Here is a 115,343-nt window from a genome sequence, read left to right as displayed (position 1 = left end):
TGAATTGTTTCCACATTAAACCTTGTGTAAATCCTGAAATATACATTGGTACTGCATAGAAGATGATTCCTAAAGTACCTAACCAGAAATGCCAGTTAGCTAATTTTACAGACCAAAGTTTTGTTCTCCACATAATTGGTACCAGGTAATAGATAACCCCGAATGCCATGAAACCATTCCATCCAAGAGCTCCTAAGTGTACGTGACCGATAACCCAGTCTGTAAAGTGACCAATTTTGTTGATGTTTTTAGTTGCCAAAAGCGGTCCTTCAAATGTTGCCATACCATAACAAGTAACAGCAACTACAAAGAACTTAAGGATAGGATTTTCTCTTACCTTATCCCAAGCTCCTCTTAACGTAAGAAGACCATTTAACATACCTCCCCATGATGGTGCAATAAGCATGATAGAGAAACCTGTTCCTACCGCCTGAGCCCAAGCCGGAAGAGCTGTATACTGAAGGTGGTGAGGACCAGCCCAGATATATACGAAAATTAATGACCAGAAGTGAATAATAGACAGTTTATAAGAGAATACCGGTCTGTCTGCAGCCTTCGGAAGGAAGTAATACATTAAACCTAAAACCGGAGTCGTCAATACGAATGCAACCGCATTGTGTCCATACCACCACTGTACAATAGCATCTTTTACCCCTGCGTATGCTGAATAAGATTTCCAGCCTGTGAAAGATAAAGGTACTTCAAGATTGTTGAAAATGTGAAGCATTGCTACTGCAATCCAGGTACCGATATAGAACCAAATTGCTACGTAAAGGTGTCTCACTCTTCTCTTCGAAATAGTCAGGAACATATTGATACCGAAAATGATCCATGAGAATGCGATCAATATGTCGATCGGCCACTCGTGCTCAGCATATTCTTTAGAGGTATTGATCCCCATAAAGAACGTAATGAACGTAGCAACGATCATAAACTGCCAAGTCCAGAAATGTAGCCATGACAATGTATCACTGTACATTCTTGTTTTTAATAATCTTTGTAATGAGTAATAAATACCCGTGTAAACAATGTTACAAACGAATGCAAAGATTACGGTATTGGTATGCAGCATTCTGATTCTACCAAAACCAAATGCACCATGTGTGTTTATTAACCCTTGAATATTACCCGATGCCAAACTTTTAATGGTCGTATCATCTGTCCCGAAAAAGAATTCAGGTAACTCTGGGTAGAAAAGCATTAATGCCGCCGTAAGCCCGAATGTGAAACCTATAAGACCAAAGACAATGGTCGCATATAGGAACGCACGGACAATACTGTTGTCATAACTAAACTTTTGTGTTTCCATATCAACTATTCACTATTTTTCTCAATTTTTATTATTTTCTCCTATTTCTTTCTCGTCTTTACTTTTGTCGCCGGTCTCATCATTTTCTTTGACTTTTTCATCATCAAAAAGGATTCTGACAGCAGGAGATTCATCATCCTCAAACTGTCCTTTTCGGGCATACACTATAAATACGACCAAGAAAATCGCAGCTAAAGAAACACTGCAGAGGATCATTAAATATAGAATATCCATTGGACAACAAAATTAACCTATTTTCGGGGTTCAAATTTAGTGAAAAATAATGACATTCATCACGAAATGCCGATTTCAGCTAATTTAAAATCAGTCTAAATAAGGGCTTTTACGCCTGTTTTTTGAAATATTTCCGACCTAAAATCCAGGTTGAAAGTGTTGTAAAGGTAACCACTGTGATCGAGCTGATTGGCATAATGATAGCGGCAAAAAGCGGATGCATATGTCCTGTAACAGCGTAACTTAAACCAACGATATTGTATAAAAAACTGATTATAAATGTCATTTTCACAATCGTGATAGAGCCCTTACAAACGTTCAGATAGTTGTCAAGTGTAACCACTTTTTCACCATTCATGATCACATCAGAAGATGGCGTAAAACTGTTTGTATCATCAGCAATAGCAATTCCTACATTACTTTGTTTTAAAGCTCCTGCATCATTAAGCCCGTCTCCGAGCATTGCTACCTTCATATGCTGGTCCTGAAGATTTTTAATATAATTCAACTTATCTTCCGGGCTCTGATTAAAGGCCATTCCTTTGTAGTTGGGAATGAGTTCTTTAAGCTGATTTTCTTCTGAAGAATTATCTCCGCTCAGAATAAATATTTTGTATTGGGTTAATTTCGTGAAAAGCTCTTTCAGTTTCGGGCGGTATTCATTTTTAAAGATGAATTTACCAAGGTATTCGCCGTTTTTACTGATATAAACTGCGGTCTCAAGATTCTTGGGTTCCTGATTGTTATAGCGGGCAGAACCAATTTTATAAAGATTTCCTCTTACGTTGGCCTCATATCCTTTTCCTGAAATTTCAACGAAATTTTCTACAGGGAAATAATCATCATTTACATCAATGAATTCATACAGTGATTTTGAAAGCGGGTGGTTGGAGTTTTTTAATAATGTTTTGATATTCAGGGAGTCAAATTCATTAATATCAGCTCCTTCATATTTGATGTTTGATTTTTTTCTGTGGGTAATCGTTCCGGTTTTATCAAAAACAATTGTATCCAGCTTCGCGATTTTTTCAATCGTTAATGTATCTTTTACATAAAACTTGTTTCGCCCTAAAATCCTCATAATGTGTCCGAAAGTGAACGGTGCAGACAATGCAAGTGCACATGGACATGCAATGATAAGAATGGCTGAAATAACCTGGAACATTTTTTCCAAATCAATAAATGACCAGTAAATCCCCGAAATTAAAGCAATGCTTAAGATAATGAACGTGAAATATTTACTGATGTTGTTTGTCAGGGTGTCAAGGCCGGTCTCGTGTTTTTTGAAAGCTTCTTTATTCCAAAGCTGGGTTAGATAACTCTGATCTACGTCTTTGATTACTTCCAGTTCCAGTGATGACCCGATCTGTTTACCTCCGGCAAAAATCTTGTCACCGGGTTGCTTGCTGATACTTTCACTTTCTCCGGTAATAAAACTGTTGTCAATATTTCCTTCTCCGTTGATCAGTATGGCATCTACCGGAATGATTTCCTGATTTCTGACTAAAATCCTGTCTCCTACTTTTACCTCAGAAAGAAGGATGTTCTCCTGTTTTCCTTCAAAGTCTACTTTGGTAACCGCAATAGGATAGAATGATTTGTAATCTCTATCATAAGAAAGGGCACTGTACGTTCTTTTCTGGAAAATTTTCCCCATCAGCATGAAGAAAAGCAGTCCACAAAGCGTATCAAAATATCCAGGACCGTAATCCGTTACCACTTCATAGATACTTCTGCCAAAGAGAACAAAAATTCCCAGTACAATAGGGACATCAATATTGACAATCTTATTTTTTAATCCGTACCAAGCAGATTTATAATAATCAGAAGCCGAGTAAAAGACAACCGGACAGGCCAGCAGGAACATCAGGGTTCTGAAAAGACCTTTGTAATGCTCCATCCAGTAATCTTCCCCTCCTACATATTCAGGAAATGCCAGGAACATTCCGTTTCCAAATGCAAAACCGGCGATGGCAAATTTTACCAGAAGTGATTTATCAAGGTGATCAACGTTTTTTTCAGCGGTTTCAAGACTGATAACAGGTTTGTATCCCAGATTGGTTAAGAAATTAGCTAGTTCGCTTAATTTCAAATCGTTATGGTTGAATGAAATCTGTAAGGTCTTCCTTGTAAAATTAACCTGGGAATATTTGATGTGCTGATTTAAAGTATGGAGGCTTTCCAATAACCAGATACAGGAAGAACAATGAATTACAGGGATTTTAAATGTAACAAGGCTGGTGTTTCCTTCAGAGAAATCTGTTACTTTTTCAAAAATCTCAGGAGTGTCCAAATAGTCAAACTGGGTAGAATTTTCATCACTCGGACGAATTCCTGCCCCTTTGTTAAGCTGATAAAAATTGCTTAAGTTATTCGTATTTAGAATTTCATAAACAGACTTGCAGCCATTGCAACAGAAAGTCTTTTCATCAAATAAAATTCTCTCTTTTTCTATACCTTGACCACAATGAAAACAGTTCTCGCTCACCACCATAAAATATTGAACTACAAAATTATAACAAATTTTTTTGTTTATCGCGTTAAAAAGTTCTATTTTTGTGATAAATATCATATAAAATGCCGCAGGAACAACAGATAGCAATTGAAGAGAGGTTCGCCAGAGTTTTTAATGATAAATCATTTAAGGAAAGACTTTCTAGCGCAGATTTTGAAAAATATATTAATGGCAAAAAGAAACTGAGTTTTCAGAAACATGAAACCATTTTCGAGGATGGGGAAACTCCAAAAGGAGTATATGTCCTGGAAAAAGGTGCGGCCAAACTTTCAAAATCAGGAGCGTTCGGAAAAGATCAGATTTTAAGATTTATCAAAGAAGGGGATATTATCGGCTATCGTTCTTTGCTTTGCGGGGAAAACTTCCAGGCTAAAGCAGAGGCCATGACAGATATTGAATGTGTATTTTTGCCAGCAGATATCTTTATGTATCTTCTGGAAGTAGATCCACAGCTTTCTTTCGTAATGCTTCAGAAAATTTCTTATGAATTGGGAGAATCATCCAATACCATTACTTTCCTTGCTCAGAAAACGGTAAGAGAAAGACTGGCAGAAATTCTTTTGCTTCTGGAACAGAAACTGGGAGTAGACCCTGAAGGGTTTATCAAGATCTCATTGACGAGAGAAGAAATTGCCAACATTATCGGTACTGCTACAGAAAGCGCCATCCGTCTGATCTCTGAATTCAAACAGGATAATCTGATTGAAGTTGACGGGAGAAATATCAAGATTCTAAATCACGACAAACTCATGAAACTCGGTCACGTAGTTTTATAAAAATCATACAAAACTTAAGTCGGCTCAGGGCCGACTTTTTAACTTTTAAAAATAGATAAATTATGTCTGTTCACTCTGAAATTAAAAAAGTTACGACTGAAACCTTGCGTAAAATGAAATTCGACAAGGAAAAAATAACAATGCTTACAGCCTATGATTTTACTACCGCAAAGATGGTAGATGCCGGCGGAGTAGATGCTATTTTGATTGGAGACTCTGCAGCGAATGTAATGGCTGGTTTTGAAACTACATTACCTATTACGCTGGATCAGATGATCTACCATGCCCAAAGTGTGGTGAGAGGAACCGACAGAGCTTTGGTGGTAGCAGATTTACCTTTCGGAACTTATCAGAGTAACCCTGAAAAAGCATTGGAATCTGCGGTAAGAATGATGAAGGAAGGCGGTGCACATGCCGTTAAAATTGAAGGAGGGAAAGAAATTTCCAAATCAATTAAAAAAATTATCAATGCCGGAATTCCGGTAATGGGACATTTGGGATTAACACCACAGTCTATCTATAAATTCGGTACCTATAAAGTAAGAGCTAAGGAAGAGGCAGAAGCTGAAAAACTGATTGCTGATGCACAGCTTTTGGAAGAACTTGGATGTTTTTCTATTGTATTAGAAAAGATTCCGGCAGATTTAGCAAAAAAAGTGACAGACAGTATTTCCATTCCAACGATCGGAATTGGTGCCGGATCACATTGTGACGGACAGGTTCTGGTATATCATGATATGGTAGGAATGAACAAAGGGTTCAGTCCGAAATTCTTAAGAAGATACCTTGATCTTTACACAGAAATTACAGGAGCTGTTTCCCAATATGTAAAAGATGTGAAAAGCGTTGAGTTTCCTAATGAAAATGAAAGTTATTAATATTCATCAATGCAGAATCAACAACAATCTATCCAGGGAATATTATCTATCGCAGCCTTGATTTGTCTTGCTGTAGGATGGTTTAATCTATTCTCTCCGGAAATCAATCATTTGCTTTCAAGAAAAGTTTTTTATGTTTTAATCGGAGCGAGCTTTTTTATTCAGGCTCCGTTACTTACGAATAAGAATTTTGTTTATGCTATGTATGCTGCTGCCGCAATCTGTGTATTCGGAGCATTCATTCCGGAAGGCTCAAAACTTTCAGCCGTAAAGACCGTAGGACTTCTTGCTGGGATTATCCTGTCATTATCCAATAGAAGAAGATAGACTGAAAAAGTATGAAGGAGCAGATTATATATGAGGACAATCACCTTCTGGTGGTCAATAAAAAAGTCGGGCAACTTGTTCAGGGTGATAAGACCGGTGATGAATCACTATTGGAATCCATCAAAAACTTTATAAAAATAAGAGATGCTAAGCCGGGAAATGTTTTTCTCGGCTTGGTTCATCGTATAGATCGTCCCACATCAGGATTAGTGATCTATGCAAAAACTTCTAAAGCGCTTTCCCGTCTTACGCAGATGGTGAAAAACCGGGAAGTGAAAAAAACATATTGGGCAGTCGTGGGAAAAGAAATGATTCCGCAAAGCCAGAGACTGGTACATTATTTAAAGAAAAACGAAAAAAATAATAAAGCCATCGTCTTTCCAAAAGCTACGGAAGGAGCCAAAGAAGCTATTCTGACGTATCATGTGATCAAAACATTAGACAATTATTTGTTGCTGGAAATTGACCTTGAGACCGGAAGACATCACCAGATCAGGGCTCAGCTGTCTAAAACAGGAGTTCCGATTAAAGGTGATTTAAAATATGGAGCACCACGTTCCAATCCGGATGGAGGTATTAATCTTCACGCCAGAAAACTGGAATTTATTCATCCGGTTACCAAAGAAAATATTGAAATTATAGCTCCGGTACCTCAAAATGATGCGATCTGGAGGCTTGTGAAGAATAAGCATATCATAAAAAAACTAAACCATGAAATTCAAATCACTTTTATTAGCCACATTGCTGGTTATGGCATCTTGTTCAGACAATGATGAATTGCCGCTTGATAATTCACAACAGACAATTCCTGAAAATACAAGTAAAATATCATGGAATTATCCTGTTTTGTCACCTGTCTTTAATGGGTTGGAACAAAATTATATGTTCGAATATGATGCTCAGGGAAGGATTATAAAAAAGATAGGAGGAAAGTTGGAACTTTCCGTAGGAACGGGATTTCCTTATGTTTATTCAAAATCTGTCTATACAATGGTAACATATACAGGAAATACTGCAATTATGAGAAATTATAGCTCTGATCCTGGTTTCACTGTTCAGTTGAAGGAAAGAAGGTTTGAGTTTGATAATCAAGGTAGAGTTATTAAGACAGTTATTCCAGAGGTCTATAATTCATATATGGATAAGTATCTGACCTATACATATGATGCTTCAGGAAAGTTAACTGAGATTTTAACTGAATATCCAAATATTCCGTATGATCCAACTGATCCGCAAGATTATATTTTGACTTACGTAGAAAAGTTTATTTATAACACCTCAGGAAATCTAGAAAAGGCAATTAAAACCGAAAAGCATAATAATATTGATGCTTATATTACGAATGAAATTACATTGGATAATTTTGATTCTGCACAAAATCCATTTAAGAATCTGGGTATTTTTGAAGAGTATTTCTACTTTTCATTATCAAAAAATAATCCTCAGAGAAAAATTTCAAAAGAATTTAAACCTTATAGCTCCGAATTTTTTCTAAGCCAATCAAATTGGACTAATCAATATAATTCTGATGGAAGCCTGAAGCTTTTTTACTAAAGAACTATTTAAAATAAAATTGAAGACCGTCTCAAAATTGAGATGGTCTTTTTTCTTTAAAGTCATTTAAGATTTTGCTTATTCTGAAAAAATGTCTAACTTCGTTCCAAACTTTAGGGGTGTCTGTTGCCAACAGACTGAGACTTTACCCTTTGAACCTGATCTGGATCATACCAGCGTAGGGAAAAGTAGATGACTTTTGCTGTACATTCTATTGTACAATAATGGCCATTCCTGAAGTGATTTAAATTATTTAGGAATGGAACTTATAATCAACCACACCCGAAAAACATTCGATGTACTTCCTGCAAACCTGGAAGCATTACTGGCTATTGAGCTGCCCGGAAAAAAGAAAGGCATTGCTGTAGCCCTTAACAATCGCATTATTCCCCTGTCTGTCTGGGCGGAAACCATCCTTAACAACAACGATTCAATTTTAATCATTACTGCCACTCAGGGCGGTTAATTTTCATATTTAAAACCAATACTTATGGCTCACTCCATTACATGTTCGCCATTTCCGAACTCAAAGAAAATCTATGTTGAAGGAAAACTACACCCTATCAATGTAGCCATGCGTGAAATACAGCTTAGCCCAACCAAACTTAGCAATGGCGGCTTTGAACATAATGCTCCGGTAACGATCTATGATACTTCAGGGCCTTATACCGATGAAAATGCAGTTGTCGATATTCAGAAAGGGCTTCCTAGAATCAGAGAACAATGGATTCTGGAAAGAAATGATGTGAATATCTTAGACGGAATTACATCTGAATACGGAAAAGCCCGTTTAGCCGATCCACGTCTTGACGAACTGAGGTTTTCCTATGACCATAAACCTAAAGTTGCTAAAGAAGGAAAAGAATTGACACAGCTTTATTATGCTAAGCAGGGAATCATCACCCCGGAAATGGAGTATGTGGCTATCAGGGAAAACCAGAGAATAGAGCAGCTTGATTCCGTATCTAAAGAAATGAGCTTTCAACATCCGGGACACAGCTTTGGAGCGAATACTCCGAAAGGCAAGATCACTCCGGAATTTGTAAGAGACGAAATTGCCGCCGGGAGAGCCATTATTCCCAATAACATCAACCACCCGGAAAGTGAGCCGATGATCATCGGGAGAAATTTCCTGGTGAAAATCAATGCCAATATCGGAAACAGCGCTGTTTCATCCAGTATTGAAGAAGAAGTGGAAAAAGCCGTATGGGCCTGCCGATGGGGAGCAGATACCATTATGGATCTTTCTACAGGGAAAAATATTCACGAAACAAGAGAGTGGATCATAAGAAACAGTCCGGTTCCGATCGGTACCGTTCCTATTTATCAGGCATTGGAAAAAGTAAAAGGTGTTCCTGAAGATCTTACATGGGAAATCTTCAGAGATACCCTGATCGAACAGGCTGAACAGGGAGTTTCTTACTTTACCATCCACGCAGGAGTTTTACTAAGATATATTCACCTGACAGCCAACAGAGTAACCGGAATTGTTTCCCGAGGTGGATCAATTATGGCAAAATGGTGCCTGTTCCATCATAAAGAAAGCTTCCTGTACACTCATTTTGAGGAGATTTGCGAGATCATGAAGAAATACGACGTGGCCTTCTCTCTGGGGGACGGGCTTCGTCCGGGATCTATTGCAGATGCCAATGATGCAGCTCAGTTTGCAGAACTGGAAACGTTAGGTGAACTCACTAAAATTGCCTGGAAGCATAATGTGCAGGTAATGATTGAAGGTCCGGGACATGTACCAATGCACATGATCAAAGAAAATATGGATAAACAGCTGAAGGAATGCCATGAAGCTCCGTTTTATACCTTAGGTCCTTTAACCACAGATATTGCACCGGGTTATGATCATATTACTTCCGGGATCGGAGCTGCCATGATCGGATGGTTTGGATGTGCGATGCTTTGCTACGTAACACCGAAAGAACATTTAGGACTTCCGAACAAGGATGATGTAAAAGTTGGGGTGATCACTTATAAACTGGCAGCACATGCGGCAGATTTGGCAAAAGGCCATCCGGGCGCACAATACAGAGACAATGCATTAAGTAAAGCAAGATTTGAATTCAGATGGGAAGATCAGTTCAATCTTTCATTAGATCCGGAAACAGCAAGAGCATATCACGATGAAACACTTCCGGCAGAAGGCGCAAAAATTGCCCATTTCTGTTCTATGTGCGGACCGAAGTTCTGCTCTATGAAAATTACTCAGGAAATCCGTGAATCTGCAGAAAAAGGAATGCTGGATAAGTCACAGGAATTTATTGAAAAAGGGAAAGAAATCTATATATGATCCTTGTTATCACTCCTGAATTGATTGTTCCGAACGAAACTGATAGCATTAATCAGATGTTTCAGGAAGGTCTTAACCTGCTTCACATCCGTAAACCATGGATCAGCCGTAATGAAATGATTGAATTTATAACCAAAATTGATGACGCTTTTCATTCACAGCTGGTACTTCATACGCATTATGACCTTGGGAAAGAATATCATATTTCAAGATTTCATTTCAGGGAAATTGACCGGGAACAAGGAAAATACAAACCCTTTGTACCGGAAAATATTATTTCAACTTCAGTACACCATATCACAACCTACAATACTTTGGATAAAGAATGGGAATATGCTTTCATAAGCCCGTTCTTTCCAAGTATATCCAAAAAAGGATATGGGACAGATTCTACTATTAAAGAAGAAATACAATATCGGAACAATCCGGATGTGAAATTAATTGCCCTTGGAGGCATTAATCATGATAATATTCATGAAGTCTTCGAATCGGGTGCAGACGGAGCAGCGCTGTTAGGTGCTGTATGGGAAAGTGAAGAACCTTTAAAAGTATTCAAAAAATGCAGGAACGTCCTTATGTCATAAGCATTGCGGGCTTTGACCCAAGTGGTGGAGCAGGCTTATTATCAGACAGTAAAACCTTTGAGCAATCCAAAGTAATGGGACTGGGAGTATGTACTGCATTAACACTGCAAACCGCTTCCCAATGTCTTAGCCTTGAATGGCGTCCTTTGGATGAAGTGACTGAAGCCATTCAGGTCTTGATGGAAAACTATCCTGTTTCAGCAGTGAAAATCGGAATTGTGAAAGATGTCGGTTTTTTAAGCAAAATTGTAGAAACGATTCAAAAAAGTAACTCTGAAGTTAAAATTGTTTGGGATCCTGTCCTGAAAAGCACTTCCGAATTCACTTTTTTTGATCTTGACACACTTCCTCAATTAAAAAATACCATTAATAAGCTCAGTTTAATAACTCCGAATTATAATGAATACAGTGTTTTAAAGGAAAATTATCTTCTACCGGATACCCGTCAATGTGCATTGCTGATCAAAGGAGGGCATAGAGAAGATCTTTTGGGAACGGACATTTTAGTTGAAAACGGAAAAGAAATTCTATTAGTTCCGGCCGAAGATAATATGGTATATTTTCCCAAACATGGTTCAGGTTGTGTTTTATCCTCAGCCATTACAGCAGAACTTGCGAAAGGGAAAAATATGGAAACGTCCTGCCGGAACGGAAAATTATATATCGGAAAATTTTTAAAAAGCAATTCCTCTTTACTGGGAACACATTCATAGAATATATGGAAAAATTACAATACATATCACAGGGAAATACAATACAGGAGCAGGAACTTCATATCCGTAAAGCCCTGGATAATGGAATCCAATGGGTACAGGTGAGATGGAAAAATGCTCCTGAAAATGAATTAATAAACCTTTGTGAAATTTCAAAACAACTTTGTTCAGAATATCAGTCGGTTTGTATCATCAATGACCATGTACATCTGGCTAAAGAAATTGATGCAGATGGAGTGCATGTAGGATTAAATGACATTGCTGTTGAAGAAGCAAGGCTGATTTTAGGAGAAAATAAAATTATCGGCGGAACAGCCAATACCCTTTCGGATGTCATTCAGAGAATCAATGAATCCTGCAACTATATAGGTCTGGGACCATTGAGGTTTACCACAACTAAAGAAAAACTAAGTCCTGTTCTTGGGTATGAAGGATATCAGAAAATTATAGATGGATTAAGAGAGCAATCCATTGATATCCCTAAAATATTTGCCATCGGAAGTGTTGCTTTTGAAGATATCTTACCCTTACAGGAAATCGGAATTTACGGTGTTGCCGTTTCTGACCTTATTACAAAACAGCCTGAGATTATTAATGAACTAAAAAAAGTAATGATATGAACCATCAGAAATTAGAAATAGCAGGAAGAACTTTTGAATCCAGACTGTTTTTAGGAACAGGAAAATTCGGAAGTATGAGAGATATGGTACAATCTGTTATCGCATCAGAAACCGATATGGTAACAATGGCCTTAAAGAGAATTGATGCACAATCCAATGAAGATGATCTGCTTGATTCACTGAAAGAAACCCGTGTTCATCTTCTGCCTAATACTTCCGGAGCCAGAACCGCAAAAGAAGCTGTACTGGCAGCACAATTAGCCAGAGAAGCGCTGGAAACGAACTGGGTAAAGCTGGAGATCCACCCGGATCCGAAATATTTACTGCCGGACCCCATTGAAACCTTATATGCCACTGAAGAATTAGCCAAACTTGGATTTGTGGTAATGCCTTACATTCATGCTGATCCTGTTTTGTGCAAACGTCTTGAAGACGCCGGAACAGCTGTAGTGATGCCTTTGGGTGCTCCTATTGGAACAAATAAAGGTTTAAAAACACAGGACTTTCTTGAAATAATCATCAGCCAGAGCAACGTCCCAGTGGTGGTAGATGCAGGAATCGGAGCACCATCAGATGCAGCAAAAGCCATGGAAATGGGAGCTGACGCTGTTTTGGTGAATACTGCGATTGCTGTTGCGAGAAATCCATTGAATATGGCTGTCGCTTTTAAAGAAGGAGTTATTGCCGGAAGAAGGGCTTTTGAATCGGGGTTGGGAGCCATTTCCAGTCATGCTGAAGCTTCAAGTCCGCTGACTTCGTTTTTGTTTGAATAAAAGATTATGAAAAGCTTTAAAGAGGTTTTTGAAAACTACCAATGGGATGAGGTAAAGGATAAGCTTGAAAAAGTAAGCCCAGCTGATGTAAGGTACAGCCTTCAGAAAAAGAATAAAAATCTTGATGATTTCCTGAATCTTCTGTCACCTGCCGCTTCTGGGGAACTGGAGCTGATGGCAGTGATGACGCGGGCACTTACCCAGAAACGATTCGGAAAAACCATTCAGCTGTATGCGCCGCTGTATCTCAGCAATGAATGCCAGAATATCTGTACCTATTGTGGTTTCAGTCTTGATAATCAACTGAAAAGGAAAACCCTTTCCGATACGGAGCTGATGATAGAAGCATCAGTCCTGAAATCAATGGGGGTGAATCATGTACTGCTGGTAAGCGGTGAAGCCAATAAAATAGTAGGTGTACCTTATTTTCAAAATGCTGTCCGTAAACTAAAGCCTCATTTTTCCAATATTTCCATTGAAGTTCAGCCTTTAATGGAAGAAGAATATAAACTGCTTCACGAAGAAGGAGTACATTCTGTTTTAGTGTATCAGGAAACCTATCATCAGGATGTCTACAGGGAATACCATCCGAAAGGTAAAAAATCAAACTTCCATTTCCGCCTGGAAACTCCTGACAGGATAGGAAGAGCAGGAATTCATAAAATAGGGCTGGGAGTTCTGCTTGGATTGGAAGACTGGAGAGTGGACAGCTTTTTCAATGCCTTACACATCGATTATCTTCAGAAACAATACTGGAAAAGTAAGTTTTCGGTTTCCTTTCCTAGGCTCAGACCCGCTGAAGGAATTATTGAACCCAATTTTATTATGGAAGATAGAGATCTTCTTCAGTTGATTTGTGCCTATAGAATCTGGAATGAAGATCTTGAGATTTCCATATCCACCAGGGAAAATGAAGTGTTCAGAAATAATATTGTTTCTCTGGGGGCAACAGCAATGAGTGCAGGGTCAAAGACCAATCCGGGAGGTTATGCCGTAGATAAAGAATCTCTGGAACAGTTTGAAACCAGTGATGAACGGAGTATGGAAGAGATTAAAACCATGATTAGAAAAGCAGGTTACGATCCTGTGATGAAAGATTGGGATTCTGTTTATAGTGGATTTTAAATTTTTAAACCATTAAGGACTTTGAAGAGATGAAGTTGAATTAAGAGAAATCAAAGATTTTTAAGACAGCTTTTTCAAGCGAAGCTCACTTAACTATTCTTAAAAGCTTAAAAAACCTTAATGGTTCAATTATCATAAGGCATGAAAAAAGAAGATTATTTTTCCCGGTACAGCCGGCAGATCTTTATTGAAGAAATAGGATTGGAAGGACAAAAGAAAATAAAGTCATCCAAAGTTCTTGTCATCGGGGCAGGAGGTTTGGGAAGTCCTGTTCTTCAATATCTGGCTGCCGCTGGGGTAGGAACTTTAGGTGTTGCAGATTTTGATGAGGTTGAACTTCATAATCTGAACCGACAGATTATCCATACCGAAAACAGAGTCGGATTATCCAAAGTGAAAAGTGCTGAAGCCTTTGTAAAAGAACTCAATCATCAGGTAATATTCAAAAAGATTGAAGAAAAAATCAATGAAGATAATGCTGAAGAAATCATTACTCAGTACGATGTTGTTATTGACGGTTCAGACAATTTTTCAACAAGATATCTGGTGAATGATACCTGTGTGCAATTACAAAAAACTCTGGTTTACGGGAGTATTCTAGGTTTCGCAGGGCAAGTTGCTGTATTTAATCATAACGGAAGTAAAAACTTAAGGGATATTTTCCCGGAACCACCTTTTGATGAAGATGTACCGGATTGTGACAGTCTTGGAGTTTTGGGAGCACTGCCTGGGATCATAGGCAGTATGATGGCTCTTCAGGCACTGAAAATTATAACGGATCTTCCGGTAAGTGTAAATCAGCTGACACTGGTTGATACGCTGGGCTGGAGATTTCAGACGATTGATTTTTGATGTAAATGTAAACACTAATGTCACAAATGGTTTCACAAATAACACGAATTCAATATCAATAGGAACGGGCTTTAGCCCGTTCTTATTTTAATATCTTCCATTGGCTTTAGCCAAAACCTAAAAAAAACAGGTGATAATAATCTTTACCTCCTGTTTTTATTTCTATTGTTTAAAGCATTATTGTGCCTGTTGCATTACGCCTCCGGTATCCTCTTTTTTAGTCTGATTTAAGATATTCGGATCTTCTTTCGCTAATTTATTTCTCGTTGGAATTTTATAATTAATAGAAAGCCCGAAATTTCTTGTGTCATATTTACTGTAGATCATTACCGGATTTCCTGATGGCGGGTTAGAACTTACCTGCATTACCTGTCCGTTGAAAATATCATTGGCAAAAACAGAAAGGGTCAGACGGTTGTTCATAAACTTTTTCGTTAATGTAATATCAAACGAGTTGTTGAATGGCTTCTCTGCCGTAAAGTAGAAATATCCTGCCTTTGGAGTCAGATAACTGTAATTCGCAGTAAGCTTGATGTCTTTAGGTAAAATAATCTGAGTCATGATATTGAAGATCCAGAACCCTTTATTATTCAGATTGTCGATTTCATGTTTCTGATAGCCAGCATATAAGTACATGAAATTAATTTTATCAGGATTGAAATTAAATTTCATGATTTCGCTCAAAGGTTTACTGAAAATCATAAAAGGAACCGGTAATCCCACATTAAAATTATGAATTCTCATATTGGAAATATTCACCTGCTCATTGAAAAGTTTCCTTCCGTCTTTTCGAATGATCTGTGCTACCTGATTGCTTGCTGAACTTACACTGTATCCGATAAACGCATAATCAAAAGCTGATATTTTCAATTCGTAATTATCAAAAATAGTAGGCTGAAGGTTCGGGTTACCGTTTACTTCCGTACTTGGTCCCGAGAATGTGACGTTATTCGGATTCAGGGCAGAAATGCTTGGCAAACTGATTTTCCTGTTGTAATTCGCAGCAATATATACCTGGTTCATCATGTTATACTGAATGCTCGCGTTCGGGAAAAATTTAAATTTGTTGAAAGGAATCAGATCAGCCTCAACCAGTTTTTTATCCTTATCAATATATCTTGTGATCCCGGAAATATCATAGTTTTCAGCACGGGAACCCAATGTGAAATCAAACTTTTTCAGCTTAGCCTGAAACTCTAAATACGTTGAAGCAGTCTGTCTCTGATATTCAAGATTGGTGAGGCCAAAGCTTTCCGTGTTATAATCCTGCTTTTCATACAATCCTCCAAAGCTTACCTTTCCGCCATCAAGAAGCTTGATAGGCTGTGCGTAATCTACTTTAAAGTTAGCAATATTCATCACAGATTTATTGTTCAGAATATCTTTTAATCCATTGGTAGGGCTATCAAGAGGTTCAGTAGGATAGTTTACAAAGGTCCCATCCTGGAAATAATTATCCTGTGAAAACTTGCTGTCTGACCTTGTATACCCAAACTGGAAGTCCAGTTTCTGAGATTTGTCAGCAAAGCGCTTCTGATACGTTACAACAGCTTCCTGTCTAAGGTTATTGGTATGCGCAACATCGGAAGAAGTATAAAAAGCTTCTCTCAAATCCTGCAGATTTCTTTTGAAAGGCAAATCACCATGTCCGTCACTTAAAGTGTAGTTGTCATTATTGTTGTGATAAATATCGTAGTTTAACAATAATCGGTCCTGTCCTAAATCAAAAGTTAACCCGGATTTTGCAAAATATCCGCGTCCATATCTGTTGGTATGACTTGTTAAAAGCTCATCCTGCTGGCCATTCAGCATACTTTCGCGGTAATTCTGCCCAACATTCAGCTGCCATCCGAAATATTTATTTCTTGCATTTAAATTAACGGAATTCGTAGTTCTGCTTCTGTATTTGTCATAATTCGTGAAAGAATAATTTCCTGAATAAGTAGCCGTCAAATATTTATTTGCATTTTTATTGGTAATGATATTCATGATGGCACCTCCGGAAGTTGCCGGAAATTCAGCACCCGGCTGTGTGATCACTTCAATTCTTTCTACAGAATTGGCGGGCATCCCTTCCAGAAAGGAATTCAATTCATTGGAGGTGATGTTCAGAGGTCTTCCGTTAAGGTATACTTCCAGCATTTTTCCCTGATACATCATTCCTGCAATATCGGTAGATACAAGCCCCGGAAGTTTTTTTATTCCTTCCAGAACGTTTCCGTTATTCAGCTGGGGCTGTTCAGAAAAGTCAAAAATAGTACGGTCTGCTTTTTGTTCAACGGCTTTTTTAGTTTTGGTAATGACTACGCCTTCAATTTGCTTTTCCTGAGGTTTATTATTTTTTTCCTGTGAAAAAACAAAAACAGAGCTTAGTAAGGATAAAGCGAAAATTGTTTTTTTCATAATGTTTTTACTGTTATCCGGTTAGACGCAGAAAAAGAGAATTTGTTACGGTAAATGTTTGAAAACCGAAAATTTAGGCTAACTATTTTTTTATTTCCGAAATAATTATATCTTTGCCAAGTAATTATCAAGAATCTCTAGATGGGATAGCAACCTGCAAAAACAAGCAAGGTGCTGCAATCGATAAGCCGGATCTCCCGGAAAAAATGTTTATCATTCTATCATTACTCCCATCTTGAATTTTTGTTTTAAAGATAAAATCAAATGTTTAAAGACAAGGGAAAACACCCAACATCAGTAATTTTTTATTCTTCAGATCATGAGGTAAATCTTCATTACTCTGATATGTTCTCATGCCATTTCTACATGCGCATGTGTTGTTGTTTCTAGTCTTTTCTATTTCTAAAAAATAATACAAACATTTTGAATTCTATGGTAACCTTACAATTTAGGGTTACAGGATTTGTATTGCCAAAAAATAAATTTTATCAACAAAAAGTACACAACAACATGCATAATTTCAAAAAAAGAATCTTTGTTCCTTCTATCGCACTTATTTCCACATTTTACTACGCACAGACGGACACCTTACAATCAAAGAAAATAGATGATGTAGTCATCCTTGGGTCAAGAGGCTCCGGAAGATCATTAACAGAGACGCCTGTTCCGGTAGATATTATTAATATATCAAAAATTTTAAAACAAAGCCCTTCTAACAGTATCAGCCAGGCTTTAAATTATATTGTACCCTCATTCTCATCCACCTCTCATACCGTTAATGACGGAACTGATTTTGTAGATCCTGCGCTGCTGAGAGGATTAGGACCAGATCAGGTTTTGGTGCTGGTAAACGGAAAAAGAAGATATCAGTCTTCACTGGTTAATGTTACCCTTACGCCGGGAAGAGGTTCCGTGGGAACCGACCTTAATGCTATTCCTGCCTTTGCACTGGAGAAAATAGAGGTTCTAAGGGATGGAGCTGCTGCCCAGTATGGTTCTGACGCTATTGCAGGAGTACTAAACCTTGGGCTGAAAAAAAGATTGGGACTTTCCGGGCAGGTATTTTTAGGAGGATATGCTTCTCCTGTCACTAATAATTTCTCCGGAGGAGTAGACGGGCAGACGATTTCTGTAGATCTCAACTACGGAGCTAAAATAGGGAAAACCGGATTCTTTAACATTACCGGTTCTGCCCAATACCGTGATCCTTATTCCAGAGCCGGAGTAAGGGAAGGTGATATCTTCAATGCCTATAATGCCATTAACTACAGGGCATTACAGGATGGAGTTAATATTGATGGCTTATATAAAAATATTACCAATACTCCCAATACTCAGCAGATCATCAATACCATAAAGCAATATGCTACTAAGGTAGATTATTTTGGGAATGATTTTCAAACTCAGATCTCAGGGGCAAACAGTATTTCTGAGCTTCAAAAAATATTGGGTAAAGATTTTACCTCTCAGGAACTTAACTACAGGGGATTGGAGAGAAAAGATTTCAGCCTGAGAGCAGGGCAATCTAAATTACAGTCCGGGCAGCTCTTTTTCAACTCTGAAATTCCTGTTAGTGATGAATGGAAAGTTTATTCATTTGGAGGTTACAGCTATCGTCTTGGAAATGCCGGAGGGTTTTACAGGCTTCCGAACAATGAAAGAAATATCAATGCAGTTACACCCAACGGATATCTTCCGCAGATTGAAGCCACTGTGAATGATTATTCCCTTGCCGCCGGAATTAAAGGAAAATGGGATGGCTGGAATATTGATTTCAGTAATACATTCGGGAAAAACGTCTTTGGTTTTGGTGTTGTCAATACTTTTAATGCTTCGCTTACAGATGCTTCTCCAAGGACTTTTGATGCCGGAGGATCTGAGTTTTCACAAAACACGATTAATTTGGATTTCTCCAAAAAATATGATGTTCTGAAAGGCTTGAATCTAGCATTTGGTGGCGAATACCGACACGAGAATTATAAAGTAAATGCTGGAAAAGAAAATTCTTATGCTTCTTATGATATCTATGGACGTGTAGTAACAGCCAAAACTCCTGAAAATGAAAAAGTAACCGATTTCTTTGGAAATGTAAGACCCGCAGGTGCTCAGGTCTTTCCGGGATTCAGTCCTGAAAATGCAGTTTCCGGTAACAGAAACAGTATTGCAGCTTATGCCGATGCAGAATTGGAAATTACAGACAGATGGCTGTTGGAAGGAGCTGTACGATATGAGAATTATTCAGATTTCGGATCTACATTCAATTATAAGGTGGCAACCAATGTAAAACTGGCTTCCAATCTCAACTGGAGAGGAGCTGTTTCTACGGGGTTCAGAGCTCCTTCACTGGCTCAAATCTATTACAGCTCTACTTCTACGTTGATTCAGCAGGGAAAAACAACACAGGTAGGTACTTTCAGAAATAATTCTGAGGCTGCACAGGCATTAGGGATTCCAAAATTAAAACAGGAAACCTCACAATCCTACAGCACAGGAATTACATGGAAGGTTCCGGCCTTAAACCTGACTTTCACAGCAGATGCTTACTTAATCAAGATTAAAGACAGAGTAGTACTGACTGATCTTTTCTACCGTCCTGATGGTAGTTTTTCTCCCGGCTCAGACCAGGCCGTTCTACAGGATGCTTTTGATCTCGCAAGAGCCAGCGCAGCCAATTTCTTTGCTAATGCTGTAGATTCTCAGACGAAAGGTCTGGATATTACGATTTCCCAGAACTCAAAAATATCATCCGGGGTTTCTTTGGAGAATAACCTGGGAATCAACTTTAATCAAACCAAAAGAATCGGGGATATCCATGCATCTCCTAAACTGGTAAGCCAGATCAATAATTATTTCTCGGAGCCCAACAGAATTTATTTTGAAGAAGCTGTACCCCGTGTAAAAGCTACATTGGGCAATACAGTAAGAGTTTCCAGCTTTACTTTCGTACTGCGTAATTCTTTCTTTGGTAAAGTGACCGATGCAGATGTGGTAGATGCTAACTTTGATGGAGTAACGGGAAGTACAGAGCATTTTGTCCTTAACAGCCGCCTGGTAACAGATCTATCTGTAGGCTATAGTTTTAATAAAAATATTTCAGCAACAGTAGGAAGCAATAATATCTTTAATATTTTGCCTTCTAAAAGCCCTGCTATAAGCTCATTAACAGCAGATAATCAGTTTGTCTATTCCAGACAGGTTTCACAGTATGGTATAGGCGGAAGGTTCTTGTTTGCAAGAATTGAATTCAGTTTCTAATATAAAGACTGACGTTTTGATTAAAAAAGACAGAGGTTCAATCTCTGTCTTTTTATTTATTTCAGTGAAGAAAACTCAGTGAATTCATATTCCGCGGAAGAGGTAAAAAGCTGCCTTAATACCGCTGCATGTCCATTTCCGGCAATCACAAGAATTCTGTCTTCACCGTTGTGAGGAATGTTTTGAATATTACGGAACATTCTCAGATTTCTGCTGTACCAGTAAAGTGCTAGCATATCGGCACCGTCATGTTCTCTTAATTTGAAATCACCGCTTAAATAGGCTCCGTATCCATATTGATGGCTTTCTTTGGAATTCATATAAATAAAAGTATCAAGCAGTGATTTGAAGTTTTTAGGCTCCGAACTCTTGTAAAAGGCAGTAAACTGTTCGGAGATCGGGTCATCACTTCTGAAATCATAATCTTTACTAAGACTTTTAAAAAATGCAGAATCAGTTTTCCCAAAATGTTTTTCAAGATCATCCAGAACAGATTCTGCGTCAATGCTGAACAATTCGTTTATTGTAAGCTCACTGGCTAGCCTCATAGCTAGCTGATAGCGCTCATCTCTTTTGTCACGGTGTTTGCCTTCGCTGTATTCCTTTAGCTTTTGATTGGCGTTCCAGCCTGGCCAGGCTTCTATTGCAATCTTTGTCGGTTTAAATCTTTTGATATACTCTACAAGTTCAGTGACTTCTTTTGCTGTTTTAGGAGAGAGTACATCTACCTGATCTTCCTTATTGATTTTATGAGCATCCAGATTAGGATAATCAAAATGAAAGGTGCCTACCACCAGGACTTTTGTCTTTGGATTTTTAAAATAATCTGAAGGCTTTTTTTGAGCAACTACTGATGTAGAAAGACATACAAGAAGGATATAAATAAAAGTTTTCATGAGTTTATTTTTTTTGTTAGTATTAGATTATTGTGCACGGTTTTTCTCTTCGAAATTTACCGCTCTGTTATTGGATTTGATTTTTTGGTTTCCAAAATTATAAGTGATGCTGAGTGTCATTCTTCTGGCATCCCAGTAGTTGTTGAATGACTGTGTATTATCTGTAAAATACATATCTCCCTTATATCCGGACTGTTTAAAAATATCACTCACCGAAAGATTTACCTGAAGTGCTTTTTCTACAAAGCTCATCTTTATTCCGGCATCAAGGCTTGCTCTGTTCCTTACAGCGGTGTATCCGTCACGGGAAGGAAGATTATGCCAGTAGTTAACAAATAACATGAACGTTTTAGCTTTATTTAATTGAAATGTATTATTGAGTGAATAATAGAACGACTGTCCGTTTTTAGGAACCAGATTGAACCTTGTGATCTGAGTTTCATTATAACTGAACGAAGTTGAAATATTGCTTTCCCATATTTTGAAGAAAGTATCTGTGTAATTCAGATTGATCCCATAATTATCCTGATTATAGTAATTCTCGAATGTACTAACGAGGTTAATCCCGGTCAGGAATGTGATCTGGTCAAAGTTATTTGTTGTTCTCTGGTAGTAAAGATTAGCCGAAAACTTATTTTTGAACATATAGTTAAGTTCTATATTATGATTGAAAGAAGGCTGCAGACTTGGATTTCCTGAATAATACGAGTTCGGATTGGAATACCATCGGAACGGATCCAAAGCCCGGAAATACGGGCGGTTGATTCTTCTGGAATAATTAATACTAAACTGATTACCCTGATTGGCCTTATAAGACAGATAAGCTGTTGGGAAGAACTTTCCGTAATTATTCTCAGATTTTGTCTGTGTAGTGGGGGAGAAACCGCTGGTTTGTGTATATTCATAGCGGAGTCCTGCTTTCACAGACCATTTTTCGCCAAGATCTTTACTGGCACTCAGATAGGCAGCATAATTCTTTTCATTATAATCAAAAAGATTGCTTCTCGATGGATCTATAAGGTAACCACTGTTGATAAAATTAAAATATCCGATGTCCGAATTATTAGAAAACTGGCTGTATTTTGCTCCGGTTTCCAGCTGTATTTTTTTGAAGTTTAAAGTTAAATCTGCCTGCCCTGAATATATTTTATAATCCACTGATGAAAGATTTCTTACCACCTGTGCTGAATTGTTGGCAACATTTCTCGTCGTAAAATTCACCTCTGTATCCGGAAGATTTCCATAATAATTGGCTCCCAGGCTTAGCTTATGTTCCCCGAATTTCTGATCAAAATATACATTCAGCATCTGTGAAGTAAAAGAAGAACGATGTCTGGAATCCGTATCTGTTTGTAAAGTAGGAGTGTTGTTGGTGAAATAGTTTTGCTTCGAGTTGATATCCATATTGGAATGTCCCTTCGAAATATCATAAACCAATCCGATATTGGAATTTTTGGAAAGAGAATAATCAACATTAACATTCAGTCCTAATCCGTCATTCATATCCCGTCTTTCATCCCTGCTGACGGAAGAACTTTGACCGATTATCTTATAATTTTCTACCGATCTTTTGTCTCCGTCATATCCCTGAAGTTTTATTGAGGCTTTCACTTTTTCATTCTGATAGTTTACGCCTGCCACACTACTGAATGCAGCATAAGTTTTTTGCGTATAATTCGTGTTCAGGTAACCATTCCATCCAAGATTCTGATTTTTTTTAAGAATAATATTGATAATTCCACTATTGCCCTGAGCTTCATATTTGGCGGGAGGAGTGGTAATTACTTCAATTTTCAATATGTTTTCCGAACGAAGGTTTCGGAGGTAGTTCATCAGCTCAGATCCGGAAAGATTCAGCATCCGGTCATTAACCATGACAGAAACGCCGTTTTTTCCGGCAATGGAAAGCAGTCCTTTATTTTCATCCACCTGTAATAAAGGTGTACCGGCCAAAACTTCAGTTCCCGAACTTCCTTGTGAAAGCATGGAATTCTGGACATTGTAAACAAGACGGTCCACTTTACGTTCTACCAGAACCTTTTTACCACTCATGGTAACCGCCTCTATTTTGTTCACATTGGTGGTGTCTTTGGTTTGAGCTGCTGAAAAAGAACAACTCAGGATTGTGATCAATAGAATGTGTGTTTTCATATTATATAAATGACAGATTAAATGATGATTATGTTACATTTCTCTGGCAAAAATATAGGATGAAGACTATTGGCAAAACAGTTTTTAGATGAAGTGCAGAATTCTGTGTATCAAATAAATTTCGTCGGAAAAAAATAGGTTTTTGTCGAAAAATAATGCAAAAATAAAACTGCACAGGGTATATTTGAATATGAAAAGAAAGCAGATTATATGGCTTCAGATTATCTATTGGAGCTTTAATTTTATAGGAACAGTGATCACTCCGAATTATTTTTTTCCGGAGACTAATAAATTTAATATGCATGTTCTAAGAATTACATTCTTCCTTGTTAAGATTCTTACTTTCTACTTTGCCTATTTCATTGTTTTTCCTAAAGTTTTTAAAATAGACAAACTGTATTCTGCCGTTTTTGTTTTTATACTGGCTTTTCTGTTCTTTGCCGGATTGCGTTATATCATTGAGGAAATTATGCTTCCGGAAACATTAGGATTCAGGAATTATGGTGAAGGTACAGAGCTTTTCTTTTATTTTTTTGATAATATTTACAATAGCTCGCTCCCTACTTTCATAGCAGGAATTTTGTGGATATTGGAAAAATATGGAGTGGCTGAAAATGATAAAAAGCAGCTCCTGATAGACAAGAAACAGGCAGAACTTCAGGCTTTGAAAACACAGATCAATCCTCATTTTATTTTTAATTCATTAAATAATATCTACTCGCTTGTCTATCAGAAGTCGGATAAGGCGCTTCCTGCTATTGAGGAGCTTGGTCAGCTGCTGAGGTACAGCACAAAAGATCTTGAAAAAGATACCATTTCTCTGGATAAGGAAATTGGATATATTGATAGTCTGATAGCACTGGAGAAACTCAGGATCAGAAATCCGGAACTGCTGATCATTGAGAAAAATATTCAGTATACTCACCTGAAGATTTCTCCGATGCTGCTGGTTCCTTTTGTGGAAAATGCTTTCAAACATGGTGATTTCCGTGGTAAAGGTTTTGAAATGAAAATCTCAGATCATGATGAGGTTTTGCATTTTTATCTTTTTAATTATAAAACACAGAAAATGAAAGATGTTGTTTCCGGCATCGGCATTCAAAATGTGAAAAAAAGGCTGGAAATATTGTACCCAAAATATCAGCTTAAGATCAAAGATTCAGAAACGGAATTTGTTGTAGATTTAAAAATTGATTTAAAGAATGAATAAGATAAAGTGCATTATCGTTGATGATGAGCCTCTGGCAATCTCACTTCTGGAACATTATGCAGAAAAGATTCCTTTTCTTGAACTGGTTTTCTCCACAGAGAATCCGATACTTGCGGTGGAATATCTGCAGAAGAATGATTCTGATCTTATCTTTCTGGATATCCAGATGCCGGAACTTACGGGGATCAATTTTATGAAGATTGTAGGAGCAGATCAAAAATATATTGTAACCACTGCTTATTCGGAGTATGCACTGGAAGGGTATGAGCATAATGTTGTTGATTATCTTCTGAAGCCTGTTTCTTTCGAAAGGTTTCAGAAAAGCGTATTAAAAGCTCAGGAACGGTTTTCTTTTCCGCAAGAAGAAAATACCTATTTCTTTGTAAAGTCTTCAGGGCAGAGGCATCGCATAAGTTTCAATGAAATCCTGTACATCGAAAGTATCAAAGACTATGTCAATATCCGAACAGAAAATGATGAGTATATCGTTTTGGATACGCTTAAATCTATGGAAAGCCAGCTTTCTGAAAAATTTGTACGGGTACATAAATCTTTTATTATCAATCTGGATAAAATCAAAAGTATCGGGGCAAAAAAAATCATTCTTCCTGAATATGAGATTCCTATTGGGGAAAGCTATAGAGCAGGCCTTCTTGATAGAATATCATAATATTCATATGAGAGCTAAACCTTACAGGTTTCTAAAACCTGTAAGGTTTGGAGAATATCAAAGTTCAGCAAAGGAAATGTAAAGGCAGTTAAAATAAAAAAGACGGCCTCAATTGAAGCCGTCCCTTTATTAATTAATCTAACAATTAATCTTATTTTTCCTGTTGTTTGATCAGATTCAGGGCAGAACCAGCCTTAAACCAGTCAATCTGCTGATCGTTGTAAGTATGGTTAGCCATGATGATGTCTTTAGTTCCGTCTGTATGGATGAATTCTAAAGTCAGTTGTTTTCCCGGAGCAAACTGATCAAGATCTAAGAAATTAACGATATCGTCTTCCTGGATTTTGTCATAATCCGCTTCGTTTGCGAAAGTGATTCCAAGCATCCCTTGTTTCTTAAGGTTGGTTTCGTGGATTCTCGCAAATGATTTTACCAGTACAGCTTTCACTCCTAAATGTCTCGGCTCCATGGCAGCATGCTCTCTTGAAGAACCTTCACCATAGTTCTGGTCTCCCACAACAATTGTCGGGATCCCGGCAGCTTTGTAAGCTCTTTGTACAGCCGGTACTTCACCGTATTCACCGGTTAATTCGTTTTTAACTTTATTGGTTTCCATGTTGTAAGCATTCACAGCCCCGATCAACATGTTATTTGAAATATTATCTAAGTGACCTCTGTATTTCAGCCATGGTCCAGCCATAGAAATGTGGTCGGTAGTACATTTTCCGAAAGCTTTGATCAATACTCTGGCTCCGGTAATGTTTTTCCCATCCCAGGCCGGGAATTCTTCCAATAACTGAAGCCTGTCTGAAGTTGGGCTTACATTAACAACAACTTTAGATCCGTCTTCTGATGGCGCCTGATATCCGTTGTCATCTACTGCAAAACCTTTTGAAGGAAGTTCATAACCTTTAGGCTCATCAAGTTTTACCTGCTCGCCAGCTTCGTTAGTTAAAGTATCTGTAATTGGATTGAAGTCAAGTCTGCCTGATATTGCAACTGCAGCAACCATTTCCGGAGAAGCTACAAAAGCATGGGTATTCGGGTTACCGTCAGCTCTTTTGGCAAAGTTTCTGTTGAAAGAGTGGATAATAGAGTTTTTCTCTCCTTTTTCTGCTCCTTCTCTGTCCCACTGTCCGATACATGGTCCGCAAGCGTTGGTAAAGATTCTTGCGTTTTCAAATTTTCTGAAAGAATCTAGGAAACCGTCTCTTTCTGCTGTGAATTTCACCTGTTCAGAACCAGGGTTGATTCCCAGGATAGCTTTAGGTTTTACTCCTTTTGAAACGGCATCTTCAACAATTGAAGCCGCTCTTGATAAATCTTCATAAGAAGAGTTGGTACAAGAACCGATAAGAGCCCATTCAACTTCCAAAGGCCATCCGTTAGCTTCAGCTTTAGCTCTGAATTCAGCAACAGGAGTCGCTAAGTCCGGAGTGAAAGGTCCGTTTAAGTGAGGCGTCAGTTCAGAAAGGTTGATTTCTATTAACTGATCGAAATATTGTTCAGGGTTGGCATATACTTCAGCATCACCTGTCAAATGTTCAGCAATTTTATCTGCTGCATCTACTACATCCTGTCTTCCGGTAGCCGCAAGATACCTTCTCATAGAATCATCATATCCGAAAGTAGAAGTGGTAGCTCCGATTTCAGCACCCATGTTACAGATAGTTCCTTTACCGGTTGCTGAAAGAGATTCGGCTCCTTCCCCGAAATATTCTACGATACATCCTGTACCTCCTTTTACCGTTAGAATCCCTGCTACTTTTAAGATGACATCTTTTGCAGAAGTCCATCCATTCATTTTACCGGTTAATTTTACTCCGATAAGTTTAGGCATTTTAAGCTCCCACGGCATTCCCGCCATTACATCTACGGCATCAGCACCTCCTACACCAATGGCAACCATTCCAAGTCCTCCGGCATTTACTGTGTGAGAGTCAGTACCGATCATCATACCTCCCGGGAAAGCATAGTTCTCCAATACTACCTGGTGAATGATTCCTGCTCCCGGTTTCCAGAACCCGATTCCGTATTTATCGCATACGGAGCTTAAGAAATTAAATACCTCGGAATTTTTGTTGATCCCTTCCTGTAAGTCTTTATCAGCACCTACTTTTGCCTGGATAAGGTGATCTGCATGCGCAGTAGAAGGAACAGCTACTTTGGCCTTTCCTGCCTGCATGAATTGTAAAAGTGCCATCTGTGCTGTGGCGTCCTGCATCGCTACTCTGTCTGGTGCGAAGTCTACATAAGAGTTCCCTCTTTCATGTGCTTGTGTAGCATTTCCTTCCCAAAGGTGGGTGTAAAGGATTTTTTCTGAAAGGGTAAGAGGTTTTCCAACGATTTGTCTTGCTGCTGCAATTCTCTCAGGATAACGCTCGTATACCTTTTTGATCATATCAATATCAAAAGTCATATCGTATTTAATTTTGTTCTTGTCTGTTAAAGTCTCGTTCTTTGATGATAAAAAAGAAAAAAACTATTTCTTTACACATCAAAAAACGTTCCTATTGTCCATTAATAGGAATGATTTTGACTATAAAATCAAGAGATTTTATAACTTTCAATTTAAGAAAAAATAGATTTCGTTTTTCAGGTTTTATTGAAAAAAAATCGTATTTAACTTAAAATAGAAACATTCTAAACAAAAAATTGAAAGATCTTAAATCCTAAAGGACTAAAATCTTTCAATTATATAGTTTTCAAAAGTCTTGCGACTTATTTGTTAATTCTCTTAGTGAGCGCTTGTACTGGTCAGTTCTTTAATAGACGGTACAAACGTTGTAAGATCAATGCCTTCAACGGCTGCTTTATACTCGTCAATGCTAGGAATTCTACCGATAATTGCAGATAATACCACAACCGGAGTAGAAGCAAGCAGGGATTCTCCTTTCTTACGTTCAGAATCTTCAACAACTCTTCCCTGGAAAAGACGGGTAGAAGTTGCTAAAACAGTATCTCCTTTAGCCGCTTTTTCCTGGTTACCCATACAAAGGTTACATCCCGGACGCTCAAGGTACATTACATTTTTATATTCTGTACGCGCTTCTCCTTTTGGAGCATTGTCATCAAATTCAAATCCGGAGTATTTCTCTAATAATTCCCAGTCTCCTTCTGCTTTTAATTCATCAATGATATTATACGTAGGAGCTGCCACTACAAGTGGTGCATTAAATTCTACTTTTCCTTGTTGTTTTTCAAGGTTTCTAAGCATTTGAGAAACAATCTTAAGATCCCCTTTGTGAACCATACAAGATCCAACGAAACCAAGGTCTACTTTTTTCTCACCTCCATAGTAAGAAAGGTCTCTGATGGTATCGTGGGTATATCTTTTGGAAACATCTTCATTGTTTACATCCGGGTCAGCAATCATTGGTTCAACGATAGCGTCAAGATCTACCACTACTTCAGCATAATATTTAGCGTTTGCATCCGGAGTCAGGGCTGGTTTTTCTCCTGATCTGATCTCTTCAATTCTCTTGTTGGCTTTATCAATTAATCCCTGAAGAACTTTATTGTGGTTATCCATACCCTTATCGATCATGATCTGGATTCTGTTTTTTGCGATTTCCAGTGATTCGATTAATGTACTATCTTCAGAAATGTTGATAGAAGCTTTTGCCTTCATTTCAGCAGTCCAGTCTGTAAATGTAAATGCCTGGTCAGCAGGAAGAGTTCCGATGTGAACCTCAATGATTCTTCCCTGGAATACATTTTCTCCTCCAAACTGCTTCAACATCTGAGCCTGAGTAGCGTGAACCACATCACGGAAATCCATGTGAGGCTTCATTTCTCCTTTGAACGTTACTTTTACAGATTCCGGGATCGGCATAGAGGCTTCACCAGTCGCTAATGCAAGCGCAACAGTTCCTGAGTCAGCTCCGAAAGCGACACCTTTTGACATTCTTGTATGAGAGTCACCACCAATAATGATAGCCCACTCGTCTACAGTGATATCGTTAAGAACTTTGTGGATAACGTCAGTCATGGCATGGTATTCACCTTTCGGGTCACGGGCTGTAATCAGACCGAACTCGTTCATGAATTTCATCAGCTTCGGAATATTAGCCTGTGCTTTTTTGTCCCAAACAGAAGCTGTGTGACATCCTGACTGGTAAGCTCCATCTACAGTAGGGGAGATTACGGTTGCAGCCATAGATTCAAGCTCCTGAGCAGTCATAAGACCTGTGGTATCCTGTGAACCTACGATATTTACTTTTACACGAACATCTGAACCTGCGTGTAATACTTTTCCTGGAGTTACTCCAACAGCATTTCTGTTGAAGATCTTTTCTACAGCAGTAAGTCCTTGCCCTTCGTGAGAAATCTCTTTTGACGGAGCAAAAACAGCAGGAGCTTCAATTCCTAAAAGCTGAGCTGCAAATGTCTGTAGTTTCTTACCGAATACAATGGCATAAGAACCACCCGCTCTGATGAATTCCATCTTCTGCGGAGTGAAAGACTTTGTAAGGTCGATAAGTTCTTTATCTCCGTTGTATAATTTTTTTTCTTTTGTATTTATTGTTAAAACAGTACCTGTTGCTACAGAATAAGCTTCTTCAAGAAAGGGTTCACCGTTTTCGTTAAGAACAGGGTTTCCGTTCTCATCTAATTTCTTTACCCAGTTTTTAAGGTCGATCCCAATACCTCCGGTAACGTCTACTGTGGTAAGGAAGATCGGAGAAATACCATTTGTTCCTCCTACGATCGGAGCAATGTTCACGAAAGGTACATAAGGGCTGGCTTGCTTTCCTGTCCATAGAGCAACGTTATTTACTCCTGACATTCTTGATGATCCTACACCCATTGTGCCCTTTTCAGCAATAAGCATAACGCTTGCATCAGGATGTTTTGCCTGTAAAGCTTTAATTTCTTCCTGAGCCTGAGGAGTGATCATACATTTACCGTGAAGTTCACGGTCTGATCTTGAGTGGGCCTGGTTACCCGGAGAAAGTAAATCTGTAGAGATGTCTCCTTCACCGGCGATATAGGTTACTACTTTGATTTCTTCGGCAACTTCAGGAAGTTGAGTGAAGAATTCAGCTTTTGCGTAGCTTTCGATGATTTCTTTTGCAATTTCGTTACCGCTGTTGAAGGCTTCCTTCAGACGGTTGGTATCGGCTTCATAAAGGAAAACCTGTGTTTTAAGAACGTCTGCTGCTGCTTTAGCAATAGCAGGATCATTACCTAAAGCAAGGTCCAGAAGCACTTCAATAGAAGGCCCGCCTTTCATATGTGATAATAATTCAAAAGCAAATGCCGGGGAAATTTCTTCTACTACGGATTCTCCCAGAATAATTTCTTTTAAAAATTTCGCCTTTACTCCCGCTGCACTTGTTGTTCCGGGTAGTGTGTTATAAATAAAAAATTTAAGAGAATCCGGTCGGTCAGGATTACCTGAGTCTTTAATTTGTGTAATGATTTCGCTTAGTAATTCAGCACCATCAATAGGCTTTGGATGCAGCCCCTGGGTTTTTCTTTCTTCAATTTCTTTGATGTAATCCTTATAAATACTCATAATAGAAGGTCTTTCAAAATTAAAGGTAGCCCTGCCTTTTCTTTACCGGTCTGTATAAATACAGTTTAATGACATTTTGAGTTCTCGCATTTGACGCAACATTAACCGAATAAAGTCAGCATAATCTACACTTTTTTTAAAAGTTTTTTAAAATTATCAAACATTTCAAAATGTTCCCAAAATTACGAAATTTTAGTATTTTATAAGAGTGAAATTATTTAGATTCTTTATAAATATGAATTTTATAATATCTATTTTTGGCCGTATTTTTGTAAACAAATGGAGAATATGAAAAAATTCCTGAATGTTTTATGTGTTTTTATTTCGTTTTTCGTTTTCTCGCAGACAAAATCTGTGAAGAAAACAGGTGTGAAAAAAAGTTCAAAAACTACGGCTAAAAAAGCCAGTACAGCCAATAAGCCGAATCCTGATCTGGTAATCATTAATAAAGATCTCCCGGTTTTGATCCCTAAAAAGAAAGGTGACCAGTTTGGATATGTAAACCAAAACGGAAAATTCATCATTCAACCGGAATATCATATTGCTGTATTTTTTTACGAAGACTGCAACCTTCTGAATTCACCCAACGAAAAAGTGAGAAAATTCGGGACAAAAAATTATGCAACCGTAGAAAAAGATATGGTTTCTTACAGGATAGACCAGTCAGGAAAGAGAGTATACCAATTTAAGGAAGCAGACTTCGGGAAATGTAAATTCGAAGAATATAAGCAGCAGTTATTCCAGGCCTACATTCTCAATGGTTTTTACGGAATCATACAAAAATCAAAGTTTGTGAATGCAGCGGATTACAGACAATATCAGATCTATCCTCAATATCAGTATCTCTTTATCCTGGAAGGAGATGATGTCGCTAATCCTATGATTGTGGCTTCCAATAATGATAAATTCGGGGTTATTGATGTTAACAATAAAATCATCATTCCTTTTGAATATGCCAATATTAAAAGAAATTTCAGCTGGAAACTGGGTAAGATGTTTGAAGTGACAAAAGATGGACAGAATTACTATTATATTGATGCGAACAATAAGACGTACTAGGGAATATAAATAATAATTGATGAATGATACATCTGATAATTCCTGTTTTTTCATGGTATTTTTATCCCGTTGCCCAATATCCCGCACCTCACACCTTGATCTCATATATTTTTTGTAATTTTGCCACTGAAATAAAGGGGTGCTTTAACAGGCTGAGATTATACCCAATGAACCTGGAACAGGTAATGCTGTTTAGGGAACCATTTAAATAATTGATAGATGATTAACGATAAATGACCGATAAGCATCAATTATTATTTGCCATTTATCAATTATCTCGTAATCACCCCTTTTATTCATTAAATGTCAAGATTTATAGAATGAAAGGATTATTTTTTTTAGGGCTTAGTATAGGCTCTGTAGCTTTTATCCAGGCTCAGGATAAAGATTCCCTGAAAATAAGGGAAATTGAAGCGGTCAATTTTACCAAAAGACTGCCGGTAGCAAAGGAAATCATCAACGTACAGAAAGATCTGGACGGGAAAAACCTGGGGCAGGATCTCCCTATTCTTTTGAAAAATCAAACTTCCATTATTTCTACTTCAGATGCAGGAAACGGAGTAGGATATACAGGATTCAGAATCCGTGGTGTTTCGGGAAGTGCAATCAATGTAATGATGAATGGTGTTCCATACAATGATTCGGAAAGCCAGGGAACCTTTTTTGTCAACGTTCCGGATTTAACCAGCTCTGCATCGCAGATTGTGATTCAGAGAGGAGTCGGAACTTCCAATAATGGAGTTTCTGCCTTTGGGGCAAGTATTAATGTTCTTTCTAAAGATCCGGAAGAGAAGTTTTACTTTAAAACAGATGACAGCTATGGTTCATTCAATACTTACAAATATTCAGCAGAAATAGGTTCCGGAAAATTCTGGAAAAACCGCCTTTCCGTAATGGGAAGATATACGCATATTCATTCTGACGGCTATATTGACAGGGCTTCCTCCAATTTACATTCCTATAACTTTACAGCTTTATTTGAAGAAGGAAATACGAAGCTGCGATTAATGGCTTTCGGAGGAAAAGAGAAAACTTATCAGGCATGGAACGGCATTGACCGTAAAACGTGGGAAACTGATCCGAAATTCAATATTTCGGGAGCAATATATGATGCCAGCTGGGAAAATATTGTAGGATTCTACGATAATGAAACCGATAATTACAGACAAAACCATTATCAGTTACTGTGGGAACAGAAATTCAGCGACCGTTGGAATCTTGAAACCACATTTCATTATACAAAAGGAAAAGGATATTACGAAAATTACAAACAGGGAGACCCTTTCTCAAGATACAATCTGCCGGATATTACTGAAGGAGGTGAAACGGTAAAATATTCAGATTTCATCAAAAAAAAATGGCTGAATAACGACTTTTACGGAATTGTTTCCACATTGTACGGGAAGTTTGACAATCTGGACCTGAATTTTGGTGCTGTAGCCAATCAATATTACGGAAGACATTATGGAAATGTTACCGGTGTTTTCTTTCCTCAGATTGATGAAAGTGAATACTACAGAAACCGTTCTGTTAAAAATGAGGTCTCAGGCTTTGCAAAGGCATTGTTCAGACTGGATAATTTTGAGTTTTTTGGGGATTTACAGCTTAGGAAAATCAACTACAATACCAAAATCCTGACAGCAGGTGATGATGAAGGAGCAGATTTAAGCAAAAACTGGCTGTTCTTTAATCCAAAAGCCGGAGTTAATTACAGAATTAACGGCGGTAAAATATTTCTTTCCTATGCTCATGCTCACCGTGAACCCAACAGAGATGACCTGATGGCGAACAATGACGTAAAAGCAGAAAAGCTTCACGATATTGAAGCCGGTTTTGAAAAACAGTTCGGAATAGTGTCGTTTACTGCGAATGTCTATTACATGTATTATGTCAATCAGTTGGTTTTGAATGGAGAATTGAATAATGTAGGAGCATTCATCAGAACAAATTCAGGAAAAAGTTACAGAAGAGGAATTGAAATCGGGGCTTTGGCAAAACTATCCAAACAATGGGAAGTTTCCGGTAATGTAACATTAAGCCAGAACAGAAACCAGGATTTTAATATTCAGAATGGTGATGTACCTAAAAGTCTCGGGAATACCCAGATTTCTTTCTCACCGAATGTGATAGCCAACTTAGGTTTGAAATTTAATCCTGCAAAGAATTTCCAGTTTGCTTTAATGAATCAGTATGTCGGAAAGCAATATCTTGACAATACGGAAGACGCAAATCTTCAGCTTAAAGATTATTTCCTGACAGATTTCAATGCGCAGTACCAGTTTAAAATTGCCAATAATGAAATTGCCTTAAAACTTCTGGTGAATAACCTGTTCAACAAAAAATATGTCAACAACGGATCTGTTTATGAAGGACAGCCTTATTATTTTTCACAGGCAGGCACTAATTTCATGTTTGGGATAAGCTGGAAAATACAATAATTGGTAAAATGGCAAAAGGTAAAATGGTAAAAGACCGGATATAAAGATATTTAAATTTACAAATCGGCCTTTTTGCCTTTTAGCAGATTTACCCTTTTTAAGCTTGAAAAAAGAAGTTTAATTAAAAGTATATCTATTTTAATACATAATAATTAAAGGACTGTTTCGGCAGTCTTTTTTTATAAAGGTTAAATATCCTGAAAAGTCATGAAAAAGTTATAAATTTGCTGCCAAATGAATATTTCAGCATACATTTTAGAATACTTAAAACAATTTGGAACTGCCACGGTTCCAGGCTTTGGGGTGTTTTCACTGAAAAATTCTAAGGCAATTATCAATTCCGAAAACGGGAGCATCTTACCTCCGGCCAGTCAGATAGAATTTACCATAGACTATGAAGTGCAGGCCGAAGATCTTACTGCTTTTATTGCAGAGCAGAAACAGATGTCCCTGGAAGCTTCAAGAAGTGATCTGAAAATCCAGACTGATTTCTGGAAGAAAAAACTTCAGGCTGAGCAGATTCTTGAAATTCAAAACCTTGGAACAGTCTTCATTGAAGAAGGACATACTCATTTCAAGGGAAAAAGAATAGAATCCGGCCGCCCGGACTTTTACGGATTGGAAGAGATCCGCTTATCAGATATTAATAACGGGGAAAAGGTAAATACTTCAGTTAACCGCGAGAAAGATTTTAAATTCAGAAAAACAATTCTCTGGATTTTCCTTCTGATTATTCCGGTTCTGGGAATTTTATACCTGGCATTTACCCAGCAGGAGCTTCTTTTTGGGAAAAAATCTTTCAATAATGTTTCCGTACAGACCTCTACTCACAGAATTGTAAAAGATACGGTGAAAGTGATGGCACATACCCCGGAAACGCCCGTTTCAGATTCTTTGAAAAAAGATTCATTAGTAAAATCTGTCGGAAAAGGCGTAAAACCTGCTCCGGCTGTTCCAAACAACACTAAGACTAGATGGCAAAAATAAAAAAAGCGTCAGAATCCCTGACTATTATGACCAATATCGTTCTTCCGAACGAAACCAATTCTTTAAGAAACCTTTTCGGTGGTGAGCTTTTGGCAAAAATGGACCGTTGTGCGTCTATTTCTGCAGCAAGACACTGCGAGCGAAGAGTAGTAACAGCTTCTGTAAACCATGTATCTTTCAATCATCCGATTCCGGAGGGTGGAGTTGTGGTTTTGGAATCCAAAGTTTCCAGAGCATTCTCTACTTCGATGGAAGTATATGTGGATGTATGGTTGGATGATCCGATCAATCAGAAGAAAGTCCACACGAATGCAGGTATTTATACTTTCGTTGCAGTGGATGAATTCAACCGTCCGATTCCTATTCCTGAAATGATTCCTGAAACGGATGAGGAAAAAGAAAGATTTGCGGCTGCATTCCGTAGAAAAGAACTTTCACTGATTCTTTCCGGAAGAATGAAACCTTTGGAATCTGTAGAACTTAAAAAGTTATTCCAGGAACCGCAGGAGTCTAAGAAAGATAAAAAGTAAACTTAAACACAAATAACACGAATGACTGGCACAAATTTTCACAAATGATTTGTACCCGATCAAATGGAAAAAAATAATATGGATATTTCTGAAAATGATATATCAAAAATTGTTTACGAAGCAGGATATATAGTTCATAAACCTTAGGGCCAGGACTTTTGGAAAGTGCTTATGAAGAATGCCTGTTTTATGAATTAAATAAACATGATATTCTTGTAGAAAGACAAAAGCCGATGCCATTAATTTATGATGAGGTCAAAATGGATGTGGGTTACAGGCTTGACTTTTTGATTGAGAAAAAATTTGTGCTGGAAATAAAATCTGTAGAATCACTACAGGATATTCATTTAGCTCAAATACTTACCTATCTCCGCCTCAGTAATTGTAAACTTGGAATGTTGATTAACTTTAATACACTTCAGTTTAAAAACGGTGTTAAAAGAGTAATTAATGGAACATTATAATTTGTGTTATTTGTGAAATAAATTAGTGTCATTCGTGTTTAAACTATGAAAATACTTCTTTTAGATAAAAACCATCCTCTCATCACTGAACAGCTTTTGGCTAAGAATTTTATCCTGGAAGAGGATTTCACGTCGTCCTATGATGAGGTTTGTAATAAAATTGAAAACTATGACGGAATTATCATCAGAAGCCGTATTCCATTAGATAAGAACTTTCTGGAAAAAGGTAAAAACCTGAAATTTATCGCAAGAGTAGGAGCCGGAATGGAGAATATTGATATACCTGTCGCTGAAAGGCTGGGAATTCAACTGATCAATTCCCCGGAAGGAAACAGGGATTCGGTAGCTGAGCACGTGGTAGGAATGTTGCTTGTTATCATGAACAGGCTTTTCATTGCCTCCCAGGAAGTGAAAAACGGGATCTGGAAACGTGAAGAAAACAGAGGTGATGAATTGTTGGGAAAAACAGTCGGGTTGATCGGATATGGAAATATGGGTAAAGCAACTGCCAAAAGACTTTCCGGATTCGGATGTAAAGTAATTTTCCACGATATCCTTCCGGGACTTTCAGATGAATTTGCAACACAGGTTTCACTGGAAGAACTGAAACAGTCTGCAGAAGTTGTAAGTTTACATATTCCTTTGACTTCGGAAACGCATTACCTTATTGATGAAAGCTTCATCACAGAAATGAAAAATGATTTTTACTTTGTCAATACAGCAAGAGGAAAAAATGTGAAAACTAAAAGCTTAGTAGAAGCATTGAAAGCCGGAAAAGTAAAAGGTGTATGTCTGGATGTACTGGAATATGAAAAGTCTTCTTTCGAACATCTGGAAGCAGAAAATGAGGATTTGAAATACCTTCTTGAGTCAGAAAAAGCCATTGTCACTCCACACATTGCCGGCTGGACCCATCAGAGTAAAGAAAAGCTGGCGCAGTTTATTGTAGATAAAATTGTAGCTTCGTATTGCTAGACAAGTAATATGAAGTAATAAAAGGTAAAAAGGCGAATTTGCAAAAGGGTGAATTCGTCTTTTTATTTTTTGTTACTAATCACTCATTTTTATTTCTCTATTCATTTATGTTAAATAATTCATAATATCCGGCTCATATTTATTATTTATTTTGAGTTTTATTAAATTGCCGCTCATTTTTGAATCTCATGACGACGCGTAATTTACTACTTATCTTAACTGTTTTTTTATCTCTGTTTTCTTGTAAAAAAAAGTCTGAAGCTAAAGAAGTTTCAGTAGAAAATACCACCAATCTTCCTAATTACGGAAGCGTAGATCTGGGAAATGTTTTCACAAAAGCTGACGGACAACTCCTGAACAGACAGTCAACGGTAAATTACATCGATCAGTATTATAAAAAAGTTTGGGAAGGAGGAGATCTCAGCGGTGGAATTCTTGTTGCCAAAGGGGATGAGATTTTATATGAAAATTACAGAGGTTTCGGAAGAGAAGGAAACCAGATGCCAATCGATAAAAATACACCTTTGCACGTTGCCTCAGTTTCGAAGACGTTAACTGCAATGGCCATGATGAAGCTGATAGAGGCCGGAAAAATAAAACTTACTGATCATCTTACCCAGTTTTTTCCGGGATTTCCCTACCCTAATGTTACTGTACAGACTTTATTGGATCAAAGAAGCGGTCTTCCGAAATACGAATATTTTATTACCAAAATACAGCCTGCTCCGGCAGAACTTTCCAAGCCGTTCATTACCAATCAGGATGTATTGAATATGATCATCAAATATAAACCTGATCTGGCAAGAGATACGGATACAGGATTTATGTATTGTAATACGAACTTTGCTTTATTAGCCCTGTTAATTGAAAAAGTGACCAAAACTCCTTTTCCTCAGGCGATGAAAGAAATGGTTTTCACACCATTGAAAATGAATAATACTTACATTTTCCAGGAAAAAGATATTCCTACCGCTTCACAGTCTTTCTATTACGGAGGAAATAAGCTTTATCCTTTAGATAGGCTAGATCTGATTTACGGAGATAAAAATGTCTACACTACGCCAAGAGATTTGTACAACTTCTCAAAAGCAATGTTTTCAAAAAACTTCCTGAAGCCGGAACTAATGCAAATGGTATTTACTCCTTATAGCAATGAGAAGGCAGGAATGAATAACTATGGATTAGGTTTCAGAATGAAAATATTTGACAATGGTGAAAAACTGACTTATCACAATGGATGGTGGCATGGTACAAACTCTGTATTTGCCCATCTTTTAAAATCTAAAGTGACCATCGTGGCGATTGGGAACAAATATTCAAACAAAGTGTATACAGCTCTTGCTTTATCTGGTTTGTTCGAAGATTTCCCTTTGCAGAAAGATAAGCTTCATACCGTGATGAATGATAATAAAGATTCTTTGAATTCCGGACAGGAAGTTTTTGGAGAATAATGTTTACTTTTGCCTAAACATTTTCATGAAAAGGTTTCTTTTATTATTTGTTATCTGTTTTCTTGTACACTCATGTGCAAGGGTAGGATCACCTGTTGGTGGGCCTAAAGATACGCTGGCTCCGAAATTTTTAAGCTCAAACATTGATACCACAAGAATTAATGTCAAAAGAGATATCCGTGAGCTCCGTCTGGATTTTGACGAATATGTGACATTGAAGGATATCAATAAAAACCTGATTATTTCACCTCCCATCAAAGGGATAACAAGAATCCTTCCTTCAAATATAGCCAACAAATTTGTGTTGATTCAATGGACGGATACTCTTCAGGCTAATACTACCTATAATTTCAATTTCGGGAATTCCATTGTTGATAATAATGAGTCGAATGTACTGAGATATTTCAACTTTGCCTTTTCTACCGGAGATAAACTGGATGATCTTTATATCAGTGGAGAAGTAAAAGATGCATTGGATACCAAAAAGAAAGCCGGTACAACTACTGAAAATAAACTGGTAGTCGGCTTGTATCAGGTGAAAGATACGATGGATTACAAGAAAAAGCCTTACTATATTACGAAGGTAGATGAAGACGGATATTATGAATTAAACTATCTGACTCCCGGGAAATATAAAATCATAGCCTTTGAAGATGAGAACGGCAATTCCATGTATGATCCGGGCAAAGAAAAGGTAGGTTTCCAGAAAGATCCTATCAATGTTGAGAAATCAATTTCGGGGTTAAACTTAAAAGTCTATCCTTCCAGAAAACCGGTGAAATATGTAGAAATGAAAGAGATTGCCGGAGGAGTTTTAATGACGTTTGAAGGAAATCCTGATGAAGTAAAAGTACAGTCGCTGAACGAGAAATTAAAGGATGTCAAAATCACACACAATCCAAAATCAGACTCTGTCAGAATCTGGTTTGATGCCGTAAAAGATAATGTAGGACAGGATGCTAATGAAAAACTGATCTTCACTCATAACAAAGGTCCGAAAAAAGACAGTGCCTACAGTGTTTCTTTATTCTACAGATACAATAAGAAGAATGCCATGGATGTCTTCAGTGATAATGACGGGACTTCAATTGCTCCAAAAGCAGATTTGAAAATTGCATCTAACTATATTATTGATAAAATTGATCCTTCAAAATGGACTTTAAGAGCGAAAGGAGACAGTTTGACAACAATACCGTTTACTGCTAAAATCTCGGAAACGAACCCTTACCAGATCTTGGTTCAATCTGATTTTGTAATGGGAAAAAGTTATGAGCTTACCGTGCCTAAAGAAACGGTATCTTCATTCTTTGCAAAAAATACCCAGTCAAAACGTTTCGATTTTGATGTTGCTAAAGTAGACCAGTTCGGAAGTGTTGAATTTTCCATTTCAAATGCTCCGGAAGCCAATTATTGGATTCAACTGATTGATTCTTCCGACAAGGTGGCATATCAGAAATACACAAAAGGAGATAAGGTAAAGTTTGATATCCTGAGACCTGGGGAATATATTGTAAGAATTCTTGTAGATAACAACGGAAACAAGTATTGGGATGAAGCAGATTTTGCCAATGACATTTTTGCTGAAGATGCTTATATCTTCTATAAAAAAGTGATCGTAAGAGGATTATGGGAAACAAGAGAAGATTGGGACCTGAAAGATACCAGAACACTTGATAGCCCGAAATCATCGACATCAACGTCTGCCACATCGACACCTGCTCCAACTTCAGCACCTGCCTCTGCTTCTGCACCAGAAACAACGGTTCCAGCTGAATCTACGACAACAAAACCCGTGTTGAAAAAAGAATTTAAATCTGGTAATGCTGTTTTAACTCCAGCAAAGTAAGCAATGAAGACTGCTAAGAAAATACTATTCTGGACATTGGTTGCATTTGCACTGATTCAGTTTTTCCCTATTGACAGGACCAATAAACCTGTTGATGCTGCTGTCAACTTTGTTGATGCAAGGAAATCTCCGGAAAAGATCAGGACACTGCTTAAAAATGCCTGTTATGACTGCCATTCCAATGAGACGGTTTATCCGAAATACGCTTTTATTGCTCCCGTTTCATGGTCTGTAAAAAGCCACGTGAATGAAGGGAGGGAGCATCTTAATTTTTCTGTCTGGGGAACATACAATAAGGATCTGAAGGAGAACATGCTTACTAAATCTGTTCAGACGATCCGGAACAGAACAATGCCGATGCCCGGCTATATTGTTTATCATAAAGAAGCCAATCTTTCAGAAGCAGAAAGAGCATTACTGACTCAGTATTTTGAAGAAATGCTGAAGAATAAAACCTATTAATTTCTACAATAAAAAACTCCCGCAGATTTTACAAACTAAGCATATTGTTTAAACAGTAGTATGCCTGATCTGTAAAATCTACGGGAGAATTTTTACAAAAATTATTTCTTTACATAGCCCTCGAAAAATCTCTTCTGGGAATCAAAAGCGATATCCTCAAGATCCAGATTCTGTAAAGGAATCCAGACAGCTTCCGAGATCTCGGAGAGTTCAAGGTTTACCTCAAACTTTTCCGGAACATTGTATTCATAAAAGAGATCAATCGTATTATAATCAATTTCTTTATATTGATATACATTAGGAAGGCTGGTAAGGTATTTCAGGTTGGAAATATCAATATCAAGCTGAAGTTCTTCAAAAAGTTCTCTTTTACAGGTTTCCTCTGCACTTTCTTTAGGGTCTACGAATCCTCCTGCAAGATCGAGTTTACCTTTTTTAGGATCTCTGTTTCTTCGGGTAAGATAAATTTCGTCTCCACATCTGATGACAACCGCTACAGCGCCTGCCACATTATTGTACAAAGTAAAACCACATTCCGGACAGCTCCATTTTTTTTCGCCATCCCAGTGTAAGGACTCCTTGCCGCAGCTTGGGCAATATTTCAATAGTTTCATTGAGTAATATTAATATTTCTCGGGTGATAACTCAAAATAACATCCCTCAATTCTTCAGTTTTCAGGTGCGTATAGATCTCCGTTGTTGTAATACTGGAATGTCCCAGCATTTCCTGAATATAACGTAAATCTGCGCCATTCTGTAATAAATGGGTTGCAAATGAATGTCTGAATGTATGTGGAGATATTTTTTTGTTAACCCCTGCTTTATCTGTAAGTTCTTTAATAATAAGAAATACGATTACTCTGGACATGGATGTTCCACGGCTGTTCAAAAACAGAGTATCTTCATATTTCTTATTGATTTTACCTTTGGAACGTACTTCTTTGATATAACTGTCAAGCAGATCAGCAGTATAGTCAGCTAAAGGAACAAAACGGGTTTTGTTTCCCTTTCCGTGTACCTTGATGTATTGCTCTTTGAAGTTGATATTCGAAATCTTCAGATCAATCAGTTCAGAAACGCGAAGCCCGCAGCCATAGAGTACTTCTATGATGCATTGGTTTCTTTTTCCGAGATCTGTATTGACCTCAATAGCAGCAATAATTTTGTTGATATCAGGAAGGCTTAAAGTATCGGGCAGATATAATCCCAGTTTAGGGCCTTCAAGCAGCGCCGCAGGATTGTCTTCACGGTATTCATCCTCAAGCAGAAATTTGAAAAAGGCTTTAATGGAGGATATCCATCTTGCCTGTGATCTCTCACTGAATTTCTGTTTGGAAAGATTGAAAATGTATTCCTGCAGATTTTCGTAGGCAATAGAGTCCGGACCGACGTTTTCCAGATCCTCTTCTGCGTAATCTTTTAATTTTTTAATGTCCCGAACATAGGCGTCGAGTGTGTTTTCTGAAAAATTCCTTTCGAAACGAAGAAATATTTCAAAATCTTTGATCTTTTCATCCCAAGTCATTTGTGCTTATTTTTTTAGTTCACAGTCCGATATTTGTTCTATTTCAATATTATGGTTTCTCAGGAACGATATTCCGTCGTCATCCGAATACTCATTAATATACACCAGTCTCGTAATTCCTGCCTGTAAGATCAGCTTGCTGCATTCCTTACATGGAGACAGCGTCAGATATAACGTAGCTCCTTTTGCAGATTGAGTAGAAGCGGCCAGCTTTAATATAGCGTTGGCTTCAGCATGCAATACGTACCAGTGTGTTTTCCCTTCTTCATCTTCACAGCAGTTTTCGAATCCCGAAGGAGTCCCGTTGTAACCATCTGAAATAATCATCCTATCTTTTACGATAAGAGCTCCCACCTGTTTTCTCTTACAGTAGGAGAGTTTTGCCCATTCCTGAGCCATTTTTAGATAAGCTTTATCAAACTTATTCATACCACAGCATTGTTTTTTTCGAAATAATTTGGATTAAAGTCTTTAAGAAAGATTAGAAGTTCGGCTTTCTCTTCTCTAGAAACGCAGTAACTCCTTCTTTCTTATCTGCCATTTCAAAAAGTTCGCCGAAATATTTAATTTCAGTTTCAAAACCTTTCTCTGTGTCAGATAGATTCACGGCATTTATTGCCTTTGATATTGCCATTGGTGAATTGTAGGCAATAGTGTTTGCTAATTCTTTAGTTTTGGTTAATAATTCTTCAATAGGGTATACTTCATTCACCAGTCCGATCTCTTTTGCTTTTTGGGCAAGGATCATTTTGGCAGAGAAGATCATTTCGTTGGCAATGCCTTTTCCTACAAGTTTAGGAAGCCTCTGAGTTCCGCCATAACCCGGAATTAAACCAAGTGTTACTTCAGGAAGCCCTAATCTGGCGTTTTCAGATGCATATCTGATGTGGCATGCCATGGCAAGCTCCAAACCTCCTCCTAATGCAAAACCGTTAACGGCAGCAATAACAGGCTTGGACATATTTTCAATTTTATTGAACAATGTATTTTGTCCGTTTCTTGCAAGTTCTTCCGCTCTTTCCTGTCCGAATTCGCTGAATTCCTTGATGTCAGCTCCCGCTACAAAAGATTTTTCTCCACTTCCGGTAAGGATAATTACCCTGCAGGAAGTATCAGCATTAAGCTCATCCAATGCGGAACTGATTTCCTGAATTGTTTTTGCATTTAAAGCATTTAAACTCTCAGGTCTGTTTATGGTAATAATAGATAATTTATCTTCTTTTTTTAATAATATATTCTCGTAACTCATTTTTCCACTTTAAAATATCATCCTTTGCAAATTATGAATTTTTTACAAAAAAAAGGAAAAAATATTATTTTTTTTTCCTTTTTTTTAATTTATTATTCAATATGATTATTTGGAATGATTCATCATATTTGCATCAATATTGACGTTTAACTGAGAAGCCACTTTCATGCCAAGCTCAATGTTGGCGCGGAAAAAGTGACATAACTGACGGTTGATAATTTCGTCTCTTTTAGGCCCGCTGATACCGTTCATACTGCCCACGATGTTTTTGATCAGATGATCTCTGTCTTCCGCATTCATTGCTTTTGAATACAAAAGTCCAGGTTGGGTATAGTGGTCACTGTCATTATCATTTCTGTTGTAGCTGGCAACATGGGCACTGTCTAACTCATATTCGTAGTTTTTATAAGAAGGGTCAGGTTTTATATCATCAAAGCTGTTCGGGTGATAATTTGGTTTATCCTGATAATGGCTTGAGTCTGCCATAAAGCCGTCTCTCTGATAATTGTTGACGGCAAAAGGACATCTGTTCACTTCAAGCTGATGAGAATTTACTCCTACTCTGTAACGGTGTGCATCAGGATAAGAGAATAATCTTCCCTGCAGCATTTTGTCCGGGGAAAAACTAATTCCGTTGATCAGGCTGCTTGGCGAAAAAGTAGATTGTTCCACATGGGCAAAATAATTGACAGGAATTTCATTAAGTTCCATTTCACCTACTTCAATCAGAGGAAAGTCATCATGGAACCATACTTTGGTTACGTCAAACGGATTCCATCTGAAATCTTTTGCCTGTTCTTCTGTCATTACCTGAATATACATCGTCCATTTTGGGAAATCTCCGTTTTCAATGGCATTGCAAAGATCTTCCTGTGCAAAATCAGGATTTTCACCAGCCATTTTTACAGCTTCTTCATCTGTGAAGTTTTTTACACCCTGCTTTGTTTTGAAATGGAACTTTACCCAGACTCTTTCATTTTTATCATTGATCATAGAAAAGGTATGGGATCCAAAACCATGCATATGTCTGTATCCATAAGGAGTTCCTCTGTCTGACATTAATATGAGAACCTGATGAAGAGATTCAGGGTTTAAACTCCAGAAATCCCACATCATGGTGGCGCTTTTTAAGTTTGTTTTCGGCACTCTTTTCTGAGTATGAATAAAATCAGGGAATTTTTTAGCGTCTTTAATAAAGAATACGGGAGTATTGTTCCCTACAAGGTCCCAGTTTCCGTCTTCAGTGTAAAATTTTAAAGCAAAACCTCTCGGATCTCTTGCGGTATCTGCACTTCCTTTTTCACCTCCTACCGTAGAAAATCTTGCGAACATTCTGCATGAGTTTCCTACCTTTGAAAACAGTTTTGCTTTCGTATACTGGCTGATATCGTGTGTTACCGTGAAAGTTCCGTAAGCTCCGCTTCCTTTGGCATGTACTATCCTTTCAGGAATTCTTTCCCTAACGAAGTGTGCAAGATTTTCCTGGAGAATAAAGTCCTGCAGCAATACCGGGCCTCTTGGTCCTACCGTCTGGGAATCCTGATGCTCATAATAAGGTGCTCCGTTACTTAACGTTAATTTTTTAGAATCCATATAATTGATGATTTGAATAATTGTTTTTCTTTTCTAAATCCAAGTGTAAAGGTAATGAATATCAAATTTACTTGAATTTTTAATTGCTAATAGCAAAAACGTTATATCTTTGTAATAGATAATATTAATCAAATGAACATTCAGCAACTGGAGTATCTTATCGCTGTTGATAAGTATAAACATTTTGGTAAAGCCGCTCAGGCGTGTTTTATTACCCAACCTACGTTAAGTGCCATGATACAGAAATTTGAGGATGAACTGGATGTAAAGGTTTTCGATAGGACAACTCACCCGATCCGTACAACGGATGTTGGCCTGCAGATTATTGATCAGGCAAAGGTAATTATTGAGTCTGTCAATGAGCTGAAGAACAAAGCAAACCTCTTGAATAATATTCTGGGTGGAACCATCAATCTCGGAATCATTCCTACCGTTTCTTCTTTCATTCTACCAACGGAAATTTTCAAGTTCCTTGAGGACAATCCGAAAATTCAGATGAATGTAAAAGAAATGACCACTGATAATATTATTAAAGCTCTGAAAGCAGGAGAGCTGGATGCGGGAATTATCTCTACTCCTTATGATACTGCTGACGAGTTTTATCAGGATTTCCTGTTCAACGAAGAGCTGATGATCTACAGTTCCAATACAGAAGCCAATAAGAAGAATTCTTACATCATTCCGGAAGATCTGAATGTAGAAAAAGTATGGCTGCTGGAAGAAGGAAACTGTCTGAGAAATCAGTTTGAAAACATCTGCCACCTGAAAGAAAATACATTAAAGCCTAAGAATTTAGACTTTTTAGCGTCCAATATTCAGACTTTGGTGCATATGGTGGATAAAGTAGGAGGAATCAGTATTCTGCCGGAGCTTGCACTGAGCCAGCTTTCTGAACAGCAGAAGAAAAATGTTTTCAGATTCAAAAAACCTTTCCCATATCGCGAGATCAGTATTATTTATTATAAGCCAACTTTTAAACAAAAAATCATTGATGAATTGTCATATTCTATCAAGAGTTCTTTAGAACTTAAACTGAATTATCACGAAAGTCCGAAAGAATTTGTAAGCATCAAGCCTCAGTAGCAGGAATGTGTTAAAGTGATAGAAATCATCAATTTAAATAAAATTGTAATTAATAAACAAAATTTTTGAGTATTAGGAAAATAGTACTTAAATTTGCTGACGTTTATTACGAGGAAAAATTTGACCTGATTGCAACCTCTATAAAAAAATGCTAAAACAGTATTCTTTTTTCTGGGCAATTTCATTCATATTTTTCGCAAACACTATTTTAAATCTTTAAAAACAAAAGAATTATATGTCTTATTTATTTACATCTGAATCCGTTTCAGAAGGACATCCGGATAAAATTGCCGACCAGATTTCCGATGCATTAATCGATCATTTCTTAGCATACGATAAAAATTCAAAAGTAGCATGTGAAACTCTTGTAACGACCGGACAGGTGGTATTGGCAGGAGAAGTAAAATCTGATGCTTACCTTGATGTACAGACCATTGCCAGAGAGGTAATCAACGGAATCGGTTATACAAAGGGAGAATATATGTTCAATGGAGATTCTTGCGGAGTGATTTCTGCGATCCATGAGCAGTCACCTGATATCAACCAGGGCGTTGACAGAGCTGTAAATGATGAGTCTTTCGAAGCTAAAGCAAATGCACAGGGTGCCGGGGATCAGGGAATGATGTTCGGATATGCAACTAATGAGACGGCTAATTATATGCCTCTTGCACTGGATCTTGCCCACACAATCCTGAAAGAGCTTTCTGCCATCAGAAGAGAAAATAGGGAGATCACTTATCTTCGTCCTGATGCAAAGAGCCAGGTGACAATTGAATATTCTGATGATCATAAACCTATCAGAATTGATTCTATTGTAGTTTCTACCCAGCATGATGACTTTGGAACTGAAGAAGAAATGCTGAACAAGATCCGTGAGGATATCAAAAATATTCTGGTTCCAAGAGTGGTTGCACAGCAAACTGAGGAGATCAAAGCTTTATTTAACGATCAGATCAAATATCATATCAATCCTACAGGAAAATTCGTAATCGGAGGACCTCACGGAGATACCGGTCTTACAGGTAGAAAAATCATCGTGGATACTTACGGTGGTAAAGGAGCTCACGGTGGTGGTGCTTTCTCTGGAAAAGATCCTTCTAAAGTAGACAGAAGTGCTGCGTATGCAACAAGACATATTGCTAAAAATTTAGTGGCTGCAGGAGTAGCTGATGAAGTTTTGGTACAGGTTTCTTATGCTATTGGAGTAGCTGAGCCTTGTGGTTTATACATCAATACTTACGGAACGGCAAAAGTAGATCTGCATGATGGAGATATTGCGAAAAAAGTTTCTGCTATTTTTGATTTAAGACCTTATGCTATTGAGCAGAACTTAAAATTAAGAAATCCTATTTATCAGGAAACAGCTTCTTACGGACACATGGGTAAAGAGCATTATGTAGCTGATAAAACTTTCAACAAAGGACATAAAAATGAGCTTACATTGAAAGATCTTGAATTCTTCACCTGGGAGAAACTTGACAAAGTAGAAGAGATTAAAACCGCTTTTGGAATTTAATTTCTCTTTAAACAATAATAAATGAACTGCTTTATCTCTGGATAAGGCAGTTTTTTTTAATTTTACACCTTATAATATAGAAAGATGATGAATTTTAGAACTGTAGTTGCCATCCTGTCTCTGTTTTTACTAAGTACAGCCGTAAAAGCTCAATATACCATGCATAAAATGATCAGTGTGGGCTATACCTACCAGAATCAAAGTTTTGGCGAAGTAGGAGGTAAATTGCTTTTCCTTAAAAATGATGATTTGATCTACAGATTGGGAGGGTCTGCAATGATGGGATCTGTGGATTCCAAATTTGCCATTATGCCGAAACTGCAGGCTGATGTTCTTCTTAATTTTGAAAAGAATGTGGATTTCTATCATTCATATTATTTTTTAGCAGGTGTTGAAGGAACTAATAAATATATTGCTCCTAAGATTGGAGTTACCTTATTTGGTATGCTGGATCTTACAGGCGGATATGCCTTTCCTATTGGAGATACCCGTCTGAACGGGAAAGAAATGAAAGGGCTTAATGTTAATTTTACATTAAATATCCCTACTGTCTTTATTCACGACATGTTTAAGTGATTTTTTTTAGATTTTTCTCTATAAAATTTAATAATAGGTTAACAGTTATTAAAAAATTATTATATTTACATCATAATAATTTGTACCGCCTATAGAATAGACTCTACTCTAGAACTGTTTTGTTGATACAGCAAAGGCCAGATGAAATATCTGGAGGAATGCCTGTCTGCGAATTATTTATATTGAGAAGAGTTATGAAATCAAAATCGGATAGTTTACTAATTTCCCTTTACCAAAAAGGAGACGAGGGCGCATTATCAACCCTCATTCACCGACATCAGAGAGAACTGTTTACATTCATTTTTTACAAAATTAATGATGAAGATTTAGCCAACGATATCTTTCAGGATACATTCATGAAGATTATTGTGATGCTAAAAGAAGGGCGCTACAACGAAGAAGGTAAATTTATTCTTTGGGCGAAAAGAATTTCCCACAATTTAATCATCGATCATTTCAGGTCAAAAGCCAAGAATATCAAAGTTTCAGAAACTACTTTTGAAACGGATGAGTATTCTATTTTTGATTTAATCAGAGAACCTTCGGAGAATATTGAAGATCAGCTGGTGACCAATCAGATTCAGGAGGATCTTCTGAAGATGCTGCAGTTTTTGCCACAAAACCAGCAGGAGGTCATAAAACTGAGGTTTTTTGATGGCTTGAGTTTCAAAGAAATTGCAGATCATACGGAGATGAGCATTAATACAACATTAGGCAGAGTAAGATATGCTTTGATAAACCTGAGAAAAATCATGGATGAAAATAATATAATATTGACCAGGTAAATAATATTTCAAATAAATTCACGTTTTAAAGAAAAACATACTTCGCCTATGAAAAAAAATGATTCTTTAAAAGTGAAAACTTTGAAACCTAAGAAACAAACAATCGATTTTTTGCTCAACTTTTCTAAAAGCCTTGAAATTGTCAAAAGCAAGAGCAAGAATTACCCTGTCTCGAAAAATTAAAATTACTAACTTTGTGCTGTATGAAAATGCAGCACGTTTTTTTTGACCTGGACAATACGCTCTGGGATCATCGCAGAAATGCCTATCTTACCATCAAAGACCTTTTTGAAAAGCAGGAAATCACTTCAAAGTATCACATTGACTTTGAGGAATTTCACTCTGTTTATCATGATATCAACGAAGAATTATGGGAAAAGATCAGAGACGGAATTATTGGCAAAGAGTATTTGAGAGAACACCGTTTTTATGATTCATTCAAACATTTTGGAATAGATAATAAGGAGCTTGCCTCTTATTTTGAAGAAAACTTCCTTGATAATATTGTGAGTCATAACGAACTGGTAGAAGGAGCAGAGGATGTTCTGGAATATCTGAAAGCGAAAAATTATACATTACACATCATTTCCAACGGATTTCAGGAGGTGACAGAAAGAAAATGTACATTATCCGGAATTGCACCCTATTTTAAAACGATTACCAGTGCAGATTCTGTAGGCGTAAGAAAGCCTAATCCAAGGATTTTTGAATATTCTCTCGGGCTTTCTGAAGCAAGAAAAGAAGAAAGTATCCTGATTGGTGACGATTGGATTGCAGATGCAATGGGTGCTACAGATTTCGGAATGGATGCTATTTTCTTCGATGTATATAAAGAAGATAAACAGAAGGAAGGACTAAAAGCTATTACCCATCTTCAGCAGATTAAAGAATACTTATAAACATAAGAACATAAGTTCACAATATAAAAGCCATTAAGATCATCTTAGTGGTTTTTTTGTTGTAATATTTTCTAAAAAATCAACGCAGACATCTGTGGTTAAATCTTAAATTTTACCGTATTTATTTTTGCCGAAATCATTTTCCCAATTCTTTCCCAAATTGATGATGAACTTTGCTTCAGAATAACAACAGAAAAATGTAATCATATGAAAAATGTAAAGAAAATCACAGGAGTATTGATGATCATGTTTTTATTGATGGGAAGTTTTATTTCTGCACAGGATAGAGCAATCTCTCCCAATCAGTTGCCGAAAACAGCAAAAAACTTTCTTGCTGTCCATTTTAAAGGTATACCTGTAAACTCAGCCATAGAAGACAGGGAAATCTATGGAGTTGATGAATACAAAGTATATCTGACCAATGGAATGAAAATGGAGTTCGACAGCAGCGGAAACTGGAAAGAAGTAGATGGCAAGCACCAGAAAATTCCATATGGCTTTATTCCGGTATCTATCAGAAATTACAGTACGAAGAACTTTCCTAATACCTACATCATTAAAATAGAAAAGAAAAGATGGTCATATAAAGCAGAGCTTTCCAATGGACTGGAACTTGAATTTGACCGAAACGGGAACTTCAAAAAGATCGACGATTAACACTAACACTAAACGCTAAATTTTAATATTATGGTCAACTGGAATATAATAAACAGCAACGGAAGAAAGATTTCTTCTGCTCAGATCAGAAAGAATATAGTTTCATTTATGACAAGGAATTATCCTGGCAGTATCATTGACTCTATTGAAAAAAAATACAATGCTTACAAAATTCATTTGATGAATGGTCTGTATCTTGTTTTTGATGCAGACGGCCGAAATGTGAAATCAAATTAGATTACTTATGAAAAGAGATCTGAGAGAAAAGGGCAGAGCGCATTTCCATTTTGTAGATATCTTATCGGTAATTTATCATATCACTCTTATACTGATCATATTCTCGTAGACTTTCAGATGGGTATCTCTGCCTCCGGCTTCCCTCCTTATAATTTCCTATATTTGATATAAGTTAACCATGCAGCAGAGTAAATAGATCCAGAAATATGAAGATTTTAATAATAGAAGATGAACCCGAACTGAAAGATACCGTACAGAATTTTCTGGAAGCAGAACATTTCATTGTGGAATACGCGGAGAATTACAGTGCCGGGCTGGAAAAAATTATTTCTTACGAATACGACTGTATTTTACTCGATATAATGCTGCCTGACGGAAATGGTATAGATCTGTTGAAGGAGATCAAAAAAATGCATAAGAAAGATCCGGTGATCATCCTTTCTGCTAAAGACTCTGTGGACGATAAGGTTGCAGGTTTGGAAATAGGAGCTGATGATTATCTGGCAAAGCCTTTTCACCTTGCCGAACTTCTGGCCAGAATCAAATCTGTGATCAGAAGAAAAAATCAGGATGGAGAAAATATCATCCGTTACAAAAATATAAGCATTGATCCGGAGAGCAGAATTGTGAAAGTAGGGAATGGAGAGCTTATCCTGAACCGTAAAGAATATGATCTTTTGTATTATTTTGTGATTCATCCTGAAAAGACTTTGCAGAAAACAACATTGGCTGAAGCTATTTGGGGAGATTATATCGATCAGGCGGATAGTCTCGATTTTATTTATTCCCAGATTAAGAATCTTCGTAAAAAATTGAAAACTCTCCATGCAGAAGCAGATTTTCAGGCGGTATACGGAATAGGATATAAATTGATCTGATGAAGACTTCATTAAAATATTACACTATAAAGTACCTGATCATGATCCTGCTGCTGATTATAGCAGTTTGGGCAGGGCTTTTTTATGCCTATATCCTGGATGAAGTACATGATAATGTAGATGATGGTTTAAGGGACAGAAAAATACAGATTATCAAAGCTGTTTATCTTAATCCGCAGCTTTTGAAGAATAATGAGTTTGGATTCAATGAATTTAAAATCAATCCTATTAAAGTTGAAGAATATCAAAACAAAAGCAGGCTTTATAATAAAATGTATTACATGGAGTATGATGATAAAGACCAGCCTTACAGAGTTCTGGAAGCAGACTTTATCGATCAGTTCAAAGGGCATCAGCGGCTTGTTATAAGAACTTCAACGGTGGAGGAAGATGAATTGATATATGACCTTACCACTGCCCTGATTGTGCTTTATATTCTTTTGGTGATAAGTATAGTGGTAGTCAACGGATATTTGTTGAATAAGGCAATGAAACCCTTCTATCAGATTCTGGATAAGCTTAAAAAATATCAATTTGGAATTCCTTTTTCCCGGGAAAAGTACAATTATAAAATCACTGAGTTTGAAGAATTAGACAAAGCAATCAATGAAATGATTGAACGTAATGAGCTTGTTTTCTATCAGCAGAAGCAGTTTATTGAAAATGCGTCTCATGAACTTCAGACTCCTTTGGCTATTGTGATTAATAAAATTGATCTGATGATCCAGAATGATGATCTGGATAAAAAGAACCTTACTTTTCTTACCGGGGTGAAGAACGACCTGAGAAGAATGGTAGGTTTAAATAAATCTTTATTAATGCTTTCCAAAATTGAAAACAGTCAGTTTAACAAAACTTCAGATGTTGATTTTAACGGAATGGTTACCCAGCTGGTTCAGAATTACGAAGATTTTATCGCTTTTAAAAAAGTAGAGGTCAGTATTATTGAGAAAGGAAAATTTATAGCCGATTTCAATCAGGATCTGGCAGATATTCTGTTGTCGAATCTTCTTAAGAATGCCGTCAAATACAATAATGAGGAAGGTATTCTAAACATTATCATTGAAAATAACAGAATAACATTTCAAAATAGTGGAAGCCCTGTGCCTCTGGATACGACAAGGATATTTAACAGATTCTATAAGCAGGGTTCAGATCATACTTCTACTGGATTGGGGCTGTCTATCGTTAAAACTATTATCAGGCAGTATCCGGGATGGGAAATTAACTATGAATATGCAGATCATATACATTACTTTATTCTCACTAAAAATAACAGCAGCTATATTAAATAGAAAAGCCTTTCAAAACGAAAGGCTTTCTTATGATAAAAAACTTAGCATTAAAATCCTAAGCTTGTTCTTACTCTTTTAAGAGTTTCCTGAGCAATAGGTCTGGTTTTCTCAGCTCCCTGTTGCAGCTTTGCCTCAAGCTCATCAAGATTGTTCATATAGTAGTTGAACGTTTCTCTTTCCTTCTCAAAACGTACCAGAATCAAATCCAGTAATTCCTTTTTAGCATGTCCGTACCCGAAGTTTCCGGCAAGATACTTAGCTCTTAATTCCTCGGTTTGTTCCGGAGTAGCAATCAGCTGATAAATGGCAAAAACTTTATCCGTTTCAGGATCTTTAGGGTCTTCTAAAGCTTTAGAATCCGTTTCAATGCTCATCACCTGTTTTTTAAGTTCCTTTTCCGGTAAGAAAATATTGATGATATTTCCTCTGGATTTTGACATTTTCTGGCCATCTGTTCCGGGAACATATTTGGTGTCTTCCTGAAGTTCAGACTGTGGCAATACAAGAATTTCACCCATCTGATTGTTGAATCTTGACGCGACATCTCTGGCGAACTCCAGGTGCTGAAGCTGATCTTTTCCAACAGGAACAATCTCTGCATCATACAGCAAAATATCTGCAGCCATCAGAATAGGGTAAGTAAACAAACCTGCATTCACATCCTGAAGTCTGTCCGCCTTATCCTTAAATGAATGAGCCAATGTTAATCTTTGATAAGGGAAAAAACATGATAAATGCCAAGAAAGTTCACAGGTTTCAGCGATATCGCTTTGTCTGTAGAAATATGTTTTTTCAGTATCCAGTCCACAAGCAAGCCAAGCCGCAGCAATCTCGTAGGTATTTTGTCTTAAAGTCTGCGCATCCTTAATCTGTGTAAGTGTGTGAAGATTCGCAATAAATAAAAATGATTCATTTCCTTCCTGCTTGGATAGTTCGATCGCAGGAATAATGGCCCCTAATAAATTTCCAAGATGGGGTGTTCCGGTGGCTTGAATGCCGGTAAGAATTCTTGACATTGTTTACAATTTATATTTAAAAAATTAATGAATAGCAAATTTACGAGGTTTGAGGGGAATAACGAAAGATAAAAGATAAAAGATAAAAGATAAAAGATAAAAGATAAAAGATAAAAGATAAAAGATAAAAGATAAAAGATAAAAGATAAAAGATAAAAGATGTTGTTATTAAAATTCAATAGGGGTGGGCTTTAGCCCAGCCAGCTTAAAATTCAACATCCATCCATTGGCTTTAGCCAAAATCAATCAATCTTTCTCAATCATCTGTGACCATTCGTGCAATCCGTGGTTGAAAAAAATTAAGGAATCGCAATCTTCTCCCCTCCGAATTTCGGTTCTACTCCGAAAAGAAGATCCCAATATGCCTTAGCTTTGGCTGCATACTCTCTCATATTAGTCTTTAACCCTGCATACTTATTCACATCAGCTGCATTGTACCCAAAGGCTTCCATTCCATTTTTTCGGGCCAGAAAAACGGCTCTTTCATTATGGAACTTCTGAGAAATGATGATAAGTTTTGTCTGGCTGAAAATATCCTTGGCTCTTACTACAGAATCCAGTGTCCTGAATCCGGCATGGTCTAAAATAATTTTATCCTTTGGAACTCCTTCCTGTATCAATGCAAACTGCATATCCTCAGGTTCATTATAATCTTTGGTACTGTTGTCGCCACTGACAATAATGTATTGTATTTTTCCGCTTTTGTATAAATCAGCTGCAGCTTTTATTCTGTTGTAGAAATAAGCATTTGGCTGTCCGTTGTTCAGAAGTTTCCCGGTTCCCAGCAATAAACCTGTTTTGGCTTCAGGCAGATCAGCAATATTATAAGAAACGAAAGACTCACTCTCTTTTTTGATGCTGTAATTCGCCCAGGTAATAAAAATAATTCCTGCAACCAGAAGAAGCAGGAAAATTTTAAAAATATTTTTGATTATTTTTTTCATCCGAAATACATCATTTTAAAACTCCAGGCCGTTCGGGAAAGCTTTTTTTCTGAATATCAATAAGAATGCTGCCCCTACAGTAATCGCAGAATCCGCAACATTGAAAATATATTTGAAGAACTCAATGTGTTTTCCGCCTATCAAAGGCCAGCTTTCAGGAACATACCAGTCTACCAGCGGGAAGTGCAGCATGTCTACCACACATCCTTTCATAAACGAAGAATACCCATGTCCAAAAGGAACAAGCTTAGAGACTCCACCGTAATCCAGCCATCTGTCAACACTGGCATCATAAATGCTTCCGCTGTCGAAGATCATTCCGTAGAACATTCCGTCAATAAGGTTTCCTATCGCCCCTGCAAAAATGATTGCCATTGGAATCAAAAGATAGTTGGAGGCACCTTCTTTTAACCATTTTTTAAACATATACAGCATTCCTCCGATCAGGAAAATTCTTAGGATAACAAGAAAATATTTTCCGATAATACCTCCGAAATGAAACCCGTAAGCCATTCCCGGATTCTCAACAAAAGTAAGTTTGAAACCCGGAAAAACAGAAACACTGTCACCCAGTCCAAAATGAGTTTTAATATAAATTTTTGAAGCCTGGTCAATTAACAACACTAAAAAGGTTATCGCTAAAATCTTTTTCATTACTGTCCTTTAGGTTTTGAAGGCTTTGCTGCCGGCTTTACATTTTTGTTGTCGCTTGCTTTCTTGACTACTTTCTGTCCGTTGAACGAGCTTTTAACGTGAGCTTTTTCAAATTTAATGCCCATTTCCTTCAGAACACTTTTCAGTGCACTCAGCTCCATAGAATTTTTAGGATGTACTATGATAGATTCCATTTCTTTTATTTAATTGTTACATTTTAGACAGTTCATCGAGTCTCTTTCTGTCTTTCTCAGAGAGATCATTCACTCCGTTTTTGCCCATTTTGCTCAGAAGTCTGTCGATTTCTTTCTCCCGCTCCCGTTTATCAGAATTGAATTGATCATCAATAGTATAGTTTCTCTGCGGATCAGGAAAAAATCTGTTTTTGATCCATGCTCTGTTGAAAAACAACAATACTCCTGCGATGATAACGCCCAAAATTAATAATTCGCTCATGGGTATACATTAAAAATTAGGTTTATAAAGTATCCGTAAATACGATATAAACCCAATATTATTTTACAAACCTTACGGCTATTTCTGCATATTTTTCGCTTCGATGCTCAGCGTAGCGTGAGGAACAGCCAGAAGTCTTTCCTTAGGAATCAGTTTTCCTGTCACTCTGCAAACACCGTACGTTTTGTTTTCGATTCTGATCAAAGCATTTTTAAGATCACGCACGAATTTCTCCTGTCTTCCTGCCAAAATAGAATTCTGCTCTTTGCTTAACGTTTCTGCTCCTTCTTCAAAAGCTTTGAAAGTAGGAGAGGTATCATCCGTCCCGTTATTCTGGTCATTGATGAAACTTTCTCTGATAAGCTGAAGATCTTTTTCTGCTTTTTCTATTTTTTCTTTAATGATCGCTTTAAATTCCTGTAAATCAGCATCGCTGTATCTAACTCTTTCGTCTGACATATTCTTTCTCTTTTTTAATAAAATTATGAAATGGAATTTGAAATACAATAACTACATGTTAATTTTTTTCAATATTTATCTTAAAATTAACCTCATCTATTTCGATTTCGTTAAAATTTGAAAGTGAAGATACAATTTCTATTTTATTTGACAAGACTTCAGAAGAAATATATTCCTCATTTTTCTTAATATCATTCAAGAAAGGAGAGCTTTCTTCCAATGCAATTGAAATTTTGTCTGTCAGTTCAAAGTCTTTGTCTTTTCGCAGGTTTTGAATTCTGTTAATGAACTCTCTTGCGATCCCTTCAGATTTTAACTCATCGGTTAAGGTCAAATCTAATGCCACAGTTGTTTTTCCGTCAGAAGTTACTGTCCATCCCGGGATATCTTTGGTAGAAATCTCTACATCATCAAGGGTAATTTCATATCCCTGAACATCTGTTTTTCCTTCTTTTTCTAGACGGGTAATCTGTTCTGCACTAAGATTAGCAATCTCTGCACCTACCATCTTCATGTCTTTTCCTAATTTAGGACCAAGCGCTTTGAAGTTAGGTTTTATCTGCTTTACAATTAAGTGGGATGCTTCTTCAGCATTAATTAACTGTAATTCTTTTACGTTTACCTCCTGCTTGATCAGGTCTGCAACAGCAAGAATCTGTTCTTCTGTTTTAGAATCCAATACAGGAACCAATACTTTCTGTAACGGCTGACGAACTTTTACATTTTCTTTCTTTCTCAGAGAGAAGACCATACTTGTAATGTTCTGAGCCAAATGCGTTTTTTCAACCAGATCCTGATCAATTAAGTTTTCATCAGCTACCGGGAAATCAGTAAGGTGTACAGATTCACAGTTTTCTTTTCCTGTTACTTTATTCAGGTCCTGGTACAATTGATCCATAAAGAATGGAGCAATAGGAGCGGAAAGCTTGGCTACTGTTTCAAGACAAGTGTATAAAGTCTGGTAAGCAGAGATTTTGTCATCAGAATATTCTCCTTTCCAGAAACGTCTTCTGCATAGTCTTACATACCAGTTACTCAGGTTGTCATTCACAAAAGTGCTGATCGCTCTTGCTACTCTTGTCGGTTCATAATCTTCATAGAATGCTTTTACTTCCTTGATCAGAAGATTCAGCTCAGAAAGGATCCATCTGTCGATTTCAGGACGGTTTTCCACTTCTTTTTCTGAATAGTTGAAGCCATCCACATTCGCATACAAAGCAAAGAATGAATATGTATTGTAAAGGGTTCCGAAGAACTTTCTTCTTACTTCGTCGATTCCTTCAATGTCAAACTTCAGGTTTTCCCAAGGGTTGGCATTGGAGATCATATACCAACGGGTAGCATCCGGCCCGTAAACAGCAAGTGTTTCGAATGGATCTACAGCATTTCCTAAACGTTTTGACATCTTTTGTCCGTTCTTATCCAGAACAAGACCGTTACTCATTACATTTTTGTAAGCAACTGAATCAAACACCGCAGTTCCGATGGCGTGAAGCGTATAGAACCATCCACGGGTCTGGTCAACACCTTCCGCAATGAAATCAGCCGGGAATGCTTTGTTATTGTCAATTAATTCTTTGTTTTCAAAAGGATAATGCAACTGTGCATAAGGCATAGACCCTGAATCGAACCAAACATCAATCAGGTCGCTCTCACGTTTCATTGCTTTTCCTGAATCAGAAACCAATACCACTTTGTCTACTACATTTTTGTGAAGATCCACAAGCTCATAGTTAGACTCTGCCATATTTCCGATGATGAAACCTTTAAACGGATTTTCAGTCATCAGTCCAGCTGCAATTGATTTTTCGATTTCGTTGTATAACTCTTCTACAGAACCTATGATTTTTTCTTCTTTCAGGTCATCCGTTCTCCATATTGGCAACGGAATACCCCAATATCTTGAACGGGATAAGTTCCAGTCATTTACATTTTCCAGCCAGTTGGCAAAACGTCCCTCTCCGGTAGCTTTTGGCTTCCAGTTGATCTCTTTGTTCAGGTTAACCAATCTGTCTTTTACAGCGGTCATTTTCACAAACCATGAATCCAGCGGGTAATACAATACCGGTTTGTCTGTTCTCCAGCAGTGTGGATAAGAGTGGACATATTTCTCTACTTTGAAGGCCTTGTTCTCCGTTTTCAACAGGATCGCAAGTTCTACATCCCATGATTTCTCAGGAGCTGTTCCTTCATCATAATATTCGTTTTTGATATATTTTCCTGAAAACACCTCTGGAACATTTTCTCCTTTGATGAATCTCCCCTGTAAATCTACCAATGGGACAAGGTTGTCATTTTCATCTTTTACCAACATAGGAGGGATCTCAGGCTGAGCCATCTTAGCAACTCTCGCATCATCTGCACCAAAAGTAGGTGCTGTGTGTACGATACCGGTACCGTCTTCTGTTGTTACGAAATCTCCTAAGATAACTCTGAACGCATTCTCAGGATTATCGTTTGGTGTAAACCACGGAACTAATTGCTCATATCTTGTGTCAACTAGTTTTTCTCCGGTAAATTCTTTTAATATTCTGAAAGGAATTACTTTAGTCTCCGGAGTATAGTTGGCAAAATCCTCATCTGTACCTTCTGCATATTTTTTACCGAAAACTTTAGGTAAAAGAACACTTGATAAAACTACAGTTACAGGTTCAAATGTATACTGATTGAAGGTTTTAACCAAAACATATTCAATATCTCTTCCTACGGTAAGAGCCGTATTGGATGGAAGCGTCCACGGAGTTGTCGTCCATGCAAGGATATGTACATCCCCGTCAACATCGTTGAACAATGCCGAAGAGTCTTTCTTCACTTTAAACTGAGCCACAACGGTAGTGTCAGAAACATCACGATAGGTTCCAGGCTGGTTAAGCTCATGAGAAGAAAGTCCTGTTCCTGCTTTTGGAGAGTAAGGCTGGATCGTGTAACCTTTGTACAATAAGTTTTTATCATACAATTGCTTCAACAGCCACCAAACGGTTTCCATATATTTTGACTTGTACGTGATGTACGGATCATCAAGGTCTACCCAATATCCGATTTTCTCCGTAAGGTTATTCCAGACATCGGTATAACGCATTACTGCTTCACGACAAGCTTTGTTATAGTCTTCAATAGAGATTTTTTTGCCAATATCTTCTTTAGTGATTCCTAATTCTTTTTCTACACCCAGTTCCACAGGAAGACCATGCGTATCCCAGCCTGCTTTACGAAAAACCTGCTTTCCGTTCTGAGTCTGGTAACGGCAGAAAATATCTTTCAATGCTCTTGCCATTACGTGGTGAATTCCAGGCATACCGTTTGCTGAAGGCGGACCTTCATAAAAAACAAACTCAGGATTTCCCTGACGAATCTCAACACTCTTATTGAAGGTTTTATTTTGTTTCCAAAATTCCGCTACATTCTCTGCTACGTCAATAAGGTTGAGGTTTTTGTATTCTTTAAATTGGCTCATTGTAAATATCTCAATATCGTTGATTAATTAAGTCTGCAAATTTACTAAAATTTGTCGGTTTATAATATATGTTTTATTTTGATATCATCTATTAAAAAGTTCAATTTCAGAAATATAAATAAAATGTAGGGTAAAAGTGAATGGTGAATGGTGAATAAGTGAATTTTTCTGGGTGTTATTTATATAAAATTTAGCGTAATTTATTCAATAAGCGCGGGCTTTAGCCCGCTTAAACAATAAAGGCAAATCCAAGGCTTAATGATTGCGCAAAGTTCATAAAGATCGTAAGAATGGGTTAACATTGTTCGCAAAGGCGTTTCATTCAGCAGATGAATACGGGTAAAAAACAAAATTGGTTTGAAAAAGGCTAGTGCAGCAACCGCTTATTGGCCGGAATTTTGTACATTTAAGTAGACCTATAAACCCAAATGCTGTATGAAAATCTTTACCAAACTGATGGTTGCTATCTGTTTTATCCATACCATCATCATAAACGCTCAGAATAATTATCCTCAAAACTATTTCCGTAACCCGTTAAACATTCCCATGCAGTTGGCGGCTAATTTTGGTGCTATCAGGACGAACCATTTTCATATGGGACTTGACTTAAGAACCAACAGTCAGGAAAATTTACCGGTTCTGGCTGCAGCAGAAGGCTATGTAAGCAGGATAAAAGTAGAAAGATATGGTTTCGGTAATGCAATCTACATCACTCATCCCAACGGTTATACCACAGTATATGCCCACCTGAATAAATATTTCAATAAACTTGATGAATATGTAAAGGAAAAGCAGTACAAAGACGAAAAGTGGGAACAGGATATTACCTTTCAACCCGGGCAGTTTCCAGTGGAAAAAGGACAACAGATTGCATTGAGTGGAAATACAGGAGGTTCGGCGGGTCCGCACCTGCATTTTGAGATAAGGGATACCAAAACAGAAGAATGCCTTAATCCTCTATTGTTTGGATTTAATATTCCGGATTCTGTAGCTCCCATTATCAGTGGATTGTATTGGTATGACCGTAGATTCAGTACATATGAGCCCGGAGCAAACGGAATTGCAGTGAAAAAAGCGGGAAGTAGTTACACTGCAGATGCTGTAAGAGTCAGTTCACCGAAGATAAGTTTCGGAATTAAAGCTGTAGATAAAGCTAATCAGGGATTTAATCTTGGGATTTATAATGCTGAACTATTGATGGATGGTAAACTGATGTACAGTTTTAAAATTGATAAAGTACATTATGATGATACCCGATATATCAATGGTTGTATAGATTATACGAAATTCATCAGAGACAAAGTAGGAATTCAGCATCTGTCTGCTTTGCCGGGGATGAAACTGCAAAATTATAGCGTGCCTGAACTTTCAGGAATTATCAATCTTCAGGATGAAGATGTTCACAATATCGAAATTGTTGTAAAGGATGTAAAAGGTAATACGAGCAGATTAACTGCCAGAGTTCAGTTGAGTAATGCAGGAAGCGGAATTGCATCTTCAGGTAAAACAGTTGTACCTAATGAAGGAAAAACGCTAACAACGGAAAATGCAGAAATCAGTTTCAGTAAAAATGCACTCTATGATGCTGTAAATTTCAATGCCTATGAAAAAACGTCCGCTAATCCGGATGCAGCTTCGAACAGTATTGTTTTGCATAATCCATATATTCCTGTTCATGATGACTATACTTTGAAAATAAAAACCAATAGGAAATTATCCAATGCAGAAAAAGACAAAGCTGTTATTATTCTTGATTACGGAAGTGACAAAGATTTTGTAAAAGCAAAATGGAATGCTGACCAGGCAGAAGGACGATTTAACAGATTGGGTACAGCGCAGTTGGTGATTGATAATACTCTGCCATCCGTTTCGCCAGGTTGGAATGATGGTGCTTTGGTCAGCAGTAGTTCTTTGAGACTAAAAGGAACAACAAAAGTGGGAGATATTGTTTCATTCCGGGCCGAACTGGACGGAAAGTGGCTAAGGTTTGCCCGTGTAAAAGATGATTTTGTGTATATCTTTGATGAAAAATGTTCAAAAGGATCAGGCTCTCATACTCTAAAAGTAACCACGATCAATACCGCAGGAAATACCAACACACAAATTTTTACATTCCGTAGATAAATAATCTTTAATGTTTCAATCTTTCAATCTTTTAATTTTAATTAAATAAATTTGCTTTTTAAAAATTAAAATCATTGGAATTTCATCCGTCAATTGAGAAAGCAGGGATTCAGGAAATCAAAAAATTTCAGGAAGAAAAACTTCATGAACTTTTGGTCTACCTGGAAAGCCATTCGCCTTTTTATCAGAAGCTCTTTAAAGAAAATAATATTAATACTGCTGACATTCTTACGCTGGAAGATCTTCAGAAGATTCCTACCACCACAAAGAATGATCTTCAGCAGCACAATCATGATTTTTTCTGCATAACACCTGATAAAATTGTTGATTACAGTACCACTTCCGGAACATTGGGAGATCCTGTGACATTCGGATTGTCCGACGGTGATCTTGAAAGACTTGCCTATAATGAAGCGATTTCTTTTGCCTGTGCAGGAATTCAGAAAGGAGATGTTGTGCAGATGATTACCACCATCGACAAACGTTTTATGGCAGGACTTGCTTATTTTTTAGGCTTAAGAAAAATGGGGGCAAGTGTGGTGAGAATGGGACCGGGAATTCCTGAACTGCAATGGGATTCTATTTTCAGATACAAACCAAAATACCTGATTACAGTGCCTTCTTTTCTGCTGAAAATGATTGACTATGCCGAAAAACACGGTTTGGATTATAAAAATTCAAGTGTGTATGGAGCTGTGTGTATTGGAGAAAGCATCAAAAATCAGGATTTTACAGATAATATTCTTTCCCAGAAGATCAAAGAAAAGTGGGATATAAAGCTTTTTTCCACCTATGCTTCTACCGAGATGAGCACCGCTTTTACAGAATGTGAATTTCAGATCGGAGGACATCACCATCCGGAACTGATCATTACAGAAATTCTGGATGATGAAGGCAATCCTGTAAAAGAAGGAGAGAGTGGTGAGCTTACCATTACAACTTTAGGGGTGGAAGCCATTCCTTTATTGAGATTTAAAACAGGTGATATCGTAAAAGCTCACTATGAGCCGTGCCAATGTGGAAGGAATACGATGAGGTTAGGACCTGTGATAGGTAGAAAACAGCAGATGATCAAATATAAAGGAACAACGCTGTATCCGCCGGCAATGAATGATATCCTGAATGATTTCAACAATATTTTATGCTATCAGATTGTTATTCAGGCCAACGAAATAGGACTTGATGAAATTATCATCAAATTAAGCACAGAAGAAGGGCATGAGACTTTTGTAAATGAAGTCAGAGATCACTTCCGGGCAAAATTGAGAGTAAGCCCAAAAATTGAAATCATTGATTTTGATATATTATCTAAAACAGTTTTTAATCCAAACAGCAGGAAACCAATCACATTTATTGATTTAAGATAAATTTAAAATAAAGAGTCAATAGAAACTTTCTTTTATAATATCTTTGGGCTCTTAAAATAAAAGCTAATACCCTATGAAAAAATTATTATTGCTGGTCTTTTTAGTTATCATGACTACAGCTTTCGGACAGGAGAAAATGAAAATAGTTGCCGGAAGTCTGGGTGTTTTGAAAGATCAGACCGAAGTAAATGTTGAGGTGAAATTTGAGAATGTACTATTTATGAAAGAAAATATTACAGAAGCTCAATACCTCGAAAACAGAAAAAAACAAGTTATTGAAAATCCCAAAAGAGGCGAAGAAGCCTGGAAAAAATGGATTGAAGAATGGGAAAAATATAAAAAGGAATATTATGTGGATTATTTCGCAAAAGGATTGAATAAAACTTACAAAAATATTTCATTTAAAAAAGACGCAGCCGCAAAATATACCCTGTTGGTGGAGACAAATTGGATTTTTCCTGGCTGGCATGCCGGAATTACAGCAATGACTGCCGAAATAACCGGGAAAATAAAACTGGTGGAAACCGATAATCCTTCTACTGTTTTAGCAGAAATAGAGCTTAAAAAGTTTGATAAATTTGTGCAAAATGAAGAATTTGTAATGGAGTATGGAAGAATAGCATCAGCTTATGAATCTGTCGGAAGGTATTTGGGAAGAGAAATCAAAAAATCTTTAAAATAAAAAAAACGGTCTGAAAAATTCAGACCGTTTTTTTATGCTTGATTTTGCTGTTCCTGTTTTTCCAGTTTGATCAGGTTCGCAAGATTTTTAATCACTGTATCATGTTTCTTTACGAAAGGATTATCTTTGTTCCAGACATAACCCGCTAAAACTGCACATATCTTTTTCTTTACATCAGGGTTTTCCGGCTGGTGGAAAAATAATTCCTGAAGATTTCCGGTATACCACTCTTTTACATAGGTAGTGAAAACATCCACTCCATATAAAATATAGTCTGTGTATTCCTTCTGCCAGTCAATTTTTTCTCCATTAAGCTGTCTCAAGGCAAGTTTGGCGGCCAGCATTCCTGATTCTGTGGCAAAAGCCATGCCTGATGAAAACACAGGGTCAAGGAATTCTGAAGCATTTCCCGTTAAAGCAAATCCGTCTCCGAATAAACTTTTAACCGAACAAGAATAGTCTTTCAGGTGTTTGGGTTCAAAAAGGAAATCCACATTCCCGAAACGTTTTACATAATAGTCAGAAAGTGAGATTGCCTTTTTTAAAGCTTCAGTGGTATCTCCGTTTTCAGATAATTTGTCGATATATTCAGTAGGGCCTACAATTCCTAAACTTGTGTTTCCGTTAGAAAAAGGAATGACCCAAAGCCATACCTCTGTTTCGATGATGTCAAAAGAAATTAAAGTTCCTTCCTCTCCAGGTTCCCTGTTAATATCATGTACATGCGAGAAAATAGCAGAGTGGGGAGATAGTTTTGAAGGCTTTTCAAGGTCAAGAAGACGAGGTAATACTCTTCCGTAACCGCTGGAATCGATAACAAACTTTGCGTGGATCTCTTTCGTTTCTCCATCTTTACTTCTTACTGTAGTCACAGAATCTGTTCCGTCAAACTTAATATCAATAACTTCAGTTTCGAATTCAAGATCAATTCCTTTATTAATGACTTCCTGAGCAAGTGTATTGTCGAAATCAGCTCTGGGAACCTGCCAGGTCCAGTCCCAGCCTTCCCCGAATTTGTTGCTGAAATCAAAAATGCAGATTTCGTCGCCGCGAAGAAAACGTGCACCAAGCTTTTTTTCAAAGCCCATTTTATCTAATGCAGGGAAAAGTCCGGCCTCATCAAAGTGGTCCATAACCCTCGGAATTAAGCTTTCTCCCACTACCAGTCTGGGAAATTTTGTTTTTTCGACTACTTTCACGTTGACGTTATTCTTCTTTAAGTACGAAGAAGACACGCATCCGGAAGGTCCGGCTCCGATTACAAGAACGTCAACAAATTCTTTGCTCATCTTTGATTTTTTATTTTAATAATAACTTTTATCTTTGCCGCAAAATTAGTGACAAATAATTAATATTTTACAAAATTATCAACTATTACTTTTAATTGATGAAAATAAATAACTTTTTAGAACTGAAAGACTTTCAAAAAATTATCATTGAGAATGAAAAAATAGAACTGGATGAATCGCTTTTATCAAGAGTGGATAAAAGTTTTCAGTTTTTAAAAGAGTTTTCAAAAAATAAAGTAATATATGGTGTGAACACTGGTTTTGGCCCGATGGCTCAATTCAAAATCAGTGACGAAGATACACACCAGCTTCAGTATAACCTGATCAGAAGCCATTCTTCAGGTATCGGAAATCCTTTACCTGCCGAAGAAGTAAAAGCATGTATGCTGGCGAGACTGAATACCTTGTCACTGGGAAATTCAGGAGTACACCAGTCTGTAATTTACCTTCTTCAGGAGCTGATCAACAGAGATATTATTCCTCTGATATTTGAACATGGAGGAGTAGGAGCAAGCGGGGACCTTGTTCAGCTGGCTCACCTGGCCTTGGTACTGATCGGAGAAGGAGAAGTATTTTATAAAGGAGAAAGAAAATCAACCAAAGAGGTTTTTGAAACAGAAGGCTTAGAGCCGATAAAAGTAGAGATCCGTGAAGGTCTTGCTTTGATGAACGGAACTTCCGTAATGTCCGGAATCGGTATTGTAAATGCTTATAAAGCGAATCAGCTTACAGATATTTCTCTTAGACTTTCTTGTGCAATCAATGAGATTGTGCAGGCTTATGATGATCACCTGTCAGAAGCGTTGAATGGAACAAAAAGACATTACGGCCAGCAGAAAGTAGCAGAAAAAATGCGTGCCCATCTGGCGGACAGTAAGCTGATCAGAAAAAGAGAAGATCATCTGTATACCCATTTTGAAGAACAGGAAAAAGTATTTAAAGAAAAAGTTCAGGAATATTACTCTTTAAGATGTGTTCCTCAGATCTTAGGTCCGGTATTGGACACACTGGAATATACAGAAAAAGTTCTTGAAAATGAGATCAATTCAGCGAATGATAACCCGATTATCAATGTTGAAGACCAACATGTGTATCACGGAGGAAACTTCCATGGAGATTACATCTCTCTGGAAATGGATAAGCTTAAAATTGTAGTTACCAAATTGACAATGCTTGCAGAAAGGCAGTTGAACTATCTTCTGAATGCCAAGATCAATGAAATTTTGCCACCTTTTGTAAATTTAGGTAAATTAGGTTTCAATTTCGGGATGCAGGGGGTGCAGTTTACAGCAACTTCTACCACAGCAGAAAGCCAGATGCTTTCAAATTCTATGTACGTTCACAGTATTCCGAACAATAATGATAATCAGGATATCGTTAGTATGGGTACAAATGCTGCCGTAATCTGCAGAAAAGTCATTGAGAATGCTTTTGAAGTATTGGCCATTGAAGCCATTACAATCATTCAGGCTGTTGAATATCTTGCTTTCCAGGATAAAGTTTCATCATCTACAAAAGAACTGTATGATGATATCAGAAAAATTATTCCTGCCTTCTCAGACGATATGGTGATGTATCCGTATCTGGAAGAAGTCAAGAAATATCTGAAAGGAATGTAACCATTAGCTGTTATGGATTGTCTTTAAAATAGATATCCGGCATCAATTTTTAAAAAAACTAAAAACGATATAAACACTAACGCATGAAATGTGCAATTGTAACAGGAGGCTCCAGAGGAATCGGGAGGGCAATCTGTATAAAACTGGCTGAAGAGAAAAACTATCACATCCTTATTAACTACGCTTCAAACGAAACCGCAGCTAAAGAAACTTTGACTAAGGTGGAAGAACTTGGGGCTACAGGAGAAATCCTTAAATTTGATGTAGGAAATACCGAAGAAACGCATGCTGTTTTAACAGCATGGCAGGAAAGAAATCCTGATGCAGTAGTAGAAGTGATCGTCAATAATGCGGGAATCACGAGAGACGGCCTCTTTATGTGGATGCAGAAAGAAGATTGGAATAATGTGATCAACACCAGTCTGGACGGATTCTTCAATGTGACCAATTTCTTTATCCAAAAGCTGCTTCGCAACAAGTACGGAAGAATCATCAATATGGTTTCTGTATCCGGAGTAAAAGGAACAGCGGGCCAGACGAATTACTCTGCAGCAAAAGGAGCTTTGGTGGGTGCTACAAAAGCTCTTGCACAGGAAGTTGCAAAAAGAAATGTTACCGTAAATGCGGTAGCTCCGGGCTTTATCAGAACAGATATGACTCAGGAGTTCAATGAAGAAGAACTGAAAGCAATGATCCCTGCCAACAGATTCGGAGAAGCAGAAGAAGTGGCGGACCTTGTCGCATTTTTAGCATCTAAAAAATCATCCTATATTACAGGAGAAGTGATTAATATTAACGGAGGAATTTATTCATAACATGGAAAATAGGGTTGTAATTACCGGGATGGGAATTTATTCCTGCATCGGGACGTCTTTAGAAGAGGTCAGGGAATCCCTATATCAAGGAAAATCCGGTATTGTTTTAGACCAGCAGAGAAAAGAATTTGGTTTCAGATCAGGTCTTACTGGAGTGGTTCCAAAACCGGATCTTAAGAATCTTCTGAACAGACGTCAGCGTGTCAGCATGGGAGAAGAAAGCGAATATGCTTATCTGGCTACCATTGATGCCTTGAAGCAGGCGAATCTGGACGAAGAATTCCTGGATGCCCATGAAGTGGGAATTTTATACGGTAATGACAGTGTTTCCCAGGCAGTTGTAGAATCTATCGATATTGCAAGGGAAAAGAAAGATACTACATTGATGGGATCGGGAGCGATCTTTAAATCAATGAACTCAACGGTTACGATGAACCTTTCCACGATCTTTAAGCTGAAAGGGATCAATCTTACCATCAGTGCAGCATGTGCAAGCGGTTCACACTCATTGGGGCTGGCGTACATGATGATCAAAAATGGTTTTCAGGACATGATCATCTGTGGAGGAGCCCAGGAAACCAACAAGTATTCCATGGCAAGTTTTGACGGATTGGGCGTATTCTCCGTCAGAGAAGATGAGCCTGCAAAAGCTTCCAGACCTTTCGATTCAGGAAGAGATGGGTTGATTCCAAGTGGAGGTGCAGCCACGCTGATTGTGGAAAGTTTGGAATCTGCCCAAAGAAGAGGAGTACCCATTATTGCTGAAATTATCGGCTATGGATTTTCTTCAAACGGAGGCCATATCTCAACACCAAATGTAGATGGCCCCGCGCTGGCTATGGACAGAGCATTAAAGCAGTCAGGATTAAACGCTTCAGATATCGATTATATCAATGCTCACGCAACTTCTACTCCCATTGGTGATGCCAACGAGGCAAAGGCAATTTATGAAATCTTCGGCAGTGAAGTTCCGGTAAGTTCTACCAAATCTATGACCGGACATGAATGCTGGATGGCGGGCGCAAGTGAAGTTATCTACTCAATTCTGATGATGCAGAACGATTTTGTTGCTCCGAATATCAATCTGGAAAACCCTGATAATGAGGCTAAAAAGATAAATTTAGTCACAAAAACAAAAAATCAAAAAATTGATGTATTTTTGTCGAATTCTTTTGGGTTTGGGGGAACCAATTCTGCACTAATAGTTAAAAAATTTGATTAAAAACATGGAAAGGGAAAAAATTGTTGCTATCGTTAATGATTTTCTGGTAAACGAATTCGAGGTAGACGGAGACGAAATCAGTAATGATGCCAACCTTAAAAATACACTGGGCCTGGATAGCCTGGATTATATCGACATGGTAGTCGTGATCGAATCCAATTTCGGGGTGAAATTAGGAGAAGCAGATTTCAAGAAAATGGTAACATTTGACGATTTCTATACAACGATTGAACATAAGATTGCTGAAAAAAACGCTTAGTTATTGAGTAAATCTTTATTCTATAAAATGTGCCAATGTAATACTATCACAGTGCTTCAGTAATGAACACAGCAAGGTATATTACATTGGTTCTCTGTTATATTAAACTGGATTATGAACAAGTGGAAAGGTAAATCTAAAGGAACAGTGCTCGGATACAGGATATTCGTCTGGTGTATTAGAAATATCGGAATCAGAAGTTCATACGGAGTGCTTTATTTTGTGGCAGCTTATTATTCACTGTTTCAGAAAAAAAGCAACCAATATATTCTTTATTACTTCCGGAAAAGACTGAATTACGGGTACTGGAAATCCAAAGCTTCCATCTTTAAAAGCTATTTTACCTTCGGAAAAGTTCTGATTGATAAAACAGCTATTTCTGCCGGACTCAGAGAAAAATACACCTATGAATTTGACGGTATTGAAAATCTCAGAAGCCTTTTAGCCGCTAAAAAAGGAGGGGTGCTGATCAGCGCCCATATCGGTAATTTTGAAATTGCAGAACATTTCTTTGCGGATATCGACTTCGATTGCCAGATCAATCTGGTGACCACAGATCAGGAAGTGACGGTGATTAAAGAATATCTGGAAAGTGTTGCTGTAAAAAAGAGTAATATTAAGTTCATTTATGTTAAAGACGATATGTCGCATATCTTTGAGATCAATAAGGCTTTATCAGAAAATGAACTGATCTGCTTCACCGGAGACCGGTATTTTGAAGGATCCAAATACCTGGAAGCAGAACTGTTGGGGAAAAGCGCAAAATTTCCGGCCGGACCATTTTTGATTGCCTCAAGATTAGGAGTACCTGTTGTCTATGTTTATGTGATGAAAGAGAATAATCTTCATTACCATCTTTACGCCAGAGTGGCTCAGAATATCAAAAACCGTGATTCGCAGGGGCTTTTACAATCTTATGTTCAGAATCTTGAAATGATGGTGAAAAAATATCCCCTTCAATGGTTCAATTATTTTGATTTTTGGGATGATGTTGATTAATTTTTCTATTTTTATCCCGTAAAAACTAACGAAAAACTAAAACCATTAAGATGTACCGAGAATTAAGATGATTAAAATAATATTTCCGGATAAATTTTCTTTGCTTACCGCACAAAGTAAGCTTTAAATGTCTTAAATTCCCTGTTTCTTAATCATTAAAAGCACATTCTCTTTTGAAGAAAGAATATGACATACTTGTAATCGGCAGCGGATTGGGAGGTCTTGTTTCGGCTCTTATTTTGGCGAAAGAAGGTATGAAAGTATGCGTTCTTGAGAAAAATAACCAATACGGTGGAAATCTGCAGACCTTTTCAAGAGATAAGCTTATTTTTGATACAGGAGTCCATTATCTTGGAGGTTTGAGTAAAGGACAAAATCTGAATCAATTCTTTTCCTACCTGGAAATCATGGATGATCTTGAACTCTATCCCATGGATGAAGACGGCTATGACAGGATCAGTTTTGGGGATGATGAAACAGAATATCCGCACGCACAGGGCTATCAGAATTTTGTGGAACAGCTTTCCAGATACTTTCCCGAAGAAAAAGAAAACCTTGAGAACTATTGCGAAGAGATTCAATATGTCTGCAGCCAGTTTCCCAGATATCATGTGGTAGGGAAAGACCATTACAACGAAGAAATCCTGCATCTCAATACCAAAAGATTCATTGAATCTGTTACCCATAACAAAAAACTTCAGTCGGTGCTGCTGGGTTCCAATTTTTTATATGCCGGAGATTCTGAAAATGTTCCTTTTTATGTGCATGCCTTAACGGTAAACTCTTATATTCAGAGCGCTTACAAATGTGTAAAAGGAGGAAGCCAGATTTCCAAGCTTCTGATCAGAAAACTTCGCGAATATGGGGCAGAGGTATATAAACATTCTGAGGTTTCTGAATTTGTCTTTAATGAAAATAACGCATTGACAGCCGTACAAACAAAGACAGGAAAAGAATATCTGGCAAAACAATTTATTTCCAATATTGAGATCCGTTCCACCATTAAGCTGATCGGCGAAGAAAGATTAAAGAAATCCTTTCTAAACAGAGTTTTAAGCTGGAAACCGGTTTCATCCTGCTTTAGTGTTTATCTGGTTTTAAAGCCTCACAGCCTTCCGAATTTTAATTACAACAGATACCATTATTCATCAGAGGATCTGGTTTGGAATGCATCCCAATACCAAAAAGAATCATGGCCGGAAACCTATATGCTCTCATCCACGCCTTCAAAACATCACCCTGAGTTTGCAGAAAGCCTCACCGCTATTTCCTATATGGATTTTGAAGAGGTGAAAGAATGGGAAAATACTTTCAATACCGTGGCAGATGAACATGAAAGAGGCGAAGCTTATGAAAAATTTAAGCTTGAAAAGACCGAGAAAATGCTGGATGCGCTGGAAAAGAAAATTCCTAATTTAAGGCATGCTATTAAAACAATATACACTTCTTCTCCGTTATCTTACAGGGACTATATAGGAAACTTTGAAGGCAATATGTACGGATACATGAAAAGTTCTGAGAACCCGCTTAAAACAATGGTTTCTCCCCGTACGAAAATTGACAATCTGTTTCTGACAGGACAGTCTGTTAATATGCACGGGATTTTAGGAGTAACCATAGGAGCTTTTAATACCTGTGCGGAGATTCTTGGAAAAGATACAATAGACAGGAGGCTGACACAAATGATTAATAAAAACTAAAAGTGAAAAAAACTAATACCATATATTCATTCTGTAAAAGAACTCTTCTTTATCTTATCCTTTGTTTTTCACTGACATCCTGCGGAATTTCAAAGTCTGTTCATCATATTCCTGACGTAAAACAATACTCATTAAAGATTCCGGAAGTAAACAGAGTCAACGACAGCACTTTCAGTTACAATCAGAATTACCTTACCAAAAATAAACAGCAGCTCTGGGAGCTTTACATCAAAGGAAATCCTTTGCAGCTGGGATATAATAATGGCGCACTGACGCAGAATCTAATGCAGAAGCAGGAAGAAATCTTTTTCTCAAAAGTGGAAGGGTTCGTTCCATCAAAATTTAAACAAAGACTCTTAAGAGGCTTTTTAAAATGGTACAACAGAAAAATGTACCTCAATGTAAGAGAAGACTATCAGACCGAATTATACGGCTTATCACAATACTCATCTGATCATTATGATTTTATTGCACCCAAATATCTAAGGAGCCTTTACCTGCACGGGGCTCACGATATCGGGCATGCGATGCAGGATCTGGCGATGGTAGGCTGTACCTCTCTTGCTGTTTGGAATGAAAATACAGAAGATGGAGACCTTCTGATCGGAAGAAATTTCGATTTTTATGTGGGTGATGATTTTGCAAAAAATAAACTGGTAGAATTTGTTCAGCCGGAAGAAGGGATTCCTTACATGTCGGTAAGCTGGCCGGGAATGATCGGTGTGGTTTCCGGGATGAATAAAGAAGGCATTACAGTAACGATTAATGCCGGAAAATCAAAAATTCCTTTGACGGCAAAGACTCCTATCTCTCTTGTTACAAGAGAAATTCTTCAGTATGCTAAAAATATAGATGAGGCGATTGCTATTGCTAAAAAAAGAAAAGTTTTCGTTTCAGAATCTATTCTTGTGGGAAGTGCTGCAGACAAAAATGCCGTAATCATTGAGGTCTCACCTAAAAATTTCGGAGTTTACAAAGTGCAGAATACCAGCAGGGTTCTTTGTACCAACCATTTTCAGTCGGAAGCCTATAAAGATGACAAAAGAAATCAGAAACATATTGAAGAAAGCCATTCAAAATACAGATATGAAAAACTGCAGGAACTTTTACAGGAAGAGAAAAAAATCACTCCGGAAAAAATGGCTTCCATTTTAAGGAACAGATCGGGTTTAAAAGATGAACCAATTGGTTATGGTAATGAAAAAGCACTCAATCAGCTTCTGGCACATCATGCGGTTATATTTTCGCCTCAGAAAAGACTGGTCTGGGTTTCTTCCAATCCCTATCAGTTGGGGGAATTTGTCTGCTATGACCTGAATGAAATTTTTTCGGGCAAATCACTATCGCAAAGTCTAAAGTCTAAAACAGAACTCAATATTAAAAGAGATGCTTTCGCTGATTCTGAAGAATTCAAAAATTATGAGCTGTCTAAAGTGTATGGCAAAGAAATCAATGAGGCTGCTGATGATAAAAACAAGCTGCTGACGGATGATGTTATTCCTTCTTATCAGGCCATGAATCCTGACTTTTGGTTGGTTTATTATCAATCCGGAAAATATTATTTTAACAAAAAAGAATATTCAATGGCAAAAACAGCGTTTGAAAAAGCTCTTACAAAAGAGATTACAACCGTTCCGGACAGAAAAAATGTGGAAAAATACCTGAAGAAAACATTAAATAAGCTGAAATGATCCCCAAATACATAAAACTGCTGTTCTGCATTCCTTTTGTTATTATCATTTGTTATTCAGTGTATTTATGCTCAGTTTACAGTTCAATACCTGCCACTATTCCGATTCACGGATATGGAAATATGAAAGACAACTACGGAAGTAAAATATTTCTTGTCTTTCCGGTGCTGATGAATCTGGCTGTTCTTATTTTTATCTGGCTGATTATCAGAAGGCCAGATAAGATAAAATTTACCTTTGAAATCAATGAAAATGAAAGAGAAAAAACATATCATATCACTCAGCTGGCTCTGGTAATTATTGCGATATTTGTTACCATAATGATGACGCCGCTATCATTTTCTGATGTGGTTTATAAATAAATGATTATGAAAAAACTTTTAACCCTTTTTTTTACCGTATGGTTTCTGTTATCATTTTCTCAGGACAGGAAAGAGATCGGAAATACTTTTATCAAAACATTACTGGCAGACAAAAATGCAGAGAAGGCTCATTCTTATTTTGATCCTTCGGTAGCGGGCCAGATTCCTGTAGAACAGCTCAAAGCTATTTCGGAACAGCTTCAGGGTCAGATTGGTGCACTGAAAAATATCCTTGAAGTGAATAACGAAGGAAATATTTATTATTTCTACACCGAATTTGAAAAGACAAATCTGGATGTTCAGCTTACCTTTGGAGAGAACAATAAACTGCTTGGTTTCTTCCTGGTTCCTCATAAAACATTTGAAAAAAGAGATGAGAAAACAGAGTTCAGGATAAAGAGTGATGCTGTTGAACTTAAAGGGACACTTCTGGTTCCCCCTTCCGATAATAAAAAGAGGCTGGTGATTTTTGTGCATGGTTCGGGAGCCCATGACAGAGATGAAACAATTGGAGAAAACAAACCTTTTAAAGATATCGCAGAATATCTTTTCAGCCACGGAATTGCTTCTTACCGGTATGATAAAAGGATCTATTCCTACCCTGAAACATTCAATGAGAAATCTACGGTAGAAGATGAAACCATTAATGATGCGGTAAATGTTGCTCTTTATTTCAAAAATAATCCTGAGTATAAAGGATATGAGATTATTATCCTTGGACACAGCCAGGGAGCGTATATGATGCCCAAAATTGCTGAAAAAGCTAAGGTTTCGAAATATGTTTTTATGGCCGGGAATGCAAGACCCTTGGAGGATCTGTTAGTTGAGCAGTACGAATACCTTCACTCTCTGGACCCGGCGAATGTTCCGGCAGAAGCTGTTCAGGAAATAAAAAAGCAGGTTGCATTTTTAAACTCATCCCGATTTAATCTAAATTCACCTAAATCAGAACTACCTTTAGGTCAGTCCGCAGCATACTGGAAGTATTTGAAAGATTACAATCAGCTTAATGAAGTGAAAAAGATCAAGGCTCCAATGCTTTTTGTACAGGGAGGAAGAGATTATCAGGTAACGGAGAAAGATTTCAATCTTTGGAAAGAAACATTGAAGAATAATAAGGCAGCAGTTTTTAAGTTTTATCCGGCATTAAGCCACCTGTTTATTTCAGGTTCCGGAAAACCCTCACCAAAAGATTATGAAACAAAAGGCAAGGTGGATGAGCAGTTTTTGAAAGATCTGACAGATTTTATATTGAAATAAATAAAATAAGATCATTGATCCTCATGAGCCTGGAATTTTGTTTCAGGCTTTTTAATTGCTTTCCGGACTTACTTTATTCAAAAATAAAAAAGAGGCTATTCCTGCAATTGCAGAAAAAGTAGTGCTTAAGATAAAACTACCGATAACGTATTGCAACAGATTGTTTTTGATGAGTTCAAAATTTAAATCCTGGCTTAAAATATCACTGTCCCCACTCACAAATGGAGCACCCAGAAAAAGAGAGGCAGCAATGATAAAAGGAATAAAAGGAGGAAGGCTCACATTGGAGGCTACAAATGCGAGGACTTTATTGAGCTTGAAAAGTACAGATAAACTGATCACAAGAAGGGTCTGGAATCCCCAGAATGGTGAAAGTCCTATAAATACTCCCAATGCTATGGAAAATGCTTTTGTACGGTTGCTCCCGTCACTTTCTAAGACATCTTCCTGGATGAATCTTTTAAAGCTTTTTTTTTTGAAGTTATTCACAAAGTTTCTCGGAATAATATAAAACAAAGTAATCGTTACCAGAATTGTATTCAGAATACTGATCCTTGTAAAATCCTTGAAAGGCCTGAAATGGGAAACCCGTTCTGCTGGATCATACAAAACCTTAATCGGAACATTTTTTACCGGAACATGCCTCCAGGCAGTTCTTACAATGATTTCAATTTCAAATTCAAACTTAGGGGTAAAATATTTCTTTGGAATTTTATGCAAAGGATAAAGCCTGTAACCGGACTGTGTGTCTTCCAGCTTGATACCGGTTTCAAACCAGAACCAGAAATTGGAAAAACGGTTTCCGAAACTGCTTTTTTTAGGAATGCCATCCTGAGACATATTTCTGTTTCCAATCAGGAGAACATCTTCTTTTTCCTGCAGCAGTGCTTCTACAAATACAGGAATGTCATCCGGGTAATGCTGCCCGTCTGAATCAATCGTGATGGCATAGTCAAACCCGAGTTTCTTTGCTGCTCTGAAACCTGTTTTAAGCCCGTTTCCTTTTCCTTTGTTCTCCGGTAAAGAGATTACCGTGATCTGAGGATACTGAGCAAGAATTTGTGGTGTAGAATCTGTGGAGCCATCATTGACCACAATAATACTTTCGGTGTAGTTAAGAACACCGTCAATTACCCTCTTCAGGGTTTTTTCATTATTGTAGGTAGGTATTAAAACGCATATTTTCTTTTCAGAAATTGCATTTTGTACTTCAGCAAGGGACATTTTTTTATTTTAAAGTGGCTCTTTCCGCCTCTGTAATGGTTTTAGACTGCATTGCAAACCTTTTGATATAGCCTTTTAATGCTGTGTTCTGTTTGCTGTAATTGTTTAGCAGGAATGCCTTATCATCCTTCATACTTCCTCGGTAGCCCACAATTTTAGGGATGTTTTCCTGAACACTCAGCCTGATCAGGCGCAATTCTGCATTGTTAGGATTATTTTTAATCACATTTTCAAGGCTTGTAGCACCTGTTTTTACCAAAGCCTTTCTGTTATTTTTGACAATTTTCGCCTCCATGATCTTAGCTGCAGCCTTGTATCCTACAGTTACAGGGTCGGATCCGGACTGCTTTTCTGCAGTATCAATAAAGTTTTGCGTATTGGTATTGGATTCATTGGCTTTGGCATAGCTGTTTCTCAGCGTTTCAAGATCTGACTGAAAGAAAAAAACAAATGCCGTTATAAATGACAGGATTAGTTTCATGACGTTACTTTTTTATAGCTTACAGACAGTTTCAATGCAATAGTCTCGCCAAAGGAAGTTGTGTTTTTTACTTTAACATCCTCATTGTCTTCATTAATATCAAGCTGAAGCTGTAAATCCGGAGTTTCAAAAGGATTGATAATCGCCATGAATTTTACATTTGATGCTGTTTTTAGGAATAATTTTGAACCGGTAAATTCCTCCGTAAGCTCTTTGATGATCTGCATCATACAAACACCGGGAGTCACCGGATTTCCAGGGAAATGACCTTTGAAAATATCATGGTCTTTATTAAGATGAATATGAGCAGTAAACTTGCCGTCCTCTGCCTTCTCGTATGATGTTAAAGTATAAAAGTCTGTAAGAATGGTTTGCATGATCTTATTTTTAAGATTAAATATATCATCAGTTTCTTTCCGGGAAGCTGCAATTATTTAAAGCAGTATTCCTGTAGGAAATTATTCCGTTTCAGTTATTTGAAATAGTTTTATATTGATTTTAAAGTCTTTGTGCTGCAGCTGTAAGCTATCCGCGAAGATAGGTTTTTTTGCATCAAAAGTAAAATCGATTTTTTCATTATTGTTTTTCGTGTAAACAATCTGTTTCAGCAAATTATTTTCTTTGTTGAAGAATAAATAGTAGATTTTATTATCAATTTTAGAAAGATAAATCTTAGCATTTTCATTCTCAAAACTTTCGCTTACCGGATATTGTCTTTTCAGCAGCTGCTGGAAATCATTTTTCAGAAAATTAATGACAATTTTTTTATCCAGATCGGGAAGTACATAATTCAGTTTGAAATCCTGATCAGAAACTTCAAAATCAATCAGTTTATTCCCAAAGTCTGACGTTAGGGCAACGCGATGTGTTGTTTCATTCAGTTTTTTGATAATCAGAATACCGCTCACATGGTTTTTATAAATGTCCATCTGGCATTTGTACACATAATCTTCACCGGAAGAGAAATATAAGTTTTCCACCATCTTTTCAGAAGATGAAACAGGTTTTACTGCTGTTAACTTATAGGTTTTACAGGAAACAGCCAGGATCAGAATCAGGCTATAAAGAAAACTCTGACGCAGGAATGGAAGCATTGATCTTGGTATTTTTGAAAACAATATTCGTGGTATCTCCGGAAGCTTCAGTCATATTCACCTGTGAAACTGTAGACTGGCTTTTAGGGAAATACAGCTCGATCTGTTTGATGTATTTCAGCAATTGGGCTGTTTTAGGAACAAACTTCGCCACATTGTAATTCCCATTTTTAAAATACGTTACGGTAAACTCAGGATCATTGAACATCGTTCCGTTGGAACTTCCTACAATAAGTTTATTGATTTTTTCAAATGTTTTGCTCTTCGCATCTACAGACGACTTTTTCCCCTGATCATTGATATAGATCTTATTGCTTTTAAAAATAATACTGTACTGATAAGGTTTTGTATACTTCCAGCTCAGCATATTGGGTGTCTGCAGCGAAATTCGGCCGTAGGTCACAATACTTTTATCCAGAAAATCCATTTTTTTGGTCTGGGTAAAATCACTCTGTAACGTTTTAATCTCTTTGGTGTCTGAAGAAACCTTCGACACAAATGCTTTAGCTTCAGCTCCTGACATTGCCGTATTCTGGGCAAAAAAGAATCCTGAAACCAGTAAGAATGCTCCGAAAGCAATATTTTTAATCATTTCTATCTGAATTTAAAACTGTATCAACAGTAAAAGTTGAATATTTTTTGTTCTCCAAAAATACTAATAAATTAGCCAGCACGCGAAAGGTCTTTTCTGAAGTGTCATGAAGGAGGATAATGCTGCCTTTTTTCAGGCCCTTGGTTACTCTGTTGTAGATTTTCTTTTCATCGTCAATGATGGTGTCCAGAGAACGTACATTCCATCCGATGCTTACTTTATGGGTTCTCCTGATCGCTTTAGCAATATTGGGGTTTGTCACTCCGAACGGTGGCCTGTAAAGATCTGTGCTGATATTTCCGGCATTTTTCATTACTTCATCACATTTTTCAATTTCCTCAATCATTTTTGATGTGGATAAAAAGCCTGTGGAATTGGAATGTGATAATGTATGATTCCCAATGGTATGTCCTTCTGCGATAATTCTCTGAAATGTCTCAGGGTATTTTTCAATCTGCTTCCCGATACAGAAGAAGGTGGCTTTTACCTGATGTTTTTTAAGCAGGTCTAAAAATTTAGGGGTAAATTCTGTAGGCCCGTCATCAAAAGTAAGGGCAACTTCTTTAATTCTGGTGCGTTTATGAGTGATACTCTTGACAAAATATCCCAGCTCAATATCAAAAGAACCCCAGACTACTACAGCAGAAAAAGCAAAAAAACAAAACAGATATACCCAAAAACTTCCATTGAACGCATAAATAAAAACGTTACAGAAAAGATAGAACAGGATAAAGGGATAATGTTTCATTGCTGACTGTTTTATTACAAGTTTTATAGTCGTAATATTTATTGTATACCATTGTCACTCCGAAGGAGTCCAGACTAATTTCTAATTTAGATTCCACGCTTCACTTCAGAACCTTGTTCGCAGACCTTTTGTCTGTGCTCTGAATGACAAATAGACTGTTTAGTTTACCTTTCTAAACGAATTCGTCAATTATGCCTTTTCCAATAACACCAGACTGTGGTCATTACCAGCCAGATGATTGTAAAGAAGAACATTCTTTACGTTTTCTTTTTTCTTTGCGTTGATCATCATCACTTCAGGAATCTGCTGTTCTTTAAGGATATGACAGGCTATAAAGATTGAAAAACCACTTGCTGTATTGAACTCTCCACTCAGATGCTTATAATACAACTGGGCGGAATCCGGAAAAAGATCCATTACTTTTGTATAGTAAGTATCTGAATCTGCATCCCCACTGAACCCTAAAATAACAGCATCAATATCATGAGTTGATAGGCTGTTTTTCGCTAAGAAATTCTTGATAAAATCCTGTACTTCATTCAATTCAACTTTGTTGCTGATATGGATATTCTTAAGCTGGGCATAAGAATTTTCAGTTTTATCTTTACCTATAACAAAAAAGCTGGCACCTTCGCCCCAGATCACTCCGTTGGTAGTGGAATGCAGATAATCAGCGGGAAGATCTGCTTCTTTTTTAATGGTATTATTTAAAGAGTAAAGCTCCATTGTTCTGGCAGTTTGCTCATCTGTAGAGCCTACAAGAATGTTTTCTGCTTCTCCGTCATTAATCTGAAGCCTGGCATCTAATAATGAGAACTCCAGCGAAGAAGAAGTATTCACATAGGTGAAGTTGTAAGCATGACACTGTAAGCCCAGAGCAATCTGTCCTGCTACCGTGTTATGGGTAGACTGAATGAAAAAAGTAGGGGTAAGAAACTCTTCATGATTATCAATCACATTTTTCAGGAACTTTTCAGAGTCCTGCGAACAGCCCATTCCGGTTCCTACAATAATGGCATGCGGCTGTTCAATTCCGGCTTCTTTCAGTGCATAATGTGAGGCTACAGAACTCATTTTTACTGTTTTGGACATTCTTCTGATCATGGCAGGCGGAATAAACTCCTTGTAATTGGGTTCTACAGCCTTAAGGATGTTTGAAGAATTTTCAGGATGAAGGTTCTGAAGGATATTTTCATTTAAAGTGTCCTGAACGGAGATACAGGATGCACTGTTGATGTATACTGCACTCATGATTTTGAAAAAATTAGTGTTGAACAGTTTCCTCCGAATCCAAATGAATTGGAAAGCACATGATTGATGCTCTTCTCTTTCAATTCGGTTACCGGAGTAAGATCAAACTCTTCCATTTTCGTTTTAAAATTCAGGTTAGGGAAGATAACATTGTTTTGCAGGGCTAAAATTGAAAATACAGCTTCAATTCCTGCAGCAGCAGCTAAAGTATGTCCCGTAAATGCTTTTGTAGAACTGAATTCAGGAACCTGGTTTTCTCCAAAGATTCTGATCATGGCAATGCCTTCTGATAAATCATTATTAGGAGTTGCTGTGCCGTGAACGTTGATATAGTCTATATTTTCTTTTTCCAAACCGGAGATTTTCAAAGCCTGCTGCATGGCTAAAAATGCGCCTTGTCCGTTTTCTGAAGATGCAGTCTGATGGTGGGCATCATTGGCATTTCCATATCCTGAAAGATAAGCCATGACTTTTTTATTTTCTTTTCTGACCACTTCTTCGGACTCAAGCACCAGGAAAGCTGCTGCTTCTCCAAGGTTCAGTCCTTTTCTGTTGTTGTCAAAGGGTGTATTGTAAGAATCTGTAAGAATCATCAGGGTATTGAAACCATTCAAAGTAAATTTTGAAAGAGAATCTGCTCCGCCGACAATCACGCGGTCCAATACACCGTTTTTAATCAGTTTTGCGCCCATCATAATAGCATTGGCTGCTGATGAACAGGCTGTACTGATGGTAGAAACCATGCCTCTCAATCCCAGATAATCAGCAATGGCCAATGAGGAATTTCCGGCATCGTGTGCGTCAATATATTTTTGCTTTTCGGGGAAGTCTTCATAAGAGTAGAAGTATTTTTCAGTAATATCCATCCCGCCAACACTGGTAGATGAAATCAGGCCGGTTCTGTACCCATTGATATCCGAAATTCCTGCACTTTCTATAGCTTCTTTAGCAGCAATCATACCCAGTAAAGAAGTTCTTGTGACGTTGTTGTTTTCATCAAGATGAAGTTTCCGTACAAGCTCTTCATTGGATAATTTTATTTCACCCGTTTTAATAAGTCCGGCGTGGCGCGTTTCAAACATTTCGATATCTGAAATTCCATGTTTTCCGGATTGTAATGAAATAAAATTTTCATCCACATTGTTTCCGATGGAGGAAATGATACCCATTCCCGTTATGGCAATTTTTTGACTCATGGTACTACATCATATAACAATGCAGCAATCTAACAATTTACCAATAATTGCTACATTGATGCACTATTAGATTGTTACATTAATTTATTTTGTTCTGTTGTTCTCGATGAATGCAGCCATCGTATCGATAGATTGGAAAATTTCCTTTCCTTTTTTAGGATCAGCTAATTTTATTCCGTAATCTTTATCAAGAAGAACGATCAGTTCCAAAGCATCAATAGAATCCAGTCCTAATCCTCCTCCGAATAATGGATCAGCATCTTTGATTTCTTCCACAGATACGTCTTCAAGGTTAAGAACTTCGATAATTTTGTGCTTCAATTCCGTTTTTAAGTTTTCCATAATTAAGTTGATTTACCAGTGTATCAGTATCATTAAGACCATTATATCATTACACTGTTATATTGTTATATTTTATAAGGTTAGCAAATATACAAAAGCTTTGTAATTTTCCTGATACAATTCTACCCAGCCGCACAATACTTTGTCAGCCTTTCCGGATCTGAGAATCTGTTCAGAATAATCGTTTAAAAAATTTTCGTCAAATTCGTCCAAAACGAAAAAAGCATTTTCCGTCTGCATTTTGTGCTTAATACTGATTTCCCCGACACAGATGTTAGGTAAAGTATATACAAAAACAGCGGGACTTGGATAGTAATTGTCAGAATCGTTGATGCTTTCCTGGTATTTGAAATCGGTATCCAGACTGGAAGATCTGTTGGCAAAAACAATAGCTGTTCTGCTGTGGTCTTCATCCTTCAGGATCATTTCAGCAGAAAGAAAAGCCAGTTTACTCAGATGATCCATTTTATGAAATTTCGGATAGCTGAGTTCTAAATTTTTATAGGCTTCTTTAGCAAATTCCTGGAAGGCTTCGCTTTGACTTTCAAAAACCAGATCTCCGCCAACTGTTATTTTTGAATGCTCTATGATACAAGTGTTTATTTTCTTCATCACGTTCAATTTAACATTTTTCCAGCACAACAGCTGCGTTACAACCACCGAATCCTGAAGCCGTCTTCAGAATATATTTAATTTCTGCAGCCTGGTTTTCCCTGATAATATTCAAAGGCTGGGTTATTCCCATTTCCTCAAAGTTCTTTGATGGAAGTAAGGTGCTGTGCAGAGCACTTTCCATAGAAATAATGCTTTCAAGAAGGCCTGATGCACCCAGACAATGCCCGTAATAGCCTTTCATACTGTTGAGAGGAATGTTTTGAAGTCCTATTCTGTTAAAGGCAATGGCCTCCATTTCATCATTATATAAAGTCGCCGTTCCGTGAGCAGAAATAAAATCAATCTGTTCAGCCGAAACATTCGCTTCTGTCATAGTATTTTTGATACTGGCATATAAGCCATCTCCTGTTCTAGATGGTCCGGAAATATGATTGGCATCATTGACTGCAGAATCTCCCAGAATTTTAAACCTGAATTTTTCGTTTTGTGAGATTGCTTCGTTACTCTGTTCTTCGTAAAGACATGAAGTGATATACACAGCTGCTGCCGCTTCACCGATGTTGATTCCATCCCTGTTTTTATCATAAGGCTTACAAGGTCCGGAACCAATGGCCTGAAACGAGTTGAATCCTGAAATAACAAATTCAGAAAGTTCATCTCCCGCAATCACGTAAGCATCTTTATACTTTCCTGCCCGGATCATATTTTTAGCTGCCGCAATGGCCATTACTCCTGAAACGCAGGCATTGGAAACCACAACAGGTTTCGTTTTGAATCCGAAAAAATTGGCTATTTTTTGTGCCAGTTTTGATAAATAAACGCCTTCCGGCAATTCAGACTGATTTTTTAGCAGACTGATATTTCCTTTTGTTGTGGAAAGGATAAAAGCCGTGTCTTCTGACAGGATATGTTTTTTAACAAGAGGGTGCAGGCTTAAAAGAAGCATTTTTTCCAGTCTTGTAAAATTATCACTGTTATTCTGAGCGTCGCCGAAGATTCTGCCGAACTCTTCATTAAGTTGATCAGAATCTATCATGGCAGCATAACAAGCATCCTGACTGCCTGTGATTTTATGTAAAGCAACACCCGATTTTCCTCCTAGAAGCGCATTCCAGTTAGATTCTGTATTGAATCCTAAAGGGGTTACACAATTGTAGTCTGTGATATAAATTTCCTTCCTCATGATAATCCCATTTTATCTTTCCAGTTTTGAAAAAATTCCGGGTTGTAAAGGCACAGGGTTCCGTTACTGTCCAGGAAAACCTGGATAGTTTCACCGCTGCACACCAATTGATCTTCCTGATTGAAAAGCTCGTATCTGTAGATCAGCTTGGCGGAAACAGAATTGATAAAAGTTGTCACAATTCTGAATGTTTCCCCATATTTTAAAGGAAGAAAATGTTCACAGGTACTTTTTACAATCGGTGTTACATATCCGGCATTCTGAATATCAAGATATGTCAGGCCATGCTGACGTCCGAAAGCTTCCCTTCCGTCCTCAAAATACACGATATAATGTCCATGCCAGACAATTCCCAGTGGATCCGTCTCATTGAACCGTACTCTTACTTCTTCAGTACAGCTTAATATATTTTCTTTAGACTGCATTTTGTTTCTTTTCGTAAAATAGGGAAACAGCTACCGTGGCAAGGTAAAATAAGAACAGTAAAACCAGTTCTTTGGCGATTCCACCGATGCCGCTGTTTCTTAAAATAATATCATAGTAGGCATTCAGTCCCCAGTTCATTGGAGAGAATTTCGCTATGGTCTGCATGAATTCCGGCATTAAAAATACGGGAACCCAGATTCCTCCTACAGCCGCCAGAACTACTACAGAAGTTGCTCCAAAGGGAGCAGACTGTTCCTGTGTATCGGCAATCGTTCCTAACAGTACACCGAATCCGATGGCTGCCAACCCTGCAAACAAAGTTACGATGATAAGCTGAAACATTTTTCCGGATACATCAAAGGCCGGAAGATCCATATAAGGAAAAAGATAAATTCCCACCGCCACCATCAGTAAAAACTGAATGATGCAGATAATAAGATAAGTAAATGTTTTTCCTAATATATGCACAAAATACGGAGTAGGGCTTATTCTTGCTCTTACACTTGTTCCCTGGCTCTTTTCCTTTACCAGATTGATGGATAAAGGAACTACAATAAAGAAGATCGCAAAAAGAGTCCATGCAGGAACGTTGTGCTGAACGGAATTCGGCATAACATCCATTTCCCCTTTTTTCGGGGTGATTTCTTTAAAGCTGATCAGGTTTTTGTTTTCGTCAAGATTCTCTGTGGTACCCAGCTGATCCTGAAATGCCTTATAAATCTTTTTATTTTCAATTTCAAAAACCATTTTGTTGACAGAATTCATCACTGAGTTTTTGAATCCTGCATTAGTTGCCGGGTCAAAGTATAAGTGAATTTCTTTGGCCTTTGGAATAATTTTATTCACTTTCGCAGAATCTCCTTCCAGCCCGAATGAACTTACGATGGTCTGAACCTTAGAATCAATATTGGAATTTAAATCTTTCGTTAAATTGTCAGGAATGACGATTGCCATCTGATAGTCTCCTGAAAAAACAGCATCCTGCGCAGATTTTTCATTGAAGTTGGTCAGCAGCTGGAATGTCTTGCTGTTTTCCAGTTCTGCTTTGATGTTCTTTGAGACCTCAGACTTGTCATTATCAATAAAAATAATCGGAATCTTTGATCCTTCAAGGTTTTTAAAGGTAGAATCCTGAATAAGGGTAATGGTTACAATCAAAAGCAGCGGCATCACAAAAATGATGACAATTCCTCCGATATCTCTTTTCAGAAGAAGAATTTCTTTAATAAAGCTTCTCCACAGTTTATACAACAACATCTCTTAATTCTTTTCCGGTTAATGAAATGAAAACATCTTCAAGGTTTTCTGCGCTTGCTACTCTGTTTACCAGTTCTTCAGGGGTTCCTACAGCATGGATTTTTCCATGATCAATGATGGCAATTTTGGTACAGAATTCTTCTGCTTCCGAGAGGTGATGAGAAGTATAGATGATACAGGTTCCCTTCTTATTCAAATCCAAAAGATAGTCAATAATTGCTTTTTTAGACTGAACATCCACACCTACAGTTGGTTCATCCAGAAAGAGAACTTTAGGATTGTGAAGCGTTCCTGCGATGAGGTTGCAGCGGCGCTTCATTCCGCCTGAAAACTGTCCTACCTGCTTATTGGCAAATTTTGAAAGTCCCATGATCTCCAGCGATTCATCTATGGCTTTTTTGAGCTGGTTGTGCTTTAAACCATAAAGGCTTCCGAAAAACATCAGATTTTCTTTTGCGGTAAGCGTAGGATACAACGCATATTCCTGTGGAACAATTCCGATGATCTGTCTGATTTTGAAACCATCTTTCTGCGGAGACAGTCCGTTAATGGTAAACTGACCTGATGTAGGCTTTATCAGTCCGGAAAGCATAGAAATTAAAGTTGTTTTCCCGGCACCGTTAGGCCCCAGAATTCCATAGATTTCATTTTTGCTGATATTCAATGTGATATCATTTACAGAAAAATCCTCAGAATTTTTGTATTTCTTATATAGGTTTTTGATTTCAATCATATTTTCCGCCATATCAGATCGCTTTTCTCAGTTTTTTATAGAAAGCTTCTTCCAGATCTGCAATATGCAGCATTGTTTTTGAAAGTTCATTGTAGATATTGCTTTTCGAATTTCTGTTTTTATACACCCTTGCAATATCCACGGCAAAATCCCTCCAAAGGTCACCAATAGCAGTAATTTCTTTGGATAATTCTTTTAGCTCATCATTTTTAAGAATAACAGCAGCTTCCTGAAGAAATGCTCCATAGATAAATCTGAAGCCACCACCTCCGGTTCCGATTTCCTCCTGCATCCTGATCAGCTGCCCCAGATAATGGTTGGTTACTTTTGTTCCTTTCTTCTCTGCCCATTTCGGGATGCTTTTCGCTACCCATCTCATGGCTTTTACCCCGATAAGCGGTACCGGAGCCAGCATATTTTTGCAGGTATCTTTGATTCCTTTTTTAATGGCTTCTTCAAGATTCACATTTTCAGGAACATAAACAGGGTAGTACATGTGTCCTTTCGGAGGCAGTGCTCCTTTTGCGTATCTTACTTTTTCCAGTTCTGCTTCGGAAAGGGAAGTTGTGTAATCCATTACCGGATCACTGATCAGGAATTTTCCGTCTTCTTTTCCATAGACCACAAGGTTGTGGGCATTGAAGTGGAATTTATATTCTTCAGGAAAGTAAGTAAGATTGAAAACCCCTACCTGAAGCCCTGTCGGTATATTTTGTTCCAGATTTCTTTCTAGCGCTTTCTGGGCATCCTTAGGATTTGAGAATTTCTCTCTTTTAATTTTAATTCCTAATCTTTTGGCTGCTTTACTGAAAATTGCACCCGGCATCGGGCGGTAGCTGAAGCCCGGAGCAAAATTTACCTTTAAAAAAGGGAGGTAGACAAAAAACAGTCCGGAACCGATCCCGAAGATCATAGGTTCACTGAGTTTAAGGCCTTTGTTGAGCAGTAGATTAGAAGCAACACCGTTTTCGCAATGCGCAGTCTGATGGTGTTCAAAGTTTAATTTCATTTGCTGATTGTATCTTTTTCATAGGTAAAATGAAGCCTTGCTTCATTATTTCCCGTCGAAGTTTTTTAATTCATCCACTGAAATTCCGAATGCATCGGCATATTTTTTCAGTGCAGTTTCGCTTAGTGTTTTGAATACTTTTGGTTTAAAATGTCTTTTGACCCTCCATTGCCACATTCCTACATAAGAAGCAAGAACGCCAATATCCATTTTATTCAGTTCCATAAAATAAACGATGGGGCTTGCGGTATTATTGGCCACATTTTTCCTTGCTTCCTCAATTCTTTCATGAATAAGTTCCATCGATTCATCCAGAGCAGCTTTCTTGGCGTCCCAGCCTGTACTGTTTGCTGTCGTGTAATTGTCATTCTCATCCGTCACATACAGGACTTCAGTCATGTTGGCGGATTTCAGGTTACTTTCGTCTTGAGGCAGGTCTTGTTTTTTCATCTAAATAATGTTATTTTTTTAGATTCCAGATGAGAAATGGTTCACCTGTTTTTGATTCTTTTAATCAGGTGGCTAAAATAGTGAAAATACATTATATGTAAATCATATTAAATCTGAGGAGTTATTACTTCAAAACTGGGGCCGTATTAAAACATTTTGCAGATTCCAACAGAAAATAATTATGTTGAATTAACAGTCATGTTGTAGCTTACGTCATGACTTTTTTATCCCTTTTGCTTAATAATAAGTGTTCCACGGATTTATAAAATGTTTCACGTGAAATAATTCAATTTCTGATGATATTTAATTTGTGTTATTAGCTTGATTATCAGTGGTCTTGAATGATTTTTTTGTTTGAAGTTGAATAAGTATAATGAAGATTTTATTGTAAGATTTTTATAATCAATTCAATAGAAGCGGGCTTTAGCCCGCTTGCAAATAGGAATCAATTCAATTGGCTTTTGCCGAAACCTGATTCATCACAAATGTCAACAATCGGGAGTTCAATAGTAAAAAAGCTGCACAAAAAGTACAGCTTTACTATATCTATATTCAATTGAATTTTACGACTTTACTTCCTGAATAAACAGGTTGATTTCTGCTCTGATCAATAATTCATCATGATTGAAGGTTTCACAAAATATATGGCAGATATTCTCAAACTGCGAGATAAGTGATGCCCTGGAGATAATTTTGTCATTCACCTTTGGAAGAGCAAAAACCTCAATTTTCTTGATATTGGTAATAAAGCCAATTACTTTGGTATCTGCTTCAGGATTTTCGAAGAAGCTTTGTCCAAGAATCGATGAGCAGGTTTGGGCCAGGTTTTCAATTAATCCGGCTTCCACAAATTCATTATTGTGAACAAATATATTATCTTCTTTGATTTCAAAGGAAGTCACTACTTTTTCTTTGGTCAGTTCAAGGATATAATCTGCCATAAGCATCGGCTCGCGATGTGGTAAAAAGTTGTGTATATTGATGATATTTTCTTCCTTTATTTCCATTTCGGTTTATTTTACAGCGGTTTTCATTTGAGATTTTGCAATCACTTCACCGTTAAGTTTGGTTACGATATCTACCAGGGTTACTCCCATTACTTCATTCAGAATTGTTACCTCAGACTTCAGATGGTCGCCAATTTTAGGCAGTTGTTCAGCTTCAAAAGACTTGATGGATCCTATATATCCGGTAGGTGCATCTTTTCCAAGCAGGTAATATTTATATCCTGTATGTAAAGCAACGCTTTGTGCCTGGTGTTCAATAAGTCCTGAGGCCTGAAATAATCCATCTTGGATAAAGAGGTTATCTTCTTTGATTTCAAAACCTGACAGGAGATGATTTTCAGAATACTCGGTCAATTCATTTACCATCACAAAAGGGAACCTTTGCGGAATAAGACTTTCAACAAAATCTTTATCAGATGTCGGCAGCTTGTTTTCCATTAGCAAACAGTTAGTAATGCACATGAATAAGCAAATCTTCCGCTTTCAGGAACACAAAGAAGTACTTTTTCTCCTTTTTTCAGTCTTCCTGAATTCATCAGTTCTTCAAGAGCAATAAAGATAGATCCTGCTCCGATGTTTCCTACTTCTGAAAGGTTATAGAACCATTTTTCCGCAGGGAAGTCCATTCCTTTTTTAGCAAATTCTTCTTTGAGTCCGTCTTTGAAATAGCCCGAAGAGATATGAGCCAGTACATGATCAATTTTTTCAGGATCTAAGTTATGTTTGTCAAAAGAAGACCTTAAACTTTCAGCTCCTTTTACAAGGATATATTTATCCAGGATTTTCGTATCCTGTTTGATGGCAAAAATAGATTGTTTCAGCCATTCATCAGACGGGTAATCTGCCCATGATTTCAGGCTCCCATCTTCAAGTTTATCACATCCGGCATACATACATGCCTCAATTTCGTGGGCATATGAATAGAAGTCAATGAATTCTATCTTTAATGAAGTGCTGTTTTCTCGTGGCTTATTTTCCAAAAGAAAAGCTCCTGCTCCGTCAGAAAGCATCCATCTCAGGAATTCTCTTTTAAAAGCGATGATAGGTCTTTCTTCCAGTAATTTTAAATTTTCAGCCTCATGGTTAAATTTATCAGCAGTCATCCATGCAGACATTCTTTCGGAGCCTGCACATACAGCATTTTCCTGTACGCCTGCTTTTACAGAAAGGAATCCGTAATTCAGCGCATTCATTCCTGAGTTGCAAAGACCCGTTGAAGTATTAATTTCAATAGATTTTCCGATGTTCAGTTCACCATGAACCATAGAAGCGTGTGATGGCTGGATCTGGTCTGGTGAAGTGGTTCCTACCGATAATAATTTCATGTCTTCCTTTTTGAAATTTTCATCAAAAAGGCCTTCGATTGCTTTTGCCGTAAGCTGCGCATTAGAGTGTGTAGGATTTCCGTCCTTATCTAAAGCGTAGTATCTTGTTGTGATTTTATTATTTCTTAGGATAAGTGATTTTGCTTTAGATGGCGCATCATTGATAAGCCCAAGATAAGTCTCCATTTCATCATTCGCTACCGGCTCATTGGGTAAGTATTTTGATGCTTTTGTTATAAATACGTCGTACATTCTATTTTAAATTAATTCCTTGTAAATATCTTTTTTGTTTTTGTCTTTTAAACCAAAATATAGGGGTGGTAAGAAGGTGTAATACCAAAACGACAGGTGAGATAATCCATATCGCGGCCATCAAATATACCTTAAAGAATTTTATCAGCAATGGACGTTTCTCTTTTTTCTTGATAATCAGATTAGACCATACTGTGAAAATTTTATTTCCTACCTTCTCTACACGCACCAGAAATGCACGGATTTCAATGGCTCCGTTTTTAACAAGATCCGGTTGCAGATTAATCAGATCATTGTTGTTGAAATGTCTTTCAATAATCTCGCCATACTTTACAGAACCTGCAATTTCTTCATCAGAAACACCGGCTGCCGGAAGCATTCCTGATTTTTCTTTCTGGCCTGTGGTAAGCCATCTGAGAATGGTCAGTACGCTGGTATAATTGTCATGTCTGTCTACCAGTGCTATATTTCCGACAAGTTTTGCCTGCAGATCTCTTAGATATACTTTTAGTTTTTCCTGGGAAAGCATCCACATATTTCGGGTTCCGGAAATGGTAACGACAGGAGTATCTTTAAGGATACGGCCTGCATACTCACTTTTTAAGAATGAAATAATAGGAATGGATGGTGTGAGATACCATACCTGATATCCGAAGAGGATAAGATCATACTTTTTATTGAGAACTTCTTCTGAAGGTGGAAGGATCTCTTTTGGAATCTGCAGATAGGATTCGGGAAAAGTGTTGAAAAAAACATCACTTGGCCAGGGAAACGGAAAGTCTTCCTTGAGCTTAATATTATAATAGGTAACATCATATTTCTCCTTTTGAGCTTCAAAAGGCCTGGCGATGTTCTTCACAATATCCTCCAATTGGCCGGTTTGTGAATAATATATGACAAGTATATTTTTCTTCATTAGTTTTCTTTAGGGTTTACAAAAATATGTTTTTCATATTTATTAAGTAGATTTAAATACTTTTATGAATTCAGAACTGAATTTCAGTGTATAATTTTCACTTTCAAACCTGGTGTTTTTTGTATTTACAAAAATGATGGTTTCAGGAAGTTCCTGAAGGTCATTCATTGTAAAATGTTCATCTGATAAAAGAAGAACGTCAATTTTCTTATTGATCTCAGAAAGGTCTTTGATATAATGTATTTTTCTTCTTTTTACCAGATAGCTGTGGGCGGCAGTTTCCCTCTTTTCATCGTTCCGGATCATAGAGAAAATTCTTCTGTTTGCCTGATACAATGTTAATAAAGCATCTTTTTGCCCAAAATCATCAGCTATATGAAGGATGCCGGCGTCATTGGGAATATGCTTGTTAAGCTCAAAATATACTGATTTGTTGGTATTAAAATCTTCTTTTACGTCTTTCACTACTTCACTGTCTTTGTAAAGATAGCTCAGGAATAATTTCTTCTTAAAATAATTTTCATCCTCAATCTCTTCCCGAAGTTTTGCAAACTCTTCTCTGAAGTAAGCATTGATCTTTTTGGTTCTCTCAGAATAGTTTTTACCAAAACTCATATCATCTTTGCTGATTCTGCTGCCAACTTTTACTGTGATGCTGCCATCATAGATAATAAAGTCTCCTTTTGGCAATACTTCAGAATTTCCATGGATGTAGATTGGGAGAATATCCAGGCCGAACTGTTCTGCAAGATAAAATGCTCCTTTATGAAATCTTTTGATGTCATTGTTATAAGAACGTTCTGCTTCAGGGAAAACCACTAATGAGTACCCTTGTTCAACTTTTTCCTTCAGCTTTTCCATCCCATTTTCAATTCCCTGTGATACGGGGTAAAACCCAAGAGCTCTTACCAGCTTTCCAAAAATAGGAGACTGGTATACCCAGTCATTCACAAGATAGATGATTTTATGAGTCGTCATTGCAATCGCCAGTGTATCCAGAAAGGATGTATGGTTGGCAATGATCACTGCCGGTTTACTGAAATCTTCCGACGGATTCTTAATGACCTTCTTCTTTACAAAAGGATTAGAATAAAGAACAGAAGTTAAAAACCTTGCTAAAATTATCTTGATAATATTCAGTGTATTTCCTTTGGAATTTTTGACAAAGAAGCTTCCGAAAGCGGAAAACAGCAATCCGCCAATTCCATAATACAAGAATGAGAATACAGACCATATGAACAGTCTGAAAGTAATCGGTGAAAGTCCTTTTTTTGCTCTGTTGGTGATCAGCAGTCTGAACCAGAACGGATATAGGGTAGAGGTAATAATAATGACTGAGAACATTCCGATTAAAGCAACCAAAGCCAGGGAATGCAGGGCAGGATGTTTGGCGAAAATCAGGGAGCCAATGGAAAGAATCGTAGTGAAAACCGCAAGAATGATGGAAATTCTGTATGTAGGCAGTTCATTTTTTCCTGTGGTATGTTCTTTCTGCATGGCCTGCGTAAGGAAAATGCTGAAGTCGTCACCAACCCCAAAAACCAATGTGCACACTACAGTACTGAAAATATTCAGTTCCAATCCCAGAAAATAAAGGATTCCGGCTGTAACAACTCCCGTTAAAACAATCGGGAACATGGTAAGAACCGTTAATTCAAAATTTCTGAAAAAAACAATAATAGTTAAAATAATGGCTAGAAGAGAGTAGTTGATCAAGGTATTGAAATCCCTTTTCAATAATCCAAGGAAATTTTCATTCATCTGCTGGCGGTCAATAGCAATAGCATCATGTTTCTTTTCAATATCTTTGATAAAAGCATCCCTTTTCTTTTCGTCTACTTTTACAACGTTGGAAACGGTATAAAAACCATTCTCGCTGCTCATGAATTCTGAAATCTGAAGTGCTTTCACTTGTTGATAATCCTTCAGTTGTAATACAGAATAATCTTTATGCAAAACTTCAATGAAATTATCAAATGCAGAACTGTTGAAACCTAATTTATTTCCGTTACTGATCAGCTCAGAAATGGTCTGGCTTTTCTTTTTCTCATTCCAGAAACTGTTCCATTCATCAATCTTTTTTTGTTGGTCTTTTTCTGAAAGCACAACACTTCCAATTGAATTGTAGCTTAAAATCTTGCCCTCTTTCTTCTCTTTTTCAAGGAAGCTGCTTAGTTCAGAGTTTCTGCTTAAAGCATCTTCTTCAGAATTTCCGTAAGAAATCGTATAAATAGATTTTGAAGTAATATCGGAAAGCTTCTGCAGTTTTGCTTCACTGATTTTTAATTCTTTCGGAATATAATTCAGATCTCCAATGTCTTCATTAAATCCTACATGTCTGAATCCAAACAGGCAGGCCAGAATAATAATGGAACAGCCTATGATCAAAGGCTTGTTTTTCTCGTAAGGATAAGAGCCAATCTTATCAATAAAGTTGGTGTTCAGGTGTTCTCCCTTTTCTTTTGGTTTATAAAGCTGAGGAACGATAATCAATGCTGTGATTGAAGAAAGAATAACGGTAATGGCTGCAAAAAGTCCTAAGTCCTTCAATGCTTCAGAACGTACGAAAACCAGGCATAAGAATGAAACGGCTGTCGTTGCACTGCTTAATATGATCGGTTGGGTAATCTCTTTGTAAAGTTCTTCAATATTATTGTTATGCTTGTAATGGGTAAGAATATGCAGGGCATAATCAATGGTAATTCCAATCAAAATAGCTCCCACACTTAGTGAAATTGCCGAAATCTTATCTTTAATAAAATAAAGAACCAATAAAGCAAGTAATACGGAAAATACTGTTGGTAAAAAAACAATGATGGGAGTGAAGAAATTCCTGAAATAATAGATCAGAAGAATCAAAAGGACTGTCATAGAAATGACAACTGTATTCTGGATGTCTTTTTTGATCTGTTTTGCGTTGGCCACCGCAATTACAGGGGAACCGAAATAGCTGATTTCTGTTTTTCCCTTGAACTGCTTATTGATGCTGTCTTTGATGGAATTGAGCTGATCTACAAATGCTTCATTGGCTTTTGTGTCATTGCTTTTGTTTTTAGGATCAATGAAAAGCAGGAGGTTTTTGCCGTCTTTGGTTACAATATAGCTGTCTTCAAGTTTGAAGTCTTTGCTGATGTTTAAAGCATTTAATTTTTTTATTCCCAAAAAAGTAAGTCCCAAAGGATCTTTTTTAATAAACTCTTTAGTGACAAGGCTTGTGGGAGAAACCAGTGAGATGTAATTATCCTCTACCTGTTTGGCAATGCTGTCTTTTTGCAGTTTCTGATTAATCTCCTTATAGTCATTTTCATTAAGGAAGAGTGGAAGGTTCTGATTGACAAAATCAAAAGTTTCTGAAATTTCATTATCATTCACTTTCCCCTGAATGGAACTGATATATTTTTGCAGAGGTTCAATTTTTTTTAAGAAAGTATCTGCCGTTTCAGAAAGCTGAAAGCTGTCTTCTCCGGATTTGTTTTCAATAATAACAATAATTTTATCTGAAAAATTGAGTTGCTTGAGAACTTTTGCTGTAAGATCTGATTTTTCATTTTTAGGGATAATCTGATTGATGTCTTCCTCAAAATTGATCTTTGACGCAAAAAAAATGCACAAAACGGCAATTCCCATGGCTGTCAGTACAGATAGAATTTTATTTTTGGAAATCAGATAATATAAAAATATAAAAAAGCGATGCATTGCATTTAAATCAAGTCTGCAAATTTAATTTTTTAAGTATTAGTTCAAAATATTTAGCAATAAGTTTTGACTGAAAATCAATAAAATATTCTAGGATGATTCAAAAAATATTCTACTTTTGCAAAAGTTCCCTTTTGAAAAATGTATTTTAAACCACAATTATTATTAAAAAATAAGAATCTGTTTTAGATATGTTGAAAAGAAATGATGAAAAAATAAACGGATTTCTATTTGTAATAGTACTTCCGCTCCTGTTGTTTGCGATGTCTTATTATGGATTTGAATCCTCTTATACAAGACTGAAAACATCAGAAAAAACGCCTGACTTTTTGTTTTCCTCGGTATATGCTTACAGAGTGATTCCCAATTATCTGAGTGTGCAGATGACGGATCTGATGTACTATCTCATTAACGGTCCTCTGTCTTTCTTTAAAAATTTTTTGTCCAAAAACGGAACTCCTTTTTATCACGGTCTTTTCCTGATGAACAGTGTTTTCTTCATTTTATGTTCCTTGATTTTGAATGCTGTTTTTCAACTGAAATCAACAGGCCTTCTTCTGAATCTTAATGCAAGAAGAATCATCCATCTTCTGTCTGTATTTTTCATTGTAATAACACAGTATGCGCCGACAAACTGTGATACTATAGCGCTTTTCTGTTATCTTTCGGGTGTTTATCTGACCCTGAAATATTCGGATACCGGAAAAAATATTTTCTTTTTTATTCTTATCGGCTTAATTGCAATCTCAACTCTGGTAAGAGAAACAGCCTGTCTGAATATTGCCTTTTTTGCTGCTGTTTTTTTTACTATTGACGATTTAAAAAAAGGAAATTATCAGATTATCTGGAAAATAATACCATTGGTGGTTGCTTTTCTGATTCCTTATCTGGGATTAAGAGCCATACTGGTACAGGAAGAAACTGCTTTTGTGGAAGGGTTTTATATCAACAGAAACTTTTCCAGTCCTTTCAATCTTGCGGGGCTGGTATTTGCGTTAATTGTGATTTATTTTATATATAAGCTTTGTACAGCGCCAGAAAACAGGAGTGTTTTCGGAAAGTATTTTTTCTTTTCCATTCCTTACCTTCTGATGATTACTTTAGTAGGACTGTATTGGGAGGTAAGGCTGTTTCTGCCTTTAATTCTGACCGGAATAATCACAGCATATCATCAGTTTAAAAAAACATCAGAGATTTAGCATGAGTTTACTACATCCATATTATTTAGTTGCAATCCTCTATATGCTGTTCTTCAGTGTTCAGGAAGTGTATGGAAAGAAGGTTGATAAAAAATGGTTCTGGTTCCTTGCGGTTTATTTTATCATTATTGTCGGTTTTAGAAAAGATGTAGGTCCGGATTATGGAAGTTATAAAGGGATTTATATTTACTCTGATACCAAAAGCTATTACAGTATCTTTATGAAGATGCTCCATATGGAAGGAACTGAAAATCTGGATGTGGAATGGCTGTATACGCTCATTAATAAAATTCTTCTGAATATCTTTGATGCCCCTTTTTATATCCTCACATTGGTCATTGCTATTTTTGCAATGATCTTTAAAGTAGAATATACGGAAGATAACACATTTTATCCTTTTACCTTTACCCTTTTTATGTTTATTCCTAACTTCTTTATAGGAGAAAGCGGACAAATCAGACAGAATTTGGGCACCTTTATCGTTTACTTTGCCATACGGTATATTAAAGAAAGGAAATTCTGGCATTACTTATTTTTTATATTCATAGGATCAGGTATACACAGTGTATGTTATTTATTCCTCCCCATGTACTGGCTGGCACGTGTCCCGATCAATAAGACAGTGATGCTGATTATGATTGTTGGTTCAGTCTTTTTATCTCCTTTTGAGATATACAGGAGTTTTGGTAGTCTCTTAGATGGAATGGCTTCTGACAGTACCCTGGTAGAAGGGTTCAACGGATATATTGATCAGACGGCGCAGCGATTGAACGGGGGTATTGGAATTCCGGAGGTGATGATGGCTATTCTTACTTTTTTCCTTTTTGCTTTTGATACCAAGATGAAAGAATTATATCCTTATTACGAATACCATAGAAATTATGCCGTAATTGGAATATGTCTTTACTTTATCTTTAGAAATAACCCTGTATTCTCGTCAAGACTTGCTGGGGCCTTCATCGGATTTGCATATATTATAATTCCAAATGCAATGTACGTGGTTTCAGGAAGAGTAAGAAATATGATCTATGCATTTATTATTTCACTGGTCGTGTTCAATTTTGTGGTCTTTGCTATCTTTAACAATATCAAGGCAGGGCGATTTTCAATTGAGAGCTATCAGAACTACATTCTTCCATAGAATTTGAAAATTAGCAATATATTAATTATAAAGACAGTCATTAGGCTGTCTTTTTTTTGTGAAAACCTTGTTCATGTTTGTGCTGTTTACTAGCTTTGTTTTTAAATTATTAACAACATAATTTAAATATGTTGTTTTTATTTATAAAATAAATCTCTTTTCGTTGAGATAGGCTTAAAAGTTGCACTTGGGTAATGACACTAAATTATAAGGTATGAAAAGGTTAACTGAAAAATTAGCGGCAGTCTTCTGTCTGATATCATTGGCAATATATTCTAAAGGGAATGTCAGAGAAGGCTCCTCAAATGGGCATATTAAAGCAGTCTGGATTGCTGAAAAGACGGACTCACTCGCCAGGCCGTTACCCGAATTGACGAAATTGTTCCTTCCGGATTGGAAAAAAGCTCCTAACAGTTACATTTTTGATCCCGGCCAGAACAGTGAGGGATTGCTGGTTCCGGTAAAAAAAGCGTATGCAATGTGGGAAGGCGGCGGATATCTTAACGGGAGTGGTATTCCGGCTGGTGTTGTAACAGCGGATGTTTTGTGGGAAGATGTTCATGGACTTATAAAATCGGGGGTAAACTATGCTCTGGAAATAACAGGAACCGGACAGGATGCCAAGATAAAAGTCCCGATCAATAAAACAAAAAAGGGAAATGCCGTCATTGCCTTCAAAGTAAATGGAGAAATTTATTGGAGCTGGCATATATGGGTGACGGATGATCCTACAAACGGCTCCACCTACAAAAGTTTCAACAACATTAAGAGAATGAAATCAGACGGAACCACTGAAGTTATTCCCGACTCTGACTGGAAATGGATGGATAGAAACCTTGGCGCAATTACAAGCTCTATTACTGCATCAGACTGGAACAGAAGCATAGGACTTCTATATCAGTGGGGACGAAAAGATCCTATTCCTCCATTAGTTACAAGAGGTAACGATTTTTATGAAGCTTCAGGGTCAATAGGCAGAATAAGACATAGAGAAGCAAAGAATATGAACAATGCTGTAAGTATTGATGACCTCAGGAAATTTGTTCTGCTTTCTGCAGCTGAAGTAACCAATAATATAAGACTTTCTGTAAAAAATCCTTTGAGTCTTATTTATGTGAACAAAGATGATAACTCCGGTCAGGCGTACTACAATAATAATCTCAACCTTCCTGTCAATTGGTTTGGAAAATCTACAACCTTGCCCACGAACAGACTTTCAGAACTTAATCTCTGGTCTGATAATGCGCAGGGGAAAATAGAGACTGTTTATAATACTGATGACAAAGCAAAGCCTTATCGAGATAAATCACCTTATGATCCGTGTCCCAACGGATGGCGAATTCCCTCTATGCTGGTTGCCAATCTGGCTTCTTCATCCTATGTGGACGATATCAGAATAGACTTTTCACCTTTTGGAGTGAGAACCAATATGGCGAAAAATGTTTTTGAAACCAACAAATACCATATCATTAAGCCTACTAATGCAGGAGTTCCTGCTTTTATGACAGGATTTAAAGTTTATCCCAACTGGGGTTTTGATCTGTCAGCTGTCGGAGGATATAATATGGGAATCTTCCCGGGAAACGGACAGCTTATCAGAGGAGCCCACCAGGGACAGTATACAGATCAGCATCACACTGCACTTTGGACAGCTACTATGGCCAGGCAGTTTGATACCTCTCCGGCTGTTACTGTCAGAGGACTTTCTATGATTCCGGATAAAACGCAGTCAGATGTCCCGGATGCAAATTATCCTACTATTAAAGGACGCTATTATTACTTTCCTATGTCCGTAATGTACACTTCGGATGCGAATGGCTGCAGATGTATAAAAGATCCTCTTTACACGATCAATGACTATGATTTTCCAACAGAATATCTCCCTGCAGCTACAGAATATAAAGAAGGGTTTAATAATCCGAATACGTACCAGATTGTAAAAAGCGGAGCTGTTTCTACTGTTGAAATTCCGGTCAGCAAAGCATTCTCTGTACAAAGTCAATTACTGAATAATACTGAAATATTAAACCCTTCCAGTTTTAATAATTTAAAAGGAAATGTCCTTTGGACTACCAATCCGGGTCTTGTCAATAAAATTACAGTAGTAAACCCTTCACCTTCGTCACTGCAGGATATCGCCAATTCTAAAATAGTTGTGGAAATTGCCTCCAATGAAAGTGGAAATGCGGTTGTAACACTTCATAACGGCAGTATATCTTCACCGGTATATTGGAGCTGGCATATCTGGGTGACGGATTCTCCTGTGGGATCTTACACCTATACTACCGAAACTCCGGCAGCAGTTACAAACTATGTGAATTATGTAGATAAAGCTGATGTAGTTTTCCAGACGACTTTTATGGATCGAAATCTTGGAGCTGTAGATGCTTTTCCTGCTGTTGCCAACCCGCAGGCTCCCACCGCTGATGAACTTTTGAAAATCCGTGCCTCTACCGGTTTGCATTATCAATGGGGAAGAAAAGATCCTATTCCTGTATTTCAATATGCAGATAACAGAAGCTCCTACAATGTGTTTTTGGGTGCGGCTGCAGACAATGGAACAGTTACATACAGTACGCTTAATCCGACTGACTATAATAATCTTTCAGGAAATTATATTGTTCCTTACAATACTTATGCTGCAGCATCAAATGTACAGACTGCCGATAAGCCGATAGATAAAATTTCCAAAATATTATCTTATTCTGTGAAAAATCCTTTGGTGTATATGGTTCCCAGTTCTTTTGCTCTTTATAACAGCACAACACCTAATTATACCAGCGGAACAGACTGGCTTGCAACAGAGCCTAACTTAGCTCCGGACAGATGGGGAAGAGGAGGGAAAAAATCGCCTTTCGATCCTTGCCCTGAAGGATGGAGAATTCCTGACCTTACGAACGTAGCCTTGGTTTCAGGAGCAGATTTCGGACAGACTCCCTGGTATAAGAAAGATAAAAATGTAGCAACGTCATACAGTATTGTGACTGATTATCTGGGAGCAAGGGTGAGAAACGCTGCCAATGCTACAGTGGGATATATCTTTAATAACGCTGCATACCCTTTAGGAAATTATCCTGATTCCGGTTCAAGAGGATTCAGAAGTGTGACGGCAAATCAGTCTGCACAGGGAACATTTAATGTGCTCAACTATCAATATCCGGCTGTCTGGACGGCTGCTTTAAATTCTAATTATCTGGGAAGATCAATCAATGTTTTATTTGATGCGGCAGCTACAACCAATAGACTAATCGTCTTTCATGATAATAATGATCCATATTTCGGTACGGGATGCCGATGTGTGAAAATAGAATATGATGCCAATGGCAACGAAGAAGGGCCTGCTTCAAGAACTACTGTAATACCAAATGGTTCTACATTAAGTACTGCAAATGCCGTACTTAAAACTACTGATAACAAGATCTCTGTGTATCCCAGCCCTGTATCCAATATTCTTTATATAAAAGCTACGGAAGATAAAGAATACGATTTTCAAATTTTTAATGCCCTGGGGCAGCTTGTAAAATCAGGACATTTTATTAATAATCAGACAGATATCTCATCTTTAAATGCCGGAGTATACCTGATAAGAATCAATAGTTCAGAAGCGACTTTTAAGATTATAAAACGCTAAGGTTTTAAAATAAATAGTAAGTGGATAAGTTCCTATAGAATGTTTTTTGTCAAGACATATTTCTTCTATTAGAGATGGTGAAAAATTCTATATTATTATCTGCAGAGAATTGTATAATAGTCTAAAACCTATACTGCAAAAGACTTGTTTCTTCAGAAAGCGGGTATTAAAATATAGTATAAAGCGTTAGGAATAGTAAATTAAACCTGCTTAACAAAAAGTATATAATAAAAAAGCTTTACTTTTGCAAAAAATTTTTTTTAGAATGTCGAAAAATTTAGTAATCGTAGAGTCCCCGGCAAAGGCAAAAACTATTCAGAAATATTTAGGTAAGGATTTCGAAGTGAAATCCAGTTTCGGTCATATCCGTGATCTGCCTAAAAAAGGAATGGGAATAGATCTTGCCACCTTTAATCCTGATTACGAAGTTTCAGCAGACAAGAAGAAATTAGTGACAGAATTAAAAGCTGCAGTAAAGAAAGCTGATATGGTTTGGCTGGCTTCCGATGAGGACCGCGAGGGAGAAGCTATTGCCTGGCACTTGGCAGATGAGCTGAAGCTGAAGCCTGAAAACAGAAAAAGAATTGTTTTCCACGAGATTACTAAAAATGCCATTCTAAAAGCAATTGACAATCCGAGAGATATTGATCAGAACCTGGTAAATGCACAGCAGGCAAGACGTGTGCTGGACAGAATCGTAGGTTTTGAAATGTCGCCCGTTTTATGGAAAAAAGTAAAACCGGGTTTGTCTGCAGGTAGAGTACAATCTGTAGCCGTAAGATTAATCGTTGAAAGAGAAAAGGAAATCCGTGAGTTCATACCGAAAGCGAGCTTTAAGCTTGATGGTATATTTTTAAATAAAACAGAGCAGGAAATTGCTGCCAAGCTGAAGAAAGATTTTGAAAAAGAAGAAGATGCAGAAAAATTCCTGGAGCAGGCAAAAACTACACAATTTAAAGTTCTGAATGTTGAAACCAAACCAGGTACCCGTTCGGCTTCAGCACCTTTTACAACCTCTACATTACAGCAGGAAGCTTCTTCAAGACTTGGTTATAACGTAACCAACACCATGCGTCTAGCACAGAGACTGTATGAAGAAGGGTATATTACCTATATGAGAACAGACTCCGTGAACCTTTCTCAGGAAGCTATTGAAGGAGCAAAAAAACAAATCATCTCAGAATACGGAGCAGAATATTCTTCACCAAGAAACTATACTACAAAATCTGCTTCAGCACAGGAAGCGCACGAGGCCATCCGTCCTACAGATTTTGGAGTAAAAAGTATAGGAGATGCACAACTGAATAAATTGTATCAGTTAATATACAGAAGAACACTTGCTTCTCAGATGGCTAATGCTAAAATCGAAAAGACTGTAATTGAAATTGGAAATACATCTTTGCCACATCATTTTGAAGCGCAGGGAGAAGTGATCATATTTGACGGTTTCCTGAAAGCATACGGAATTGTGAAGACTGAAGATGATGATGAAGAAAACAACGATAAATTGCTGCCGAAAGTAAGCGTAGGAGAAGTATTAAGTTACAAAACCATTACTGCTACTGAAAAGTTCACAAGACCAAGTGCAAGATATACTGAAGCCGGATTGGTAAGAAAACTTGAAGAATTAGGGATCGGTAGACCTTCTACCTATGCACCTACTATTCAGACTATCCAGAACAGAGAGTATGTGGATAAAAGAGAAATTGAGCCACAGACCCGCGAAGTGATCAAAATGTCTTTGGTAAAAGACAAAATCAAAAAAGTAGTTCTTGAGGAAAAATTCGGAGGCGATAAAAATAAATTCGTTCCTACAGATATCGGTGAAGTTGTTAATGACTTCCTTACAGATAACTTCAGGGAAATTCTTGATTACGGTTTCACAGCAAGAGTTGAAGAAAGCTTTGACGAAATTGCAAGCGGTGATCAGAAGTGGAAAGAAATGATGACGAATTTCTATTCAAAATTCCACCCGAGAATTGAAGATGTAGAAGAAAATGCAGACCGTGCAACAGGAGACCGGCTTTTAGGAGTAGATCCGAAGACCGGTAAAAATGTACATGCAAGAATAGGAAGATTCGGAGCAATGATCCAGATCGGAGAAACGGATGATGAGGAAAAACCGATCTTCGCATCCTTAATGACAGGTCAGAATATTGCAACCATTACTTTTGAAGAAGCTCTGGAACTGTTTAAATTACCTTTCGATTTAAATGCAGTTGACGGACAGCCGGTTTCTGTGGGAGTAGGTAGATTTGGACCTTATGTCAAATGGGGAGAAACATATATCAGTATTCCTAAAGGTGAAGATCCGCTTTCTGTAGATCAGAAGCGCGCTGAGGAAATTATCAGTGAAAAGAAAATTGCTGATGCTCCTATTGCAACCTATAAAGGAGAGCCGGTAACAAAAGGATCAGGAAGATTCGGACCATTTATCAAATACAAAGATATCTTTGTAAATGTTCCAAAGAGATATGATTTTGAAAACCTTTCTCAAAGCGATATCAATGAACTGATTGATGCTAAATTGGAAAAAGAAGCCAACCGATATATCCAGCAATGGGAAAAAGAAAAAATTTCCATTGAAAACGGAAGATGGGGACCTTTCATCAAGTTTGGAAAAGCGATGTTCAAAATTCCTAAAAAAGCAGACGATACAAAATATGAAGCTGAGGAATTGAAAGAACTTTCTTTAGATGAGGTGAAAAAATGGATTACAGATCAGGATCCGAAAGCCTTTGCCGAAAAGAAAAAACCAGCTGCCAAAAAAGCAACAACTACAAAGAAAACAACTGCAGCCAAAAAGCCGGCAGCCAAAAAAAAGTAAATGTAAAATAATGATACAAAGCCGTTAACATCTGTTGACGGCTTTTTTTATGAACAAAAGCATCCATGTCTTACTCAGTTTCTATGTTTTTTGTATGTTTGTTTTATCAAGCAATTAATCAATTATTATATTCAAATTAAAATATGGATTTCGAAGACTTTATCATTTCACCAAGAAATTTCAAAACCGAAAGCTGGCAGATAGGAAGTCGGATTACTAAAGATATCAGAGAAGACAGTATTGTTCTGCTGTTTGTGTCAGATTACAGAGGTGCCGGAGGTGATGCTGAGGTTCAGGATTTTACAGCTGTGAGAAAAGAGTTTTATAAGCTTTCACAGATGGATTTCGAAATTCCGGTGGTAGATCTTGGAGATCTGGTATCCGGGAAGTCAGTTCAGGATACCCATTATATCTTACAGGAAGTTCTGTCGGCATGTCATTATAAAAGAGCCATTCCGGTGATTATCGGAGGTTCCAATGATTTTGCCTTTTCACTATTTTCAGCATTGAATTTTCACAAGAAAAGTCTCAATTATACCCAGATCAGCAACATCATTTCCCTTCAGCAGGGAGAAGCGATCAATGAACACACTTTTTTAAGCAAAATTTTCGGAGCTAAAAATTTCTCCATTAAAAATTATCATCACTTAGGTTATCAGAAACATCTGAACGAAATGGATTCTGTAAGGCTGATCAAAGAAGTAGAATTTGATATTGTCAGGCTGGCTGAAATGATGAATTCCACAGAGAAGACAGAGCCTTTCTTCAGAAAAGCAGATCTGGTGACTGTAAACTGCGATGCTATCGAAAGTTTTAGCGAACCTTTTTCAATGAACCCGCAGGTAAATGGATTGAACAGAAGGGAAATCTGTGCCTATATGAAAGAAATAGGATTGAGTGAAAATCTGAAGTCCGTAGGAATTTTTAATTATAATATTTATTCGGAAAACCAGCTGAACCATCAGCTTTTAGCACAAATGTTATGGTATCTGATCGAAGGGATCAATATCCAGCATTCCCATCCGAAAGAAAGAAATTATGAGCTGTTCTATGTGCTGATAGATGACAGGCAATATGCATTCAAGCGTGATACTTTCAGTAATTTGTGGTATTTTGGTGATGATGAAAATATAGAAAACTGCATTCCCTGTTCCAGAAAAGATTTTGATGAAGCTAAAAAAGGATGGCTGAATGCAAGACTGACGAAAATTTAATGTATGACAAATGTTCCCTCAAGAGTATCCATTATTGTTCCCGTTTATAATGTCGAAAATTATTTGGCAAAATGTCTTGACTCGCTGGTGAAGCAAAGTCTTCCGGATATTGAAATTCTTGTAGTGAATGATGGAAGTAAGGATAACTCTGAAAAAATTATTGAAGGATATGCGCAAAAGTATCCGGAGAAAATAAAAGCTTATACCAAAGAGAACGGAGGCTTAAGCGATGCCCGTAATTTCGGGATCGATAGAGCAACCGGTGATTATATAGGTTTTGTAGACAGTGATGATTATGTTACTGAAACTATGTTTGAGGAAATGCTTCTTTTAGCAGAAAAGCATAATGCTAAAATGGTGATCTCAAATATTCAGAAAGTGGATGAGAATGGCAAAGTTGTTCAAAAACTCACTCAGCTTCCCAATATGCCCGAAAAGATAACCCTTGAAAATAACTTTTCGGTATTTTCGGATATTAGCTACTTTGCATGTAATAAGCTGTTCAAAAAAGAACTTTTTAATCAGAAAAGATTTAAAAAAGGTGTTCATTTTGAAGACATTCAGCTTATTCCACAGCTTTTACTGGAATGTGAAACCATAGCGCAAACCCAGAATTTCCATTATCAGTATCTTGAACGTACCGATTCCATTACAAAAACCCATACGGAAAAAGGGCTTGACATGCTTAAAGCAGTGTCTGATGTAGAACAGGTATTCAGAGAATCCCCATATTCCCACAAAAAAGAAGAATTGAAAAATTTCCAGATTTTTGAAGGGGTTTACTCGTTTCTGGCCTATCTGGCGTTTGTGAAAGAAGAAGAAATATTTTATAGTATGTCTGATCAATTGGTTCTTTTTATGAAGGAAAGACAAATAAAAATTCAAGATATATTGAAGTATAATCGTTTTGGTAAGAATTATCTTTTATCTTTGCCGTTGAAGAAAAAGATTTTTTATCTGTTATTTTTTGCCGGACAGAAAAAATTGATAAGAAAATTAATTTAGTAAACACAAATGTAAGTACTGTTATTTCGTACAGTAGGAATGATAATGAAGACTTTGTAAGTCCTGCATTATAAGCCTTATTGAAGAAATACAAGTGCTGAATAAGAAAAGAATGAAAAACTTTGAATTGTTCTTAAGCGGATCGGGAATACCTATTTTCTACATAAAAATAGGGCTGGGTTTCGTTTTCTCCTTTTTAATTACATTTTTCTCCATTCCTACCATTGTTAAGATCTCAAGAAGAAAGAATCTGATGGATGAGCCTGGAATAAGAAGTTCGCACCTTAGAGAGATTCCCAATCTGGGAGGAATAGCCATTTTTTATTCCATAGGAATCTGTGCTTCCATTTTTGCCTATGAGCTGTTTGATCTCTACAAGTTTCTATTTGCCTCATTAATTATTCTGCTTTATATTGGAGTAATGGACGATATTGTGGTTATGAGAGCTTACAAAAAGCTTGTAGCGCAGATTGTTGTATCTTCATTAATCGTTATTGGATCAGATATCAGAATCAGAAGCTTATTCGGAATATTCGGAGTATATGAGCTGGAGTATTTTGTAAGTGTGATCTTCAGTATTATAACATTTATTATTCTGATTAATGCTTTCAACCTGATTGATGGAATAGATGGCCTGGCAGGCGGATATTCTGTTATCTGCAGCGCTTTATTTGGCATAAGCTATTACCGTTTGGGAGAATATAACTATCCTCTGGTAGTTTTATCTGTTGTTATTATCGGGACTGTACTGGCATTTTTATACTATAATTTGTCAAATTACCGGACCCGTAAAATATTTATGGGTGACACCGGATCCATGCTGCTTGGCTTTTTGCTGGCCTTTACCTCCATTTGTTTTATAGACATTTTCATCGATAAAAATCTGGTGGATGTACCAAGATATCACCTTCAGTCTGCTCCGGTAGTGGCAGTTGCCATTCTCATTCTTCCGATTGTAGATACATTAAATGTCATTATGATCAGGCTTTACAACAAGAAATCACCGTTTGATGCAGATAAGAACCATATTCATCATAAGCTGCTGAAATTGAATCTTACCCATAGAAGATCTACTTTCTATATTATTCTGTACTATCTGATGATTGTTGCAGTAGCTTATTATCTAAGACATATTAATGTCAATATTTTATTATTAGTGGTGCTTTCACTGGGCTTTTTGGGCGCTTATCTGCCGGATTTGCTATATCGGCTAAGAAATAACAAAAATTAACAATTAAATATTACTTTTGTAAATAATATTATATATGATGAAAAACTTTAAATATTTATTTTTAATATTCCCTCTTTTAGTTACCTCATGTATTACAACAAAGGATGTAAGATACTTGCAGCCAAGTGAGAGTCTTGTAATTAATGAAGAAGGTCTTGTTCCCTACAACATCCCTGTGTACAGGATTACCAAAAACGATATCCTTAACCTTAATATTGTGACTACTCCCAAAGGAGATGCCGCACAATTTTACTCCTCTTACAATACCTCCGGAGGTGTTGCAGGTGGAAGCGCAGCCAGCCCTGCAATAACAGGAGGGGGTGCATTAGGAGTGAGCGGAAACGGCGGAGGAAGCAGAGGCGGAAATATAAACTTTTATTTCAATGGTTTGAAAGTTGACGCCAATGGTGAAATCAATGTTTTTGGAATCGGATATGTAAAAGCCGAAGGAAGAACATTAGATGATATTACTAAAGAAATTCAGGAAAAAGTAAATGAAAATTTCCAGGAAGGTAAATCTGAAGTACGTCTGAATACAGATGGTATTACGTTTTATATCCTTGGTGATGTTGAAACTACCGGTCTTTCAGGCGAAAAAGTTGTTCACAAAAATACACTTACCATTACCGAAGCTTTAGCCATTAATGGTGGGCTGAACAGGACGATAGACAAAAAAGAAATTGTTATTCACAGAAAACTTCCGGAAGGAATCAAAATTGCTAAAATAGATCTTACCCGTGAAGATCTGATGAATTCTCCTTTCTATTATGTACAGAACGGAGATGAAATCTATCTGAACACAAGAGCAAAAAGCTTGAATGGATTCGGAAAAGATCCTATTCAGACTTTAACTACGGGAGTTTCGGTAATTACTACAGCATTATCTATTTATTTACTTCTTAAAAATCTTTAGCCATGATTCCAGAAAGAGTAACCGCTGCAGAGAAGAACAATTCTCAGAAAGAAAAGTATGGGTCGTTTGCATTATTTGATTTAGAACACTTTTTAAGAAGAATCCTTAAGAACTGGTACTGGTTTGTATTCATGCTTTTTATCGGCTATGCCATTGCATGGATTTACAGTAAGTACTATGCGCAGAATATTTATGCGTCTGACTTGTCTTTAAGTACATCCAGTAAAGGTTCTGAGTTTTTACCAACACAGTCTAACCAATCCATCAACTTTATTTGGGGCGATACCGGAAACCAGGATGGTCTTTATCTGAAGAAAATGCTTTTATCCAGAACGCATAATGAATTTTTGGTGAAAGAATTAGACCTTTTTGTAAACTATTCTACAAAAGGACTTATAAAATCTACCTATCTGGATAAAGATGATTCACCTGTGTTTCTTCAGATTGATAAAAAACACCTTCAGCAGATCAATTATCCTATTACCCTGCTACCAAAAGGTAATGGGTCATATCAGGTGGTTTTACCGGAAGAAGGGGAATCTACTAATTTGTATAATTATGAAGTTGAAGGCTTTCAGAATGTAAATGCTTATAGCAGACCAGCTGATAAAATTATTAAAATCAATGAGTGGTACAATGCTCCTAACCTGAGATTCAGACTGCTTCAAAATCCTGTTCCTGCTAAAATTAAGTTGGACAATATCATTGTAAAATTGAACTCAGTAAATGAGAGCGTAAATGAAATTATCGGTACTACGGGAGTGGATTTTGATAAAGAAATCAAGTCTATCATGATTATTACTAAAAGAGGGTATAACCTTAACAGTACAGTTAATTTCCTTAATAAATCTGTTGCAGAGCTGCAAAAAAAGAGATTGGCTGACAAAAATATTGTTAATAAGAATACGGATCTCTTTTTAAAGGAAAATCTTGCTAATATTCGTAAAAAACTTGATTCAAGTGCAAATGTGCTGAATTATTTGAAAACTTCAGAAAAGCTTTATAATATTAAAGACAGGGATGAAAAATCTCTTGAAAAAATAAAAGATCTGGAAGCTAAAAAAGCAGATATCATAAGCAAAATCAACTCCCTGAATAATATCAAAAACACACTGCAGTCTCAGAATTTTGATAAAATGATTGGAACCAATGCTGCAGGTTTTGAAGATGGAGTATTCTCAGCAACAGTTACTGAGCTTAAAGCTTTATATGCTAAAAAAGCAGAAATGGCTTCTATTTATAAGCCTTCATCGGAGCCTATGAGAGAAATCAACAGACTTATTGATGAAGCAAGAATGGGATCTTCCAATAGCCTAAGAGGGTATTATAACAGATATTACGACGAAATTAATAAAATTGACCGTGAGATCTCAGGTGCCAATTCAGATTTAGCTTCTTATCCTGAAAAAGAAAGAAGATACCTGGATGCAGAGAGAGGGTATAATATGATTGAAGCTACTTATAACAGCTTACTGGGCAGACAGAGTGATACCCAGATGAGAATGGCTACCAATCAATCTGATATAACGGTGATTGACCCGGCCAAAAACCTGGGACAGAGCCCTATTGCACCTAATGTAAAGCTGACAAAGACAGCTATTATCTCCGGAATGCTGTTGCTTCCGTTGCTGTTTATCTTTCTTGGTGAAGTGTTTGATAATAAGATCAGAAATATCAAAGAACTTCTGAGTGCTACCAAGATTCCACTGCTTGGTGTGATAGGAAATAACAGCAATGAAAATATGCTTACCGTTCTGGACCAGCCAAAATCATCTGTTTCAGAGGCCTTCAGAGGAATAAGAGCAAATATGAGATTCCTGATGGATAATGAAAATGAAAAAGGAAAAGTAATTTTGGTTACTTCATCTATTGGAGGCGAAGGGAAAACATATGTATCTATCAATCTGGCATCCGTTATAGGATTAAGTGATAAAAGAACAATCCTGTTGGGAATGGACCTTAGAAAACCAAAAATCTTCGGAGATTTTAAGATTGATAATAAATATGGTATCTCAAATTATCTGACCGGAGAAGTAGGAATAGATCAGATTATCAATAAAACGAGGATCCCTAATCTTGATGTTGCTACTTCAGGGCCTATCCCTCCAAATCCATCTGAGCTTTTAATGAGCCAGAGAAATATCAAATTTATAGAAGAACTTAAAGAAAAATATGATTTCATTATTATAGATTCACCTCCGGTAGGCTTGGTGGCAGATTCATATGAACTGATGAAGTATTCTGATGCAAATCTATACGTTGTGCGCCATGAATACACAGAAAAGTACATGCTGAAAATGATTACGGAAAAGTATCACAATAATGAAATCAATAATTTGGAACTTGTTTATAATGACTACAATACGAAGCAGGGGTATGGCTACGGTTATGGTTATGGCTACGGCTATGGTTACGGCTATGGTTATTTTGATGAAGATAAAAATTATAAAGAGCCTTTATTGATAAGAATCAGAAACAGAGTACAGGTATTATTTAATAAAAAATAAAGCATTAAACCCTCATTTAATGGGGGTTTTTTCATATTTACGGTATTTTCATTCTATGAAAAAAAGAATATTTTTGCCACTTTGCCGTTTACTTTATAACAAATTATGTTTTTTTGTTTATTTTTAACTAAACATTAAGATTATCATTAATATAAAAATGTTTTATATTTGCAAAAATTAAATTTTAAAATAACCATAAATCCATATTCTTTTATGAATAAAAAATTATTGTTTAGCTTCCTTGCCTTCCTTGGAGTGGTAGGTGTTAAAGCACAAAGAAACGAATTGGGAGTTCGTCTAGGTATGAGTAACCTAGTGGGAGATGTAGGAAGGACAAATTATATTTTACAAAAGCCGTTGGATTTAAGCAGAACGTCAGATTGGGGGGTCCCGTTTTATGGTGGTTTATTATATAGATTTAATTTTAACCCGCATCAGACTGTTAGATTGGATTTAGGATACAACCAGATCCAGTTTAGTGATAAAGCGGCAAAAGAAGATTATAGAAGAAATAGAAACTCATACGGAAAAAATAACGTGTATGAGGCGAGTTTAATGTTTGAATATAACTTTTTTCCTGTTAATAATGAGCAGATCAGCATGTTAAGCCCTTACATCTTCGGAGGGGTAGGAGCTTTGATGTTTGATGCTCCCAAAGCTACTCTTGTGAATGATTTCAGACGAGATGCGGATGGTGTAGCGCAAGCTCCGATTAATGAATTGGACTTTACCACTACAACCAATTATTCAGTAGGTAAAAAAGTAACCATGCATATCCCTTTTGGAGTTGGTTTGAAGTATAAATTCAACCACTCATGGGCTGTATTTGCAGAAGCTACATTCAGATATACATTGACGGATCAGCTGGATTACAGTAAAATCCTTTCCAAAGATGTAAAAAGTTCTTTTAATGCTGATATTCTGGACCCTGCAACCGGAGGTTCATTATTACAGTCAGGAAATTATTATGCAGTTTCTAAAGAAAGAGAAGCAGAGTTTATTAAAAAGAGAAATATTGGAGATAGCAGATCTAATGATTGGATAAATACGTTCAGTTTAGGACTTACTTATTCATTCGGAAGACCTCCATGTTATTGTGAATAATATGTCGTTGATTAAAGATAAAATAAATTCTGAGAATTTACCGAAACACGTAGCCATCATTATGGATGGTAATGGAAGATGGGCAAAATCTCGTGGTGAGGAAAGAACTTTCGGCCACAAAAATGCCATTAATGCTGTAAGAAATGCCATTAATGCCTGTAATGAGATCAATATCCCTTATTTAACATTGTATACCTTCTCATCAGAAAACTGGAGTCGTCCGGCTGAAGAAGTGAATACCCTTATGAACCTGTTGGTAGAAACCTTACTGCTTGAAGCAGAAGAGATTTTCAGCAAGGGATTAAGAATGCATGTTATAGGAAATCTGGACAAGTTGCCTCCATTGGTAAGAGAGCAGTTGGAACGTGTGGTAGAGCTCACAAAAGAAAACACAAAAGGAAACCTTGTATTGGCTATAAGCTATGGCTCACAAAATGAAATACTGGAAGCCGTAAAAAATATAAGCTCTGATGTAAAAGAAGGAAAAGTTGAGATAGAAAATATAAACGAAAGTTTATTCGAAAGCTATCTGTATACAAAAGATTTTCCTCCTGTAGATTTACTGATCAGAACCAGCGGTGAAATAAGGATAAGCAACTTCCTGCTTTGGCAGATTGCTTATGCAGAATTACAGTTTTTAAATGTTCTGTGGCCGGACTTCACCAAAGATATTTTCTTCCAATGTATTGTAGATTATCAAAACAAAGAAAGAAGATACGGGTTAACCGGTGAGCAAGTAAAAGGCCAATAAAATTTTAAGAAAAGAAAGACTCGATAAAATGAAGTTTAGACTATTACCCATCATTATGTTTGCTGCTTCTGCACATTTTTATGGACAAGTAACTCCACAAGACAGCACAAAAGTAAATAATGCTGTACATGCAGAAAATGAGGCAGGAACTTATACACTTAAAGACATCGTTGTAGATGGGGTAAAAAAATATACACCAGCTCAGATCTTGAGATTCACGGGCCTTACTAAAGGAGAAAGTGTAGACATTCCGGGACAGAAAATCAGCAACGCTGTAAAAAAACTTTGGGATACCCAATCTTTTTCTGAAGTGGAGGTTTATGTTCAAAGCATTGAAGGACAGACTATCGTTCTGAAATTTTACCTGCAGGATCTGAAAGAACTTGGAGAAGTTAAATTCACGGGCAAAGGAATCGGTAAATCTAAAAGCGAAAAGCTGGCGAAGGATAATAACCTTAAACCGGGAACCAAAATTACTCAGAACCTGGTTTCAAGCCTTAAAACTAATGTCCCTAAAGACTATATTAAAAAAGGTTTTGCAGATGCCAAAATCAGTATTCAGGATAAAGTAAATGCAGGAGATCCTGCTTTGGTAGATTGGACAATTAATGTAGATAAGGGTAAAAGAATTAAAATTGACCATATTGAATTTGAAGGAAACGAAAATGTAACCGACAGGAAGCTTAGAAACAAAGCTTTCAAAGAAACCAAACAAAAGCGTTTTGGTATCGGTGGTATTTTGAAATCCTCAAAATTCATCGAAGATAAATATCAGGAAGATAAGCAGAACCTTATCAGTTATTATAACTCTCTGGGGTATAGAGACGCGAAAATCGTTTCAGACTCAGTATGGAGAAACAAGAGAAATAACTACGAAATCAATGTAAAACTTAATGAGGGTAAAAAATATTACATCGGGGACGTTACGTTCACGGGTAATACGGTATACTCTACAGAATACTTACAAAGATTGCTTGGATATAAGAAAGGGGATATTTACGATGCTGTAGGATTCAACAAAAAAGTTGGAGAAGACGGTGGTAAAGAAGATGATTCAGATATCAAATCTGTTTACATGAATAACGGTTACCTTTTCTCTAATGTAACACCTGTTGAAAAATCAGTGTCAGGAGATGCGGTAAACCTTGAAGTAAGAATTAATGAAGGAGAGCAAGCTACATGGAACAAAGTAACATGGCAGGGAAATACCACAACCCATGACCACGTTATTCTTAGAGCACTGAGAACAAAACCTGGAGAACTGTTCAAGAAAACAGAAATTAAGAGAACATACTTCGATTTGGCAGGGATGTCATTCTTTGACCCTCAGCAGATCGGTCAGGATATTCAGCCAAACCAGGTGGATAATACCGTTGATATTAACTGGAAGCTTGTAGAAAAAGGATCTTCTCAGGTTCAGCTGCAGGCAGGTTACGGTGGTAACAGCTTTATCGGAACTTTAGGATTGACATTTAATAACTTCTCATTAAAGAACTTCCTTAAATTTAAAGATTTCAAACCGGTACCTCAGGGAGATGGACAAACATTCTCTATTCAGGTACAGGCAGGACAATACTTCCAGAACTATGGAATATCATTCACAGAGCCTTGGTTATTTGGTACAAGAGCAACAGCCCTTTCTGTAAGTTTGAACAACTCCAGAGTAAGATATACAGATCAATATGGAAGTGCGCAAAAATTGAATATTTTCTCTGCATCAGCAGGATTGAACAGATTATTGAACTGGCCTGATGATTACTTCTCATTGTATACAGGATTACAGTTCCAGAAGTATGACTTCAACAACTATCCGTTCCAGTTTGGTGATACTACAGAATATAACGGTACTGCCAATAACTTCAGTGTTAATTTAGGATTGAGCAGAAACTCAGCCGGTATTGACCCGATTTTCCCGACAATGGGATCCAATATAGAGCTTTCAGCAAAACTGACTCCTCCATACTCATTGTTTAAGAAAAAAGACTACTCATCAATGTCAGCTATTGATAAGTACAAGTGGATGGAATTCTACAAAATCAAATTTAAAGCAGACGTTTACAATGAAATCATTGGGAAACTTGTATTAAGGTCTTCTGCTGAAATGGGATTCATGGATGGATACAACAACCAGTTGGGAGCACCACCATTTGAAAGATTCTATATGGGAGGTACAGGTCTTTTCGGAGGTCGATATGACGGTAGAGAATTGATTCCTTTAAGAGGTTATGAAAATGCTACCACAGAAGGAGGTCAGGCAGAAGATATTACTCAGAAAGGAGGAGGTACAATCTACAACAGATTTACCCTGGAATTAAGATACCCGATCTCAATGAGCCAGACTGCAAAAATCTACGCATTAACATTTGCTGAAGGAGGTAACGTATGGAATTCATGGAGCACTTACAGCCCGTTCCAGCTGAAAAGATCAGTCGGGATTGGTGTAAGAGTTTATATGGGAGCATTTGGATTGATCGGATT

Annotated in this window: 100 protein-coding genes and 2 riboswitches (2 of these 102 cut by a window edge); of the genes, 58 read left to right on the top strand and 42 right to left on the bottom strand. The window is 37.2% G+C overall.

From position 1 onward, the window contains the following. The 3 genes from ccoN to EL165_RS14660 all read right to left on the bottom strand — a co-directional run. Positions 1-1,309 carry the 5' portion of a cytochrome-c oxidase, cbb3-type subunit I gene (gene ccoN, locus EL165_RS14670; RefSeq protein WP_002983866.1) on the bottom strand. The gene continues 953 nt to the left of window position 1, outside the view, so 1,309 of the gene's 2,262 nt are visible here — the first part of the coding sequence; its start codon is at positions 1,307-1,309; its stop codon lies off the left edge, out of view. A 21-nt stretch (positions 1,310-1,330) separates the two neighbouring features. Then, positions 1,331-1,543, bottom strand: a complete 213-nt coding sequence (gene ccoS / locus EL165_RS14665) for a cbb3-type cytochrome oxidase assembly protein CcoS (protein WP_002983864.1) — start codon at positions 1,541-1,543, stop codon at positions 1,331-1,333. A gap of 109 nt (positions 1,544-1,652) precedes the next feature. Beyond that, entirely contained in the window at positions 1,653-4,031 is a 2,379-nt protein-coding gene (locus EL165_RS14660) for a heavy metal translocating P-type ATPase (protein WP_041462114.1), read from the bottom strand. A gap of 89 nt (positions 4,032-4,120) precedes the next feature. On the opposite strand from EL165_RS14660, the gene EL165_RS14655 reads away from it, so the two are divergent. From EL165_RS14655 to EL165_RS14595, 13 genes are all read left to right on the top strand, one after another. After that, positions 4,121-4,834: a Crp/Fnr family transcriptional regulator gene (locus tag EL165_RS14655; protein WP_002983859.1), complete on the top strand. Its 714-nt coding sequence runs from the start codon at positions 4,121-4,123 to the stop codon at positions 4,832-4,834. Between the two features lie 62 nt (positions 4,835-4,896). Next, positions 4,897-5,712 (top strand): 3-methyl-2-oxobutanoate hydroxymethyltransferase, encoded by an 816-nt coding sequence (panB, locus tag EL165_RS14650; RefSeq protein ID WP_002983857.1) that lies wholly within the window; start codon positions 4,897-4,899, stop codon positions 5,710-5,712. Positions 5,713-5,721: 9 nt separating this feature from the next. Further along, entirely contained in the window at positions 5,722-6,039 is a 318-nt protein-coding gene (locus EL165_RS14645) for a hypothetical protein (RefSeq protein ID WP_002983855.1), read from the top strand. Between the two features lie 11 nt (positions 6,040-6,050). Beyond that, positions 6,051-6,812: an RluA family pseudouridine synthase gene (locus tag EL165_RS14640; RefSeq protein ID WP_232529132.1), complete on the top strand. Its 762-nt coding sequence runs from the start codon at positions 6,051-6,053 to the stop codon at positions 6,810-6,812. Beyond that, entirely contained in the window at positions 6,751-7,593 is an 843-nt protein-coding gene (locus EL165_RS14635; protein WP_002983850.1) for a hypothetical protein, read from the top strand. The genes EL165_RS14640 and EL165_RS14635 overlap by 62 nt, the downstream gene beginning before the upstream one ends. A gap of 105 nt (positions 7,594-7,698) precedes the next feature. Next, a riboswitch (TPP riboswitch) is annotated at positions 7,699-7,795 on the top strand. A 57-nt stretch (positions 7,796-7,852) separates the two neighbouring features. Further along, a complete protein-coding gene (gene thiS, locus EL165_RS14630) occupies positions 7,853-8,059 on the top strand; it encodes a sulfur carrier protein ThiS (protein ID WP_002983848.1) in 207 nt (68 codons plus the stop codon). Positions 8,060-8,083: 24 nt separating this feature from the next. Further along, positions 8,084-9,895 carry a phosphomethylpyrimidine synthase ThiC gene (gene thiC / locus EL165_RS14625; RefSeq protein ID WP_002983846.1) on the top strand — a complete coding sequence of 604 codons (1,812 nt, stop codon included), beginning with the start codon at positions 8,084-8,086 and terminating at the stop codon, positions 9,893-9,895. Further along, positions 9,892-10,479, top strand: a complete 588-nt coding sequence (locus EL165_RS14620) for a thiamine phosphate synthase (RefSeq protein ID WP_002983845.1) — start codon at positions 9,892-9,894, stop codon at positions 10,477-10,479. Before thiC ends, EL165_RS14620 begins: the two co-directional genes overlap by 4 nt. Then, positions 10,455-11,192, top strand: a complete 738-nt coding sequence (locus tag EL165_RS14615) for a hydroxymethylpyrimidine/phosphomethylpyrimidine kinase (protein WP_002983843.1) — start codon at positions 10,455-10,457, stop codon at positions 11,190-11,192. The genes EL165_RS14620 and EL165_RS14615 overlap by 25 nt, the downstream gene beginning before the upstream one ends. 5 nt (positions 11,193-11,197) lie before the next feature. After that, on the top strand, positions 11,198-11,812 hold the full coding sequence (locus tag EL165_RS14610) for a thiamine phosphate synthase (RefSeq protein WP_002983841.1): 615 nt from the start codon (positions 11,198-11,200) through the stop codon (positions 11,810-11,812). Next, positions 11,809-12,585 (top strand): thiazole synthase, encoded by a 777-nt coding sequence (locus EL165_RS14605; protein ID WP_002983839.1) that lies wholly within the window; start codon positions 11,809-11,811, stop codon positions 12,583-12,585. Before EL165_RS14610 ends, EL165_RS14605 begins: the two co-directional genes overlap by 4 nt. A gap of 6 nt (positions 12,586-12,591) precedes the next feature. After that, a complete protein-coding gene (gene thiH / locus EL165_RS14600) occupies positions 12,592-13,710 on the top strand; it encodes a 2-iminoacetate synthase ThiH (protein ID WP_002983838.1) in 1,119 nt (372 codons plus the stop codon). Between the two features lie 141 nt (positions 13,711-13,851). Then, positions 13,852-14,562 carry a HesA/MoeB/ThiF family protein gene (locus EL165_RS14595; protein WP_002983836.1) on the top strand — a complete coding sequence of 237 codons (711 nt, stop codon included), beginning with the start codon at positions 13,852-13,854 and terminating at the stop codon, positions 14,560-14,562. A 177-nt stretch (positions 14,563-14,739) separates the two neighbouring features. Here the strand turns inward: EL165_RS14595 and EL165_RS14590 are convergent, their stop codons facing one another. Then, a complete protein-coding gene (locus EL165_RS14590) occupies positions 14,740-16,965 on the bottom strand; it encodes an outer membrane beta-barrel family protein (RefSeq protein ID WP_002983835.1) in 2,226 nt (741 codons plus the stop codon). A 119-nt stretch (positions 16,966-17,084) separates the two neighbouring features. Continuing rightward, a riboswitch (SAM-I-IV-variant riboswitch) is annotated at positions 17,085-17,182 on the top strand. A 293-nt stretch (positions 17,183-17,475) separates the two neighbouring features. On the opposite strand from EL165_RS14590, the gene EL165_RS14585 reads away from it, so the two are divergent. Continuing rightward, positions 17,476-20,220: a TonB-dependent receptor plug domain-containing protein gene (locus EL165_RS14585; RefSeq protein WP_041462113.1), complete on the top strand. Its 2,745-nt coding sequence runs from the start codon at positions 17,476-17,478 to the stop codon at positions 20,218-20,220. A 56-nt stretch (positions 20,221-20,276) separates the two neighbouring features. Here EL165_RS14585 and EL165_RS14580 read toward each other — a convergent pair whose 3' ends face one another. Together EL165_RS14580 and EL165_RS14575 are read right to left on the bottom strand one after the other, a co-directional pair. After that, positions 20,277-21,116, bottom strand: coding sequence for a DUF5694 domain-containing protein (locus EL165_RS14580; protein WP_002983831.1), 840 nt, complete (start codon positions 21,114-21,116; stop codon positions 20,277-20,279). Positions 21,117-21,143: 27 nt separating this feature from the next. Further along, positions 21,144-23,267 (bottom strand): TonB-dependent receptor domain-containing protein, encoded by a 2,124-nt coding sequence (locus EL165_RS14575; RefSeq protein WP_002983828.1) that lies wholly within the window; start codon positions 23,265-23,267, stop codon positions 21,144-21,146. A gap of 190 nt (positions 23,268-23,457) precedes the next feature. On the opposite strand from EL165_RS14575, the gene EL165_RS14570 reads away from it, so the two are divergent. Both EL165_RS14570 and EL165_RS14565 read left to right on the top strand, forming a co-directional pair. Further along, on the top strand, positions 23,458-24,477 hold the full coding sequence (locus EL165_RS14570; RefSeq protein ID WP_002983825.1) for a sensor histidine kinase: 1,020 nt from the start codon (positions 23,458-23,460) through the stop codon (positions 24,475-24,477). Next, entirely contained in the window at positions 24,470-25,147 is a 678-nt protein-coding gene (locus tag EL165_RS14565; protein ID WP_002983823.1) for a LytR/AlgR family response regulator transcription factor, read from the top strand. The genes EL165_RS14570 and EL165_RS14565 overlap by 8 nt, the downstream gene beginning before the upstream one ends. A gap of 151 nt (positions 25,148-25,298) precedes the next feature. Here EL165_RS14565 and EL165_RS14560 read toward each other — a convergent pair whose 3' ends face one another. Both EL165_RS14560 and EL165_RS14555 read right to left on the bottom strand, forming a co-directional pair. Then, the gene (locus EL165_RS14560; RefSeq protein ID WP_002983822.1) at positions 25,299-27,566 is read right to left on the bottom strand and encodes an aconitate hydratase; all 2,268 of its coding nucleotides are present in this window, start codon (positions 27,564-27,566) and stop codon (positions 25,299-25,301) included. Between the two features lie 318 nt (positions 27,567-27,884). Beyond that, entirely contained in the window at positions 27,885-30,668 is a 2,784-nt protein-coding gene (locus EL165_RS14555) for a bifunctional aconitate hydratase 2/2-methylisocitrate dehydratase (RefSeq protein WP_002983820.1), read from the bottom strand. A 288-nt stretch (positions 30,669-30,956) separates the two neighbouring features. On the opposite strand from EL165_RS14555, the gene EL165_RS14550 reads away from it, so the two are divergent. The 9 genes from EL165_RS14550 to EL165_RS14510 all read left to right on the top strand — a co-directional run bounded on the left by EL165_RS14550 (position 30,957) and on the right by EL165_RS14510 (position 40,880). Then, positions 30,957-31,727 carry a WG repeat-containing protein gene (locus EL165_RS14550; protein WP_126358650.1) on the top strand — a complete coding sequence of 257 codons (771 nt, stop codon included), beginning with the start codon at positions 30,957-30,959 and terminating at the stop codon, positions 31,725-31,727. Between the two features lie 320 nt (positions 31,728-32,047). Further along, on the top strand, positions 32,048-34,165 hold the full coding sequence (locus EL165_RS14545) for a TonB-dependent receptor (protein WP_002983816.1): 2,118 nt from the start codon (positions 32,048-32,050) through the stop codon (positions 34,163-34,165). A gap of 234 nt (positions 34,166-34,399) precedes the next feature. Further along, the gene (locus EL165_RS14540; RefSeq protein WP_002983815.1) at positions 34,400-35,152 is read left to right on the top strand and encodes a hypothetical protein; all 753 of its coding nucleotides are present in this window, start codon (positions 34,400-34,402) and stop codon (positions 35,150-35,152) included. Continuing rightward, entirely contained in the window at positions 35,140-35,682 is a 543-nt protein-coding gene (locus EL165_RS14535) for an acyl-CoA thioesterase (protein ID WP_002983813.1), read from the top strand. Before EL165_RS14540 ends, EL165_RS14535 begins: the two co-directional genes overlap by 13 nt. 158 nt (positions 35,683-35,840) lie before the next feature. Next, positions 35,841-36,146 carry a GxxExxY protein gene (locus tag EL165_RS14530; protein ID WP_002983811.1) on the top strand — a complete coding sequence of 102 codons (306 nt, stop codon included), beginning with the start codon at positions 35,841-35,843 and terminating at the stop codon, positions 36,144-36,146. Between the two features lie 45 nt (positions 36,147-36,191). Further along, the gene (locus EL165_RS14525; protein ID WP_002983809.1) at positions 36,192-37,121 is read left to right on the top strand and encodes a 2-hydroxyacid dehydrogenase; all 930 of its coding nucleotides are present in this window, start codon (positions 36,192-36,194) and stop codon (positions 37,119-37,121) included. Between the two features lie 188 nt (positions 37,122-37,309). After that, positions 37,310-38,572 carry a serine hydrolase domain-containing protein gene (locus tag EL165_RS14520; RefSeq protein WP_002983807.1) on the top strand — a complete coding sequence of 421 codons (1,263 nt, stop codon included), beginning with the start codon at positions 37,310-37,312 and terminating at the stop codon, positions 38,570-38,572. Between the two features lie 25 nt (positions 38,573-38,597). Beyond that, positions 38,598-40,418, top strand: a complete 1,821-nt coding sequence (locus EL165_RS14515) for an Ig-like domain-containing domain (RefSeq protein ID WP_002983806.1) — start codon at positions 38,598-38,600, stop codon at positions 40,416-40,418. 3 nt (positions 40,419-40,421) lie between these two features. Beyond that, a complete protein-coding gene (locus EL165_RS14510) occupies positions 40,422-40,880 on the top strand; it encodes a heme-binding domain-containing protein (RefSeq protein WP_002983804.1) in 459 nt (152 codons plus the stop codon). A 101-nt stretch (positions 40,881-40,981) separates the two neighbouring features. On the opposite strand, the gene EL165_RS14505 is transcribed toward EL165_RS14510, so the two are convergent. From EL165_RS14505 to EL165_RS14485, 5 genes are all read right to left on the bottom strand, one after another. Continuing rightward, positions 40,982-41,494 carry an NUDIX hydrolase gene (locus EL165_RS14505; protein WP_002983802.1) on the bottom strand — a complete coding sequence of 171 codons (513 nt, stop codon included), beginning with the start codon at positions 41,492-41,494 and terminating at the stop codon, positions 40,982-40,984. Beyond that, a complete protein-coding gene (gene xerD, locus EL165_RS14500) occupies positions 41,491-42,405 on the bottom strand; it encodes a site-specific tyrosine recombinase XerD (protein ID WP_002983801.1) in 915 nt (304 codons plus the stop codon). The genes EL165_RS14505 and xerD overlap by 4 nt, the downstream gene beginning before the upstream one ends. Before the next feature lie 6 nt (positions 42,406-42,411). Then, entirely contained in the window at positions 42,412-42,834 is a 423-nt protein-coding gene (locus EL165_RS14495; protein WP_002983800.1) for a deoxycytidylate deaminase, read from the bottom strand. A gap of 52 nt (positions 42,835-42,886) precedes the next feature. Beyond that, complete coding sequence (locus tag EL165_RS14490) at positions 42,887-43,654, bottom strand: enoyl-CoA hydratase-related protein (RefSeq protein ID WP_002983799.1); 768 nt, start codon at positions 43,652-43,654, stop codon at positions 42,887-42,889. A 105-nt stretch (positions 43,655-43,759) separates the two neighbouring features. Further along, complete coding sequence (locus tag EL165_RS14485; RefSeq protein WP_002983798.1) at positions 43,760-45,247, bottom strand: catalase; 1,488 nt, start codon at positions 45,245-45,247, stop codon at positions 43,760-43,762. 132 nt (positions 45,248-45,379) lie between these two features. On the opposite strand from EL165_RS14485, the gene EL165_RS14480 reads away from it, so the two are divergent. The 9 genes from EL165_RS14480 (at position 45,380) to EL165_RS14440 (ending at position 53,173) form a co-directional block, all read left to right on the top strand. After that, positions 45,380-46,330, top strand: a complete 951-nt coding sequence (locus EL165_RS14480) for a LysR substrate-binding domain-containing protein (protein ID WP_002983797.1) — start codon at positions 45,380-45,382, stop codon at positions 46,328-46,330. Between the two features lie 235 nt (positions 46,331-46,565). Next, complete coding sequence (metK, locus tag EL165_RS14475) at positions 46,566-47,846, top strand: methionine adenosyltransferase (protein WP_002983796.1); 1,281 nt, start codon at positions 46,566-46,568, stop codon at positions 47,844-47,846. A gap of 84 nt (positions 47,847-47,930) precedes the next feature. Further along, positions 47,931-48,422 (top strand): hypothetical protein, encoded by a 492-nt coding sequence (locus tag EL165_RS14470; RefSeq protein ID WP_002983794.1) that lies wholly within the window; start codon positions 47,931-47,933, stop codon positions 48,420-48,422. A 194-nt stretch (positions 48,423-48,616) separates the two neighbouring features. Continuing rightward, a complete protein-coding gene (locus tag EL165_RS14465; protein ID WP_002983793.1) occupies positions 48,617-49,207 on the top strand; it encodes an RNA polymerase sigma factor in 591 nt (196 codons plus the stop codon). 203 nt (positions 49,208-49,410) lie between these two features. Beyond that, entirely contained in the window at positions 49,411-50,106 is a 696-nt protein-coding gene (locus EL165_RS14460; RefSeq protein WP_002983790.1) for a YjjG family noncanonical pyrimidine nucleotidase, read from the top strand. 207 nt (positions 50,107-50,313) lie between these two features. Continuing rightward, a complete protein-coding gene (locus tag EL165_RS14455) occupies positions 50,314-50,763 on the top strand; it encodes a PepSY-like domain-containing protein (protein WP_002983788.1) in 450 nt (149 codons plus the stop codon). Positions 50,764-50,793: 30 nt separating this feature from the next. Beyond that, positions 50,794-51,000 carry a PepSY-like domain-containing protein gene (locus EL165_RS14450; protein WP_002983787.1) on the top strand — a complete coding sequence of 69 codons (207 nt, stop codon included), beginning with the start codon at positions 50,794-50,796 and terminating at the stop codon, positions 50,998-51,000. A 206-nt stretch (positions 51,001-51,206) separates the two neighbouring features. Continuing rightward, entirely contained in the window at positions 51,207-51,878 is a 672-nt protein-coding gene (locus EL165_RS14445; protein WP_002983785.1) for a response regulator transcription factor, read from the top strand. Further along, a complete protein-coding gene (locus EL165_RS14440; protein ID WP_002983784.1) occupies positions 51,878-53,173 on the top strand; it encodes a sensor histidine kinase in 1,296 nt (431 codons plus the stop codon). Before EL165_RS14445 ends, EL165_RS14440 begins: the two co-directional genes overlap by 1 nt. A 47-nt stretch (positions 53,174-53,220) precedes the next feature. Here the strand turns inward: EL165_RS14440 and trpS are convergent, their stop codons facing one another. The 7 genes from trpS to ileS form a co-directional block, all read right to left on the bottom strand. Further along, positions 53,221-54,189 carry a tryptophan--tRNA ligase gene (gene trpS / locus EL165_RS14435; protein WP_002983782.1) on the bottom strand — a complete coding sequence of 323 codons (969 nt, stop codon included), beginning with the start codon at positions 54,187-54,189 and terminating at the stop codon, positions 53,221-53,223. Between the two features lie 299 nt (positions 54,190-54,488). Beyond that, positions 54,489-55,133, bottom strand: a complete 645-nt coding sequence (locus EL165_RS14430; protein WP_002983780.1) for a SanA/YdcF family protein — start codon at positions 55,131-55,133, stop codon at positions 54,489-54,491. Positions 55,134-55,148: 15 nt separating this feature from the next. Next, positions 55,149-55,787 carry a lipoprotein signal peptidase gene (locus EL165_RS14425; RefSeq protein WP_002983777.1) on the bottom strand — a complete coding sequence of 213 codons (639 nt, stop codon included), beginning with the start codon at positions 55,785-55,787 and terminating at the stop codon, positions 55,149-55,151. Further along, the gene (locus EL165_RS14420; protein ID WP_002983775.1) at positions 55,787-55,981 is read right to left on the bottom strand and encodes a DUF2683 family protein; all 195 of its coding nucleotides are present in this window, start codon (positions 55,979-55,981) and stop codon (positions 55,787-55,789) included. Before EL165_RS14420 ends, EL165_RS14425 begins: the two co-directional genes overlap by 1 nt. 16 nt (positions 55,982-55,997) lie before the next feature. Next, positions 55,998-56,243, bottom strand: coding sequence for a DUF6576 domain-containing protein (locus tag EL165_RS14415; RefSeq protein ID WP_002983773.1), 246 nt, complete (start codon positions 56,241-56,243; stop codon positions 55,998-56,000). 78 nt (positions 56,244-56,321) lie between these two features. Then, a complete protein-coding gene (locus tag EL165_RS14410; RefSeq protein ID WP_002983772.1) occupies positions 56,322-56,702 on the bottom strand; it encodes a TraR/DksA family transcriptional regulator in 381 nt (126 codons plus the stop codon). 58 nt (positions 56,703-56,760) lie between these two features. After that, positions 56,761-60,156: an isoleucine--tRNA ligase gene (gene ileS, locus EL165_RS14405; protein WP_002983770.1), complete on the bottom strand. Its 3,396-nt coding sequence runs from the start codon at positions 60,154-60,156 to the stop codon at positions 56,761-56,763. A gap of 435 nt (positions 60,157-60,591) precedes the next feature. On the opposite strand from ileS, the gene EL165_RS14400 reads away from it, so the two are divergent. From EL165_RS14400 to EL165_RS14390, 3 genes are all read left to right on the top strand, one after another. Next, positions 60,592-62,280 carry a M23 family metallopeptidase gene (locus EL165_RS14400; protein WP_002983768.1) on the top strand — a complete coding sequence of 563 codons (1,689 nt, stop codon included), beginning with the start codon at positions 60,592-60,594 and terminating at the stop codon, positions 62,278-62,280. Positions 62,281-62,354: 74 nt separating this feature from the next. Further along, on the top strand, positions 62,355-63,647 hold the full coding sequence (gene flxY / locus EL165_RS14395; protein ID WP_002983766.1) for a flexirubin biosynthesis putative acyl-CoA ligase FlxY: 1,293 nt from the start codon (positions 62,355-62,357) through the stop codon (positions 63,645-63,647). A 73-nt stretch (positions 63,648-63,720) separates the two neighbouring features. Continuing rightward, positions 63,721-64,329: a hypothetical protein gene (locus EL165_RS14390; protein ID WP_126358649.1), complete on the top strand. Its 609-nt coding sequence runs from the start codon at positions 63,721-63,723 to the stop codon at positions 64,327-64,329. A 32-nt stretch (positions 64,330-64,361) separates the two neighbouring features. Here the strand turns inward: EL165_RS14390 and EL165_RS14385 are convergent, their stop codons facing one another. After that, entirely contained in the window at positions 64,362-65,618 is a 1,257-nt protein-coding gene (locus tag EL165_RS14385) for an NAD(P)/FAD-dependent oxidoreductase (protein WP_002983762.1), read from the bottom strand. Between the two features lie 98 nt (positions 65,619-65,716). Between EL165_RS14385 and flxA the strand changes: the two genes are divergently transcribed. From flxA to EL165_RS14340, 9 genes are all read left to right on the top strand, one after another. Then, complete coding sequence (flxA, locus tag EL165_RS14380) at positions 65,717-67,237, top strand: flexirubin biosynthesis tyrosine ammonia-lyase FlxA (protein WP_002983761.1); 1,521 nt, start codon at positions 65,717-65,719, stop codon at positions 67,235-67,237. Positions 67,238-67,320: 83 nt separating this feature from the next. Next, positions 67,321-68,052, top strand: a complete 732-nt coding sequence (gene flxB, locus EL165_RS14375; protein ID WP_002983758.1) for a flexirubin biosynthesis SDR family reductase FlxB — start codon at positions 67,321-67,323, stop codon at positions 68,050-68,052. Position 68,053: 1 nt separating this feature from the next. Then, a complete protein-coding gene (locus EL165_RS14370; RefSeq protein ID WP_002983755.1) occupies positions 68,054-69,274 on the top strand; it encodes a beta-ketoacyl-[acyl-carrier-protein] synthase family protein in 1,221 nt (406 codons plus the stop codon). Between the two features lie 4 nt (positions 69,275-69,278). Beyond that, positions 69,279-69,533: an acyl carrier protein gene (locus tag EL165_RS14365; protein ID WP_034692469.1), complete on the top strand. Its 255-nt coding sequence runs from the start codon at positions 69,279-69,281 to the stop codon at positions 69,531-69,533. Between the two features lie 114 nt (positions 69,534-69,647). Continuing rightward, on the top strand, positions 69,648-70,532 hold the full coding sequence (locus tag EL165_RS14360) for a lysophospholipid acyltransferase family protein (RefSeq protein ID WP_002983749.1): 885 nt from the start codon (positions 69,648-69,650) through the stop codon (positions 70,530-70,532). Positions 70,533-70,705: 173 nt separating this feature from the next. Beyond that, positions 70,706-72,232 carry a phytoene desaturase family protein gene (locus EL165_RS14355; RefSeq protein ID WP_002983748.1) on the top strand — a complete coding sequence of 509 codons (1,527 nt, stop codon included), beginning with the start codon at positions 70,706-70,708 and terminating at the stop codon, positions 72,230-72,232. A 2-nt stretch (positions 72,233-72,234) separates the two neighbouring features. Then, positions 72,235-73,923, top strand: coding sequence for a C45 family autoproteolytic acyltransferase/hydrolase (locus EL165_RS14350; RefSeq protein ID WP_002983747.1), 1,689 nt, complete (start codon positions 72,235-72,237; stop codon positions 73,921-73,923). Next, on the top strand, positions 73,920-74,285 hold the full coding sequence (locus EL165_RS14345) for a hypothetical protein (RefSeq protein ID WP_041462083.1): 366 nt from the start codon (positions 73,920-73,922) through the stop codon (positions 74,283-74,285). The genes EL165_RS14350 and EL165_RS14345 overlap by 4 nt, the downstream gene beginning before the upstream one ends. A gap of 6 nt (positions 74,286-74,291) precedes the next feature. Then, positions 74,292-75,545 (top strand): alpha/beta hydrolase, encoded by a 1,254-nt coding sequence (locus tag EL165_RS14340; protein ID WP_228370581.1) that lies wholly within the window; start codon positions 74,292-74,294, stop codon positions 75,543-75,545. A gap of 51 nt (positions 75,546-75,596) precedes the next feature. On the opposite strand, the gene EL165_RS14335 is transcribed toward EL165_RS14340, so the two are convergent. From EL165_RS14335 to EL165_RS14235, 21 genes are all read right to left on the bottom strand, one after another. After that, complete coding sequence (locus tag EL165_RS14335) at positions 75,597-76,769, bottom strand: DUF2062 domain-containing protein (protein WP_002983742.1); 1,173 nt, start codon at positions 76,767-76,769, stop codon at positions 75,597-75,599. 4 nt (positions 76,770-76,773) lie between these two features. After that, entirely contained in the window at positions 76,774-77,250 is a 477-nt protein-coding gene (locus EL165_RS14330) for a hypothetical protein (protein WP_002983740.1), read from the bottom strand. Next, a complete protein-coding gene (locus EL165_RS14325) occupies positions 77,247-77,627 on the bottom strand; it encodes an ApeI family dehydratase (protein WP_002983737.1) in 381 nt (126 codons plus the stop codon). The genes EL165_RS14330 and EL165_RS14325 overlap by 4 nt, the downstream gene beginning before the upstream one ends. An 81-nt stretch (positions 77,628-77,708) precedes the next feature. Next, positions 77,709-78,344, bottom strand: a complete 636-nt coding sequence (gene lolB2, locus EL165_RS14320; protein ID WP_002983734.1) for a flexirubin biosynthesis protein LolB2 — start codon at positions 78,342-78,344, stop codon at positions 77,709-77,711. Continuing rightward, positions 78,310-78,936, bottom strand: a complete 627-nt coding sequence (lolA2, locus tag EL165_RS14315) for a flexirubin biosynthesis/transport protein LolA2 (protein ID WP_002983732.1) — start codon at positions 78,934-78,936, stop codon at positions 78,310-78,312. Before lolA2 ends, lolB2 begins: the two co-directional genes overlap by 35 nt. Then, the gene (locus EL165_RS14310; protein ID WP_002983730.1) at positions 78,929-79,684 is read right to left on the bottom strand and encodes a polysaccharide deacetylase family protein; all 756 of its coding nucleotides are present in this window, start codon (positions 79,682-79,684) and stop codon (positions 78,929-78,931) included. Before EL165_RS14310 ends, lolA2 begins: the two co-directional genes overlap by 8 nt. A gap of 189 nt (positions 79,685-79,873) precedes the next feature. Then, positions 79,874-80,935, bottom strand: a complete 1,062-nt coding sequence (locus tag EL165_RS14305; RefSeq protein ID WP_002983728.1) for a beta-ketoacyl synthase N-terminal-like domain-containing protein — start codon at positions 80,933-80,935, stop codon at positions 79,874-79,876. Then, positions 80,932-82,131 (bottom strand): beta-ketoacyl-[acyl-carrier-protein] synthase family protein, encoded by a 1,200-nt coding sequence (locus EL165_RS14300; RefSeq protein ID WP_002983726.1) that lies wholly within the window; start codon positions 82,129-82,131, stop codon positions 80,932-80,934. The genes EL165_RS14305 and EL165_RS14300 overlap by 4 nt, the downstream gene beginning before the upstream one ends. A gap of 84 nt (positions 82,132-82,215) precedes the next feature. Beyond that, a complete protein-coding gene (locus EL165_RS14295; RefSeq protein ID WP_002983724.1) occupies positions 82,216-82,473 on the bottom strand; it encodes a phosphopantetheine-binding protein in 258 nt (85 codons plus the stop codon). A gap of 72 nt (positions 82,474-82,545) precedes the next feature. Then, positions 82,546-83,085 (bottom strand): hypothetical protein, encoded by a 540-nt coding sequence (locus tag EL165_RS14290; protein ID WP_002983722.1) that lies wholly within the window; start codon positions 83,083-83,085, stop codon positions 82,546-82,548. 10 nt (positions 83,086-83,095) lie between these two features. Further along, a complete protein-coding gene (locus EL165_RS14285) occupies positions 83,096-84,271 on the bottom strand; it encodes a beta-ketoacyl synthase N-terminal-like domain-containing protein (protein WP_002983720.1) in 1,176 nt (391 codons plus the stop codon). Continuing rightward, positions 84,268-84,696 carry an acyl-CoA thioesterase gene (locus EL165_RS14280; protein WP_002983719.1) on the bottom strand — a complete coding sequence of 143 codons (429 nt, stop codon included), beginning with the start codon at positions 84,694-84,696 and terminating at the stop codon, positions 84,268-84,270. The genes EL165_RS14285 and EL165_RS14280 overlap by 4 nt, the downstream gene beginning before the upstream one ends. After that, positions 84,686-85,954 (bottom strand): ABC transporter permease, encoded by a 1,269-nt coding sequence (locus EL165_RS14275; RefSeq protein ID WP_002983717.1) that lies wholly within the window; start codon positions 85,952-85,954, stop codon positions 84,686-84,688. The genes EL165_RS14280 and EL165_RS14275 overlap by 11 nt, the downstream gene beginning before the upstream one ends. Continuing rightward, complete coding sequence (locus tag EL165_RS14270; RefSeq protein WP_126358647.1) at positions 85,941-86,687, bottom strand: ABC transporter ATP-binding protein; 747 nt, start codon at positions 86,685-86,687, stop codon at positions 85,941-85,943. The genes EL165_RS14275 and EL165_RS14270 overlap by 14 nt, the downstream gene beginning before the upstream one ends. Positions 86,688-86,700: 13 nt before the next feature. Beyond that, a complete protein-coding gene (gene darH / locus EL165_RS14265) occupies positions 86,701-87,696 on the bottom strand; it encodes a BtrH-related acyltransferase DarH (protein WP_002983713.1) in 996 nt (331 codons plus the stop codon). Positions 87,697-87,741: 45 nt separating this feature from the next. Next, complete coding sequence (gene DarG / locus EL165_RS14260) at positions 87,742-88,146, bottom strand: flexirubin biosynthesis protein DarG (RefSeq protein ID WP_002983712.1); 405 nt, start codon at positions 88,144-88,146, stop codon at positions 87,742-87,744. Positions 88,147-88,709: 563 nt separating this feature from the next. Further along, positions 88,710-89,153: a hotdog family protein gene (locus EL165_RS14255; protein WP_002983710.1), complete on the bottom strand. Its 444-nt coding sequence runs from the start codon at positions 89,151-89,153 to the stop codon at positions 88,710-88,712. Positions 89,154-89,159: 6 nt separating this feature from the next. Next, positions 89,160-89,591: a hotdog family protein gene (locus EL165_RS14250; RefSeq protein ID WP_002983708.1), complete on the bottom strand. Its 432-nt coding sequence runs from the start codon at positions 89,589-89,591 to the stop codon at positions 89,160-89,162. After that, positions 89,591-90,730, bottom strand: a complete 1,140-nt coding sequence (gene darB, locus EL165_RS14245) for a dialkylresorcinol biosynthesis protein DarB (RefSeq protein WP_002983706.1) — start codon at positions 90,728-90,730, stop codon at positions 89,591-89,593. Before darB ends, EL165_RS14250 begins: the two co-directional genes overlap by 1 nt. A gap of 1 nt (position 90,731) precedes the next feature. Next, positions 90,732-91,646 carry a hypothetical protein gene (locus EL165_RS14240; RefSeq protein WP_002983704.1) on the bottom strand — a complete coding sequence of 305 codons (915 nt, stop codon included), beginning with the start codon at positions 91,644-91,646 and terminating at the stop codon, positions 90,732-90,734. Between the two features lie 42 nt (positions 91,647-91,688). Continuing rightward, positions 91,689-95,342 (bottom strand): MMPL family transporter, encoded by a 3,654-nt coding sequence (locus EL165_RS14235; RefSeq protein WP_002983702.1) that lies wholly within the window; start codon positions 95,340-95,342, stop codon positions 91,689-91,691. 191 nt (positions 95,343-95,533) lie between these two features. Between EL165_RS14235 and EL165_RS14230 the strand changes: the two genes are divergently transcribed. The 12 genes from EL165_RS14230 to bamA all read left to right on the top strand — a co-directional run. Then, a complete protein-coding gene (locus tag EL165_RS14230; RefSeq protein WP_002983701.1) occupies positions 95,534-96,541 on the top strand; it encodes a hypothetical protein in 1,008 nt (335 codons plus the stop codon). 1 nt (position 96,542) lies between these two features. Beyond that, the gene (locus EL165_RS14225; protein WP_041462082.1) at positions 96,543-97,682 is read left to right on the top strand and encodes an EpsG family protein; all 1,140 of its coding nucleotides are present in this window, start codon (positions 96,543-96,545) and stop codon (positions 97,680-97,682) included. Positions 97,683-97,896: 214 nt separating this feature from the next. Beyond that, complete coding sequence (locus EL165_RS14220; RefSeq protein WP_002983698.1) at positions 97,897-101,313, top strand: T9SS type A sorting domain-containing protein; 3,417 nt, start codon at positions 97,897-97,899, stop codon at positions 101,311-101,313. Between the two features lie 265 nt (positions 101,314-101,578). After that, entirely contained in the window at positions 101,579-104,140 is a 2,562-nt protein-coding gene (gene topA, locus EL165_RS14215; RefSeq protein ID WP_002983696.1) for a type I DNA topoisomerase, read from the top strand. 143 nt (positions 104,141-104,283) lie between these two features. Continuing rightward, positions 104,284-105,354 carry a formimidoylglutamase gene (locus tag EL165_RS14210; protein WP_002983694.1) on the top strand — a complete coding sequence of 357 codons (1,071 nt, stop codon included), beginning with the start codon at positions 104,284-104,286 and terminating at the stop codon, positions 105,352-105,354. A gap of 3 nt (positions 105,355-105,357) precedes the next feature. Further along, complete coding sequence (locus EL165_RS14205) at positions 105,358-106,359, top strand: glycosyltransferase family 2 protein (RefSeq protein WP_002983692.1); 1,002 nt, start codon at positions 105,358-105,360, stop codon at positions 106,357-106,359. 112 nt (positions 106,360-106,471) lie between these two features. Further along, entirely contained in the window at positions 106,472-107,590 is a 1,119-nt protein-coding gene (locus tag EL165_RS14200) for a glycosyltransferase family 4 protein (RefSeq protein ID WP_002983690.1), read from the top strand. A 34-nt stretch (positions 107,591-107,624) separates the two neighbouring features. After that, positions 107,625-108,503, top strand: a complete 879-nt coding sequence (locus tag EL165_RS14195) for a polysaccharide biosynthesis/export family protein (RefSeq protein WP_002983688.1) — start codon at positions 107,625-107,627, stop codon at positions 108,501-108,503. 2 nt (positions 108,504-108,505) lie between these two features. Continuing rightward, positions 108,506-111,010, top strand: a complete 2,505-nt coding sequence (locus tag EL165_RS14190; RefSeq protein WP_002983686.1) for a polysaccharide biosynthesis tyrosine autokinase — start codon at positions 108,506-108,508, stop codon at positions 111,008-111,010. Between the two features lie 213 nt (positions 111,011-111,223). Continuing rightward, entirely contained in the window at positions 111,224-112,114 is an 891-nt protein-coding gene (gene porG / locus EL165_RS14185) for a type IX secretion system protein PorG (protein WP_002983684.1), read from the top strand. A 1-nt stretch (position 112,115) separates the two neighbouring features. Further along, positions 112,116-112,865, top strand: coding sequence for an undecaprenyl pyrophosphate synthase (gene uppS / locus EL165_RS14180; RefSeq protein WP_041462081.1), 750 nt, complete (start codon positions 112,116-112,118; stop codon positions 112,863-112,865). Between the two features lie 28 nt (positions 112,866-112,893). Next, positions 112,894-115,343 carry the 5' portion of an outer membrane protein assembly factor BamA gene (bamA, locus tag EL165_RS14175; protein WP_002983682.1) on the top strand. Its footprint extends 85 nt past the window's final position, so 2,450 of the gene's 2,535 nt are visible here — the first part of the coding sequence; it begins with the start codon at positions 112,894-112,896; the stop codon falls past the right edge of the window.

Origin of the sequence: Chryseobacterium gleum (assembly GCF_900636535.1) — a bacterium.
Classification (GTDB): domain Bacteria; phylum Bacteroidota; class Bacteroidia; order Flavobacteriales; family Weeksellaceae; genus Chryseobacterium; species Chryseobacterium gleum.
This window is presented reverse-complemented; position numbering and strand designations above follow the sequence as displayed.

What these genes read in the sequence shown, in the direction of transcription:
- EL165_RS14340 (WP_228370581.1), top strand. Translation starts at nt 74,292, where the DNA reads ATGAAAAAACTTTTAACCCTTTTTTTTACCGTATGGTTTCTGTTATCA.
- EL165_RS14550 (WP_126358650.1), top strand. Translation starts at nt 30,957, where the DNA reads ATGAAAAAATTCCTGAATGTTTTATGTGTTTTTATTTCGTTTTTCGTT.
- thiH (WP_002983838.1), top strand. Translation starts at nt 12,592, where the DNA reads ATGAAAAGCTTTAAAGAGGTTTTTGAAAACTACCAATGGGATGAGGTA.
- EL165_RS14520 (WP_002983807.1), top strand. Translation starts at nt 37,310, where the DNA reads ATGACGACGCGTAATTTACTACTTATCTTAACTGTTTTTTTATCTCTG.
- EL165_RS14535 (WP_002983813.1), top strand. Translation starts at nt 35,140, where the DNA reads ATGGCAAAAATAAAAAAAGCGTCAGAATCCCTGACTATTATGACCAAT.
- EL165_RS14195 (WP_002983688.1), top strand. Translation starts at nt 107,625, where the DNA reads ATGATGAAAAACTTTAAATATTTATTTTTAATATTCCCTCTTTTAGTT.
- EL165_RS14335 (WP_002983742.1), bottom strand. Translation starts at nt 76,769, where the DNA reads ATGTCCCTTGCTGAAGTACAAAATGCAATTTCTGAAAAGAAAATATGC.
- EL165_RS14580 (WP_002983831.1), bottom strand. Translation starts at nt 21,116, where the DNA reads ATGAAAACTTTTATTTATATCCTTCTTGTATGTCTTTCTACATCAGTA.
- EL165_RS14220 (WP_002983698.1), top strand. Translation starts at nt 97,897, where the DNA reads ATGAAAAGGTTAACTGAAAAATTAGCGGCAGTCTTCTGTCTGATATCA.
- EL165_RS14430 (WP_002983780.1), bottom strand. Translation starts at nt 55,133, where the DNA reads ATGAAAAAAATAATCAAAAATATTTTTAAAATTTTCCTGCTTCTTCTG.
- flxB (WP_002983758.1), top strand. Translation starts at nt 67,321, where the DNA reads ATGAAATGTGCAATTGTAACAGGAGGCTCCAGAGGAATCGGGAGGGCA.
- EL165_RS14190 (WP_002983686.1), top strand. Translation starts at nt 108,506, where the DNA reads ATGATTCCAGAAAGAGTAACCGCTGCAGAGAAGAACAATTCTCAGAAA.
- EL165_RS14450 (WP_002983787.1), top strand. Translation starts at nt 50,794, where the DNA reads ATGGTCAACTGGAATATAATAAACAGCAACGGAAGAAAGATTTCTTCT.
- ccoS (WP_002983864.1), bottom strand. Translation starts at nt 1,543, where the DNA reads ATGGATATTCTATATTTAATGATCCTCTGCAGTGTTTCTTTAGCTGCG.
- EL165_RS14415 (WP_002983773.1), bottom strand. Translation starts at nt 56,243, where the DNA reads ATGAGCGAATTATTAATTTTGGGCGTTATCATCGCAGGAGTATTGTTG.
- DarG (WP_002983712.1), bottom strand. Translation starts at nt 88,146, where the DNA reads ATGAAAAAACAAGACCTGCCTCAAGACGAAAGTAACCTGAAATCCGCC.
- EL165_RS14305 (WP_002983728.1), bottom strand. Translation starts at nt 80,935, where the DNA reads ATGAGTGCAGTATACATCAACAGTGCATCCTGTATCTCCGTTCAGGAC.
- ileS (WP_002983770.1), bottom strand. Translation starts at nt 60,156, where the DNA reads ATGAGCCAATTTAAAGAATACAAAAACCTCAACCTTATTGACGTAGCA.
- trpS (WP_002983782.1), bottom strand. Translation starts at nt 54,189, where the DNA reads ATGTCAAGAATTCTTACCGGCATTCAAGCCACCGGAACACCCCATCTT.
- EL165_RS14330 (WP_002983740.1), bottom strand. Translation starts at nt 77,250, where the DNA reads ATGAAACTAATCCTGTCATTTATAACGGCATTTGTTTTTTTCTTTCAG.
- metK (WP_002983796.1), top strand. Translation starts at nt 46,566, where the DNA reads ATGTCTTATTTATTTACATCTGAATCCGTTTCAGAAGGACATCCGGAT.
- EL165_RS14645 (WP_002983855.1), top strand. Translation starts at nt 5,722, where the DNA reads ATGCAGAATCAACAACAATCTATCCAGGGAATATTATCTATCGCAGCC.
- EL165_RS14420 (WP_002983775.1), bottom strand. Translation starts at nt 55,981, where the DNA reads ATGGAATCTATCATAGTACATCCTAAAAATTCTATGGAGCTGAGTGCA.
- EL165_RS14495 (WP_002983800.1), bottom strand. Translation starts at nt 42,834, where the DNA reads ATGAATAAGTTTGATAAAGCTTATCTAAAAATGGCTCAGGAATGGGCA.
- EL165_RS14640 (WP_232529132.1), top strand. Translation starts at nt 6,051, where the DNA reads ATGAAGGAGCAGATTATATATGAGGACAATCACCTTCTGGTGGTCAAT.
- EL165_RS14545 (WP_002983816.1), top strand. Translation starts at nt 32,048, where the DNA reads ATGAAAGGATTATTTTTTTTAGGGCTTAGTATAGGCTCTGTAGCTTTT.
- EL165_RS14525 (WP_002983809.1), top strand. Translation starts at nt 36,192, where the DNA reads ATGAAAATACTTCTTTTAGATAAAAACCATCCTCTCATCACTGAACAG.
- uppS (WP_041462081.1), top strand. Translation starts at nt 112,116, where the DNA reads ATGTCGTTGATTAAAGATAAAATAAATTCTGAGAATTTACCGAAACAC.
- EL165_RS14240 (WP_002983704.1), bottom strand. Translation starts at nt 91,646, where the DNA reads ATGAAGAAAAATATACTTGTCATATATTATTCACAAACCGGCCAATTG.
- EL165_RS14225 (WP_041462082.1), top strand. Translation starts at nt 96,543, where the DNA reads ATGAGTTTACTACATCCATATTATTTAGTTGCAATCCTCTATATGCTG.
- EL165_RS14345 (WP_041462083.1), top strand. Translation starts at nt 73,920, where the DNA reads ATGATCCCCAAATACATAAAACTGCTGTTCTGCATTCCTTTTGTTATT.
- EL165_RS14605 (WP_002983839.1), top strand. Translation starts at nt 11,809, where the DNA reads ATGAACCATCAGAAATTAGAAATAGCAGGAAGAACTTTTGAATCCAGA.
- EL165_RS14210 (WP_002983694.1), top strand. Translation starts at nt 104,284, where the DNA reads ATGGATTTCGAAGACTTTATCATTTCACCAAGAAATTTCAAAACCGAA.
- EL165_RS14560 (WP_002983822.1), bottom strand. Translation starts at nt 27,566, where the DNA reads ATGACTTTTGATATTGATATGATCAAAAAGGTATACGAGCGTTATCCT.
- EL165_RS14370 (WP_002983755.1), top strand. Translation starts at nt 68,054, where the DNA reads ATGGAAAATAGGGTTGTAATTACCGGGATGGGAATTTATTCCTGCATC.
- EL165_RS14515 (WP_002983806.1), top strand. Translation starts at nt 38,598, where the DNA reads ATGAAAAGGTTTCTTTTATTATTTGTTATCTGTTTTCTTGTACACTCA.
- EL165_RS14595 (WP_002983836.1), top strand. Translation starts at nt 13,852, where the DNA reads ATGAAAAAAGAAGATTATTTTTCCCGGTACAGCCGGCAGATCTTTATT.
- EL165_RS14360 (WP_002983749.1), top strand. Translation starts at nt 69,648, where the DNA reads ATGAACAAGTGGAAAGGTAAATCTAAAGGAACAGTGCTCGGATACAGG.
- EL165_RS14570 (WP_002983825.1), top strand. Translation starts at nt 23,458, where the DNA reads ATGAAAAGAAAGCAGATTATATGGCTTCAGATTATCTATTGGAGCTTT.
- EL165_RS14205 (WP_002983692.1), top strand. Translation starts at nt 105,358, where the DNA reads ATGACAAATGTTCCCTCAAGAGTATCCATTATTGTTCCCGTTTATAAT.
- EL165_RS14230 (WP_002983701.1), top strand. Translation starts at nt 95,534, where the DNA reads ATGTTGAAAAGAAATGATGAAAAAATAAACGGATTTCTATTTGTAATA.
- EL165_RS14615 (WP_002983843.1), top strand. Translation starts at nt 10,455, where the DNA reads ATGCAGGAACGTCCTTATGTCATAAGCATTGCGGGCTTTGACCCAAGT.
- EL165_RS14250 (WP_002983708.1), bottom strand. Translation starts at nt 89,591, where the DNA reads ATGGAAAACAAGCTGCCGACATCTGATAAAGATTTTGTTGAAAGTCTT.
- EL165_RS14610 (WP_002983841.1), top strand. Translation starts at nt 11,198, where the DNA reads ATGGAAAAATTACAATACATATCACAGGGAAATACAATACAGGAGCAG.
- EL165_RS14565 (WP_002983823.1), top strand. Translation starts at nt 24,470, where the DNA reads ATGAATAAGATAAAGTGCATTATCGTTGATGATGAGCCTCTGGCAATC.
- EL165_RS14390 (WP_126358649.1), top strand. Translation starts at nt 63,721, where the DNA reads ATGAAAAAATTATTATTGCTGGTCTTTTTAGTTATCATGACTACAGCT.
- EL165_RS14385 (WP_002983762.1), bottom strand. Translation starts at nt 65,618, where the DNA reads ATGAGCAAAGAATTTGTTGACGTTCTTGTAATCGGAGCCGGACCTTCC.
- EL165_RS14410 (WP_002983772.1), bottom strand. Translation starts at nt 56,702, where the DNA reads ATGTCAGACGAAAGAGTTAGATACAGCGATGCTGATTTACAGGAATTT.
- EL165_RS14235 (WP_002983702.1), bottom strand. Translation starts at nt 95,342, where the DNA reads ATGCATCGCTTTTTTATATTTTTATATTATCTGATTTCCAAAAATAAA.
- EL165_RS14275 (WP_002983717.1), bottom strand. Translation starts at nt 85,954, where the DNA reads ATGTTGTTGTATAAACTGTGGAGAAGCTTTATTAAAGAAATTCTTCTT.
- topA (WP_002983696.1), top strand. Translation starts at nt 101,579, where the DNA reads ATGTCGAAAAATTTAGTAATCGTAGAGTCCCCGGCAAAGGCAAAAACT.
- darB (WP_002983706.1), bottom strand. Translation starts at nt 90,730, where the DNA reads ATGTACGACGTATTTATAACAAAAGCATCAAAATACTTACCCAATGAG.
- xerD (WP_002983801.1), bottom strand. Translation starts at nt 42,405, where the DNA reads ATGACTTGGGATGAAAAGATCAAAGATTTTGAAATATTTCTTCGTTTC.
- EL165_RS14200 (WP_002983690.1), top strand. Translation starts at nt 106,472, where the DNA reads ATGAAAAACTTTGAATTGTTCTTAAGCGGATCGGGAATACCTATTTTC.
- EL165_RS14585 (WP_041462113.1), top strand. Translation starts at nt 17,476, where the DNA reads ATGCATAATTTCAAAAAAAGAATCTTTGTTCCTTCTATCGCACTTATT.
- lolA2 (WP_002983732.1), bottom strand. Translation starts at nt 78,936, where the DNA reads ATGATTAAAAATATTGCTTTCGGAGCATTCTTACTGGTTTCAGGATTC.
- EL165_RS14325 (WP_002983737.1), bottom strand. Translation starts at nt 77,627, where the DNA reads ATGCAAACCATTCTTACAGACTTTTATACTTTAACATCATACGAGAAG.
- EL165_RS14440 (WP_002983784.1), top strand. Translation starts at nt 51,878, where the DNA reads ATGAAGACTTCATTAAAATATTACACTATAAAGTACCTGATCATGATC.
- EL165_RS14295 (WP_002983724.1), bottom strand. Translation starts at nt 82,473, where the DNA reads ATGGAAAACTTAAAAACGGAATTGAAGCACAAAATTATCGAAGTTCTT.
- EL165_RS14505 (WP_002983802.1), bottom strand. Translation starts at nt 41,494, where the DNA reads ATGAAACTATTGAAATATTGCCCAAGCTGCGGCAAGGAGTCCTTACAC.
- EL165_RS14620 (WP_002983845.1), top strand. Translation starts at nt 9,892, where the DNA reads ATGATCCTTGTTATCACTCCTGAATTGATTGTTCCGAACGAAACTGAT.
- EL165_RS14490 (WP_002983799.1), bottom strand. Translation starts at nt 43,654, where the DNA reads ATGAGTTACGAGAATATATTATTAAAAAAAGAAGATAAATTATCTATT.
- EL165_RS14555 (WP_002983820.1), bottom strand. Translation starts at nt 30,668, where the DNA reads ATGAGTATTTATAAGGATTACATCAAAGAAATTGAAGAAAGAAAAACC.
- EL165_RS14455 (WP_002983788.1), top strand. Translation starts at nt 50,314, where the DNA reads ATGAAAAATGTAAAGAAAATCACAGGAGTATTGATGATCATGTTTTTA.
- EL165_RS14575 (WP_002983828.1), bottom strand. Translation starts at nt 23,267, where the DNA reads ATGAAAACACACATTCTATTGATCACAATCCTGAGTTGTTCTTTTTCA.
- EL165_RS14460 (WP_002983790.1), top strand. Translation starts at nt 49,411, where the DNA reads ATGAAAATGCAGCACGTTTTTTTTGACCTGGACAATACGCTCTGGGAT.
- EL165_RS14635 (WP_002983850.1), top strand. Translation starts at nt 6,751, where the DNA reads ATGAAATTCAAATCACTTTTATTAGCCACATTGCTGGTTATGGCATCT.
- thiC (WP_002983846.1), top strand. Translation starts at nt 8,084, where the DNA reads ATGGCTCACTCCATTACATGTTCGCCATTTCCGAACTCAAAGAAAATC.
- EL165_RS14290 (WP_002983722.1), bottom strand. Translation starts at nt 83,085, where the DNA reads ATGAAGAAAATAAACACTTGTATCATAGAGCATTCAAAAATAACAGTT.
- flxA (WP_002983761.1), top strand. Translation starts at nt 65,717, where the DNA reads ATGAAAATAAATAACTTTTTAGAACTGAAAGACTTTCAAAAAATTATC.
- EL165_RS14280 (WP_002983719.1), bottom strand. Translation starts at nt 84,696, where the DNA reads ATGCAGTCTAAAGAAAATATATTAAGCTGTACTGAAGAAGTAAGAGTA.
- EL165_RS14425 (WP_002983777.1), bottom strand. Translation starts at nt 55,787, where the DNA reads ATGAAAAAGATTTTAGCGATAACCTTTTTAGTGTTGTTAATTGACCAG.
- EL165_RS14300 (WP_002983726.1), bottom strand. Translation starts at nt 82,131, where the DNA reads ATGAGTCAAAAAATTGCCATAACGGGAATGGGTATCATTTCCTCCATC.
- lolB2 (WP_002983734.1), bottom strand. Translation starts at nt 78,344, where the DNA reads ATGCTTCCATTCCTGCGTCAGAGTTTTCTTTATAGCCTGATTCTGATC.
- EL165_RS14655 (WP_002983859.1), top strand. Translation starts at nt 4,121, where the DNA reads ATGCCGCAGGAACAACAGATAGCAATTGAAGAGAGGTTCGCCAGAGTT.
- EL165_RS14485 (WP_002983798.1), bottom strand. Translation starts at nt 45,247, where the DNA reads ATGGATTCTAAAAAATTAACGTTAAGTAACGGAGCACCTTATTATGAG.
- EL165_RS14445 (WP_002983785.1), top strand. Translation starts at nt 51,207, where the DNA reads ATGAAGATTTTAATAATAGAAGATGAACCCGAACTGAAAGATACCGTA.
- EL165_RS14590 (WP_002983835.1), bottom strand. Translation starts at nt 16,965, where the DNA reads ATGAAAAAAACAATTTTCGCTTTATCCTTACTAAGCTCTGTTTTTGTT.
- darH (WP_002983713.1), bottom strand. Translation starts at nt 87,696, where the DNA reads ATGAAATTAAACTTTGAACACCATCAGACTGCGCATTGCGAAAACGGT.
- EL165_RS14365 (WP_034692469.1), top strand. Translation starts at nt 69,279, where the DNA reads ATGGAAAGGGAAAAAATTGTTGCTATCGTTAATGATTTTCTGGTAAAC.
- panB (WP_002983857.1), top strand. Translation starts at nt 4,897, where the DNA reads ATGTCTGTTCACTCTGAAATTAAAAAAGTTACGACTGAAACCTTGCGT.
- EL165_RS14255 (WP_002983710.1), bottom strand. Translation starts at nt 89,153, where the DNA reads ATGGAAATAAAGGAAGAAAATATCATCAATATACACAACTTTTTACCA.
- EL165_RS14465 (WP_002983793.1), top strand. Translation starts at nt 48,617, where the DNA reads ATGAAATCAAAATCGGATAGTTTACTAATTTCCCTTTACCAAAAAGGA.
- EL165_RS14270 (WP_126358647.1), bottom strand. Translation starts at nt 86,687, where the DNA reads ATGATTGAAATCAAAAACCTATATAAGAAATACAAAAATTCTGAGGAT.
- porG (WP_002983684.1), top strand. Translation starts at nt 111,224, where the DNA reads ATGAATAAAAAATTATTGTTTAGCTTCCTTGCCTTCCTTGGAGTGGTA.
- EL165_RS14480 (WP_002983797.1), top strand. Translation starts at nt 45,380, where the DNA reads ATGAACATTCAGCAACTGGAGTATCTTATCGCTGTTGATAAGTATAAA.
- EL165_RS14285 (WP_002983720.1), bottom strand. Translation starts at nt 84,271, where the DNA reads ATGAGGAAGGAAATTTATATCACAGACTACAATTGTGTAACCCCTTTA.
- EL165_RS14400 (WP_002983768.1), top strand. Translation starts at nt 60,592, where the DNA reads ATGAAAATCTTTACCAAACTGATGGTTGCTATCTGTTTTATCCATACC.
- EL165_RS14310 (WP_002983730.1), bottom strand. Translation starts at nt 79,684, where the DNA reads ATGAAACATTATCCCTTTATCCTGTTCTATCTTTTCTGTAACGTTTTT.
- EL165_RS14540 (WP_002983815.1), top strand. Translation starts at nt 34,400, where the DNA reads ATGAATATTTCAGCATACATTTTAGAATACTTAAAACAATTTGGAACT.
- EL165_RS14470 (WP_002983794.1), top strand. Translation starts at nt 47,931, where the DNA reads ATGATGAATTTTAGAACTGTAGTTGCCATCCTGTCTCTGTTTTTACTA.
- thiS (WP_002983848.1), top strand. Translation starts at nt 7,853, where the DNA reads ATGGAACTTATAATCAACCACACCCGAAAAACATTCGATGTACTTCCT.
- EL165_RS14510 (WP_002983804.1), top strand. Translation starts at nt 40,422, where the DNA reads ATGAAGACTGCTAAGAAAATACTATTCTGGACATTGGTTGCATTTGCA.